Below are 115,343 nucleotides of genomic sequence, written 5' to 3'. Positions count from 1 at the left end.
CCCATTACAACCCGGACAGTTAGGATCATAATCATATCCTGAATTCCCACCTGAAACATGGTGTAAACAGCAACTGTTTGTCAGTTTTTTCATAAATGTTCTCCTGTGAAAGTGGTGATTTACATGTACCTAGTGTATAAGTACAGGAATAATTCTATAAAATTGATAATCATTGTCAATTACACATTGTTAATTTATTGTAAAAATGTAATATATGTCACACAATGACTGACTTTGATTGGAAAACATTGGTATGGAGAATAGAGAGCTTTGAAGGAAGGTATGGCTGAAAGTATATAGAATAAGCAGAAATAGAAGTGCTTTTATAGTAGAAAGCGGTCGCTTTTTGTAAAAATTTGCAAAATTCTAACAGAAAACCACCGCTTGCTTAATGTTTTCTTGCCAAGTTAGTGCAGAAAAATTTTCTTAGCCAACCCAAACAAATTTAATAATGAACAGCAATGAAACCTCGGAAACTGCAGGGTTGATCTCTTTAAATCGCCCCTTACAGGCTTTCATAATACATTAGCTGATAAAGCCGAAAGTGATTCCTTCGGTAATCAAGTAGGCATCATAGAGGTAGTGATGAAGGTGGCGTTTCTGTTCCATTTACTTGTGAGGGTTAAATATAACTTTCGGAAATATAGCCGGATTTAGGTGCAGAGAGTATAATCGGGTGTGCTTGCATCACTAACTCGCCTACAACAGTTTCACGGCGAGTGTAGCTACCCAATACAATAAACAGAATAAAGGCAGTAAAAATAAAGAAAGAAATGGAAAAAACTAACCAAGCAGGAATTCTGCTAAATAGTACTGCAGTGCTTTTCCATTTCTGATAGTTTAAGGCTTCTTGACGGAACATATTAAAAAATCTTTATGTTGAGTCTTTTTCGAAAAGCTAATGCATAAAGGAATGCTATTATGGAAACAATAAGCCATTTTTCTATTCCATTTATATGGAAATATATATCTAATAAAATAGATATAGTTGGAATTAGTATTATCCAAATAACCAAAATCAATATGTTAATTAGGTTTCTTACATTCATAGTATATATTACTTATAAGGATTGATTAGATCACTGAATGGAACATCATAATCAGGATGCCTTGCACTCTCAGGATTATCATATATTGTGCCAGCGATAAATCCATCAAAATCAGCTCCTCCATTGCCAGCAAGAATTGATACCCCTAACCTAGCACCTGTTGCAGCACTAATAGCTGTTCCTACAGCTCCACCTATCCAAGCTCCTATTCTTACTACTGTTTCTCTTGAAATTCGATCTTCCTCCCCCCATTCTCCATTACACCCAGGACAATTAGGATCTCCATTCCATCCCCAACCACCAGAGACATAATGTAAACAACAACTATTTGTAAGCTCTTTCATAACTTTTCTCCTAAAAAAGGTTGATAGTGTGTATTTATTAATACAATAAATACACCACCACAATACACAAATTATATTGATTATCAATTTTATTTTTGTTGGGTTTCTAATTCAGTTCACATTTTTGTAACAAAATTCTAGGTTTTGAGGAAAGAGTTGTAATAAGGTAAACTTTTCTTATAGCTAAGAAAATACAATGTTATTTTGACCATAACTACTAAAAATAACAGGGATAAAGAGAAATGAAAAAGATAAAGGCATTTTTATTGTGGTTAGATTTGATTTTAGGCTTTGCATAATACCGAAAAGATCCGACCGCTTTAATACTCAGAAAGAGCGTCAATCTTTTGGCAATAATGCTTTCGCTGATGCCTTGAAAGGTTGGAAAAAATAACCGCTAAAAATAGCGAGCCAAACTAATGGCGAACAAAATAAAATAGTTCGCCATTTTTATTTTGATTTAAGGCAAACGTTTGCTTTGCTATAATAGGCTCAAATTTTTCTAAAAAAGGAACACAATATGACAATAATCGGTACTCCGCTTACTCCTAAAGCAACTAAAGTTATGATGCTCGGTTCTGGTGAACTGGGTAAAGAAGTTGTGATTGAATTACAACGTTTAGGCGTTGAAGTCATTGCAGTTGATCGCTATGAAAATGCCCCTGCTCAACAAGTGGCTCATCGAGCTTACACTATTTCAATGCTCGATGGAAAAGCGTTGCGTGAACTTATCGAGAAAGAAAAACCAGATTTTATCGTACCTGAAGTGGAAGCGATTGCAACGGATACATTAGTGGAGTTAGAACAAGAAGGTTATAACGTTATCCCAACTGCGAAAGCGACTAAACTTACAATGAACCGCGAAGGCATTCGCCGTTTAGCATCGGAAGAATTGGGTTTAAAAACATCGCCATATCGCTTTGTTGATAATTTTGAGCAATTTAAACAAGCCGTTGTAGAAATTGGTATCCCTTGTGTGGTTAAGCCTATTATGTCATCATCAGGACACGGGCAAAGTGTGATTAAATCAGAGGCTGATATTCAAACCGCTTGGGATTATGCACAACAAGGCGGTCGTGCGGGCGGTGGGCGTGTTATTGTGGAAGGGTTCATTAAATTTGATTATGAAATCTCTTTACTCACTGTACGCCATATTCACGGAACATCATTCCTTGCACCAATCGGGCATATCCAAATTGATGGCGACTATCGTGAGTCTTGGCAGCCACAAGCGATGTCAGATATTGCGTTGAAAAAAGCACAAGAAGTGGCAGAGAAAATCACCACCGCATTAGGCGGACGTGGCATTTTTGGTGTGGAACTCTTTATTTGTGGTGATGAGGTGATCTTTAATGAAGTTTCGCCACGCCCACACGATACAGGAATGGTTACGCTCATTTCACAAGAATTATCAGAATTTGCTCTTCACGCTCGTGCTATTTTAGGCTTACCGATCCCTGAAATTACACTGATTAGTCCATCTGCGTCTAAAGCTGTTGTAGTAGAAGGAAAATCGACGCAAGTTACTTTTGGTAATTTAGCAAATGTCCTTGCAGAGCCACATACTAACATTCGTTTATTCGGCAAAGGTGAAGTAAATGGACACCGCCGTTTAGGGGTTATTCTTGCTCGTGATGAGAGTACAGAAAAGGCATTAGAAAAAGCCCGCAGAGCTTATAATAAGTTAGAAGTGAATCTATGATTTTATAGGTAGGTTCACTCAGAGATCAACATAATTCTGAAATTCAACCTTGTCAGACTTTATCTGGCAAGGTTCTCTTTCTCTACATATATGGTAATAAATGGCTTAGGCAGCCTCAGTTATCGAATAATCCCACGAGTAGAACGTTTAAAGAAATCTAGAAATAGGCTAACTGCTGCTTCTGTCTTCGCATACTGCTCAATTTCTGGAATTGCTTCTTCAAGGGTTTTACCACTACGATAAATCAATTTATATACATTGCGGATAGCGTGCATTGTTGCTTTTTCAAACCCTCTACGCTTCAAACCTTCCAAGTTTACCCCAAAAGGCTGTGCGTGATTTCCTTGTGCCATTACATAAGGTGGCACGTCTTGGCTTACCATTGAACCACCACCAAGCATAACGTGCGAGCCTATCACTACAAATTGATGAATGGCTGACATTCCACCAACAATAACAAAGTCATCAAGGGTAACGTGTCCTGCAAGAGTGCCGTTATTTGCAATAATACAACGGTTACCAATTGTACAATCGTGAGCAATATGGCAGTTGATCATAAATAAATTATCATCACCTACTTTGGTAATTCCACCACCTTGTACTGTTCCACGATGAATGGTCACACTTTCTCGAATGCGATTACGATCACCAATAATGGTTTTAGTTGATTCACCTTGATATTTTAAATCTTGGTTAATTTCACCGATACTTGCAAATTGGAAAATTTGGTTATCTTCACCGATTTCTGTATCACCCTGAATGACAACGTGGGAGTGGATTTTTGTTCTTGCTCCGATTTTGACATTTTTTCCAATAACACAGAAAGGCCCAATTTCTACATTTGCCCCAATTGTTGCCCCTTTTTCAATAACAGCAAGTGGACTTATTTTTGCTGAAGAATCAATACCTTGCATAATAGTCTCCTTAAGGACTTTATTATTTACGAGCACACATTAATTCTGCTTCACAAACAACTTTACCATCAACAGATGCGGTACCGCTAAAGCGAGTAATACCTCTCACTTCTTTAATTACTTCAACGTGTAATGTCATTTGATCGCCAGGTACAACAGGTTTTTTGAAACGAGCATTATCAATACCTGCAAAATAAAATAGCGAACCTTTCTCTAACTCTCGTGTTTTAAATGCTAAAATTCCCATAGATTGAGCTAATGCTTCCATAATTAATACACCAGGGAAAATAGGCTTCTCAGGAAAATGCCCTGTAAAACAAGGTTCATTAACACTCACATTTTTAATTGCTGTAAGCCATTTTCCTTCTTCAAAATCAATTACTCTATCGACCATTAGAAATGGGTAACGATGTGGTAATAATTGCATAATTTCATCAATTTCAACAATTTTAGGTTCACGAATTTCTGACACGGAAAGTTCCTCTAAATAAATCTATAAAAACTACTCTTTTAATTGTTTCTCAACGGCTTTTAATCGCTCATTGATTTTATCAATATTCATCGTAAGTGTTGCTGTTTTACGCCACTCTTTGTTCGGTTGTAATGGAATACCTGATGAATAAATTCCTTTTTCTGTGATAGGACGCATTACCATTCCCATTCCTGTGATAATAGCACCATCACAAATTTCCATATGCCCATTGATAACACTTGCCCCACCGATTTGGCAGAATTTACCAACTTTTAAGCTTCCAGCCATAATCACACCACCAGCAACGGCAGTTCCAAAACCGATATGAACATTGTGAGCAATTTGACACAGGTTATCAATAATCACATTATCTTCAATAACCGTTGGATCTAACGCTCCTCTATCAATACAAGTACAAGCACCGATTTCCACACGATTACCTATAATCACCCCACCTGTTTGAGGGATCTTGATCCACTGCCCTTTTTCATTAGCATAACCAAAACCATCACTACCGATAACCGCAGATGATTGGATCAAACAGTCACTTCCAATTTGTACATTATGGTAAATAGCAACATTTGCCCATAATTTTGTTCTAGCACCAATTTTACTATTTTTACCGATAAAGCAACCTGCACCGATAATGACATCATCGCCTAATTCTACACCACTTTCAATTACTGCATTTGCACCAATTGAGACATTCTGCCCTAATTTAGCATTCTCTGCGATAACTGCTGAAGGGGAAATATTCTCTGCAGGTTTCGGTGTAGAATCCATATATTGTGCAAGTATTGCATAAGCAACATACGGATTTTTAACAATGATAATGTTCTGTTGCTCTGTGCAGAATTCAACATCTGATTCATTAACAATGATCGCACCAGCATTACTTGTTACTAACTGGTGGCGATATTTTGCATTAGAAATAAAGGTAATTTGGTGTTGCTGAGCTTTATCTAGCGGGGCAATACTAGAAATGACTAAATCGGCGTTACCTCTTAAGGTACCGCCGATTTGCTCCGCCAATTCAATTAAACGGAATGTTCTCATCATTATTTAGCCTGTGTTTCAGCTTTTTTCTCTTCTTGATTGATTTCAGTAGCTTTTTCTGAATTATTAGCTTTCAATACAGTCAAAACTTCTTCTGTAATATCCGCTTTTTCATCTTTTGCATAAAGTGCAACTGCTGGTGATAATACTAAAGTATAGCCTTTGCTCTCAGCTAACGTTTTAATTGCTACATTGATCTCTTCTACTGCTTTCTTCTGAATTTCATTTGGATCAATACCACTATTTTGTTGCTCTTTTGCTAATTTTTCTTGGAAAGCTACCGCTTTCTTTTGAAACGCTTCAGCTTTCTTAGTAAATTCACTTTCACGTTTCTGTAAGTTTTCAACCTTATTTTGGAATGCTTTTTGCTCAGCATTGATAGCATTTTGGCGAGATTGAATTTCTTTAGCACGCAATCTTGGAGCATCTTTCTCTAATGCAGCAACTTTTTTCTTTAATGACGCTTCTAAAGTACCTTGTTCTTTTTGTAGCTTTTGAGCATCTTCTTCAATTTTATTACGCTCTGCAACTAATGCTTTATCTTCATCTTCCAGTTTCTTACCTTCATCTGCAAATTTTTTTTCAGTTTCTTTCATAAACTGTTCAAATTTCGCACTTGCTTCTACCATTGCTGGGTGATTCTGTAACAAATAACCCGGGTCTGCAAACCCAATTCTGTCATTCGCATTTGCAGTGTTTGATAACGCTAAAATAGCCGCAACTGTTGTGATTTTGAATAAATTTTTCATAAATTTCCTTAATTTAACTTTTATTTGAAATAATGCGGTAAGACTAATATTTATAAAAATAAACCTAATCTTACCACTTAATTAACTAATTAGAATGAGCCACCGATACTAAATTGGAATTGCTCAATCTCATCACCTGTATATTTTTTAATTGGTTTAGCATAAGAGAATAGCAAAGGTCCAATCGGAGAATTCCACTGGAATGCGATACCTGCAGAAGCTCTCACACGCTTATAATCTCCATTATCTAATGTTGGATAAGTTTTTTTATGAGATTTCCACTTCGTATCCCAAACCGTTGCAGCATCTGCAAATAATGAAGTTCTTACATTATGCTGATATTTTTCACTCACAAATGGCGTTGGCATAATCAATTCTACACTCGCAGTTGCCATCGCATTACCGCCAATAATATCTCCATTTATAAAATCAAAGCCTGTTCTCTGCTCATTTAAATAGATAGCTTTAGGACCGATAGAACCATAACCAAATCCTCTTAATGATCCTATTCCACCAGCAGTATAATTTTGGTAGAACGGTAATTTTTTGCCCCCAATACCATTCGCATAGGCTAATCCAACTTTAGTCGAAATAATCCATTTTTGCTCACGATTAAGCGGGAAATAGTTTTTAAAGTCCGCACTTAATTTGTAGTATTTATTATCTGAACCAGGAATAGTGACTTTACCACCGATGTTTGCAACTGAACCTTTACGCGGCAGGAAACCACGATCTAAGCTGTTATAGTTCCACCCAAATGAGAAATCAAAATCATCTGCTTTAATTTTCTTATACAGATTACTATTAACATCAAATGGAATCTTCATTGAATTTACGTATAACTCTCGCCCAAATTCTCTTTGTGCATTTTTAATTACATCGTGGGTATAACCTAGCCCTAAATAGTAAGAATTATTTTCATCGACAGGAAATCCTAGGGTTCCATTAACTCCATAGGTTCGGCGTTTGTAACTTGAAGCACGATCATTTTTAGAGTTATCGAAATCTTCATAGAAAACATTCCCCCCTAAACTTACGCCATCTTTTGTGAAATACGGTTCTGTATAACCTAAATTGAGACTTGTTCCATAATCATTACGAGTACCATTTAAACTAATAGTTGATCCCATACCTAAAAAGTTATCTTGCTTAATACCTGCTTGGTAACTTAAACCGCTTTCTGTACCATATCCAATACCGAAATTAATACTTCCTGTACTACGCTCCTTGATTTTATACAAAATATCTACTTGGTCTGGCTTATTCTGTACAGTTGGGAAATTCATTTCGACAGTTTCATAAAAACCTGTGCGTTCTAAACGAGCTTTACCTAAGTTAGCTAAACTTGTTGATAGCCAAGTACCTTCTTGTTGACGCATTTCTCGACGTAGAGTTGAATCTGCAGTCACATTATTTCCTTCAAAACGAATTTGACGTACATAGATTCTACTGCCTGCATCAACTACATAATTGATTCTAACGGTTTTATTTTCATCATCAAAATCAGGATACACATCAACCTTAGCAGAGGCAAAACCACTATCACCTAATACTTCTTTAATTGCATCTTCAATCTTAGCAAGGTCATCACGGCGGAACTGTTGATTTGGTTTAAAATCTTTCAGTAGTACATTTAGCTCTTTATCCATATTACCTGTATTGCCGATAATACGAATCTCACTAATATTATATTTCTCGCCTTCACTAATTTTATAAGTTAAATAAACTTCTTCTTTGTTATCACTAAATTTAACATCTGCATTTTCCAAAGCAAATTTCGCATAACCTTGATTCATATAAAAATTTTGTAATGCTTCAATATCTTGCTGATATACTGGTTGCTGGAATTTGCTACTTGAGAAAATATTCCACCAAGAAACATCAGGCTGAATTTCTAGCTGTTTAAGTAATTCTTTGGAAGTAAATACATTATTCCCTTCAAAGTTAATTGTCTTAACGTAGGATACTTCCTCTTCTTTGATATCTAATTGAATATTTACACCACTATTTTCACTATTAGTAATGTTTGTATCAATTTTTGCATTATAACGACCAATAGAATGGTAATGTTCAAGTAGAGCTGCTTTGAAACTTTCTAATTTTGCAGCATCAAATACTTCTCCACGACTGATTAAATTTGCTTTTAAGTTTTGCTCAAGTGGCTCTTTGGGGATTGCTGAGTTACCTTTAATATCTACACTATTGATAACTGCGTGCGGAACGACTTTAATAACAAGAGTATTACCATCTCGAGTTGCTCGTACATCTTGGAAACGATTTTGAGAAAATAGTTGTCTGACAACATTAGCAACGTCATTATCTGTTGCAGTTTGCCCAACTCTTACCGGTAAAGTTGGAATAATTGTTGCGCCCGTTTCAGCTTGCACGCCTTCAATACGAATATCTTTCACAACAAATGGTGCTGCAAAAGCAACGCCATTTGCCATCAATAATGTTGAAAGTAATAGTTTTTTCATTGAAAATTCCTATTCATTTGTAAAATTTTTAAAAAATCTAACCGCTTATTTGGTTAAAAGTGTACTAAATCATTAAATAACGCAAAAATCATCAAGCTTAATACAAAAGCCATTCCTAATTTTTGGAAATTAATTTCAACTTTCTCTGACAATGGTTTGCCTCGAATAGCCTCTCCAGCCAGTAATAATAATCGCCCGCCATCTAGTGGCACAATAGGGAAAAGGTTCATTACACCAAGATTTACACTAATTAGTGCCATAAAACTTAGATAATAAACAAATCCAATTTCAGCCGTAGTACCAGCCCCTTTCGCCATTGAAATCGGACCTCCCATATTTTTAATTGAGAGTTCACCTGTAATTAAATTACTAATAAATTGTAGAATACTTTTAATGAGTGACCATACTTTTTCAAGGCTTTTTTGAAACCCTGTAAGCATATCATACTTTAGTTCGGTTCGATACTTATCCGCTAAGGGTTCATACGTTGGTGTAATTCCAATTACATAACGTTCATTTTTATCTGATTTAACAGGCATTACCGATAAGGTTTTTCTTTCCCCTGCTCGTTCAATAATAAATTCAACTTCTTTACCTAATTGAATCTGCTCAACCAAATTTAGCCAATCAAATTCCTGTTGATTAACAGATATTATCGTATCCCCAGCCTGTAACCCCACCTTTTCAGCGGGCGATTGTTCGACTACTTGCTTGATAATTGGTTCAATAACCGCACTCTTCGGACGAATACCTAAAGTAGTGAGCGGGCTTTGTTTATTTCCTTCCACTTGCCACTGCGTTAAATCCAAGTAAAAACGTTTTGGAGTTGTTTCGTCTATTAACTGCCCTGAGATTTCAATATCTTTAGAACCAACTTTACCGATTAAAGCTAAAGTTGTATCTTCCCAATCTAATACATTGCGACCATTCACTTGGGTAATCTCAAACTCTGGTAATACACCTGCTTTAGCTGCGATAGAATCAGGAATAACACTTCCGACCACTGGTTTTACTGTTGGCATACCAATAACAAAAACACTCCAATATGCCAATATAGCAAATAAAAAATTAGCCACAGGACCTGCTGCAATAATAAATGCTCGCTGTTTTACCGTTTTACTTTGTAATGATTGATTTTCAGCTAACTGATATTCTGGCTCACCATTGTACATCTGAACATATCCACCCAATGGAATGAGTGAAAAAACAAATTCAGTACCTTGTCTATCTTTTTTTCGCCATAATACCTTGCCAAAGCCAATAGAAAACCGTAGTACTTTTACTCCACATTTTCGAGCAGCCCAAAAATGTCCATATTCGTGAACAAAAACTAATACACAGATGAGAACAAAGAAAGCTAGAATTGAAGTCACACGCTATCCTATTATAAAAAGAAGAGAAAACCTGTGGCAAATATAGGCACAGCCGCTGTTAAACTATCAATACGATCTAAAATCCCACCGTGTCCTGGAATTAAATTGCTACTATCTTTAATCCCTGCTTGGCGTTTAAACATACTTTCGCTGAGATCACCTAATATTGAAATCGCAACAGTAATGGTAGAAAGAATAACAAATGAAGTGGTATTCAGCTCTCGACCAAAAACATCAGCAGGTGCAAAATGCAAGAAAATCATCGCAATTAACGCAGAAGTCAGAACACCACCAATCGCCCCTTCCCAAGATTTACCAGGTGATACTTTTGGTGCTAATTTATGTTTGCCAAAAGCTCGCCCAGCAAAATATGCTCCTGAATCAGCCCCCCAAACTAATAAGAATACATAAAGTAATAAGAAAGCACCTTGATATTCGTTACTATTATATTGGTAGAAACGCAACGCTAAAGTGCCTAACATAAATGGAATAAGTGTACAAAAACCAAAAATAAATTTTGCACTCACTGATTTAGACCAAAATTTTGATGATTTAGGATAAGAAATAACTAAGATGGTTGCAATAATCCACCAAATACCCCCTAAGAAAAGAAAAGGTGCTGTACTATCGGTTAGAAACTTTGCAGCTTGAATATAATCAGTAGCGGCAATGATTGGAAAAAAGAGCAAACCAGCGGTCATAAATGCTACTAAAGCACGAGCAATCGGTCTCTTAAAACCAACAAACTGAGCCCATTCCCACATTCCTAATACAATAATACCAGCTAATGCAAGGGTAAAAAATAGAGGTGAAAGCCAAAATAATGCCATTAATGCTATGGCAATCATTACAATTGCAGATAAAACACGTTGTTTAAGCACTTTTCATTCCTTTTTAAATTATAAATTAACAACCACCAAATCGGCGATCACGTTGTTGATAGACACTAATCGCCTTCGCAAAATGCTCTTCATCAAAATCGGGCCATAGCACAGGGCTAAAAAATAACTCTGCATACGCAATCTGCCATAATAAAAAATTACTAATACGCTGTTCACCACTAGTTCGAATAAGTAAATCTACCTGTGGTTGATCTTCTGTGACTAATGCTTGTTGAAAACGTTCTGGGGTAATTTGTTCAACTGTAAGAATGCCTTGTTTAACTTCTGTTGCTAGTTGTTTTGTGGCATTTACAATATCCCAATAACCACCATAGTTTGCTGCAATATTTAAGATAAGCCCCGTATTTTGAGATGTAAGCTGTTCTGATTGTTCAATCCTTTTTTGCAAACTCTCACTAAAGCGAGATTTATCACCAATAATTTTTAAGCGAATATTATTTTGATGTAATTTTTTTACTTCTGAATCTAAGGCTTTCATAAAGAGCGTCATTAACGCAGAAACTTCAGCTTCGGGCCTATTCCAGTTTTCACTACTGAAGGCATAAAGTGTTAAGACCTTAATCTGATGTTTTGCTGCAAAATTAACAGCAGATCTGACCGCTTTGACCCCATTTTGATGGCCAAAAATACGCAGTTTACCTTGCTGTTTTGCCCAACGACCATTACCATCCATAATGATCGCAACGTGTTGTGGCATATTAAGTGGGTCAAAATTCACTGAAAAATACTCTCTATTAAATCAACTTATTTGCTAATGCAAAATTTGGTTAATATACCATAAGCAAAACATATCTAAAAATGATTTTAACTTTTGTATTGTTATTAAAAATTATCTTTTTTCTGACGTAATTGAACAAATGTATCTAAACTTTCTGCTTTTAAAAATGGATTGATCTGCTTTTCAATACCAATTGTGGTGGGCAAAGTAGGCTTCTGATGAGAACGCAATATGTCAGCTTGCTCTTGATACTCAAATAATACGCAATTATCTGGCATTACTGCTTGTGCAAATTTTAAATTACTTTGAGTATATTCGTGGCCTGCATAGACCTCGACCCAATCAGGTAAAGCATTAAAACGTTGTAGAGTATCAAATTGAGCTTGGTAATTCCCCGTAAATACTCTGCCACAACCGCCAGAAAATAATGCATCACCACAAAATAACCAACGATTACCCACTAAATAGCTGATATGTTTTTCGGTATGCCCTGCACTTTCGATCACTCGAACATCATATTCCCACAAGGAAAAATACCCTTCAGGTTCTACAAGGTGAGTAGCTAATTCACTAACTTCTGATGAGCCATAAACCACCAAACTCGGATAATGCGATAGTAATTCAGGTACGCCGTCAGTATGATCACGATGATTATGTGTTAATAAAATAGCGGTGGGATTAAGCTGATTTTTTGCAAGATAGTCCAATACTTTTTTGGCTTCACTAGGATCAACAATAACGACTTCGTTTTGATGTTGTATCAGCCAAATATAATTATCTGATAATGCAGGAATAGGGATAATTTTTAACATTTTGTCTCCGATATCTCTTACAAAAATAAATGGGCAATTTTCTGCCCATTCAGTATATTTATTAAAGTTGCTCTAAACCGTTCTCACACCACTTCTGTTTTTCGCTAATAGCGTGATTAAGTAGTCGATCATTTTCTGGTAATGATGCACGAGCAGCTTCGTGATGCCATAGATGGTAAGCAATTGCGGCAAATTTAAGATTAGCTCGTTTTCCACCATTATTAAAAAAACGTACCACAAATTCGCTATCTTCACGCCCCCAACCAACAAAATCATTATTAAAACCGTTAATCGCCATTGCATCTTCCTTGAAAAAGGCCATATTGCAACCACGCACTGCGTGAAGATTTTGTTTCTCTCTGCGTAAAAATAATGATGATAAAAATGGTAAATGTAACGCAGATAAGCGTTTTTCTAGGCGTTTTTCCAAGCCTTTTTCATACCATTTTAATGGTCTGTAAGCGGTCGGATTTTGTAACAGTTTTGCGGTTTTTTCTTCCGTTAAAACTACTCTTCCACCTTGTACAAATAAACCTTTTTTGGCAGCATTTCTATGATCTGCAATAAATTCAGGGTGTAAGACCATATCACCATCAATAATCACAATATAATCGTTATCCGCCATTGCTAAAGCTCTATTACGCGATTGTGCTAAACGAAAACCATCGTCTTCTTGCCAAGCGTGTTTTAATGGAATAGGGAAAACCTGCTGTAAACGGTTAATGACTGCACGCGTATCTTCTCTTGAGCCATCATCTGCTACAATCACTTCATTTGGCATTACTCTCTGGTGCAATACAGAATATAGCACTGCCTCTAAAGCATCAGAGCGATTATAAGTTGTAATAATTAAAGAGGTTGTTAGCTTTTGATTGGCTTCATTTAATTTGACATATTTGTAATAAGAACCACAGGCATTAGCAAATGAAATTACGAAACCGTCCGTACCAGATAAAATCCCTTTTTTTAAAATATAATTTTTGAAGAAAGCAGAAATACCGTGTGAAACTGCACTAAATATCGAACTACGTTTACGAAATTGCTGCTGTTTAGCAAACAAGCTCGTATATTGTTGCATCTTATTGATTAGCCCTTCCGCACCATCAAAAGAATAATGCAGAAAATGCTGTTTTAATCTAATTGTTTCAATATGTTTATCAATGACTAACGATTCGTGAACCTGTTTATCATTAAATTCCACGACTGTTCGATGATACATTCTTTTCACATAATCAGGATACCAACCACACGTTTTAATCGGCTTACCTCGATAATGGTTGATCCGCAAAATTGCATAAACCTTATTTATTTGACTAAGATCTAGCTGACGAATTTCTTCAACCAATTCAGCAGAAAAAATTTCATCGCTATCTACATTGATAATCCAATCATAGCTTGCCAAACTTGCTGCTAGGTTTTTCATTGGTCCAAAACCAATAAAAGAATGATGGTGAATTTTGACATTATCAAACTGGCTTGCAATCGCTAAAGAATTATCTGTTGAACCATTATCCAACACAACAATTTCTGCAAAATTAGATAGACTTTGCAGACTTTGTGCTAAGTATTTTTCTGCATTTTTGACCAGCATCGTAACAGTGATGGGTAGCTTATTCATTGTATCGCCTTATCTATTTATTTTAAGAATAACGCAGCCGCACCACGAACACCACCAGAATCACCGTGAATGGCTTTTTTGAATACGGGGACTTTTGCACTACGCATTAAATGTGGTGGTAACGCTTTTGGTAAAGCTTCATAAATATAATCAAAATTAGATAAACCACCGCCAAAAACAATCATATCGGGATCTAAGGCAGTAATTAGATTACCAATACTAATTGCCATTAGCTCAATAAACATCTCAACGAATTTAACCGTTTTTTCATCGCCTTGATGGAAACGGGTAATAATTGTTTTAGCATCAATTGCTTCACCCACCAAATCACGATAAAGCATTTCAAAACCACGCCCTGAAAGATAAGTATCTAAGCAAGCACTATTACCACAACCGCAAGGATAGATTGGCGCATTATCCCACCCTAATAATTTTAGTGCGTGATAGTTAAGTTGAATATGTCCAACTTCTCCTGCCATTCCAATACGCCCCGAATGGATTTTACCGTCAAAAACAAATCCACCACCAAAGCCCGTACCTAAAATTAAGCCTAAGACAGTAGAATATTGTTGGTTATTTTCATCCCACGCTTCTGAAAGGGCAAAACAGTTAGCATCATTCTCGGCTCGGACTTCTCGTCCTAAACGCTCGGTCAAATCTTTAATAATAGTTTTACCGTCTGCCACTTTAATATTAGTAATCTCCGCAACACCCGTTTCACGATTGACAAAACCCGGTAATCCTAAACCAACTGAACCTTTGGTATTAAATTTTGCATCAGCATTACGCACCAAGGTTTCAATAGTATATAACCAATCGTCATAACTAGTTTGTGGGGTTGGTACACGTTCGCTATACAATTTCTCTAATTTATCATTAAATACCGCAAGCTCAATTTTTGTTCCGCCAATGTCTAAGCCATAATAATAGTTCATTGTTACCCTCTCTTTTTAAACCGTTGCCATTGTGATAGATAAGGAATTACCCAAACGAAAATAATCAAGTGAAATACCCACGAGATCAACGTACTAACAAATAGATCAATAGGATAGTGCATTCCCAAACGTAAACGACTGATCAACATCAAACCAGCCCATAAAATTGCAAAAATTTGAGTCAAAATAACCGCTTGCCCACTTAATCTAAATAAAAAGCCTGCAAAAACTAATAGCCAAGATACCGAAAAAATCGTATGCCCAGATGGAAAAGAATAACCTAATTCATCGGCTTGATGTTCCGTTACAAACGAGATATCAGGCTGGCTAAAGGTTAAAACCTGTTTTTCTTGTTCAACTTTTGGTAACGCATAAAAACGTTCTGTTTCTGTTTGGAACATCTGAGTAACAAAAGGACGTGGTTCTTTAAATACCGCTTTTGCTCCTTCTTTAATAATTTGTGTGCCGACTACCGAACTTGCACAAATAAAGCCAACTAAAAACCACGAATAATGTTTACGGGTAAGCCACATTAACCATAACATAAATAGTACACAGGTAATCAGAGCATAAGGAGTAGAACCAGTTTCAGTGAGAATAAATAACCCCAAATCTAGCTCTCTCATCTGTAAATTTGTATCCAACGCCCATTGCCACTCTATTGCCCAAGCCACAAGTGGAATAATTAACATCAAAAATGTAAAAAATGTGAGTTTTTTGATCACGCCATTACCCTTATAAAACTACGCTTTATAAAAAAACCGCTTGGCTAACAAGCGGTCTGTTCATTACTAAATTTGCAAATTAAATCGCTTTTGTTGCTTTCGGTAAGTGAATTTTCTTCTCTTCACTTTGACGATATAGCACTAAAACGTGTCCGATTGTTTGTACAGATACAGCTTTAGTTTCTCGCACAATCGCATCAATAATAAGCTGTTTAACTTCACGATCTGCCCCTGCAATTTTCACTTTAATCAATTCGTGATGATTAAGTGCATTTTCAATTTCTGCAAGCACACCTTCGGTTAATCCATTAGCGCCTAGCATTACAACGGGGTTTAAATGGTGAGCTAAACTTTTTAAGTATTGTTTTTGTTTGGTTGTTAATGTAATTGACATTTATATTGCCTTAATGGATAAAAATTATGGTGAAAATAGCATAAATCACTACTTTTTTAAAGCTGATTCAGTACTTACCATTCTCAAATGGTTGTGCTTAACACAACCATTTGATGCTGTTTAAATTGTTGATAAAGATCTGATACCTTTTGCCCATTGGGTAGTTTTAGATCGGGGGTTAGATCATATAACGGTACAATCACAAACTCACGATTATGCATATCATAATGAGGAACAGTTAATCTTTCCATTTGAATTTGCTGATTATCATAAAGCAAAATATCTAAATCTAAGGTGCGTTCCCCCCAATGGCGTAAACGTACTCTTCCTTGTTCATTTTCGATACTCTGTAATTTATCTAGTAATTCAATAGCGGTGAGATCCGTATCAAATTTTACTACTGCATTTACATAATCAGGTTGATCTTGTGGTCCTAATGGTTTACTGCCGTAAAAAGGGCTAACCGATAAATTCATTGTAAATGTTTGCAATGATCTTACCGCTTGTTTAAGCTGATCGATAGGGTTATCTAAATTAGAACCTAATGCAACATACGCCGTATGTATTGTTTTTTTCATTTTAGCTTATCCTTGATTCAGATTATTACCACTCACTGATTTTTTCTTACGGTAGAATTTACGGCGTGGTTTACGCTTTTTCTTTGTCTCCTCATCACGAAAAGTTGGGATATTCTTCACATTTTTCAGCAAATCACTCCGTTGATTTTCGTTACTAAACTGAAATTCGTGCCACCACGCACTTAATTCAACTAAATCACCACCTTCAATTTCTGCTCGCATTACCAGCAAGTCAAATCCAGCTCTAAATTTAATATGCTCTAATGTCTGCTGAGGCCGTTTACCCGTACGTTTTGGAAATTGGAATTGCAAAGCCCAAATATCGCGAATAACAGAAGTATAGCGGCGATGTAGCGCAACTGATTTGGCACTTTGAGCCAAAATCTCGTTAGCCGCCAACATCATCGCATCGTGGCTATTTAAGCCCCCTTCATTTTTTAATTCATCAATTTTTTCACGCAATGGATACCATAATAGCGCAGCAAATAAGAATGCTGGATTAACTCTTAAATTATCACGAAGGCGTTCATCAGTTGAGTTTAGTGCTTTTACAATCATTCTCTCTGTATTGGAATCACTCTTTTCGGTAAAAAATGGGGCTAAAACAGGGAATAATTGTTCAAATAAACCATATTTACGCATCAATTCATAGGTTTTTAACCCATAACCTGATTGTAATAATTTGAGTGATTCATCAAATAAACGAGCTGGCGGAATGTGGCTAAGCAGATGTGTCATTTTGCGGATCGGTTCATCGCTCTCACGCACTAAAAACATATCTAGCTTTGCCATAAAACGTACAGCACGCAACATTCTCACAGGATCTTCCTGATAACGTATAACAGGGTCACCTATCAGTGATAAACGACTTGCTTTAAGATCTTCAATACCATTAAAAAAGTCAAAAATTAAATTATGCGTAACATCGTAATAGAGTGCATTGACGCTAAAATCGCGGCGTTCAGCATCTTCACGCAAAGTACCATAAACATTATCACGCAATAGCATTCCTGAATCGCTCGTTTTTGACATCTTTTCGTTAGCATTGTTGTGGTGTTCCGCTCGAAAAGTTGCAACTTCGTAAATTTCTCGACCATACACAATATGTGCTAAACGAAAACGGCGACCAATTAAACGACATTGACGCCCAAAAATTTTCTGAATTTCTTCTGGGCGAGCGTTGGTTGCGATATCAAAATCCTTCGCTTTATAACCTAGCAGTAAATCACGAATACAACCACCCACAATATAGGCTTCATAACCACTTTTCTGCAATTTAGTTACAATAGAAATAGCATTATTGGGAAAGTCTTTTAACCCGATACCAAACTGGCTTGCATTCACAGTAAATTTTTTATGCACAATATGTGCTGGAACTGCTTGCTGATGAGATTTACGATGACGTTTTTTCTTTGCAACCGAATGCACATCAGTATTATTTAATACTGAATGAGCTAAATTTGTGGAAGACTGTAATTCCGTTGTTTCGACAAACGATTGCTTTTTGCTCTTTTTGGAGCGAGAAAAAAGCGACTTAATATAATTTAAAATAAAACACCTCAAATTTGGAGACAAAAATTTATCAATAAAAAAGAGGATAGCTATTGCTATCCGCTTTTCTATCTCGCTAATTTAATTAGCCACCCATTTGTTTTTCACGGATTTCAGCAAGAGTTTTACAATCAATACATAAATCCGCTGTTGGACGTGCTTCTAAACGTTTTAATCCGATCTCTACGCCACACGCATCACAGTAGCCATAATCACCAGAATCAAGTTTGATTAACGTTTGTTCAATTTTTTTAAGTAATTTACGCTCACGATCGCGATTACGCAATTCTAAGCTAAACTCTTCTTCTTGAGTTGCACGGTCAGCAGGATCTGCAAAGTTAGTCACATCATCTTGCATTTGGCTCTTTGTACGCTCTGCTTCTTCCATTATTTGTGCGTGCCACGCTTTTAAAATTTTGCGGAAATGCTCAATTTGAGCATCATCCATATATTCTTCATCTTTACCTAGTTGATAAGGATTTACACCAGCCAAAGCTAATAAACTAAGCGAAGTGGTATTTGCCACTTTAGTCATAGGTCACTCCTGTTTTTTGTGATATTTCCCTAATAATACAACTACAGCGTTTAGGGGCTTTTAAATAAAGGCGCGTATAAATAGCAGAAGTCTTAACATTTAGCAAATGAATTTTTCTAACTTTACTGATCTTTTAATGAGTAATTATCGCTTTTAATTGTTATTTTGCTACCGCAAACGTTTGCTTTAATGGTATAATTCGCCGTCTTTTTATTTTATGAGGTTTTTTCTGTGACAACACAACTAAGTTATAAAGATGCAGGCGTTGATATTCACGCAGGTAATGAATTAGTCGAACGAATCAAAGCAGATGTTAAACGTACACGTCGCCCTGAAGTAATGGGGGGATTAGGCGGTTTTGGTGCATTATGTGCATTACCAACCAAATATAAAGAGCCTATTTTAGTATCTGGTACTGATGGCGTAGGTACAAAATTACGCCTTGCTATTGATTTAAATAAACACGACACTATTGGGATTGATTTAGTTGCGATGTGTGTGAATGATCTTGTTGTACAAGGTGCAGAACCGCTCTTCTTTTTAGACTATTACGCAACAGGTAAACTTGATGTTGATGTAGCAAGCTCTGTGATTAAAGGTATTGCAAATGGTTGCGAACAATCAGGCTGTGCATTAGTTGGTGGTGAAACAGCAGAAATGCCTGGAATGTATCACGCTGGTGATTACGACCTAGCAGGTTTCTGTGTAGGTGTTGTTGAGAAATCTGAAATTATTGATGGCTCAAATGTAAAAGTTGGGGATACCCTGATTGCATTGGGTTCAAGTGGCCCACACTCAAATGGCTATTCACTTATCCGCAAGGTATTAGAAGTAAGTGGAGCAAAAGCAGAAGATCTACTTGAAGGAAAACCATTAAGCGAGCATTTCTTAGCACCTACTAAGATCTATGTAAAATCAATCTTACAATTAATTAAACAAACAGATGTACACGCTATTGCTCACTTAACAGGTGGTGGTTTCTGGGAAAATATCCCTCGCGTATTACCACCAAATGTAAAAGCGGTTATCAATGAAACAAGCTGGGAATGGCAACCTGCATTCAAATGGTTACAAGAGAAAGGTAACATTAGTCGCTATGAAATGTATCGTACTTTCAACTGTGGTGTAGGTATGGTTATTGCATTACCTAGTGCAGATGTTGAAACCGCATTAGCTTTATTAGAACAAGCTGGCGAAAATGCTTGGGTGATCGGTAAAATTGAAAATCGTGAACCAAACGCAGAGCAAGTGGAAATTCTGTAAAATATTTTCTTAAACTAACCGCTTGCAAGAGTGCAAGCGGTTCTTTTTTTCTTAAAATTTACAAAATATGAAAAATATTGTCGTCCTGATTTCAGGTAATGGCTCAAATTTACAAGCTATTATTGATGCAACTACTTCTGGCTATATTCACGGAAAAATTGTTGCAGTAATATCGAATAAACCGACTGCTTACGGTTTAGCACGAGCCGAAAAAGTGAATATTCCTACCTTTGTTTTTTCTCGCAAACAATTTACAGATAATCTTGCAATGGATACTGCTATTGCTGAAAAAATTGAACAATTAAATGCTGATTTGATTGTGCTTGCAGGCTATATGAAAATTCTTACACCTGAATTTACTCAACGTTTTACAGGTAAAATTATCAATATTCACCCTTCTTTGCTACCTAAGTATGCTGGTTTGAATACTCATCAACGAGCAATGGATGCTGGTGATACCGAACACGGAATGACAATCCATTTTGTGAACGAAGAAGTAGATGGTGGTGCAATCATTCTTCAAGCCAAAGTACCAATCTATCCTGATGATGTATTAGATGATGTTATTGAACGAGTATATGAACAAGAACATCGTTGCTATCCTCTTGTTATTGAATGGTTTTGTAGTAACAGGCTATATTTAGAAAATGGCAAAGCCTATTTAGATAAGCAAGAACTTGCACCACACGGCTATGCATTCGAATAAAAATCAAAAATTTTAATTTCTTAAGATTTTTTTAAGATTTTGCTGGTCTAATAGCATCGTAAACACGAAGTAGAATATTTCTACACAGACTGATGACAAACCTTAATTTGTTGATTTAATGAGTGGACGCCAAGCGTGGCGTCCCCACACAAAAAAAATAAAATGTTTATTTTTCAATTGGTTATAGTTTTTCCTTGTAGGGACGCCACGCTTGGCGTCCGAATGAAAAAAGACTTTGTCAACAATCTGAGTAGAATATTCTACATTTTTTAACTTTAATCTTTTGGAGATTTTTAATGAAAAAATTAATCGCTTTAACCGCCACCTTAGCTATTTCTACATCAGCATTTGCAGGATTCCAAGGTAATTCAAATAATGGTGGTTTTAACGGTGGTTCTAGCTCTACACAAAATGTTTCAACCGTTGCACAAGCGAAAAAAGCTTACGATGACACCTATGTTTCATTAAGCGGTTATATTGTAAATAAAGTTGGCGATGAAAAATACACTTTCAAAGATTCAACAGGTCAAATTCGTGTAGAAATTGATGATGATTTATGGGGTGGCTTACAAGCAACACCAAAAACTAAAGTAAGAATCTACGGGCAAGTTGATAAAGATGATGGCAGAACTGAAATTGATGTAAAACGTATTTCTCGTTAATTTGGAGTAAGATAATGAAACAATTAGCAGCTATCTCAATCGTTGCCGCTGTTTTAGGCTTAACAGCCTGTAATAATAACACAATGCATCAACAACAAACTTTTGGTGCAAATACACCATCACAAACCATTAGTATTAAACAAGCATTATCTGCTCGAGATGACAGCTATGTGACCATCGAAGGTAGAATTTTAAGTCAGGTTGATAATGATGAATATATCATTGCAGATGAAAGCGGTCAGATTCGTGTAGAAATTGACAACCACATTTGGCGTGGACAAAATGTTTCTTCGCAAGATAAAGTTCGTCTTTATGGTGAAATTGATAGTGAATGGAACAAAACTGAGCTAAAAGTACGCGAGCTTACTATTATCAAATAGTTGATTTAAAAGCACCTAATTTCAGGTGCTTTTTCTTTATACACCTTTCTTATAAAAAAAACTAATCCGAATCGGTAATTTATATCGCCCTACCCTTTGTAAAAATATGATTTAGATCACATTTTTTTGCTACTAAAATCGCTATGATTACGCCATAAATTGTTACATCACTAGAAGGAACATATTATGAGTAATACACGTATTGAAGTTGATTTATTAGGTGAACGCGAAGTTTCAAATGATGTTTATTGGGGAATCCATACCCTAAGAGCTGTTGAGAACTTTAACATTTCTAAGAGTGTTATTTCGGACGTTCCAGAATTTGTTCGTGGTATGGTAATGGTAAAAAAAGCTACTGCCCTTGCTAATGGTGAATTAGGTGCAATTCCGAAAAAGGTAGCAAAAGCAATCGTACAAGCTTGTGATGAGATTTTAGTAAATGGTCGCTGTATGGATCAATTCCCATCTGATGTTTATCAAGGAGGAGCTGGTACTTCAGTTAATATGAATACCAATGAAGTAGTTGCCAACTTAGCCCTTGAAATTTTAGGTCATAAAAAAGGTGAATACCAATATGTAAATCCAATGGATCACGTCAATGCAAGCCAATCGACTAATGATGCTTACCCTACTGGTTTCCGTATCGCTGTTTATAACAGTATTATGCACTTAATTGCAAAAGTACTTTACTTACAACAAGGCTTTGAGAACAAAGCCAATGAATTTGCCAATGTATTAAAAATGGGACGTACTCAATTACAAGATGCAGTTCCAATGACTGTTGGACAAGAGTTTAAAGCGTTCTCAGTATTACTTGATGAAGAAGTCAGAAACTTAAAACGCACCGCTGAATTACTGTTAGAAGTAAACTTAGGAGCAACAGCAATCGGTACTGGATTAAACACACCAACAGGTTATGCTGAACTAGCGGTTAAATATCTTTCAGAAGTCACACAATTACCTTGCGTCCTATCAGAAAACTTAATTGAAGCAACCTCTGACTGTGGTGCTTATGTAATGGTACACGGTGCATTAAAACGTACCGCAGTAAAACTTTCAAAAGTATGTAATGACTTACGCTTACTTTCATCAGGCCCACGTGCTGGTTTAAATGAAATTAACTTACCAGAACTACAAGCAGGCTCATCAATTATGCCAGCAAAAGTAAACCCTGTTGTACCAGAAGTAGTAAACCAAGTTTGCTTTAAAGTTATTGGTAACGATACTGCAGTTACCTTTGCTGCAGAAGCAGGTCAATTACAACTCAACGTAATGGAACCAGTTATCGGACAAGCTATGTTTGAATCCATTGATATTCTTTCAAATGCTTGTGTAAATTTACGCGATAAATGTATTGATGGTATTACCGTAAATAAAGAAATCTGCGAAAGCTATGTATTTAACTCTATCGGTATCGTCACTTACCTAAATCCATTTATCGGTCACCACGAAGGTGATATTGTAGGTAAGATTTGTGCAACAACAGGCAGAAGTGTGCGTGAAGTGGTATTAGAAAGAGGCTTACTCACAGAAGAACAACTTGATGATATTCTTTCTGTGGAAAACCTAATGAACCCACAATACAAAGCTAAACGCTTTGAAGATGAATAAATTTTAAACACAATAATTCAAAGGTAGATTAATTGAACAATCTACCTTTCTTGCTTTAAGGTGCGATCAATAAAACGGTGTAAACACACTATCAGCATTCACCTTTCAATATGAAATAAATCCTGCTGACATTTGGTTCGATTATTCGCAAGGAAAACAGACCTACAAAGAACTCACCATTAAATATAAATGCTCAGTTAAAACTATTCAGCGATATATTGATAAATCCCCTAAAACCACATTAAAAACGTCTATTTCAAGGTAAATAAATATTATGAAAAATATTTATTTACCTCCAAAAAGTAGGTGTAATAGAAAAAACTAAAGGGCTAACTCTGTTTTAGAACTAGCCCTTAATAATAAATCTATTTAATAAAATAGATGGATAAATTATTCTGAAACTACGTTGATAGTTACAGTTGCATTTACTTCTGCGTGTAAGTGTAACTTCACTTCGTGTTCACCAGTAGTACGTAACGCACCTTCTGGAAGACGAACTTCACTTTTTGTTACTGCAACGCCTGCTGCTGTGATTGCATCAGCAATATCACGAGCACCAACAGAACCGAATAAACGACCGTCATCACCTGCTTTTGATGTGATTACGATAGCTGCTAAGTTAGCTAATGATGCTGCACGAGCTTGTGCTGCTGCTAATGCTTCAGCTGCTTTAGCTTCTAATTCTGCACGACGAGCTTCAAAATGAGCAATGTTTGCTGCTGTTGCCATAACTGCTTTACCTTGTGGGATTAAGTAGTTACGAGCGAAACCAGCTTTAACGGTAACTTGGTCACCAACAGTACCAAGTTGAGCAACTTTGTCTAATAAAATAACTTGCATTGTACTCTTCCTCTCTAATTACTGATGATTGTCAGTGTATGGAAGTAACGCAAGGTAGCGTGCACGCTTGATTGCACGAGCTAATTGACGTTGATACTTCGCACGAGTACCTGTGATACGGCTTGGAACAATTTTGCCGCTTTCTGAAATGTAGTTCTTTAATGTAGCGATATCTTTGTAATCGATTTCAACAACATTTTCCGCTGTAAAACGGCAGAACTTACGACGACGGAAATAACGTGCCATTTGGCTTCTCCTAATCTATAAATTCAATTTGTTCGGTGTGTAATACTAATTGGTGTAAACCATTATAGTTTCTGTGAGTATGAAGAAAACCTTTTACTCTTACTTTAGCACCGACCATTATTTGTTGGGTTATTGTACTAAATTGATTGCCATTCAAAACCACTTCGATTTTGCACCACGCTTGGCGTTGTAAATTTGCTTCTTGTTGTATTGAACGATGTTCTAACCAAAAGCGATAATTTTTAATACCAATCGGGCTTTGGCTCTGTTTAATTGAACTAGCAACATTACCAGTTAGGATTAAACAGTTATCAATAGACGAATTACTCGTCTGCATCCTCTGCTTCAACTTCAGCTACTGCTTCAGGAGCTTTACGCTCATCTTTAGCTTTAAGCATTGGAGATGCTTCAGTTACTGCTGTTTTAGTATGAACGACTAAGTTACGAAGAACTGCATCGTTATAACGGAAGTTAGTTTCTAACTCATCGATTACGCTTTGTGGCGCTTCTACATTCATTAACACATAGTGTGCTTTATGAAGTTTGTTGATTGGGTAAGCTAATTGACGACGACCCCAATCTTCTAAACGGTGAACTTGACCGCCTGCTTCTGTTACAGAAGCGGTATAACGTTCAATCATACCAGGTACTTGTTCGCTTTGGTCCGGATGAACCATAAAAACGATTTCGTAGTGACGCATTGACTATCCTTACGGGTTTAACAGCCTTCAATGTTGCCAGCCACCAGCGTTGAAGGCAAGGATTAAAAAATAAAGCGTGGCTGGGCTTGCGAATTATACGCACAAAAAAGGATTTTGCAAGACTGACTTACTATAAAGCGGTTGGATTTTTGTAAAAATTTACCATTTCCCAGCCGCTTATTACTCACATTGTAATATGAATTTTCATATACTTGCTTACCACTACAATAATGCTCATATTTCACCCACCATTCTGAATAAAAAATTTTCTCACGTTTTTTTAACATAAACAGATAGAGCAAATGTGAATTTATATCAATTTGGAGTTATTCTCTAAGGAGGAATAAAAATTTAGTTTTTTATAAAATACAAAGACCATCTAGATGAATTTATACAGTTGTTTTCTTTATTTAAAAATAATAATATCCGCACTTCATTTTTACTATATGAGAATTACAAAATGACTTCTACACATACTTTAAGGAACGATCCTAAGAAAGTTGCTATCGCCTCAATGATTGGTACAGCAATTGAATTTTTTGACTACTATATTTATGCTGCCGCTGCGGTATTAGTTTTTAATACTCAATTTTTCAAAAGTGGCGACCCTGTTTCTGATGAACTTTTCTCTCTTTCAACCCTTGCTTTGGCGTTCTTTGCTCGCCCAATTGGCTCGGCTTTATTCGGACACTTTGGCGATAAAATCGGACGTAAAAGAACATTAGTTGCCTCATTACTCCTAATGGGCTTATCAACTGTTACTATCGGTCTTTTACCAAACTATGAAAGTATAGGTATTTGGGCGACTGTTTTACTATGCTTGTGTCGTGTCGGACAAGGTATTGGTTTAGGTGGCGAATGGGGTGGTGCAGCACTAGTTGCAACTGAAAATGCACCAGATGGTAAACGTGCTTGGTATGGCACATTCCCACAATTAGGTGCACCAATTGGATTATTCTTAGCAAATGGTGCATTCTTCCTAGTAAGTTATACCTTTGGTAAAGAAGCGTTAGTTGAATGGGCTTGGCGTATTCCATTTATTTCATCTATTGTATTAGTTGCAGTGGGTCTATGGGTTCGCTTAACACTTCACGAGAGCCACGTTTTCCGCGAAGCTGAAGAGAAAGGTAAAACACAAAAAGCACCTGTAAGTGCAGTATTTAGACATCATATGAAACCACTTATTTTAGGCACATTCATTATGACTGCAACCTATGTACTGTTCTATATTATGACCGCTTTCGCACAAGTATATTCAAGAACACCAGCAAAACTATCTGAAGCTGGTCACCCAATGGGATTAGGAATTGAGCCAAATACTTTCACAGGTTTATTACTATTAAGTGCAATTGTATTTGGGGCATTTGTGAGTATTTCGGGCATCTTTGCAGATAAAATTGGTCGCCGTAAATGGTTAATTTATGTAACTGCTGGAATTGGGATTTTCGGATTATGTATGCCATATTTCTTATCAAATGGTACACCAGTAAGCGTATTTATCTTCCTTGTGATTGGTATGAGCTTTATGGGTATGACATTCGGTCCGATGGCTGCTTTATTACCAGAATTATTCCCAACAGAAGTACGTTATTCTGGTGCATCACTTGCTTATAACTTTGCTTCTATTGTAGGTGCAACGATTGCCGCAACTTTTGCAATCAAAATCAATGCTGCATACGGCATCTTAGGGGTAGGTATTTATTTAGCTGTCAATGCACTCATCACTCTCTTAGCATTATTTGCATCAAAAGAAACAAAAAATCTTGATTTAACTGAAATGTAATTAAATCTTTATTCATATTCATTAAAAATGGCTCATATCTTAATAGATATGAGCCAGACTGATGACGAACCCTAATTTGTTATATTTAATAAACGGACACCAACGTGATCTGCACAACAAAATAAAATATGTTATTTTTCAATCAGTTATAATCTTCCTTATAGGGACGCAGATCAGAGTGCGTCTGAATGAAAAAAGATTTTGTCAATAATTTAGGTTCATATCTTAATTTTATATAGCTACAGAACCAAACAATTATAATGTATATTGCTAATTATTCTTACTGACTAGGTCTAGTATAAACAACATCTTCTATTCTATTAATCATATTGTTCAATATATTTCTTAGGATATTTTTCATAAATAAATTATTAAAACCACAATGAAGAAAGTTGTATCAATGATAAAATTTAAATAATTTATTTTGAGTACTATATTTCCGAATCGGAGAATAATAGCAAAAAGCAGTCTTTACGTCATCTTTAAAAGAAAGCTTAAAGCCTTATAATATGGTGTAGAAGATCAAACCTAATCTGACAGTCTCCCATTTAGAAGCTAGGTGTCTGTCAGATTAATTTGAGCTTAAATTCTTTTCTGCCCAAATCCGTTTTCCATCAAGTAGCGTTTCCATTGGTGTTCTTCCACAGCACATTTTTCCTTGATGCGTTCGATGATGGTTATAATACATCAACCATTCATCTAAGTCTGCTTGAAGTTGCGTTAAATCCGTATAAATTCGCTTTCTGAATGCCACTTGATAAAATTCCTGTAAAATCGTTTTGTGAAAACGTTCACAAATACCATTCGTCTGTGGGTGTTTGACTTTCGTTTTGGTGTGTTCAATATCATTTATCGCCAAATAAAGCTCATAATCGTGATTTTCCACTTTCCCACAGTACTCGCTACCCCTATCCGTTAATATACGTAACATCGGTAAGCCTTGGCTCTCGAAGTAGGGTAACACTTTATCATTCAACATATCCGCACTCGCAATAGCGGTCTTCATTGTATACAGTTTTGCAAATGCCACTTTACTGTAAGTATCGACGAACGTCTGTTGATAAATACGCCCAACGCCTTTGAGCGTGCCAACATAAAAGGTATCTTGCGACCCCAGATAACCTGGATGTGCGGTTTCAATTTCACCGCTAGCCATATCATCTTCTTTCTTACGCTCAAGTGCTTGAACTTGGTTTTCAGTTAAAATAATCCCTTTCTCAGCCACTTCTTTTTCCAACGCATTTAAACGCTGTTTGAAGTTCGCTAAATTGTGTCGCAACCAAATAGAACGTACGCCACCTGCGGAGACAAAGATGCCTTGTTTACGGAGTTCATTGCTCGCTCGCACTTGCCCATAAGCAGGGAAATCTAATGCGAATTTCACTACTGCTTGCTCAGTAGCTTCATCCACACGATTTTTTAGATTAGGGACACGTCTATTTTGATTTAGCAATGCTTCAACGCCACCTTTTTCAACGGCTTGTTGGTAACGATAAAACGTATCTCTGCTCATTCCCATTAGCTTACAGGCTTGGGATATATTGCCTAATTCTTCGGCTAAATTGAGTAAACCAGTCTTGTGTTTAATGAGAGGGTTGTCAGTAATAAAACATAAGCGTTTCCTTTTTGTTTAGATTAAATTTAGACACTTATATTCTAAACGGGAAACGCTCATTTTTATAATGATTTATCAGATCAAGTCTGATCTTCTACATATAAGGCTTTAAGCTGTTTTAGCAACTATTTGTCCTATGCTTTTTATCTATTACTCATTTTTAGAGAATAGGGAATAGGTGCTATTTATTTTTTATCTGCATCTTTCCACTCAGCGGCTTTATCTTGGATTGCTTTGCCTAGTGAATCCAAAGTTCCAGCCACAGATGCTTTCGCTTGATCAACTTTTTCACCAACTGCATCAGCGAACGAAGCAACGCTATCTTTTACTTGTTCAAACTTACTGTTACAGTCATTTTTAGCATCTTCTGTTAATTCAGCTACTTTAGCTTTAGCTTCGTTATATTTATCAGTTGCATCGCCTTCTACTTCTTCTAGTGCATTCTTAACTTCATCAAATTTACTTTCAGCAGAATCTTTCAAATCTTCAGTTTTGTCTTTTGCTTCTTCTACTTTATCAGCAGCGGCATCTTTTAACTCTTCAGCTTTATCTTTAGCTTCTTCTACTTTATCAGCAGCGGCATCTTTCAGATCTTCAGCTTTGTCTTTTGCTTCTTCTGCTTTATCAGCCGCAGCATCTTTCAGATCTTCAGCTTTGTCTTTTGCATTTTCGGCAAGCTCTTTACCTTTTTCAATAGATTCATCTAATGCTTTTTTAGCCTTATCTAGTTGTTTACTTGCACTATCTAAAACATCGGATAAAAATTCTTTCATAAAGTCTCCTTACTAACTTATTGAAATTTAAAGATTTAAAGATTACGATCACCTATCGCTCTTTCAGAGTACAGACAAAAAATATAAATGTCTAGTCAAAATTGTAAAAAATATGTTAAAAGATATAACTTTAAGTTATTTCACACCCCATTAAATTTATAGAGTTATTAAATAAGATGACAAGAATAGATAATTACGAACAACGTTTCGGTGGTATTGGTCGCCTTTATACGCCAGCAGGATTAAATCGCTTACAACAAGCACACATTTGTGTTATCGGCATTGGTGGTGTCGGATCTTGGGCTGTGGAAGCACTTGCTCGCTCAGGTATCGGTAAACTAACACTTATTGATATGGACGACATTTGTGTAACCAATATCAATCGTCAAATTCACGCAATGTCTGGCGAAATTGGCAAGCTAAAAACAGAAGTAATGAGGGAAAGGGTTTTAAAAATCAATCCTGAATGTGAAGTGCATATCATTGATGATTTTATTACTCTTGATAACCTAGCTGAATATCTGAATCAAGGCTATGACTATGTTATTGATGCAATTGATAGTGTTCGTGTTAAAGCTGGTATTATTGCTTATTGTAAGCGTCATAAAATCAAACTTATTACTACTGGCGGAGCTGGTGGGCAAACAGATCCGACACAAATTCAAATTACCGATTTGAGTAAGACTATTCAAGATCCTTTAGCGTCAAAAGTCCGTAGTTTGTTACGCAAAGAATATCATTTTAGTCAAAATCCCAAACGTAAATTTGGTATTGATTGCGTTTTCTCAACTCAGCCATTGATTTTCCCCAAAATGCAAGAAGGCTGTGAAATCTCAGCTACAATGAATTGTGCCAACGGGTTTGGAGCCGCAACAATGGTAACAGCTACATTTGGCTTTTTTGCAGTTTCTCGTGTGATTGAAAAATTATTGAAAGATCTACCCGCTTAATTTCCCGCAAACGTTTGCATTTCATTCCCGATAAAATTATACTATCCGCCTAGTGCCAACAGGGAACTAGAAATGCAATATAACCAAATTCAAATGACAACCAAATTCACATTGCTAAATCTCAAAAAATATCAAGATTTAGCAGTTTTTCTATTATTTATACGGAAGATCTCTACATTGTAGAGATCTTTTTTTTGCCTAAAATTTATAAAATAGTTATACATTAAGGATACAGAAAGAATGAGCCAATTGATTCGTACGCTAAAAAGTCATATTCGTGATGAAGTTATCAAAAAAGGCGGTTGGGTAAATTCCCACGCTCACGCTGATCGTGCCTTTACGATGACACCTGAAAAAATCAAAATTTATCAGGAAGCAAATTTACAGCAAAAATGGGATTTAGTTGATGAAGTAAAACGTCAATCTAGCGTTGAAGATTACTATCGCCGTTTTAGCCAAGCTATTGAACTAATGATTTCTCAAGGGGTAACGGCATTCGGAACTTTCGTGGATATTGACCAAGTCTGTGAAGATAGAGCGATTATTGCAGCTCATAAAGCTCGTGAAGTCTATAAAAATGACATTATATTAAAATTTGCAAACCAAACCTTAAAAGGCGTGATTGAGCCTAATGCTCGTAAGTGGTTTGATATTGGCTCTGAAATGGTAGATATGATTGGTGGTTTGCCTTATCGTGATGAGTTGGATTACGGTAAAGGTTTGGAAGCAATGGATATTCTAATGGAAACAGCAAAATCACAAGGTAAGATGTTGCACGTCCACGTTGATCAATTTAACACGCCAAAAGAAAAAGAAACTGAGCAATTATGTGATAAATCAATAGAACACGGAATGCAAGGGCGTGTTGTGGCTATTCACGGTATCTCTATTGGTGCTCACCCAAGAGAATATCGTCAAATGCTGTATAAAAAAATGAAAGCCTGTGAAATGATGGTTATCGCTTGCCCTATGGCGTGGATTGATAGCCCTCGCAAAGATGAAGTGCTGCCTTTCCATAATGCCCTAACGCCTGCTGATGAAATGATCCCTGAAGGCATTACCGTTGCTGTTGGCACAGACAACATCTGTGATTATATGGTTCCTCTATGCGAAGGCGATATGTGGCAAGAATTGAGCTTATTATCTGCAGGTTGCCGTTTTACCAATTTAGACGAGATGGCAAATATCGCAAGTATTAACGGACGGAAAGTATTGGGGCTTCTGTAAGTTTCAATACTCACAGCATCATTTAGAAATAAGCGGTGTGATTTAGTAAAAATTTTGCAAAATTATTTGAAAATCTCACCGCTTGTTTATTGCAACAATACTACATTGTTGATAGTAAATACTGATAATATTCCCAATCAAAATACTGCCCAGGGTCAATTTTTCGTTCTGGGGCAATATCACAATGTCCTACAATCCTTTCAGGCGTAATTTTAGGGTATGTCTGCATAATAACTTGGGTAAGTTGTGCTAAGGTTTGGTATTGTGCTTGAGTAAATGGTTGATTGTTGCTTCCTTCTAACTCTATACCAATAGAAAATTGATTGCATTTTTCTCTCCCCTCAAAACAAGATACACCTGCGTGCCAAGCCATATCATTAAAATTAACATACTGTGTGATCTTTCCTTGACGATTGATTAAACAGTGAGCAGATACTTTTAAGTCTTTAATTTCTTCAAAATAAGGATGTTCTGTTGGATCAAGTTTCCCTTGAAAAAAGCGATCAATAAAATCGCCACCAAATTCATCGGGGGGTAAACTAATGTAATGAATGACAAGGAGTGAAATATCGTCATTAAATGGACGTGGGTCAAAATGGGGAGAAATGACTTTTTTTTGCTCAAGTAACCAGCCATTCTCAATGCTTAAAGTGTTCATAATTAATAACAATAAATAGTTTAATAGTTGGAAATACGCTAAAATAAGAGCTATTTTACAAGAAAGAGAATAAAAATGCTTAGTTATCGTCATAGTTTCCACGCAGGCAATCACGCTGATGTGTTAAAACATATCGTTTTAACCTTAATTTTGGACGCACTTAAACAAAAAGAGAAAGGGTTCTTTTACTTAGATACCCATTCTGGTACAGGACGTTATAGTTTAATGAGTGCCGAAGCAGAAAAGACGGGGGAATATATCGAGGGTATCGCTCGTTTATGGGAGCGTGATGATTTACCTGAAGAAGTCGCACTGTATCTCAATGAAATTAAAAAGATCAATAAAGATAAACTACGTTTTTATACAGGTTCACCATTATTAGCGGTACAACAACTTCGCTCACAAGATCGTGCCTTGCTCACCGAGTTACACCCAAATGATTTCCCATTACTTCGTAATGAATTTGCGAAAAATAGAAATGTCGTTACTAAACGAGAAAATGGTTTTCAACAGCTAAAAGCAGCTTTACCCCCTAAAGAAAAACGTGGGCTAGTGCTTATTGATCCGCCTTATGAATTAAAAGAAGATTACGAATTGGTGGTAAAAGCAATTATTGAAGGCTATAAACGTTTTGCAACGGGCGTATATGCCATTTGGTATCCTGTGGTGCTACGCCAGCATACTAAACGCATTGTGCGAGGCTTGGAAGCGACAGGTATCCGTAAAATTCTACAAATTGAACTTGCTGTCCGCCCCGATTCGGATCAACGTGGAATGACGGCAAGTGGAATGATTGTCATCAACCCACCTTGGCAATTAGAAAGCCAGATGAAAAGAATTCTTCCTTACTTGACCAATGTTCTTGTACCTGAAGGAACAGGTTCTTGGTCGGTAGATTGGATTACCCCAGAATAAAAAGCGGTAAGATTTATTGACTTTTTTGCAAACTAGGATAGTAAAATGGAACAATACAAACACGACTTTATTGAATTTTGTTTAAGCCGTAACGTGCTTAAATTTGGTGAATTTACCTTAAAATCAGGCAGATTAAGCCCGTATTTTTTCAATGCAGGCTTATTTAACACAGGACGAGATCTCGCTAGATTAGGAGAGTTCTATGCCAAAGCAATTCAGACGAGTGGCATTGAATTTGACGTGCTATTCGGACCAGCCTATAAAGGCATTCCAATTGCGACAACTGTTGCTGTTGCACTAGCAAACCAGTTTGATGTAGATAAACCTTGTTGTTTTAACCGTAAAGAAGCGAAAGATCACGGCGAAGGTGGTAATTTAATTGGTAGTGGTTTATTCGGAAATATTTTATTAGTCGATGATGTGATTACTGCGGGCACAGCTATTCGTGAATCAATGGAAATTATCAATATAAATAAAGCTAACCTAGCAGGCGTGCTGATTGCACTAAACCGTAAAGAAAAAGGCAAAGGCGAACTCTCTGCTATTCAAGAAGTAGAACGAGATTATCAATGCCAAGTATTCTCTATTATTGATTTTGATGATTTAGTACAATATCTCGAAAAATCAGCACAGTATGCTCCATTCTTACCTAAAATGATGGCATATCGTAAGCAGTATGGTGTTTAAGGTTTATACGCCCTTACTTCTCTTTCCAATAACCTAACCATTCTTTCAGGGCGTGCATATTACTGTGTAATGCCCCTGATTGTGGCATAAAGTACATCATATTTAAGCCATAAGTCGCAGGGGTAATGCCTGCACCGACACTTGCAGGTAGTACTTCAAAACCTGCACGCTCAAATAGCAACTTAGATCGCATCATATGCCATTGATTTGTAACTAAAATAATTTTTTTAATATTAGCTTTTTCAAGGATTTCTTTGCTAAATAAAGCGTTCTCTTTCGTTGTTTTTGCTTTATCTTCAATCCACTCTGTTGGAATATCAAAAAACATTTTTAGCTCTTGTGCCATTACTGCAGCTTCTGATGTGCCATTCGGGCTGCTGCCTGTAATGAGTAAAGGGAGCGCTGTCTGTTTTTGTAGATAAGCGGCATAGCGTACACGTTCTGCCGCAATTTGATTGGTGGCTAACTTGGCAAATAACTCTTTGCTATCACGCAGTCCACCACCTAGCAATACAATAGCTTGAGCTGATTTATAATCTTCCAGCGTTAAATTATCTTCAGTTACTAATGAGTCGTGTAATTTTTGTGATGTATAGGGAATGCTAAAAATATAGAGTATCGCAATACCAAAGAAAGCAGTGAGATAGCTAAGTCTCTTAAATTTAAAACGAGCTAAAATAAGTGAAAAAAGCCATAAGATAAGTACATTAAAAGGCGACAAAATCATTGTCGTAATAATTTTAGTCAGTTCAAACATTCTATTATGTCAAAGTAAGTAAATAACGCTTATTATTCATTATTCGATCAGGGCTGTCTATTGTTTACGATGGGGTTTAAACTTAAAATATCGACAAATTTATTTTAAAAGCGGTTAGATTTATGAAAAAAATTGCAATTATTCCAGCAAGAGCAGGCTCAAAAGGCATTAAAGATAAAAATTTACAATTAGTAGGCGGAATTTCATTAGTAGGGCGTGCAGTATTAGCTGCAAAAGAATCAGGAATGTTTGATGAAATTGTAGTTACATCAGATGGCGATAAAATTTTAGCTGAAGCGGAAAAATATGGAGCTAAAGCACTACATCGCCCAGTTGAATTGGCTCAAAGTGATACAAAAACCATTGATGCCGTTGTTCATTGCTTAACCACATTGGAGATTACAGAAGGAGTTGCTGCATTATTCCAGCCCACTAGCCCACTCAGAACTGCTTTAGATGTACGCAATGCAATGGAATTATTCTTATCTGGGCATTGCAAGTCGGTAGTTTCAGCTTGTGAATGTGAGCATCACCCTTATAAATCATTTTCACTTGATGATGATCAGGTTGTGCCAGTGCGTAAATTAGAAGATTTTGAAGCTCCACGCCAGCAGTTACCTAAAATGTATCGTGCAAATGGTGCAATTTATATCAATGATATTGCGAGTTTATTAGCCGAGCAGAATTTCTTTATTCCGCAAGTTAAATTTTATTTGATGCCAACTTATCGTTCTGTCGATATTGATGCAACACACGATTTGCAACTTGCAGAAAGTTTAATTGAGAAAGAAATTTAAATGAAAGCAATTAAAGATAGTGCTATTTATTTAATAGGAGAATTGCTTTCAAGAGCAATTCCCTTTCTTTTATTACCTTATTTATCGCGTAAATTAGGTGTAAAAGGATTTGGCGAACTTTCTTATTATCAAACCTATATTGTTTTATTTTTTATCCTTGTTGGTTTAAGTCAAGAAGGGGCTGTTACACGTTATTTTTATGTATATGGTAAACGTAGCTTAGATCTAGTTGTATCTATCGGCTATATTTATACATTAGTAAGCGGTGGGTTGATATTATTAGTTTGCTGGTTATTACAATCAGAAATTATGGCATATATTGCTCTTTCAGCCATATTTCAATCATTCTTAGGTGTACAATTAAGCATTCGTCAGTGTCAAAAGCAAGCTATTCCTTATACAATCATTCAATTCTTATCTAGTGCACTTTCAGTTATTTTTACTATTTTATTACTCGAATATTTTGATACAGAATTAGTAGAAAAGCGTATTTTAGCCATTTTATTTGCAAATATAGCAGTATTTTTATTGGCTTACTTTATCTATAAAGGTAAAGCTCAAAAGAAAAAATACCAGATCAAACAGTATAAAATAGCGTTGATGTATCTATTAGGATTTGGTGTACCACTTATTTTGCATAATGCTAGTTTATTTTTAAAAGGACAGTTAGATAGAATTTTTATTTTCCATCAATTTAACCAAGCTGATCTTGGGCTTTATGCAATGGGGGCTCAAATTGCAGCAATTTTGATGATAATTTTACAAGCAGTTAATAAAGCCTGTATCCCTTATTTCTTTGAAAGCCTAAAACAAAAAAGAATTAGTTTAGCTCAGGTGCATAAGTGGGCGATCTATTCTTTTATGATTGTTCCTTTGCCTGCATTATTGATGTGGCTAATTCCAGAAAATATCGTTGTATGGCTACTAGGAAACCAATTTATTGGAACTAAGTATTATATCGTGCTCTTTTTATTTTCTACGGCATTAGTTATTCCTTATTTTATCTTAGTAAATTATCTATTTTATTATGGAAAGAATAAGTTTATTTCTATTTGCTCTGTGATTTCAACATTAGCCTATATAGTGAGCTTAATTGGATTAACATTTACTAAAATTGAATATGTCCCTTATGCTAGTATTATTGGCTCTATAATTATTATTCCTATATTATTTTTTATGACAAAAAGGGTAGAAAAACAACAATGAATTTAATAATTTGTTATACACCTTTGCAAGTCCTAATTGCAGAGAAGATTATTGAACTACACCCTAATGAACGTTTTTACGGGGTTATGCTCTGTTCAGTTAAAAATAAAAAGTTTGATTATTATGCAGAAAGATTGAGCTTTAAGTGTGAACAATTTTTTTCAATGCATCAGCGTACTGAACGTTTTCATTTGCTTAGACAGATTATTTCCCTTAAATGCAAGTTTGCCAATCTTAAATTTGATAAGGTTTTTGTTGCAAGCATCAATGATATTCAAATCCAATTTATATTAAGTTCCATTATATTTAATGAACTTTATACATTTGATGATGGTACAGCGAATATTGTAAAGTCAAGTGTGTATTATGCACCTGAACCTAATACTTTTATTCGCCGTTTTATCAATAACTTTTTCCGTAATAAATATAGTATTGAGAAATTAAAAGCATTATCGAAACAGCATTATACTATTTATCCTGATTTTCCGAATATTATTGAAAATACAACAGTAATTGATTTATTTAATACTCAAGAAAGTAAAGGTAAAAATCTAGTAAATGAACCTATAACTCATATTTTATTAGGGCAACCAGTATATTTGGAACAAGATAAAAATGTTAAATTGGCTGAAAAAGTGATAAAAGCATTTAATATTGACTTATATTTAGCTCACCCAAGAGAACAGTATAAATTAGATAATGTTAATTATATTGATACACCGCTAATTTTAGAGGACTATTTAGCACAAGAATTTAGTCATAAGCATTGTCGTATTTATACTTATTTTAGTAGTGCTGTTCTTAATATTAAAAATCCAAATATAGAGATTGTGGCTTTAAGAATTGATACTGATGAACCTGCTTTTATTGAATGTTATAATCTATTAAATAAAGTGGGTGTAAATATTATTGATATTAGAGAGTAGTATGAACAAATATTTAATTTCACTAGATAAAGATATAAAACGTCGAGAGTTATTTTTTTCTCAGCCAGATACGCAAGATTTTCAAATTTTCTCAGCATTTAATACAATGAATGATGAATTATCGGATTTATCATTACGTTTTGATTTAGCTCATTTTGAGCAACAATATAAGCGAAAAGTCACTAAAGGTGAGATAGGGTGTACATTAAGCCATTTAGGTGTATATCAATCTATTCTAAAAAATAATGATATTCACGAAGATGAATATTGTCTAATTTGTGAAGATGATGCGCTTTTTTGTGCGGATTTTCAGCAAGAATTGAATAAGGTAATCTCAGTATCTCAAGCTGACATTATCTTAGTTGGGCAGTCTAAGATTGCAGAATTTAATGATTTTGAATTGGAAATAAATTATCCCACTACATTAAAATTCTTACAGAAAAAATTAGAAAATAGCCAATTTTCCGTAGTTTATCCCTATCAGAACTATTTTGCAGGAACAGTTGCTTATTTAATTAAAAAGTCTTCAGCGAGAAAAATTATAGCTCAGATTTCATTACAATCATTACCTTATTGGTTGGCAGATGATTTTATTTTATTTGGTAAGCACTTTAAATTGGATATTAAGTTAGTTCGTCCTTTAATGGTTATTGAAAATCCACAACTAATGAGTAATTTAGAGGCAATTCGTGGTTCTGTTGCTAATAACTTATTAAAGAAATCATTAAAATATCCACTAAAGAAATTATTAGCAATTAAACGAAATTTAGGAAAATAATAGATGTCAGCTCTCTTTAATCTATTTTATATTTATGATCCTTGGCTATTCCATTTTTTCAGAATGGCATTTTTTATAGGGGGTATTTGTATAATAATATTAGCTTATCAATATTATCAAGGTAAGAGAAGTATCGGTATTATATTACCCATAGATAGTTTATCGGTTGTTTTTGGGCTTGTCGGGTTAAGTATCATTCCTGCATTGGCACACCATACTAACGATTTTTCCGTTACACTAATGTATATTAAAGGTGCTGTGCTATTTATATTAGGCATTGCCTTATATAACCTTTTCTATTATTCACAACAGCAACAAAAAGTAATAAACGATCTTAAAATTGGAATTATTGTACAAGCGATGGTAGGTTTTTTAGCATTAGCAAGTATTCCTTTTATGATTGATTTTGCATTATCAACTAATGCAGTATTCCCACGTTTTTATAATTCAGAGCAAGAGTACCGATTATATAATTTTACTTCATCAGGTTTCTTTCAATTAAGCTTATTTTATGTTGTCTTATTACATTTTTTATTAGCTTATAATGATAAATATAATAACATCAGCTCAATATTCTTATTTTTATTACTTTTTATTGGGTTAATATCAGGTAGAACCTTTTTAATGTTATCACTGGTCAGTATCGCACTCTATTTTAAATGGCGATATATTCCAGCATTATTACTCTTTGGTGCTATTTGTCTATTCTTAGCTTTAAATTTTGCCGAACATAAATATGTAGCACACGCTTTAGAGCCACTAATCAATTTAGTTTATGGGAAAGGGGTTGTTAGCTCATCAACTGATACCTTAATGGAAAAACATCTATTTATTCCGCAATTAAAGCAAATTTTAATTGGGGACGGATACTATTTTGCTCCCCAAGGTGGTTATTATGGTGGTACTGATTCGGGCTTTTTACGTCAATTACTGTACGGTGGTATAGTCTATTTATTGCTCTGTTTTTCAGTTACAGCTTATTTTGTTATTCGTATTGCTAAAAATTGGTTTAATGGCAGTTGGAAATTTATTCTTTCTACACTGTTATTATTAAGCATTTTGCACATTAAAGCTGATACTTATGCTTTCCCTGGGATTATGATGTCTTTATTGATGTTTCTCTCTTTATTCGGACAAGAAGGAAAACATAAAGTCTTATTTAAACAAATTCAAAAATAGGAAAATAATCAATGTTTAGTATTATTGTACCGTCTTATAATCGTAAAGATGAAATTCCATTATTATTAGAAAGTTTAACTCATCAAACTATCTATAATTTTGAAGTTATTATTGTTGATGATTATTCAGTTCAACCTGTAGAAATTACAGAGTTTTACCCTTTCTCTGTTAATGTTATTCGTAATGCCAGAAATTTAGGAGCGGCAGAAAGTCGTAATGTTGGAGCTAAAAATGCTAAAAATCAATGGTTGCTCTTTTTAGATGATGATGATCGTTTTTTACCCCAAAAGTGTGAATTACTTGCTAATACAATCAATCAGAATAGTGAGAGCAATTTTATTTATCATCCTGCTGAATGTGTAATGGTTAATGAAGGATTTTCTTATATTACTAAGCCCTATGAAAATGTAAATGAAATTACGTTTAATAATATTTTAAAAGCAAATAAAGTAGGTGGAATGCCAATGATTGCTATCACTAAGGAATTATTTAATAAAGTAGGTGGGTTATCTACCGATTTATTATCTTTGGAAGATTATGACTTTATTTTAAAAGTAATTTCAGATGAAACATTCACTCCTAGATATATTTCATTACCACTAACTAAATGTACATTTCATACTAAAAGAAGCAGTGTTTCTACTAATATAAGTAATACAGAAAAAGCAATTAGTATGATTAAAGCAAAATATGTTAAAACTGAAGAGCAACAGAAGAACTTCGCTTTTAATCAGTTATATATGCTTTCTTACCCTTATATTATGAATTTATCTCGACAAGCGGCTAAATATTATTGGGAAATGTTTAAACAAAGTCATAGTTTTAAATATGTAGTGATTGCAATCATTACTTTAATTTCTCCTAAATTAGCAATCAATATGAAAAGGTTTGTGTAATGAAATTTTCTGTTTTAATGTCTTTATATATTAAGGAAAAGCCACAATATTTGGTCGAATGTTTAGAGAGTTTAATGGCTCAAACTCTCCCCGCTAATGAAGTTGTTATTGTTTTAGATGGGGCAATTACCTCAGAGCTTGAACAGGTTTTGCAAAATTTTCAGCAAAAGCTACCGCTTGTTATTGTACCATTGGCTCAAAATCAAGGGTTGGGTAAGGCCTTAAATCACGGATTATTACATTGCCAATATGATTGGGTTTTTCGTATGGATACCGATGATATTTGTGTCCCTGAACGTTTCGCGAAACAAGTCGCTTTTATTGAACAAAACCCAGACACCATTATTGTGGGTGGACAAATTGCAGAATTTGGACAGCATATTCAGGATATTGTGAGTTATCGTAATGTTCCTACAACCGCTGAAGATATTGTTAAGTTCACTAAAGTTCGTTGTCCCTTCAATCATATGACGGTGGCATATCAGAAAAATGCTGTTTTAGAATGTGGTGGTTATCAAGATCTACAAGAAGATTACTATTTGTGGATTAAGCTTGTCGCATTGGGTAAAAAAGTTGCGAATCTTAATGAGGTTCTAGTTTATGCACGAGTAGGGAATGGAATGGTTGGGCGTCGTCGTGGAATTGCTCAAGCAAAAGCAGAATGGCGTTTGTTTAAATTGAAACATCGGTTAGGTTTACAAAATGTTATTTCAGGCTTTATTACTTTTGTTTCACGAGCATTGCCAAGATTGCTTCCTGTTTCATTATTAAGTCTTATTTATAAATTAACCCGTAATAAGTAAATGGATATAATGGACAAAATGTCCCTATGCTATTTTGTCCATTACATCAATTTATTTTGAAAGTGCCATTCCACTATTCCACACCACTGTATTATCTAAGGTTAGTCTTGCACTTGGTAATGGTGGTACAGCAGCTTTCCCTATTGCTAATAACATAACAGGAGCAAAGCGGTCTGCATCAATGTCAAAACGAGCTAATACTTCGCTTTTATCAAAAATACCAATGGCGTGAGTATCGTACCCTTTATCTTTGGCAATTAGCATCAGTTGCATCGAAGCAAGACTGGTATCAATTAAAACTTGATCTCGGATTTCTTGTTCCGTTAAAGCATTATGGGTTATGGTTAAAAAATCCAAGTTACGTTGCTTAAATGCTTCATTTAAACACCCTTTTTCAATGGAGCGATCTAGGATCTTTTCTAATAAATGGTGATATTGTAAATCTGCCAAGATGATAATAACCGCAGAGGCACTTTCACAAGGTGGATAATTAAATGCCACTATATTTTCGAGTTTAGCTTTTTGAATGGGATCATCAATCACTACAAAACGCCAAGGCTGTAAATTTGCTTTAGATGGTGCAAGTTGAGCTAACGTCAGCATTTCTTCTAATTCTGCTCGTGGGATTTTTACGTTAGGGTTGAATAACTTAATGGTTTTACGCTGTTGAATGGCATCGACTAATTGCATTTTGTTCTCTCCTTGGCTCAAAAAATTGAGCGATAGTGTAAGCCTATTTAGTACAAAAATGGGGGATTATATTTACTCTATTATTGAAATAAATCAAAGCATCTGCCATTCTACTGTGGTGATTTAAAGATAAAAAGAATAGTAAAAAATGAAAAAAGTAACAATTATTGGGCTTGGTTGGCTTGGGATGCCTTTAGCAGAGCAACTTATCCAACAAGGTTGGAGCGTTAAAGGAAGTAAAAGAGAAGTTACAGAAAACAGCCAAGCTAAATTGATACAATATCCCCTGTTATTAACCGCCAATTTTCCTATTACGCCAGAAGTTGAGCAATTACTTAGCAGTGATGCCTTAGTGATCAATATTCCGCCAAGCAAAATAAATGAGATAGATTATATTGATGGCATTAAGCGGTTAGTTTCTCAAGCTATTTTACAAAATGTTCAACATCTTATTTTTGTCAGCTCTACGTCTGTGTTTCCGCAACAAAACGGGCTATTTGATGAAAATACGATTCCCTATGCTGAAGATAAATCAGCTCAGACATTGTTAGCCGTTGAAAATTGGCTTTTATCTCAACAGATTGATGTAGATATTGTTCGCCCTGCTGGGTTAGTAGGGAAAAAACGACACCCTGTCTATTATTTAGCGGGAAAAACAGATCTCAAAAATGCCCTGCAACCCGTTAATTTAGTTCATTTAGACGATTGTATTCGTGCAATAATTTGCTTACTAAATTCTCCAAAGGGTAAACGAGTTTATCATTTAGTTGCTCCAATTCACCCAACGAGAGAAGAGTACTATCGCTTTGTTGCTAAGCAATGTCAGCTTGCGGATTTGCATTTTTTAGAGGATAAGCAACCGCTTATTCGGGTTATTCAAGGACAAAAAATCTGCCAAGGCTTGGGGTTTAGTTATCAATATGATAATCCTATGCAGATGCTCCCAGATTAATATGTAATTCGGGAGCCTATGCCAGACTAAACGTCCTCAAGATCATCAATTTCTACTTTTTCCACTTCTGGTGGATTGTCATATAGCCAATTTGCTAAGCGGGCATAATCTGCTAAGGCAAGATTTTCTGCTCGTGCATTTAAATCAATCCCCAATGACTCCAATTGCTCTGCACTAAATAGCGTTGAAAGAGCATTACGCAAGGTTTTACGGCGTTGATTAAATGCTTGAGTTGTTACTCTATTTAGCCAGTAAATATCTTTCACTGGGTGTGGTAATTGTTTATAAGGTACAAGCCTTACTACGGCGGAATCCACTTTAGGTGCAGGTTTAAATGCTGATGGTGGCACTTCTAACACAGGCATTACTTGGCAGTAATACTGTGCCATAATAGTTAAACGACCATAAGCCTTACTGTTCGGTGCTGCACAGAGACGTTTTACTACCTCTTTCTGTAACATAAAGTGCATATCTTGCACGAGATCGTGGAATTTGAATAAGTGGAACATTAATGGTGTAGAAATGTTGTATGGCAAGTTACCAAATACTCGAACACCTTGATTCTCTGCTAAATCAAGCGCTTCAAAATATTCTCTAAAATTAAAACGTAACGCATCTTGCTCAATAATGGTTAATTTATGATTTAAAAATGGGTGATGACGTAAACGCTCAGCTAAATCTCGGTCTAACTCCACCACCGTTAGTTTATCCACTAACTCTGCCACAGGTTCAGTTAATGCTCCCAACCCAGGACCAATTTCTAAGAGATACTGTCCATTTTGAGGATTGATTGCAGCAACAATATTATGAATCACATTTTGATCGTGTAAAAAGTTTTGCCCAAAGCGTTTACGAGCGGTATGCCCTAAATGTTTTTTTGAATTTGAACTCATAGATTTCCTAATTTAAGCGGTAGGATTACCGCTATTTTTTGCAAATTTAATAAAGCAAAGAACCCCGCAGAGCGAGGTTCTAAATTTTAGAATATAAGGTTAGTTAATATACTTAATTTCTGCACGATCTTTTAAGGCTTTTACCCAATCTTTTGATGCCGCTTCCGCTTGCTTATCAACAAGCTGTTCATAGGCTTTTTGAATATAAGCATCTTTTGTGCGATCGCCTTGGCGAGTTTCGAGCACTTTTAAGATATGCCAGCCAAACTGAGATTTAAATGGCGCTGAAATAGCTCCTGCTTTGCTTGCTTGTGCAGTTTTAGCAAAAGTTTGATCATAAGCATCTAAGAAATTCCAACCTAAATCACCACCATCAGCTCCCGAAACATAATCAACAGAATTTGCTTTTGCTGCAGCTTCAAAGGTTGTTTTTCCTGATTTAATCTCATTACTGATTTCAACTAATTTAGTTTTAGCTTTTGCATCAGTTAAAATCGGGTTTGTTTTTAATAAAATATGGCTAATACGATATTCAGGAGCTGTTGCTGATTTTAATGCTCCTTTGGCTTTTGCTTCTTCATACAAATTTTTCCCTAACGCTTGTACTTCCTGTGGTTCAACTTGGATACTTTGACCAATAGTTTGGTGACGAACTTGCTCCATCATCATTTGTTGAGCAAGCTGTTGGCGGTATTGGTTTAAGGTTATTCCTTGATAGTCCAAAGCATCTAAAAATTGTCCATAAGTCAAACCATTTTGAGCCGCAATTTGTTCAATCATTTGATCAACATAGGCATAATTGACTTTTACACCTGACTCTTTAATTGCACGCTGCACGAGAAAATCATCAATTAACGAATCTAACGCAACTTTACGGTTTGCCTCAGTATTCGCTTTTTTGCCCAACGCCTTATTTACTTGGCTTTGCATAATCGGATAACCATCAACGGTTGCCACAACTCGTTCTTCCGCTTTAGCCACTTGGCTAACTGCAAAAAAGGTAACAGCTGCCATTAAAAGAGATTTCACCGAAATTAATTTCATTTTTATGTCCTATTAAAGAATGAGTGAAAATATTTACGCTAATTAGAATTAGCTTTTGTTTAAAGGTTCAATCAAAATATGAGTTTATTGTAAAAGCACTACCTGATTGATCCCGTCATAATGTTCTGTTCTCACCTGAATGCTTTCAGAACGAGAAGTTGGAATATTTTTTCCTACATAATCGGCTCGTATCGGCAATTCTCGATGCCCACGATCAATAAAAATCACAAGCTCAATTTTAGATGCTCTACCCAAATCTAGCAAGGCATCTAGGGCAGCACGAATAGTCCGACCTGTAAATAACACATCATCAATTAAGATCACTTTCTTATTTTCAATAGGGATCGGATTATCCACCCCTGCATAAATTGGATCAGTATTAGCCTGATCAAGATCATCTCGATAAAAGGTAATATCTAATGCCATTAGCGGTAAATTAATATGAGCTAATTCAAAGATCCTTTTTTGCAACATTCCTGCAATCTCTGCACCACGTCTTTTAATACCAACCAGTACAATATCATCAAAACTTGCGTGTTTCTCAATAATCTGATGTGAAATGCGTGAAATCGTGCGTTGAAATTGCTCTGTATCAATGATGATCTTTTCCATTATAACGTGCCTTGAATTTTCTTAATAACGTTAGTGGTTGAGCAACCATTTTCAAAGTTAAGTACACGAACATCTCCACCGTTTTCCCAAACTTCTTTACTACCAGCAATCTCTTCAGGCTTGTAATCACCACCCTTAACTAATAAATCAGGAAGAATCTCACCAATTAAACGTTGTGGTGTATCTTCACTGAAAGGTACAACCCAATCCACTGAAGCAAGCCCTGCTAACACCGCCATTCGAGCATCAAGTGAGTTAATAGGACGAGATTCTCCTTTCAAACGTTTCACTGATTCATCAGTATTCACTGCCACAATGAGACGATCACCTAATTTACGGGCATTTTCTAAATAAGAAACGTGTCCTGGATGGAGAATATCAAAACAACCATTTGTCATTACAATCTTCTCGCCACGCTGTTTGGCTTGCTTGACGATCGTTTTTAAAAGATCTTCACTGACCACACCAAAGCCTGTTTCTGTACGCTGATGAATAGCTTGCTTTAATTCACTTGGGGTTACTGTTGATGTACCTAGTTTACCCACCACGATGCCTGCGGCTGCATTCGCTAAATAACAAGCTTCTTCCAATGAGCGTCCGTCTGCAATCGCTGTTGCAAGTACGCTAATTACCGTATCGCCAGCTCCTGTTACATCATACACTTCTTTGGCTTGGGTCGGTAAATGGAAAGCTTCGTGATTTGGTCGAAGTAAGGTCATTCCCTTTTCTGAACGAGTAACAAGTAATGCCGATAGTTCATATTCGGCAATCATTTTTAAGCCTTTTGTAACAATTTCATCATCGGTAGCACAATGTCCAACGACAGCTTCAAACTCTGCCATATTGGGTGTAAGCAAAGTTGCACCACGATAACGTTCAAAGTCTGTACCTTTTGGATCAATTAAAACAGGGACATTCGCTTTACGTGCAATTTGAATCATCTGTTGAACAGAATCTAATGTACCTTTCCCATAATCAGATAAAATTAATGCACCATAAGCGGCTACTTCTTCTGCTAATTTTGCAAGTAGTGGCTGACTATCTACATTGTGAAAATTTTCTTCAAAATCCAAACGTAATAGTTGCTGATGACGTGACAAAATACGCAATTTTGTAATTGTTGGGTGGCTATCTAATGCAACACATTGATTTTTAATTTGATGGGTATTCAGTAGTTTATCTAAGGCTTGCCCAGCATCATCTTGTCCGATTAAACCGTGCAACGTAACAGGCACATTCAAACTCGCAATATTCATTGCTACGTTTGCCGCACCACCTGCACGCTCTTCATTTTGTTGTACTTTTACCACTGGTACAGGTGCTTCTGGAGAAATACGATTTGTTGCACCAAACCAGTAGCGATCTAACATTACATCGCCAAGCACCAGTACTTTAGCCTGATTAAATTGAGAAGAATATTGCATCATCATAGTTTCCACACAAATGGTTTACCTAAATTAAGCGGGCGACTATTCCGCCCACCGTACAGACTATTTTCGATTCTTTTTAATAAATTTCATCAAACGCTTACGCTTACGTAGCTGACTTGGCGTTAATTTATTACGTTTTCCTGCAAACGGGTTATTCCCTTCTTGGAATAGCACTCGAATTGGCGAACCGATAATGCGTAGGCTTTTACGGAAATAGTTAGATAAATAACGTTTATAAGAGTCTGGTAATCGCTCAATTTGGTTACCGTGAATCACGATAATCGGTGGATTATAACCACCTGAGTGAGCATATTTTAACTTCACTCGGCGACCATTTACTAATGGCGGTTGGTGTTCATCTGTTGCCATTTGTAAAATGCGAGTAAGCATTGATGTCGTCATTTTCTTCGTTGCACATTGGTAGGCTTCTTGAATAGACTCAAATAAATTACCTACACCACTACCGTGTAATGCAGAGATAAAATGCACTCGTGCAAAATCAATAAAATCTAGTCGGCGATCAAGCTCAGATTTCACATTATCTTTAATATCTTGCGATAAACCGTCCCATTTATTCACTACAATCACTAACGATTTGCCCGCATTTAAAATAAAGCCAAGTAGAGATAAATCTTGATCCGAAACGCCATCTCGAGCATCAATAGTGAGCAATACGACATTCGCGTCTTGAATAGCTTGTAAGGTTTTAATCACCGAGAACTTCTCAACAGCAAGATGTACTTTACCACGTTTACGAACCCCTGCCGTATCAATAATCGTGTAATGCTGTCCATCACGTTCCATTGGAATATAAATGGAATCACGAGTTGTTCCCGGCATATCGTACACAACCACACGCTCTTCGCCTAAAATACGGTTAGTTAAGGTTGATTTCCCTACATTTGGGCGACCCACAATGGCGATTTTGATATTCTTATCATCAACTTCTTCGCTATCTTCTTCTAAAGCTTCATCAAGTAAAGCGGTATCTTCTTCATTCTCAAAATCAAAATCGTGATCCCACTCATCTGTTTCTTCATTTGCAGAATTTTCATCAGAACCGACCGCTTGTTCTTCAATCTGAACAGCTAAAGGGGCAAGCACTTGCTCAATAAGTTGTGTAACACCACGCCCTTGTGCTGCGGCAATCGCTTCTACTTCGCCTAATCCTAATTGATAAAATTCAGCAATGTGTGAATCAGCATCAATTCCATCAGTTTTATTGGCAACGACCACCGTAGTTTTATCACGTTGGCGTAAGTATTGTGCAATACCAATATCCGCTGGGACTAAACCAGCACGAGCATCAACTAAAAAGAGAACCACATCAGCTTCTTCAATCGCCAATAGCGATTGTTCTGCCATTTTCTCTTCTACGCCTTCTTCTGTGCCATCAATACCGCCCGTATCAATCACAATAAAGTCGTGGCCAGCAATATTTGCTTGACCATATTTACGGTCACGAGTTAAACCAGGAAAATCCGCCACTAACGCATCACGAGTACGAGTTAAACGGTTAAATAATGTAGATTTACCTACATTAGGTCTGCCAACAAGGGCAACAACTGGAGTCATAAAAAACCTCAATAAAAATTCGGTTTGCAACAATTTGCAAAAAATGTTGGCATTATAACGTAAATCGGGGATAAGGGCGAATTTGAAATGAAAAACGTCTAAATGAAACAACTATTCTTTTAAAAAGAGCCTTCCCTCATTAGAGCAGTAGTATGACTAATTTTCAAAGTGAGAAAAATTTCTGTATTTGTTCAACCATAATTGCCCCAATAATACTCAACTTTTCACAAATCATCACTTATACACAAGTCATTATCTTTTTGTAATTTTTTTAACCACTTGCAAAATTCCATTATTTTTTTATGGAATTTTATGGCAGAATAGCGCTTTTAAAAACCATAATTAATTTAAGGGAAAGTATGAAAAAATTTCTTATTCCATTCGCCATTGGTGGCATTGTGGCACTCGCTGTACAGTATTTTCAAGGAAATAGTATGGAAACCGCAGTAAAAGCACCAGCAGAATCAACGGTTAAAGCGACTGAAAATCAAGGATTAGCCTTAGCAACAGTCGTTGCCCCTTGGGAGATCAACAGTCTAGATCCGAACCAAACGGGAGTAATCTTCCAGCGAATGAACCTTGCAGAAACACTCGTTGAAGCTAATTTACAAGGTGAATTAGTCCCAAGTTTAGCAACATCGTGGTCAAGCAATGAGAATGCAACAATTTGGCGTTTTAATTTAAGATCAGATGTTAAATTTCATAACGGCAAGCCTCTCACTGCGGAAAGTGTTGCGAAAAGCCTTAATATCGCTTTAGCGAAGCCAGGAATTTTACAAAAAGCCTTTATTAAAGAAATTCGTGCAACGGATACGCATCATATTGAAATTGAATTAACTAAACCTTTTGTACCATTTCCAGCATTCTTAACTCACTATACTGCAATTGTTTTGGCAGATGAGTCTTACAATGAGAAAGGTGAAGTTACCCAAGTAATTGGAACAGGGGCATTTAAAGCAACTAAAATTGAAGCACCACAAAAAATTGAAACGGCTCGTTTTGATGAATATTGGGGTGAGAAACCACAACTTGCTCAAGCCAATTATTTAGCGAGTAGCCGTAGTGAAACTCGAATGTTGATGGCTCAAAGTGATAAATCATCACTGGTTTTCAATTTAGATACCGCAAGTGTGGAACGTTTGAAAAACGATCCGAATCTGCATTTAACCAGTGTTTCAATAGCTCGAACCATACAGCTAAAAATGGACGTTGCGAAACCATTCTTTAATGATCTTGCAATCCGCCAAGCGTTAAGTGATGTGATCAATCGTAAAAGTATTGCAGAATCTGTACTAAAAATTGAAGATGGTGTGGCAGATCAAATCTTACCGAAAGCCTTTGCGGAATGGCGAATTGATGCAAAAGAGAGAACCGCAGATATTGCAAAAATTAAGGAAAATCTCACCGCTTCGGGCTATCAATTTAATGCTGAAGGTAAACTTTTAAACCAAGACGGCAAGCCATTTAGCTTTACTTTACGCACCTTCTCAGATCGCCCTGAATTACCGATTATTGCCACGATTTTACAGGCACAATGGAAACAAATTGGGATCGATGTGAATGTTTCAGTCGGGAATTTCAGTGAAATCCCAGCAGGACATCAAGATGGTAGCTTAGAGATGGCATTATATGCCTTGAATTATGGTAAAACGCTCGACCCATTTGGGGTTATTGTGCAAGATTTTGCTAAAAATGGCAGTGATTGGGGCGTGATGAATTGGTCTAATTCAACTCTTGATAATGCGTTGCAACAGCTGGAAACTGAACGTGATCCACAAAAAGCGAAAGCGTTAAAGCAAACGGTTAGCCAAATTATTCACGATGAATTACCGATTATTCCTGTTGTGTACTATCAGCAGAATGTCGTGGCACATAAAGAGATTAAAAATGTCACAGTAGATCCTTTTGAACGCCGTTTCTTCTTAGAAAAATTGACACAAAATTAGTGTAGTATGTGGCTAGTTCTACATAATTTGGGAGTGTACTAATATAATCCCCCTTACACAATAATAGAATTTAATGTGAATAGTACATATCTGCTCTCTTATATCAGTAAGAGAGCAGAAATATAAAATATAACAAATCGCTTTATGTTATATCTAGACATCATAAAACCACCCCATAAATAAGAATGTTTATCAATAACTTAGCAATATTTCAGGAATTTCTTCTATTTATGTGGGTTTATTCCAAAAAACTCTAAACTATATTTCCTTATTATTTTTCACACCTTCATTTACCTATTATAAATAGCCGACTTAATTTTTTATGTGGGGAATAATATGAGTAATGACAATCTGAAGAATTTTTCTTTTCCACCTGAAACGGCCAAATTTTTATCTGAACTTGATAGCCTAGAGTTAGCGTGGTTATCTGGTTTTTGTTGGGCAAAAGCCAAAAATCAAGGTAGTTCTCTAAATGCTAATCTACCGCAAGCGAATGAAACTAGTGTCAATACAGTTATTGAACCGTTATCTGTTACGATACTTTCTGCTTCTCAAACAGGCAATGCCAAAAGTGTCGCAAGCAAATTAGCAGAACGTTTGAACACTGAAGGTATTCAGGCTAAATTAGTTTCAGCTAAAGATTATAAAGCTAAAACTATTGCCGAAGAGCGTCATTTATTCTTAGTTACATCAACTCAAGGAGAAGGTGAACCGCCAGAAGAAGGGGTTGTGCTATTTAAATTATTGAATGGAAAAAAAGCCCCTAATCTAAATAATCTTGAGTTTGCTGTACTTGGATTAGGTGATAGTTCCTATCCTAAATTCTGCCAAGCGGGCAAAGATTTTGATCAACGTTTTGCAGAATTAGGAGGTAAAAGATTATTAGATCGTGTCGATGCCGATTTAGATTTTGCACCAACCGCAGAACAATGGATTGAACAAGTTGTTAGCTTACTAAAACAAAAAAACAGCCAAGCACAGCCTAGTGTACAAATTGCTGAAACAGTAAATTCAGCATCTGAAAGTATATCTATTTACACGAAAGAAAGCCCTTTTGAAGCCCCACTGCTCACCAACCAAAAAATTACGGCTCGTCAGGCAGAAAAAGATGTTCGTCACATTGAACTTGATCTTGCTGGCTCAGGATTACGCTATACCGCTGGTGATGCGTTAGGGGTTTGGTTTGAAAATGATCCAGCTTTAGTTGCTGAAATTATCAGCACATTACACCTTAATCCCGATGAAAATGTTGAAGTCGCAGGCAAAACATTATCCCTTTCCCAAGCACTTCAAAAGCATTTTGAACTCACACAAAATACTCCTACATTTGTCAAACAATATGCTGAATTATCAGGAAGTAGAAAGTTAAGCACTCTTATTAAAGATAATGAAAAATTTAATGCCTATGTACAAAATACACCATTAGTTGCGGTATTAAATGACTACCCAACTAAGAAATTAACTGCATTACAATTTATTAGCTTATTAAGACCGCTTGCGCCACGTCTATATTCGATTTCATCATCTCAAGCTGAAGTGGGAGAAGAAGTACATCTTAGCGTTGGCGTAGTTCGTTTTGAACATAATGGAAAACTACGTAGTGGTGCTGCATCCAGTTTCTTAGCAGATCGCGCAGAAGAACAAGGCTCTGTGCGTGTCTTTGTCGAAAAAAATGAGAATTTCCGCCTACCAAATGATCCGAGTAAACCTATCATAATGATCGGCTCAGGTACAGGCATTGCCCCTTTCCGAGCATTTGTCCAACAACGTGCCGCTGAAGAAGCAGAAGGGAAAAACTGGTTGATTTTTGGTAACCAACGCTTTACGCAAGATTTCTTATACCAGACAGAATGGCAACAATTCGTAAAAGATGGCTTTCTACACCAATATGATTTTGCTTGGTCTCGAGATCAAGAGCAAAAAATCTATGTACAGCATAAAATTTTAGAACAAGCTGAATTAGTCTGGCAATGGATTCAGCAAGGTGCTTATATCTATGTTTGTGGCGATGCTAGCCGTATGGCAAAAGATGTTGAGAATGCGTTATTAGAAGTCATTGCAACACAAGGAAAACTGTCTAGCGAAGATGCTGAAGAATTTTTAAATGAAATGCGAGAGCAGAAACGCTATCAGCGTGATGTTTATTAAATAAATGTGGGAGTTAAAAATGAGCAAAGATAAAAAAGAAGAACAATTACTAGAGTGGCAAACTAAGCCACTCTCTGATAATGAACGTTTAAAATCACAAAGTAACTTTTTGCGTGGTACTATTTTAGATGATTTAGCCGACCCTTTAACTGGTGGATTTAAAGGCGATAACTTCCAACTTATCCGCTTTCACGGAATGTATGAGCAAGATGACCGAGATATTCGAGCGGAACGCCTAGAAGAAAAATTAGAGCCACTTAAATTTATGTTGCTACGCTGTCGTTTGCCAGGTGGCATTATTCAACCATACCAATGGATTGAAATTGATAAATTTGCACGTGAGCATACTTACTATCAATCTATCCGCCTGACTAACCGCCAAACTTTCCAATATCACGGCGTACCCAAAGGCAAATTACAGCCAATGCACCGTTTATTACATAGCATTGGCTTAGACTCAATCGCTACCGCAGCAGATATGAACCGCAATGTATTATGTACCTCAAACCCAATTGAATCAGAATTACATCAACAGGCTTATGAATTTGCTAAGAAAATTTCCGAACATTTATTACCACGCTCAAGGGGTTATTTAGACGTTTGGATCGATGGCAAAAAAGTAGAAAGTTCAGATGATCTTTTCAAAGAAGAAGAACCGATTCTAGGAAAAACATTCTTACCACGCAAATTCAAAACTGCAGTTGCAATTCCACCATTAAATGATGTTGATGTTTATGGTAACGATATGAACTTCATTGCTATTCAAGACGAAAATGGGCAACTTGCAGGCTTTAATGTACTTGTTGGTGGCGGACTTTCTTTTGAACATGGTAATACCAAAACCTATCCCAATGTTTCTTTAGAATTAGGTTATGTTCCTTTAGATAAGACATTAGATGCAGCCGAAGCTGTTGTAACGACACAACGTGATTTTGGTAACCGCAACGACCGCAAAAATGCCCGTACTCGCTATACAATTCAAAATATGGGGCTAGATAGATTCCGCCAAGAAGTTGAGAAACGAATGGGCATAAAATTTGAGCCTACTCGCCCATTCAAATTTACAGAACGAGGTGATCGCATTGGCTGGGTTCACGGTATCGACAACAAATGGCATTTAACTTGCTTTATTGAAAGTGGGCGAATCACAGACCAACCACATTTACCGTTAATGACAGGAATGCTAGAACTAGCCAAAGTACACAAAGGTGATTTCAGAATTACGGCTAACCAAAATATTATCATTGCGAATGTTGCAGAAGAAGATAAAGCACAAATCGAAAGTATCGCCCGTCAGTATGGCCTAATTCGCCCTGAAGTCACAAAACAGCGTGAATACTCAATGTCTTGTGTATCTTTCCCAACTTGCCCGCTTGCAATGGCTGAAGCAGAGCGTGCTTTACCTGATTTTGTGACTGAATTGGATAAATTGATGACAAAACATAATGTGTCTGATGATTACATTATTACACGTATTACAGGTTGTCCAAACGGTTGTGGACGAGCAATGCTATCGGAAATTGGCTTAGTAGGAAAAGCGATTGGTCGTTATAATCTACATATTGGCGGTGATCGTGAAGGATTACGAATTCCACGTTTATATCGAGAAAACATTACCCTAGAACAGATCATCAATGAACTTGATGTACTTATTGGACGCTGGGCAGTAGAGCGAGAGCATCAAACAGAATCTTTTGGTGATTATGTTATCCGAGCGGGTATCATTGCCCCAGTAACCGATGCACCTAAAGATTTCTGGGTAGTCAATTAGTTCATTTAAGTCAATAAAAGCCACTATGATTTACTATAAACCATAGTGGCTTTAAGGTATAACGAACAAAAGGGGTGTAATAGACAAAATAGTTGCTAATAATTATTTTCTAAAATTATTAGCAACTCTATTTTATTTAAAATACCCTTTATAAAATCTCTTTTGCTTTTGCGACTACGTTTTCAACGGTAAAGCCAAAGAGTTTAAATAATTCACCAGCTGGGGCAGATTCGCCGAAACTATTCATTCCGACAATGCGACCACCAAATCCAACATATTTATACCAGAAATCTGCAATACCAGCTTCAATCGCAACACGTTTAGTAACTGAACTTGGTAATACAGACTCACGATATGCTTCGTCTTGAGCATCAAATACATTGGTACTTGGCATAGATACCACACGCACTTTACGCCCTTCACTAGTTAAGACTTCCGCTGCTTTTACTGCTAGCTCGACTTCAGAACCCGTTGCGATAAAGATAAGCTCTGGTGTGCCATCACAATCTTTTAAGATATAACCACCACGAGCAACATTCGCTAATTGTTCTGCATTACGCTCCATTTGTGCTAAGTTCTGACGTGTGAAAATTAATGCACTTGGACCAGTTTTCTTCTCAACTGCCGCTTTCCACGCAACTGCTGATTCGACTTGGTCACAAGGTCGCCAAGTATCTAAATTTGGAATTAGACGTAAAGCTGATGTTTGCTCAACAGGTTGGTGAGTAGGACCATCTTCACCTAAGCCGATAGAGTCGTGGGTATAAACAAAAAGAACACGCTGTTTCATCAATGCGGCCATACGCACAGCATTATGTGCATATTCCATAAACATTAAGAATGTTGCACCATAAGGGATAAATCCACCGTGTAATGCAATACCATTCATAATGGCAGACATACCAAACTCACGCACGCCATAGTTTACATAGTTGCCATCAACATTGTAATCTGCACGAATTGGTTTAGAACCAGACCATAATGTTAAGTTAGAACTTGCTAAGTCCGCTGAGCCACCTAAAAATTCAGGAAGAATATGTGCATAGGCCTCAATCGCATTTTGAGATGCTTTACGGCTTGCAATGGTTGCTGGGTTTGCTTGTAGCTTCTCGATAAATGCTTGTGATTCCGCCGCCCAATTTGTTGGTAAGTTACCATTTACACGGCGTTCAAATTCTGCCGCAAGATCTGGATAAGCGGCTTGATAAGCAGCAAATTTTGCATTCCACTCTTTCTCTGCCACTTGTCCTTTCGCTTTGGCGTCCCATTTAGCATAAATATCTGCTGGAATTTCAAATGGTGCGTGTTCCCATTGTAAGAATTCACGAGCTGCTGCAATTTCAGCATCACCCAAAGGTGCACCGTGACAATCGTGAGAATTTGATTTGTTTGGTGAGCCATAACCAATAATAGTTTTACAGATAATTAAAGTTGGACGCTCTGTTTCTGCTTGTGCATTTTCAATCGCAAATTTGATTTGCTCTGCATCGTGTCCATCTACATTGCGAATAACTTGCCAACCATAGGATTCAAAGCGTAATGCGGTATCATCAGAGAACCAGCCATCAACATGACCATCAATAGAAATATTATTATCATCATAAAATGCGATCAGCTTACCTAATCCTAACGTTCCCGCTAATGAACAAGCTTCGTGAGAAATGCCTTCCATTAAACAACCATCACCAAGGAAAGCATAAGTATAATGGTTTACAATATCGTGTCCTTCTCGGTTGAATTGTGCGGCTAATGTTTTTTCTGCTAATGCCATTCCCACAGCATTAGTAATCCCTTGACCTAATGGACCAGTAGTGGTTTCTACCCCTGGTGCATAGCCATATTCTGGGTGACCTGGTGTTTTTGAGTGTAATTGACGGAACTGTTTTAAATCTTCAATTGAAAGATCATAACCTGTTAAATGTAACAAGCTATAAATTAACATTGAGCCGTGTCCGTTTGACAATACAAAGCGGTCACGGTTTGTCCAAGCTGGATTAGTTGGGTTATGTGAAAGGAAATCACGCCATAATACTTCGGCAATATCCGCCATTCCCATTGGGGCTCCAGGGTGCCCTGAATTAGCTTTTTGAACGGCATCCATTGATAAAAAACGAATTGCATTGGCTAAAACTTTGCGTTCTGTCATTTTGACTCCTTAAAATGTAATTTAGAAAGCATAAAAAATTTGGAGCGATTCTACACTATTTTTCGATAAAGCTCCCTATTTATATCAGCCTAAAAATGTGATCTATTTCACAATAACGATGATTGAATTTGAGAAAAAATTAGAGTAAAATGCTTGCTCTTTTGGTGCTGAGATTCTCAGCGAATATTCATACATATGGTATCAGACAGCTAAGTTGTATGCTCTGATGGCGATATGGCTTCTTTAGAGGTTTTCCATAATGAAACAAGGTATTCATCCTAACTATGTAGAAATTACTGCAACTTGTTCTTGCGGTAACGTAATTAAAACTCGCTCAACAGTGGGTAAAGATTTAAACTTAGACGTGTGTGGCAACTGCCACCCGTTCTACACTGGTAAACAACGTGTTGTTGATACTGGTGGTCGTGTTGAACGCTTTAACAAACGTTTCAGCATTCCAAGCAAAAAATAATCAACTAATGATTAAATTTAAAAACCCCACAGTTGTGGGGTTTTGTCTATGCGGAATAGTAATATGCAAAATATCAATTCAACCCCCATTTTTGTTATCAACTTAGCTAAGTCAGTAGAACGAAAAAACGCAATTATCAGCCAGTTTGAGCAACTCAATAAACAATTACAATACCCTATTCAGTATAACTTTTTCTCGGCAATCAATGGTAATGATAATCCTGATTTCTACCTTTTTAAAAAATATAATAAACAAAAACGCTTTACTCGTAAGGGTAATTATATGAGCCTGTCTCAGCTTGGTTGTTGGGCAAGTCACTATCTTTTATGGGAAAAATGTGTTGAATTAAATCAATCCATTATTGTGTTAGAAGATGATTCTTTACTGCAAGATAACTTTATAGATGCTTATCAATTTACATATTCAGAACAAAATAATTTCGACTTCTTTTGGTTTTCTCCTCCTACCTTTAAAACATTAAATATAAACCCTGTTGTAAAAATAAACAATGCTGTTATATCTAAAGTGAATATTTCTTTTGGAAATACTAGTGGCTACTTTATTACCCCTAATGCAGCGAGAAAACTAATTAACCATTATGAAAAAGAATGGGTTTATGAAGTTGATATCTCTATGGATAGATTTTGGGAGCATAAAGTAAATTTATTTTGTGTACACCCAGCTTGTGTTAAACCAAATACTACCATTAAAAGTGATATTCAATCATTAAAAGATAAGCAAAAAAGAACCTTATTAGAGAAACTAAGAAGAGAATACTACACAATTATAGATAAAATTAATAAAAAGAAATATTTGCTATGTAGTAGGTAACATAAAATGAATATCTCGATTGCTTGTTTTAAATTTAAAAAAGGTGGTGGAAGTGAAAGATATGTATTAGATATCATAAATGGCTTTTACCAACAAGGTATAAAATGTAATGTCTATTCAACATATTTTGATTCCAAACTTGAAGAATATAAACTTATTACACCTAAAAAAATAAATTTGAGTTTTATTCCTAAAAAACTAAGGTTACCTTTTCTATCCAATTTCATAAAAAAACATAAGAAGAGTGATGAAATTATTCTCTCTATGACCCATACTTATAACGATATTACTATTTGTGGCGGGCAACATAAAGGGTACCTCAGAGCAATAAATAAGAAACCAACATTTATTGATAGATTCAAAATTGCTAACGAACAAAAATGTTTTGAACAAGCAAAATTAATTATTGCTCATTCAGATTTAATGAAGAATGAGTTGATAGAATTATATAATATTGACCAAGAAAAAATAAAGGTTATATATCCCCCTGTCGATACTGAAAGATTCTATACTATTTCAGATTTTGAACGAGATAAGCTAAGAAAAAAATTAGGGTTTGCAGAAAATGAAATTATCTATTTATTTCCATCAACAGGACACTACCGGAAAGGTTTTCAAGAATTAAAAAAATTTTTTGAAAATACTACTCTTCCAATAAAACTTGTAGTAGTGGGTTCTCCCATAGAAGAAACAAAAAATATACGCTATTTGGGTTATCGTAATGATATGCCTGAAGTATATAGAGCTGCGGATTTTACTATAATGGCATCAATTTATGAACCTTTTGGTTTAGTTGGTATTGAATCTATTTTATCTGGTACACCAATTATTTTTTCAAAAAATATGGCTTGCCTTGAAACATTAGATGATGATCTAAACTTATCTTTTAGAAAAAATGATAAGTTATCGTTAGATAATGCAATAAGTAACTCTATAAAACATAGAGAGAATAATACACATAGAATTCTAGAACCTTATAAAGTTCTTAATTACGATCCAACGCTAACCAATCACATAAATATACTAAAAAATTTAATAATGTCTTTAAGGAAAAACAATGAATAATTTATTTTATGTAGATACTATAAGTAATAAAATCATACATTTTCTTAATCACAAATATCCATATAGAATCATCTATCGTGGTCTATTTCCTAGATTTATTAGGAAAAGCATTGAAAATAATCTAGATTATAATAAACAGGAACTAATCTATAATAGTTGGGGTAAATTGTATAACTTATACCATTCTAATAACCTAGAAAAGTTTGAGGTTATTCCTCAAAAAAAAGAGCTAATAGGTAAAAAGATTATATGGCAATATTGGGGACAAACAACAGAGTTTAAGGATTTACCCGAAGTTGTTAAAATGAGTTTTAATTCAGTAGACAAATATAAAGGGGACTATACTGTCATTCGCCTTAATGATCAGAATATAAAGGAATATATTAAATTCCCTGATTTTATTTATGAAAAAAGAAAGAATAACAACTTTAAGTATGCGTTTTTTTCCGATCTTCTTAGATTAGCTCTCTTAAAAAATTACGGTGGAATATGGGCTGATGCCACTATTATTACAACATCACCAATTCCCGACAAATTAAAAGAACAAGATTTTTTTATGTTCTATCGAGATAAAAATTCCCCTTATAAGAATAAATGGAAAAAATATGACTCTTATTTTTCATATTCTTCAAAGCATAAAGTTCGATGTTTAAATAGTTTTATTATATCTAAACCTGAAACGGAAACAATTAAGATCCTTTTGGATCTATTGCTATATTTCTGGAAAACACAGGAAAAAATCCCACACTATTTCTTTTTTCAGACATTATTTGAATACATAATATCTCATCATAAACCAACTAGAGATATGCTTAGAATAGATGACGCTTTACCACATCTGTTACAAAATAAGATATATGATGAATTTAACAAAGATGATTTTTTAAATATAACGAAATTAAGTAGTATACATAAATTAACTTATATCAAGAAGTATAACAATCATTCTTATTTTTCCTACTTAAAGAAAGAATTTATTACTAATGAACTTCCAAAACCTTAAACTTTTTCTTGATATAGTCCAAACAAAAAGTTTTGTTCGCTCCGCAGAAAAGAATCATATGAGTGCATCAACCCTTTCTCGTCAAATTCAGCGAATGGAAGACGAGATTGGGCAGCCACTCTTTTTGCGTGATAATCGTCAAGTTTGCTTAACAGATGCAGGACAACGTTTTCTTGTTTTTGCCAAACAAACTTGGGAAAATTGGCAACAAATACAGCGTGAGTTATCACCCCATCAGAAAGAGCTAGAAGGGGAGCTAAAATTATTTTGCTCTGTTACTGCAGCTTATAGCCATCTACCGACTATCTTAGAAAAATTTCGTAAACGCTACCCTAAAATTGAAATTGTACTAAGTACGGGCGATCCCGCTAAGGCATTACATAGCGTACAATCTTTACAGGCAGATATATCTTTAACAGGTAAGCCAGAAATACTGCCTCCTAATATTGCTTTCCATTTTATCGATGATATTACCTTATCACTCATTGTGCCTAGAATAGCTTGTCCTGCAACACAGTTATTACAACAATCGCCAATTGATTGGCAGAATGTACCTTTTATCTTACCCGTAGAGGGGCCAGCTCGTAAGCGGATAGATCACTGGTTTAAATTGCAAAAAATCAAAGAACCGAAAATTTATGCAACAGTTGAAGGGCACGAGGCGATAGTGCCTATGGTCGCTGTTGGTTGTGGTGTTGCTCTCTTACCTGATGTTGTCGTGCAACATAGCCCTGTTAGCAACCAAATTTCTTATTTTAATTTAACGCTCCCTATTCAACCTTTTGAACTCGGTATTTGTGTACAACAAAGGCGTTTACAAGAGCCGATAATTCAGGCATTTTGGGCATTGTTATCTGATCTAAATTAAAAGAAATCACCAAATTTCTGCTAAAATAGTACCACTTCAAAATAATAATGAGGATAAAAAATGAAAGTTATTGAAGTTAAACACCCGCTTATTAAACATAAAATTGGCTTAATGCGTGCAGCTGATGTGAATACAAAAGATTTCCGTCAATTGGCAACAGAAGTTGGTAGCTTACTTACTTATGAGGCAACGACAGACTTAGAAACGGAAAAAGTAACAATTGAAGGTTGGAATGGGCCTGTTGAGATTGATCGTATCAAGGGTAAGAAAGTTACTGTTGTCCCAATCCTAAGAGCTGGTCTTGGAATGATGGACGGTGTATTAGAGCATATCCCAAGTGCAAGAATTAGCGTAGTAGGTATCTATCGTAATGAAGAAACATTAGAACCTGTTCCTTATTTCACTAAATTAACTAATGATGTAGGGGAACGTTTAGCCATCATTGTTGATCCTATGCTTGCTACGGGGGGATCAATGATTGCAACTATTGATCTACTCAAAAAAGCTGGTTGTAAGCATATTAAAGTATTAGTGCTAGTTGCAGCTCCTGAAGGGATTAAAGCATTAGAAGAAACACACCCTGATATTGAGCTTTATACTGCCTCAATTGACAGCCACCTGAATGAAAATGGTTATATTATCCCTGGCTTAGGTGATGCAGGCGATAAAATATTTGGTACAAAATAATATCTAAAGCGGTCTATTTGCAAAAAAAGAAGTGAATTAGACCGCTTATTTGCTACCAACTTCCTCCAGCACCTCCACCGCCTGAGCTTCCACCGCCGAATCCGCCTCCGCTACCGCCACCGAAGCCTCCGCCAAAACCACCTCGCCCGCTACCAAATCCACCTGAAGATCTCGCTGTACGAATAATTCTATCTGCGGTACTTGGGCTTATGTATCTATTTCCGCCTCGACCAATAAATTGGAATAAGATGAAAATAGCAATAGCAATGATAAAAAATATCTGTTCATCATCTAACCCAAATAAGTTTTGGGTTTCTTCTTCCACAGCAGGGGCATATTCTCCTTGCGTTGCAGCAATGATTGAAGATAGCCCTTTAGCAATACCTTGAGCATATAAATTCTGCTTGAAATAAGGGGTAATATCATTACGAATAATTGAAGATGCAATAGCATCAGGCAATGCTGCTTCTAACCCACGCCCCGTTGCAATAAAGAGTTTTCGGTCGTCTTTCGCAATCAGCAACAATACACCATTGTTTTCTTTCTGTCTGCCAATTCCCCATTGATTAAATAAGTTATGTGAATAACTCGATACTGCCTCGCCATTTGTACTAGGTACAATCACAACGGCAATTTGAGAACTTGTTTTTGATGAATAATCAATTAAAGCATTCTCTAACGTTTGGCGATCTTGTTGTGTCAATGTTTGAGTATAATCAGAAACATAGCGAAATGGCTTAGGTACTACGGGATAATTCGCAAAACTAAATAACGTAAAAAATAGCGTGGCACATAATATGGCATAGCGAGCTATATTTTTTCTCATTTAATAATCACCTCATTCGATAATTCATTCACATCATTCGCCTGAATAGGAAAATGACGTGCAAGCTGGTTCTCAACCTGCTTAATACCTTCGCAAATAGCTTGTGTAAATTGCCCTTTTTGACAATCTGCTTTCATTGAATCATACACACCTTGCCAAAATGAGTTTCCAACTTTTTGATGAATACCTTCATCACCAATTACCGCAATTAAATGTGGCTTAAAAGAGAGATAAAGCAATACGCCATTTCTTTCTGCTGTGTTATGCATTTCTAATTCATTAAAAAGTTGTTCTGCTCTTTCAAGTGCATTTTTATGTTTAGCCTTACGCTCTACCACAACTCGTAATTCAGCCGATGTTGTTTTCTCTAAATGTGAAATTGCCTCTTCGATCTGTTTAGTATCAAGAGGCAATCTACGTTCAAAAAGTGAAAATAATCCCATACTTTTCCTATTTCTATTTAATAAGCGGTTAGATTTTTACATTTTTTGTAAAATAACCTTAAAGATTAAAGGGCGTAATCTGATGATCAACGCCCTTAAGTGATTAGTTAAAGTTTACAACAGGGGCTTTTTCCGAGCCTACTTCCGCCTTAAATTGTGGCTTTGGACTAAAACCAAATAATAAAGCCGCTAATTTAGTCGGTAATTGGCGAACCTGCTTGTTATATTCTTTCACTGCTGCATTAAAATTATTACGCTCTACATTGATACGATTTTCAGTACCTTCAATTTGAGCCTGAAGATTTAAGAAGCCTTCGTGAGCTTTTAATTCTGGGTATTTTTCTACACTAACCAACAAACGAGAAAGTGCTGAATTTAAACCTTGTTGAGCTTGTTGGAATTGAGCCATCTGCTCTTCAGTCGCATTTGTTGGATCAATTTTTGTTTGAGTTGCTTTTGCACGGGCTTCAATTACATTAGTGAGCGTTTCCTTCTCGAAGTTTGCCTGCCCTTTAACTGTATTCACTAAATTTGGGATTAAATCTGCTCGGCGTTGATAAGCCGATTCCACGTTTGCCCATACGGAATTTATATCTTCTTCTGCTTTTACCAAGCTGTTGTAGCTACTACTTAATGTCATTCCGCCAAATAATGCCACAACCGCAAGGACGATAATCACAATCCATTTTTTCATAAATGTAAACCTCTAATGATTTAATGTTAAAGTTTATGTACTAGGGTCTATTGACCTTTGTTTATGAGTAAGTGAAACCTTACTAGTTCACTTCTCTTTCTTTTTGCTCTGATTTGCTAAATAAAGTCGTTTTCAAGACACCTAATAGCTCTTGTCTGACAACAGAAAGTGTTGGTCGTTCCCCTTTTTGAAAAACAATTGGGCGACAGAACTCCATTGCTTTTATGCCCAAGCGAGCCGTTAATAAGCCTACCCCGATTCCTTGAGCCACTCTCATTGACAGTTTGGCAGTGAGATTTTGTGAAAAAAACTCACTACCCAAATCAGTAGCTATTTCCGTTGCTCCAGCAAATACCATATTAGTTAATACCATCTTAAATAGTTTTAAACGACTGATATAGCCTAATTCCATTCCGTAAACTTTAGTAATTTTATTAACAAGGGCAATATTTCGCCAAGCAACCATTAGCACATCTGCAATCGCTAGTGGGCTAATTGCAACAATAAGAGCATTCTCAGCCGCACTTTTGCTAATCAATTTTTTTACCTGATTATCAATTGGACTTAATACCGTTTGGCTGAAAAGATAAAAGACTTCTTTGCTATTGTAGGCTTCATCAAGCTGTGATTGCCAACGTTGTTGTGCTTGATCAATCATTGGTGTTCGAGCTAAACGAGCTATCGCCAATTTACAAAAGTTTGTGGCTTTCTCACCGCTTGTTGCAGAATTATCGTCAAGTAATTGTCGGCTAAGTTGTTGTTGATAATGATGTCTGCGTAGCCATAATAACTTACGCCATTCACCAATAATAGCACCAATACCAGCCAAACTCATTGCAAAAAATGCCATAGCAAAAGCCAAATAGATCCATTGATTTTGTTGCCACGAATCAATCAACCATTGAACCGACTGTGCAATAACCGCAATACCTAAAAGAAACAAAGCACCCAAAAATAGACGAATCCAAAAACGTGAAGGTTTCAGCGTTTCTTCAAATACTAATTCGGGTTCAGTATTTTCAGGAAGATCAAGTCGAATATCGTCTGTGTGAGAAAATTCTTGCTTGGGTTGATGTTGAGCAACTTTTGGCTCTTCTTCATTAAAAATACGTTTTTCCATTCTGCTTTACTGCCTGAATAATATGTTGTTTTAAGCCATCATAGCCGTGTTCTGTTTTAAGAATATCAAATAATTGCTCTGCTTCTGGGTACTCTTTATCAAGATAACGTAGCCATTGTTTAATCCGAGCAACGTGATAGAACCCCGTATCTTGCTTATTTTCCATATTGACATATTGGAAAAGTAACTCTAATACGTTATCCCACGTCATTTTAACCTGATTAAATTTGATTACTCGACTTAGATTTGGCACATTCAATGCACCACGCCCAATCATTATTGACCGACAAGCGGTCACTTCTTGACATTTTTTTGCAGATCCAAAATCCCAAATTTCTCCATTTGCAATCACAGGAATAGTAAGCCGTTTAGCAATATCCCCAATAGCTTGCCAATTTATACGCTCTGCACGATATCCGTCTATTTTAGTTCGACCGTGTACCGTAATTTCTGTTGCACCACCTTGTTGCACCGCATCGGCGATTTCAAAACAAGCGTTGCTATTATCCCAACCTAATCGGACTTTGACTGATACAGGCTGATCTGCTGGTACAGCCTCTCGCATTGCTTTTGTGGCTTGGTAGATCAATTCGGGCTGCTTGAGTAATGATGCTCCACCATTACTGCCATTCACTGTTTTTGATGGACAACCACAATTCAGATCCACTCCGTGCGATCCTAATTCTACTGCTAATTCTGCATTTTCAGCTAACCATTGTGGGTGCTGCCCTAAAATCTGTACCCGAACAGGCGTACCAGATGGTGTAAAACCATTATTATGTAGCTCTGGACATAGACGATAAAAGGCCTTTTTCGGCAATTTTTGTTCTACAACACGAACAAATTCAGAAATGCAGAGATCATAATCATTTACCGCCGTTAATAATTGGCGAACAAAAGGATCTAACACCCCTTGCATTGGAGCCAAAATCACTCTTGGCACTATTTGTAAATTTTCCACAAAATCTTACCGCTTAGTAGGAAGTACGTAGTCGTAAATCTGGACGAGTAACTAAGTAAATCAATAAAGCGGTCAATGCTCCTAAAGTATCAGCTAGCATATCTTTTTGAGCGTCCCAAATATCTCCTTGCGAACCCAAAAATTCAATACCTGCATTGCCTCCTTCAATCACTGCATATTGCCATTCAATAATTTCATAGGTCGCAGCCACTGACATAATAAAAAATAGCGAAAAGAAAAAGGCAACACCTAATCCACATTTACGTTTACGCAGTAGCCATTCTGCCATTGGGAAACTATAAAAACCGATAATATAGTGTGCGACTCGGTCAAAATGATTGCGTTCTTCACCTAAAAAAGGGGAAAGATATTGATTAGCCCACTCAAATGGTACATTCGCAAAAGTATATTTTGCACCAATCAAGTGCATTATCATCCATAAAGACATTAAGAAATAAGCAAGCCCACTAAACTGAAATAGCGGATAAGTTACAATCAATAATCCAAATATAATAAAAATAGGCATAACTTCCGCATACCATACAGCTCTATCCGTAGGATTTAACCCCGACCAAATAGAAAGTGCAATAATAACAATTGCAAGAAATAAAGGGACAATGTGAGAACGAGTTTGCATTATTTCCACCCTTTTGTTTTACAAATAAGATCATAAGCTGCTTGAATTTGTTGTGCTTTTTCTTTTGCAACTTCCATCATCTCTGGTGGCAGACCTTTTGCAACCAACTTATCAGGGTGATGCTCATTCATCAATTTGCGATAGGCTCGTTTAACGGTATTCTGTTCGTCTGATGCGGTTACGCCTAATACTTTATAAGCATCGTCTAAAGTTGGACCACTGCGACCCTGTGATTGCTGATAACGTCCATACTGCTGATAATTGCCTTGTTGAGAATTTCCCTGCTGGTAAGTTCGTTGTTCATAATAGCCTGAACGGAATTGTTGTGCTGCAGCGACCATTGCAAGCATTTGCTCAAATTGGAAACGAGATATTCCCAAAGTCTCAGCGATAGTAAATAAGATTTGTTGCTCTTTTTGATCTAAAGATCCATCTTGTAAGGCAGCTTGCATCTGCACTTCAACAAAAAAACGTAATAAATCATTACGTTGCCCGCAAGCCTCTCTAAATTCTTGAATTACCTTACGTAAAGGAAACTCAGCATCTTTACCTAATGTAAAGGCATTCTGAGCTAATTGTTGCTGGCTTGCATCTAATTTCATAGATGTCATTAAGTTACGAGCTAACTGAATATCATCTTCTGTTACTCTTCCTTTTGCCTTAGAGATATGTCCTAAAACAGCAAAAGTAGTTTGCATAAATAAAGATTGACGTGTCAGCCCTTTCCCAAAAATACTTGATGAAACAGAGCCTAACTCATAGAGTTTTTTATCTCCCCAATGTCCAATAATAAGCCCTAATAGCCCACCAAAGAATCCACCGAAAAATTTATACCCTAAAATAAAACCTAATATTTTTCCTACAAATTGCATTTTATCTCCCAACTATAAGTAATAGTGCTGGCTATTTTAACGGAAAAAACTTAAAAAATACTTAAATAAAAAAATAAAGCCCCGAAAAATCGGGGCTTTAGTGCTAACAATTAAAGTAAAAATTAGTACTCTAACACTGCACGACGGTTTTTCTGATAGTCAGCTTCAGAGTGACCTAATACAGCTGGTTTCTCTTCACCGTAAGAAACTGTTGCTACATTAGAAGCACCTTTAGATGCTAAGTAGTTTTGTACTGCATCTGCACGACGTTGACCTAATGCGATGTTGTACTCTGGTGTACCACGTTCATCAGCGTGACCAGCAACAGTTACTTTACCTTGTGAAGCTGTTAAGTATGCTGCGTGAGCATCTAATAATTGTTGGTTCTCGCCTTCAACAGTATAACGGTCAAAACCGAAATACACAGTGTTATAACGAGTTTGTAAATCTTGAGCTGAATAGCCACCAAAAGTTTGGCCATTCACATTCGCATTTGCACTTGCATTATCATTTGAGCTGCTACAAGCCGCTAAAACGAAAGCTGGTGCCGCAATCATTAATACTTTAGCTAGTTTTTTCATTTTTTTCTCCGAAAGAATTATTGTTTTGTCAAATACGGTGACCAAGCAGGGAATTTATATTGTCCACCTGCTCCCGGCAAGTTAGCTTTAAAACGGCCATCTGCGGACACCAATTGTAGCACTTTGCTCACACCTTTGGTAGAGCTATAAATAACCATTGTTCCATTTGGTGAAATACTTGGACTTTCATCTAAAAACGTAGAACTTAATACTTCCGTGCTACCTGAAGTTAAATCTCGTTTTACAATTTTATCACCAGAAACCATGATTAAATTCTTGCCATCTGCTGAAATTTTACCACTACCGCTACCGCCAATCAAGCCAGCACCGCCACCAGATGCACTCATTTGATAAACTTGTGGTGAACCACTTCTATCAGAAGTAAATAAAATTGAGCCACCATCAGGAGACCAGCTAGGCTCTGTATTATTACCCGCACCACTTGTTAATTGTCTTGGTGAACCACCGTTCACACTTGTTACATAAATATTAAGTTGCCCATCTTGGTTAGATGCAAAAGCAATTCTTGAGCCGTCTGGAGAAAAAGATGGTGCACCATTATGACCTTTTAATGATCCGACCACTTTACGCCCACCAGAACGTAAATCGTGAACAACAACTTGTGATTTTTTATTTTCAAAGGTTACATAAGCTAATTTTGAACCTTCTGGCGACCATTCTGGCGACATCAATGGTTCTTTGCTACTAACTACTGTAAAGGCATTAAAGCCATCATAATCTGAAACACGTAACTCATAGGAAGACACTCCACGTTGAACAACATAAGCAATTTTTGTTCTAAATGCACCACGAATTTGAGTTAATTTTTCAAACACTTGATCACTTACAGTATGAGCTCCTAAACGAATCTGTGCTGCAGGTACGTTAAACGAACCTTGTGCAATGACATTTCCTGCTGCTCCTGAAGTACCTAATACATCAATTAATTGATAAGCGACATTATAACCACCACCAGATGCAGATACCTGACCAACGACAACATTATCAGCACCTAAAACTGACCATTGATCAGGCACAATTTCAGCTGCGGAACTTGGCTGAGATGGTAGTCTTTCTCTTGGAATTGGCGAAAATTTACCACTGTTACGTAAATCGTCAGAAATAATTTGAGCGACATCGGCTGGCACAGCACCATTTGCTTTAAATGGTACCACAATGATCGGTTGTGCCGTACTTACACCTTGGTCAATAGAAATTCTGACATCAGATTCTGCTCTTAATAGACCTGATACTAATAAACCCATTGCCATTATGGTACTCGTAAAACGAGAAACTAATTTCATTTTGAACCTCTCGGTTAGATTGTTATTTAACTTTTAAACTAAAATCAAGCGTTGGTGATTTATATTGCTGATAAACTTGATCAGATGGAGCTGGAGGTACTTTTCTTGTTGCAACAATAGCACTTACAGCTGCATCACATACTGCTTTATCTCCACCTACAACCTGATAATTTCTGATAGTACCATCTCGCTCTAAGAAAATTTTCACATCACACTGTTTTCCAGCAAAACTTGGATCAACGCGATAACGTGATTCAATCAATCTCTTAATTCTTTGCCCATAGGCACTACCATCAACATTTGCACCTTGACCTAAACCACTCGTTCCACCACTACCTTGGCTTCCAGAATTATTTTTATTTCCACCTTTACTTGTGCCACCACTAATATCACCACTATTTAAGAAATCATCTAGGGCTTTATTATTTTTAGCTTTTTCAGCAGCTTCGGCTTTCGCTTTAGCCTCTTTTTCTGCTTTAGCTTTTGCTTCTTTTTCTGCCTTAGCTTTAGCTTCTTTCTCGGCTTTTTCTTTCGCTTCTTTTTCTGCCTTAGCTTTAGCTTCTTTTTCTGCTTTTTCTTTCGCTTCTTTTTCTGCCTTAGCTTTAGCCTCTCTCTCAGCTTTTTCTTTTGCTTCTTTTTCTGCCTTAGCTTTAGCCTCTGCTTTCTTCTGCTCTTCTAATACTTTCTGCTTTTCAGCTTCTTTAGCTTTTCTATCTTCTTCAGCTTGCTTAGCTACCGCTTCCAGTTTTTTAGCTTCTGCTTCGGCTTTTAGTCTAGCAGCTTCAGCAGCTTTTTTACGAGTAGCCTCTTCTTCCTGAAATTTTCTTTGCTGTTCTTGTTTGGCTAGCTCTTGCTGGCGATATTGCTCTTGTTGTTTTTTGATTTCTTCTTGTTTCTTTTGTAGAGTTATGGCTTGTTCTTTTCTTTTTTCTTCTGCAACTTCCTCTGGCGTTGGTTGTGTATCCTCAACAGTCTCTTCAATTTCTTCCTTCGGTTCTTCTTTTGGCTCTACTTTAGGGCGATTGCCTTGTTTACTTTCCTTTATTCGCCCATATTCTGCCGCAACCTGCCCAGTATCTACCATCACAGCCTCAAAAGACTCAGAATCTCCCCCACTACCGCCTGCAGCAGGTTCAATCATTTTGGTAAATAATGAGCCTAACAATAACAATCCTATCAATACAAGATGTAATAAGATTGAAACAATTACGGCTAACTCTAGTCTATCATTTCTAGATTTCACACATTATCCTTGCTGATTATTTACCTTCGGTCATTAATCCTACGGATTTAATGCCTGCATCTTTCAATAATGAAATGCCTTTCATTACTTCTTCATAAGGAACTTCTTTTCCTCCTGCTACCAAAAATAACGTGTTGTTATCTTTTTGGAAAGCCTCTCCTGCGTAAGCAACAACATCTTGCTCAGTCAGATTTTCCTGCCCGTTAGCCTGAATATAGTTCCCTTCAATTTTTAACTTATATAGTGCCACACCCGCAATTTCTAAGATCACTGGGGTTTTATCTTCATTAGATACTGATTGGCTATGACGATCTTCTGGTAAATCAACTTCCACACTCTGACTAATAATTGGTGCTGTTGCCATAAAAATAAGCAACAACACTAATAATACATCTAGAAAGGGAACAATGTTAATTTCCGATTTAATGCCATTACGTTTACCACGACGATAAGACATATATCCTCTTTAATTCTTTATATAAAAATACTTTCCGAACACTCTAAGCGGTCAGTTTTATACTAAAACTTGCAAATTATTTCTTGGCAAATGCTTGACGGTGTAAGATAGTTGTAAATTCATCAATGAAATTCACATAATTCTGCTCAAGTTTTGAAACTTGTAAGCTCAATCTGTTATACGCCATTACCGCAGGGATTGCTGCAAATAAACCAATTGCCGTAGCAATTAACGCTTCTGCAATACCCGGAGCAACTGATTGTAATGTAGCTTGTTTCACTGCACTTAATCCCATAAATGAGTGCATAATACCCCAAACAGTACCAAATAAACCGATATATGGGCTAATTGAGCCGACTGTACCTAAAAACGGAATATAATTTTCAACTTCTTCTAACTCACGATTTAGTGCAAGGTTCATTGCTCGGCTTGAACCTTGAATGGTTGATTCAGGAGCATCAGGATTAGCTTGTTGTAAACGGTTAAATTCTTTAAAACCAACATAAAAAATTTGTTCTGCACCGCTTAAACCATCACGGCGATGCTCTAATCCTTCGTGTAAACGATGTAGATCTTCACCAGACCAAAAACGATCTTCAAATGCTAAAGAATCTTTTTTTGCTCTCGCAAGTACTTTACTACGCTGAATAATCACAGCCCAAGATAAAATAGAAAAAGCAATTAGGATAAACATTACTACTTTTACCACAATACTTGCTTCTAAAAATAATGAAACTAAATTAAATTCAGTTGCCATTTAATCAAACTCCGAATTTGTAAAACTTTTAACTTATCAAACCGCTTGTTGCATTGCTTGATAAATTTCCTGAGGAACTGCGATAGGTTTCATTCTATTTAAGTCAACGCAAGCAACTAATACTTTTGCTTCACTTAAACAAAGGTTGTCTTTCAGCAGTTTTTGTTGAAATAAAATTGACGCCTTTTTGATGTCAATAATTGTTGTTTCAACATTAAGTAAATCATCTAAACGAGCAGGCATCTTATAATCAATTTCAATTTTTTTAACTACAAAAGCAATTTTATCTCTTAATAAACTTTCTTGTGAAAAAGATAAAGAGCGTAAAAATTCAGTTCTAGCTCGTTCAAAAAAATTTAAATACTGAGCGTGATAAACAACACCACCAGCATCAGTATTTTCATAATATATTCGAATAGGAAAATTCATTGAGCAATCCTATTGTGCAAATGAAAAACGCCCAAAAACTAGGCGTAATTTTTTACCTATTTTAGAGAGAGAAAATTTGTTGTGCAAGCTCTTTCCACTTTCGATGAGTAAAAATGTTAGAGATTGAGTGAAATAGCCTTTTTAGTTTAAAGCAATGTAAAGAAGTGATGGTAAAACAATCAAATAACCCACAATAGGTAAGAAAATGGCTTTAAAAAAACTAGATTTGATTTCAAATCCAATTCCGTGAATCCACAAGATAGTCATTCCATAAAAGACAAGAATAGCTAAATAAGGGATACGCCCACCAAAATACATCGCAAACGTATTTGCATTTAATAAAATTGATGCAAACATTGCTGTTGCTAAGATAAAAGAAAGGGCTTTTAGCCAGCCCTTTCTTGTAATGTTATAGAATAAATCAATCATTATTCGTCAAATTTACCTGTCTTTTCAATGCTAATTGTAACCACTGTTGCAAATAGAATAGCAAGTAAAACACCTAATACCCAAGTTACATAAAACATATTTGGTTCTCCTTAGTATAAACTTGCACTATTTTTCTCAATGAATTTAACATCAAGACGTCCGTACATTTTAATGTAGCTCCAAATTGTGTAAGATAAAACAATCGGAACAAAAATACAGGCAACGATGAACATAATATTTAATGTATTATGGCTCGCTGTTGCATCCCACATTGTTAAGCTCATTTCTGGGTGAGAAATTGATGGCATAACAAATGGGAACATTGAAACACCCGCTGTTAAAATAATTCCTGCTAGCATAATTGATGATGCAAAGAATGCTAAACCTGAATTATTTGCTTTAGAAGCAACAACTGTTAGTAATGCACCTACTACACCTAACGCAGGAATTACCCAAAGCACTGGCATTTCTGCATAATTTCTGAACCAAGCACCCGCTTCTACTGCAACTGATTTAGTTGTAAATACAGATTGAGCAGAGTGATCTAAAGCACTTGTTACCACAAAGCCATCTTTGAAGTAAACCCATACTCCTGCAAGGATGAATGCACCTAAAGTTGCTAATGCTGTTACTTGAGCAATTGTTCTTACTCGGTTGCGTAATTCGCCTGTGGTTTTCATTTGTAACCAAGTTGCACCTTGCGTAGTCAGCATCATTAAACTTACCACACCACATAACAACGCAAATGGATTTAATAAACCAAAGAATGAACCCGTATATTTCACTTGATTTAACTCGTTAAATTCAAATGGAACACCTTGTAATAAGTTACCAAATGCAACACCGAAGATCAGTGATGGAACAAAACCACCAACAAATAATCCCCAGTCCCAAGCATTACGCCATTTAGCATCATCAATTTTTGCACGATATTCAAAACCTACTGGTCTGAAAAATAATGCAGCTAATACAAGGATCATTGCTAAATAGAACCCTGAGAACGATGTTGCATAAACAGTTGGCCACGCAGCAAAGATTGCACCACCAGCTGTTAATAACCAAACTTGGTTGCCATCCCAGTGTGGAGCAATTGAATTGATCATTACTCGGCGTTCTACATTACTTTTCCCAGCAACAGGTAACAGGGTTAAAACCCCCATATCGAAGCCATCAGTAATCGCAAAACCGATCAATAGAACACCGATTAAAATCCACCAAATAAATCGTAGAACTTCATAATCTAACATATCTTAATCTCCTACTTGTTAGTAGATTGCTCGAAATAATAACGACCTGTTTTTAATGCACTTGGCCCTAAACGACCATATTTGAACATTAAATACATCTCTACTACAAGGAATAGTGAGTATAAACCACAGATTAAACCAATCGAGATCCATAAATCTGTTGTAGTTAATGCTGAATTCGCTACACCTGTTGGTAATACTTCATAAATTGCCCAAGGCTGACGACCGTATTCCGCTAAGAACCAACCACTTTCGATTGCGATCCACGGTAATGGTAATCCCCATAATAGTGCTTTAAGTAAGATCGGTTTTGTACCCACTGTACCACGAACGTTTTGTACAAACGCCGCGATAATAAGAAGCAACATTAAACCACCTGCAGCCATCATAATACGGAATGACCAGAATGTTGGACCAACATTAGGAATAGTATCTGTTGCAGCTTGCTTGATTTGCTCCTCAGTTGCATCAACGACTTTATCTGTATAAGGTTTAAGTAGTAAACCAAAGCCTAAATCAGGTTGAACCGCTTTAAACGCTTCTTTTTCTTCCGCTGTATAGTTACCTGAACGTAATTTTTCTAATAACGCATAAGCAACAATACCATTACGGACACGCTGTTCATTACGTGCTTTTAAATCTTTTAAACCTGTAATTTCAGTGTCTAAAGAACGAGTAGCGATAATACCTGCAGCATAAGGGATAGAAATTGCAAATTCATTTTTCATCTCTGCTGTATTAGGTAATACCACAACATTCCAAGGTGCTGGTGCAGGGTGGGTTTCAAACTCCCCTTCCATCGCAGCTAATTTTACTGGCTGTGCTTTACCAATTTCATAACCAGATTCATCACCCATTACTAATACAGAAATGATAGCAATCAAACCAAAACTAGCACCCACAGAAAATGAGCGACGAGCAAATCCTAAATCACGACCTTTTAAGATATAGTAAGCACTGATACCTAATACAAAAATTGCACCGCACACATAACCAGCTGAAACAGTATGTAAGAACTTAGATTGAGTTACTGGGTTAAGTAATAACTCAGAGAAACTTACCATTTCCATACGCATTGTTTCAAAGTTAAACTCTGAACCTACTGGGTTTTGCATCCAGCCGTTTGCAACTAAAATCCACAATGCAGAGAAGTTAGAACCAAATGCAACCGCATAAGTCGCAATTAAATGTTTACCTTTAGATAAACGATCCCAACCAAAAAAGAAAAGACCAATAAATGTAGATTCTAAGAAGAACGCCATTAAGCCCTCAATAGCTAATGGAGCACCAAAAATATCACCTACATAGTGAGAATAATATGACCAGTTAGTACCAAATTGGAATTCCATTGTGATACCAGTTGTTACACCTAGGGCGAAGTTAATACCAAATAATTTACCCCAGAATTTTGTCATATCTTTATACACTTCTTTACCCGTAGTAACATAAAGTGTTTCCATCACAACAAGTACGAAAGAAAGCCCCAACGTTAAAGGTACAAATAAGAAGTGATAGAGAGCAGTTAAAGCAAACTGCAATCGTGAGAGTTCAACAACGTCTAACATCTCAAACCTCTTTGTCTATATGAATCTGAATTATTGACTACAAAATACAAGTAATCACCCATAAAAATTGACCTGAATAAAAATAGCTTACAACTTAATTTTTATCTAGATTGTCGATATTACATTTTACTCGTAAATATTGGAATTAAAAATAGCAAAACCATTACATAGTTCACATTTTTAGCTTAAAATTTAACTTTTATTAACGTTTATTTAATCTTTATTGATATAAATCAATCTACGAATTATTCTTTAAAAACCATTGAATATGGCAAAAATTTTTACAATAAAGAAGAATAAATATGTGACTAAAACATTTTTCTTTGATAGGATTCGCAAATCATTATTTTTAGGTATTTTGTATGAAAAAGATCTTAATTTTACTAAGTACAGTTCTGTTTACTGGAATAGCCTTAGCTTCTGAAGTAAAAACATCTTCTTTATCAATGGCAAAAGTAGCATCTAGTAACCAACTAGCCCAACAATGCCAAAAATTATTTAATGAAGGGGATAAACTTATCGCAGAAGCAGAAAAGCAACCTGGTACTCATACTTATCAAGTAAAGAAATTAAAGGAAAAACTACTATCCTCTAAGCAAAAAATTGTTAAATTAGATATTCCCACACAACAAAAGAGCTGTGATAAAGGCTTAGTAGCTCTAAACTCTATTAAGAAGCGCTATTAATTATCTTAAAAGACACAAAAGTGTAAAAAGTGCTTTGAAGCCTATACTATTGATAGTATATAGCAGCTATAGAAATCTTAACTATTAACTTGGTTCAAGATCCTTATCAAATTATGGATAAGGATTTTTTATGTCTGAAACTTACATTGTATCTACGAAATAAAATAGAAATAGGATAAAAATGAAACAACTCGTAATTTTAGGTTCTACGGGATCGATTGGTTTAAGTACTTTATCAGTCGTGGATCATAACCCTGAACAATATCAAGTATTTGCTTTAGTTGGTGGACGTAACGTTACCTTAATGACAGAGCAATGTGAGAAATATCAGCCACGCTTTGCCGCTCTTGATGATGAAAATGCAGCAAAGCAACTAGCAGATAATTTAAAACAAAGAAGAAATTGTAAAACAGAAGTCTTGGCAGGACAAAAAGCCATTTGTGAATTAGCTGCTCATATTGATGTAGATATGGTAATGGCGGCTATCGTTGGAGCAGCAGGTTTATTACCAACCCTATCTGCGGTACAAGCTGGGAAACAAGTTCTTCTCGCAAACAAAGAATCGTTAGTAACCTGTGGGCAAATATTTATTGATGAAGCAAAAAAATCAGGGGCTAAATTATTGCCAGTGGATAGCGAGCATAATGCGATTTTTCAATCTCTACCGCCAGAAGCACAGCAACAAATTGGGTTTTGCCCATTAGCAGAATTAGGGATTAGCAAGATTATTTTAACTGGTTCTGGAGGTCCATTCCGTACGAAGTCTTTAACAGAATTTCCGACTATTACTCCTGCTCAAGCGGTTGCTCACCCCAATTGGTCTATGGGGAGAAAAATCTCCGTTGATTCCGCCACAATGATGAATAAAGGATTGGAGTATATTGAAGCACGTTGGTTATTTAATGCCACAGCAGATGAGATGGAAATTATTATCCACCCACAATCTATTATTCATTCAATGGTTCGCTATGTCGATGGTAGTGTAATTGCTCAAATGGGTAATCCTGATATGAGAACGCCGATTGCACACACAATGGCATACCCAAATCGTATTTATGCTGGAGTAGAACCTTTAGATTTCTTTAAAATTAAAGAACTAACGTTTATTGAGCCTGATTTCCAACGTTATCCTAATTTAAAATTAGCCATTGATGCTTTTGCTGAGGGGCAATATGCAACCACTGCAATGAATGCAGCAAATGAAATTGCGGTTGAAGCCTTTTTAAATGAGCAGATTCGTTTTACTGATATTATTGATGTTAATCGTAGTGTTGTGGAAAATATTACCCCCATTAAAATTCAACAAATTGCAGATGTATTGCATATAGATAAACTCGCTCGTGAACTTGCACATCAAGCAGTACTCCAACACTAACTAATAAGCGGTCTGATTTTTAGATTTTTTTGCAACAATCTTTGATAATCAAACCGCTTGTTTATTATCAAGACTCCCCCCTAGTTACTAGCAGTAAACTTAACTTATCTTTGATATTCCTTTATTATCTCATTTTGTTTTATAACATTCCGATTCGTTCTAAATATTTATTTACTTTTTATAACTAAAAGTAACAAAAGCTATTTAAAATAAGCACATATTTATGGATAGCACTTGAAGAATCGATCTTAATACGATGCTTATAAGGTGGAAAATATGAAATACCAATGGATTTTATTTGATGCGGATGAAACGCTGTTTTCGTTCAATTCATTTCTGGGGTTAAAAGTGATGATGGAACGCTATGGCGAGCCATTTAATGAACAAGATTATGAGCAATTTCAAACGGTTAATAAACCACTTTGGGTTGCTTATCAAAATAAAGAGATTACCGCACAAGATTTACAGCGGATCCGCTTTGAGAAAATTGCAAAACAAACAGGGCAAGAGCCATTAGCATTAAACCAAGAACTAATGGCAGAAATGGCATTGGTAAGCCTACCTTTAGAAGGTGTAAAGGAAATGCTAGATAGCTTATTTGGTAAAGTAAAAATGGCGATCATTACCAATGGCTTTCACTCTTTACAACAGAAACGCTTAGAGAATACGGCATTGAATAAATATTTTGATTTAGTCGTGGTATCTGAAACTGTTGGGGCTGCGAAACCTGCACCCCAAATTTTTGAATCTGCTTTTGCACAAATGGGAAATGTCGATAAACACGCTATTCTAATGGTTGGCGATACACTATCTTCCGATGTACAAGGTGGAATTAATGTAGGAATTGATACTTGTTGGTTTAATCCAACACAACAACCGAATCAAACAACGATTCAACCAACCTATGAAATTGCTTCTATTCTTGACTTAGTGAAGATTGTAAGCGGTTAAATTTAATGAAATTTTTACAGAAGTGAGCTTATTATGAAACTACAACAACTACGTTATATTGTCGAAATTGTAAACCAAAATCTCAATATTACTGAGGCAGCAGAAGTACTTTATACTTCTCAACCTGGGATTAGTAAGCAAGTACGCCTACTTGAAAGTGAGCTTGGGATCAACATTTTTGAGCGAAATGGCAAGCATATTAAAGGACTAACACCTGCAGGTGAAAAAATTGTAGCAATCTCTCGTGAGTTATTAGTAAAAGCTCAAAGTATTAAATCAGTAGCGGAAGAACAAACTCGCCCGAATCGTGGCGTTTTGCGTATTGCCACAACCAATACTCAAGCTCGTTATATGTTGCCTGATGTGATTGAGAAATTTAAAGCGAAATATCCCGAAGTTAGCTTACATCTACATCAAGGTTCACCAAACCAAATTTATGATGCGTTAATGGCAGGAGAGGTGGATCTTGCTATTACTACCGAAGCACAATATCTCTTTGAAAATGCAATATTGCTACCTTGCTATTTGTGGAATCGTTCAGTAATTGTCAAACCAGATCACCCTTTAGCACAATTAGCGAAACAAAATCAGAAATTAACGGTCGAAGAACTCGGTAAATATGATCTAATAACCTATACTTTTGGCTTTACAGGTCGCTCCGATCTCGATCACGCCTTTAATAAAGTCGGTATATTGCCAAATATTGTATTTACCGCAACCGATGCTGATGTGATCAAAACTTATGTTCGCTTAGGATTAGGTATTGGTATAATGGCATCAATGGCATATACGCAATATGATAAAGACTTAGTTGCAATTGATGCAAGCCATCTATTCCAATCAAGTATGACACAAATTGCATTTAAACGTGGAATGTTCTTGCGTAATTATATGTATGATTTTATTAGCTATTTTTCGCCACATTTAACTAAGATGAAGGTGGAAGAGGCTGAGCAGTTGCGAGATAACAATGCGATTTTACGCTTGTTTGAAAGCACCAATTTAGAGGAAAAATAATGAAATTATTAAATAAGTGTGTGGTATTAGCGTTCAGCTTCTTGGGGTTAAGTGCCAATCTTTTGGCAGAAAATTTTAATCTGAAATATAGCTCGAATTACTTAATGCCCGCTTATGTTCATTTCAAAAATGATGGCAAAAATTATTCAATTCAGTCAAAAATAAACGTGCCTTTATACAATATTGTATTCAATGCGAGCGGTTATGAGAGCAATCAACAATTTAAGATGCTGAGTTATCGAGATTCTCGTAATGGTAAAACTTATGCGATGGCTGAATTAGATTCAAGCACTATTCAGTATGGTAAGGTAAAAGAACCATTGAAAAAAGAAGCCTTAACCTTGCCAACATTTGATCTATTTACGTTAGCTTTCCAATTAAGTTATCACGATAAATTGCCGAATAGTTTTCAAACAACGAATGGTAAAAAGTTATATCCATCAGAAAATGTGGCACTAAATAAATCGCAAAAAACCGTTAAAGTAAAAGGGAATACCTATGAAGAAATTACCTATCAATTTAAAACCGGTGATAAATATATTACGGTAAAAAAATATGTAGGTGAAAAATTCCCACGCTATATTTCATATAGCCGAGATGGTGATAACTATGAATTAACGTTTGATAGTTTTGTCGTAAAATGAACTGAATGTATAAAACTGACTACTTTGTCCTATATACCAAGAATTAATTATTCAGAAATATTTACTGAGCAATTAAATTACATTAAGGCGAGTTAATCTTTTAAGATAGGAATCTCCTTTTGGTATGTCTATTAGATCAAATCTCTAGCACGATATCTATAGGTTTGCCAGCAGTCTGATACGGTTAGCCCTAAAAAGCTAACCGTATTTTATTAGACACAAACAGCTCGAATATAAAACAATAAACTGAATTAAAACTTTATTGTAGTTCTTTATACTTCATAATATAATTTATACCTAATTTTTGCCTTTTATACATTTTTACTTTTAAGGAATATCAAATGAAGATTCTTATTGACAGCACAGCACAGCACAGCACAGCACAGCACAGCACAGCACAGCACAGCACAGCACAGCAATAGCTTAGCTCATCATTTTAAACTTGCAGCAAGTTTTTCTCTTTTTTCTTCTCTTTTTCTTTCTGCTTATACCCAAGCACAAACAGTTTCTCATCTAGGTGTTACAACAGGCACAAATAGTGTTGCTATAGGTCAAGATAGCATTGCCACTTCAACAAATGGTATTGCGACAGGTTCTCAGGCGGTTGCAACAGGGAAAAACTTAAATCGTGATTCATTTAAAGCTGAAAAACAAAAATACGATCAAGTTTTAAATGAGATTGATAAGAGTACAAAAGCGATTACTCAAAAAAATACTGAGATCGCTGGCAAAAATACTGAAATTGATATTGTAAATGCTCGCTTAAAGGGGTATGAATCGTTAATTCCACATATTCAAGAAAAAGAAAGAAAGCTAGCAGACTTAGATAATCAAAAAACAGAAAAAGAAGCATTTATCGGTGATAAAACAACCGAAGTGAATACATTAAATACTCAGCTTGATCCATTACGTAAGAATGGTGAGCGAGATAGATATATATCTATATTTGATCTGTTAGTCAATTTAGAATGGTCTTCAAACAAAGCTGAGCAAGAACTTGCTAACAATTTAAAACAAAATGTTGATGGTAAACTCAGCAATCTGTCTAATTTTACCGTAGATGAGTACGCCACCTTAATTGCAGACTATAAAAGAAGAGAGGGGCAAATTTCAGGTAGTAGAGAAAGATTACAACAAGAGTTAAAAGATCTTGGCGATCGAATTTCATTCTTTAAACACGACAATAGTAGATTGATTGATAGTTATTATAACAATCAAAATAATAACACTAATTATTTACCTGACTTTGACTACAACCTACCCACCGAAGTCGAGATGAATAATGGTCCTTCTTATAACTCTCCTTTGCACGCATTGCTTGGAAAATATGGTTACCACGAATCTATTCAACTCCCTGACTATATCAATTTAGAGAATTTTTCGGCTTATTCATTTGATCGAATCAGACAACAGCCGACAGCTGAAATAAAAAATACCGCCATACTTCAAAGGGCATCGATAAAAAAATCTGAAGATCAGGGTGTCTTTACAGCAATTTTCACAGATGACATGGAAGGCTCTTGGATAAAAGATGACACCACTGGTGAAAGGCTAAATTTTGAATTGACTGATGTGTACTACTCAATAGAGGGCAACAAATCAAATTTATCATCTGATTTTATCAATGAGTATAACCAAGCACATTATGATAACTACTCACTGTTAAAAGGTGTGCGTTTTGGATTTAAGCACAAGGATGATAACCATACTATTTTACCAATGGGTGCTGATGCTACTCTCTTTATGATAGATAAAATCGCTGGCACAGGTACAGAAATCAACGACTTTTTAAATAGCTCAGATATCAGCTCGTTTAAAACATTCAATTCATATCTAAAACAATATAAAGAGGCAATCGACTGGAATTTTGACAAATCAGCGATTGATCTAAACGACTATAAGCCGAAACTGGAAAAAGTTATGGCTTATTACGATAAAATTGAGCGTGTTGTATCATTATATGAAGATATTATCGCTGAGCGTAAAAAAGAAAATGGCGGAGATCAAACCGTAGTAGATGAAAAAAGCCGTCAGTTACTACAGATTAAACAAGAGGTAATCCAAGGCTCAACAGATATGAGCAATTACCTTGCAGGTATTAAGCTAAAACTCAATGAAGACCAAGCCAGAGAGTACCTAGAATTTGGTAAAGATGAAGCTGATAAAATCCTTAAGGGGCTAAATGAAGAGCTAAGAGTTTATGATCCTGAAAGTGGCATTGTTAAAGGATTTAATACGGAGCTTAACAAATTAGTCACCAATTACGAAAATGCCCAAAAAGCCAAAGATGAAGCTGAAAAAGCATTAGCTAAAATCAATCAAGATATTGCCAATAACCAATTGACTGCTGAAGAACAAGAGAATGCTCAAAATATTGCAAATGCAGAGCAAGAAAAACAACAACGTGAGGCAGAAAAACAGCGTTTAGAAGATGACAAACGTGCAGCTGAAGCAGCCTTGGCTAAAGCACAAGATGATTTGGCAAAATCTGGTTTTGCTAACCTAGGCACAAATTCTTACGCACAGGGTCACCAAGCCTTTGCATCAGGAAATGATTCAATTGCGATTGGTACATCAGCAACAGCCACTCAAACAAATGCTATTGCTATTGGACATAATGCTACTGTTAATGCAGTTTCGGCGATTGCCTTAGGCAACTCGGCACAAGTTGCTCAAAATGCAGATAAAGGCGTTGCTATTGGTGATGGTGCGACTGTTAAACATACAAACAGCGTTGCTATTGGAGCAGGATCTACTACTTCTAGCGGTGCGAAAGATAACTATAACGCCCCATTAGGTGGTGATAGAACAAAAGCGGTTCCACAAGGGAAAGGAGCAGCAGGAGAATTTTCAGTAGGCTCGGAAGGGAATTTACGTAAAATTACCCACGTTGCGGCAGGGGAAAGTGACACAGATGTAGTAACCGTATGGCAATTAAAAGAAGCCATTGCAGCTATACCAAGAGCAGATATGCCAACAACGCCTAACCCAGTGGTGCCTGCACCAACGCCTGTGCCGACACCTGCACCAGAGCCAGTTATACTGGTTAAGCAAGAACCATCAACTTCCCCTGTAAATAATAATCCTATTACTGTGGGTAAAACCACAGGCGGCACTGAAGTAGATTTCCGCAATAAAAATGCAGAATCTCGCCGCTTAGTAGGTGTTGCTGCTGGTGTTAATGCTACTGATGCAGTGAATAAAGGCCAGTTAGATCAGGCTATCGGGCAAGTAAATAACCGTATTGACCAAGTAGATGGGCGAATTAACCAAGTAGATAAACGCATTAACCAAGTAGATAAAACTGCGAAAGCAGGTACTGCAAATGCTATTGCTGTAGCAAGTATGCCACAAGCCTATGCTCCGTCGCAAAACGTATTCTCTGTAGGCACTGGTAATTACAAAGGTGCAAATGCATTAGCTGTTGGTTTAAGCAGTGTTAGCGACAACGGAAAAGTTATTATTAAATTAAATGGTAGCGTTTCCGATAAAGATAATATGTCTGTTGGTGCTGGTATAGGATTTGCTTGGTAGCTTAAATATAAAAAATAAAATCTATAGGGTGTATTCAGTACACCCTATTTAAAGATAATTTATTAATAATGACATTTAAAATTATTCAGAGCATAAACAATGAAAACATCAAAGAAATTTCTATTTTTATTTATTATTAGTTTTTTAACTTCCAACAGTTTAGCTACAGATAAAACAGAAATTACAAGATATACTACAGCTAGAGTTGAGATTGATTATAGCGGTCACATTGGTGATTTTTTACAACAATTAGCATACAAATTAAATATTGCGTACTATAACTATCAAGCAGATCCACTATTAAAAATATCTGTTTATCAAGATAATAACGCTTCATTGCAAGATTTAATAAATAGTATTAACAAGCAAATGGATAAACAAAAAGTAATTATTGATTTAATGAATGATAAACCAACATTGGCATTGGTTAATAAAAATGTAAAATCTCTCATTGCTCCACAATTTATTGGGGATTTCGATTTTTCTAAAAATCTAGAAAATAATAAAGAAAACTCAGAAAAAAATATAAACCAGCTCGAAAATCTAGAAACTTCTGCAATTCACCCACAATCTGAAGATAATAAAAAACCAGAAGAAAATAATTTGAATGATAAGGAAAAATATATCCAAGAACAAGAAAGTAAGATGAAGAAATTCGTTTTATTAAGTCAAGATGAGAAACTTATCGCAAAATATAAAAGAAAAGCACCATTATACACTGTAAATAATAAGGAGATTATTCAATTAGATAATATCAGAAGTACAAAACTAAATACATTTTTAGTCTTTGAACATAATATCAATGTTGAAGATTATCAGATTGATGGTAATTTTGAAGATATTGCTAAATTAGGTAATATTGTAGCCATATTACACCGTAAAAAGTCTCCACCTAAGTCAATTACCATCACAACCAAAAATAACCAAAAAGTTGAAATCATTAAAACCAATTAGCTACACCCTAATAACTGCTACTAACTTTCACCACCGAAATAGAATTTTTCGGAGAGCCTTCAATAACTCGATCAGAATAGTTAAGATAAACTACCGCTTTATTTTCAAAATCAATAAAGCGGACAACTTGCATTGATTTAAAGAGCAAAGATGTTTTACGTTTAAATACCTGTTCTTTCTGCCCTTTCTTCGCCGCTTTATTCAAATCGTCATCTGAAATATTACCTGTTTGTACACAGTGAATAGAACCATCGGATGTATCTTCTTCTAAACCAACAACTTCCTTTAATCCGCCTTTTTCAGCGTAAGAAAGATAGCAAGTAACATTTAGATCTTTATCCTGAAACCCAACAACTTCAATACGATCATTTTTGCCTAACGCATTCCACTTCGTTGAAACCGATCCTAATCGAATTAAATCATCACTGGCTTGAACGCTTGTATTTGCCAAAAAACCTAGCCCTAAAGCGAATATTACTCCTTTTAGTTGTACTTTCATTTTTATTTCCTCTTGTAAAAAAATCTACTTATCTCACCGCTTATTAAGGCTTTGTGATATTACCATTGCGAGTTTCTGTACTCACTGTGGTACTTTGTGGTTTACCCGAAAAATCAGCATTATCAAACTCACCTGATGTTTTGCCTAATAAGAAATTTCGATACTCTTTAACCCACATTGCCGATGCCCCACAAACCGCCACAGGCATTGCGACTAAATTTAAAAATGGTACCATCATAAATAAACTGACTAATGAGCCAAAAGTAAAATTCATTATACGGCGTTGCCCAAGTGCATTTCGCATACGAGCAAAACTAATTTTGTGATTATCAAACGGATAATCACAATATTGAATCGCTAATAACCACGCACCAAACATAAAAGTGAGTACAGGCACAATCGTTTGCCCAAGCACAGGCACGAATCCTAGTAAAAATAAGGCAAGCAAACGTGGAATGCTGTACCACATTTTTTGCCATTCTCGTTTTAACATTCTAGGCACATCTTTCAATAATTCTGCCATACTCATTTCTGTTAGCTTTTCACCTGTAAGTTGTTGTTCCACTTTTTCCGCCAGTAGAGCATTAAAAGGAGCAGCAATAAAGTTTGCTAATGTAGTAAAAGCAAAATAGAACAGCACAATAATCATCAAAAAAATAAGTGGAATTAAAATAAAACTAAGCCACTCTAGCCAAGAAGGCAACATTGCATCAAGTAATCCACCAATATTTGCAAAAAATAACCAAATTAAGCCTACCATTAAAATGGTGTTGATAATGACAGGTAATACCACAAAAGGCATTAATTGACGTTGTAGCAATAGTCGCCAGCCATAAATAAAATAGTGAAAACCAGCTCCAGCTTGGCTTTCTGGCGATTCAAATGGAGAAGACATTATTACCTCACTTAATTTCTCAATTTTTGAAAAGAAATATGGTAAGCTATGCACTCTGTTTTCGTAAAGAGTGAAATTCTAATTTCACTTATTTTTTTACTAAGAGGACTCTATGGAAACGTCTATTCTTTTCTTTATTTTAGCTGGATTGTTAATTGCAATCTTAGTTGGATACAGCTTATGGTCTGCACGCCGTGAGAAGTCACGTATTTTCTCGAATACGTTTTCTACTCGTCCGCCATCAACACCAATAAACAATACGCTCCAAAGTGAAATTCCACAGACATTACAGTCCACAAGCATTGATCCGCATTTACAAGGCAATTCACTTGCACCGAATCAGAATGATTTTGAGCAAATTCAGCAAGAAGTGAAAGAGATAAAAATCAGCTTACCAAATCAACCTAGTGAACAAGTTGCAGTAGGGCAACCTACTTTTTCACAAACCTTACCGCAAGAAGATCGTCCAATCAGTATTCAAGTTAATAGCACTGAAAATATACAATCAGTTCAATTAGAAGAGCCTGCTCCTGCTACTACACAACCACAAATTATTACACTTTATGTGGTTGCTGCTGAAGGTCAGCAATTTCGTGGCGATGTGATTGCTCAACAACTTGATGCTTTAGGTTTCCAATATGGTGAATATCAAATTTTCCACCGTCATTTAGATAACAGTGCTAGCCCTGTGCTATTTAGTGTGGCGAATATGATGCAACCAGGTGTTTTTGATTTGGCGAAGATGGACCAATTTAGTACCGTAGGGCTAGTTTTCTTTATGCACCTACCGTCAGCAGGTAATGATTTAGTTAATCTACGCTTGATGATCCGTACCGTAGAAAGTTTTGCTCAATCTGTGAATGGTTTTGTATTAAATGAAGAACGAGAAATTTTTGATGATTATTCTCGTGAGCAATATTTATTAAAAGTAGCAAAATAATTGCAATCTTTTCCCAAAATCTGACCGCTTGTAAGCGGTCTTTTTTATCAAGATAATTTACCTATGACAACACAAATCAAGCAACAATTAGATCAACTTAAAGAAACGTTACGCCAATACGAATATCACTACCACGTTTTAGATAACCCGCTTGTTCCCGATGCCGAATATGATCGCTTAATGAATGAGCTAAAAAGCCTAGAGTGGCAATATCCCGATTTGATTACCACTGACTCGCCAACTCAGCGAGTGGGAGCAAAACCCCTTGATGGCTTTGCACAGATCACCCACGAGATCCCAATGCTCTCTTTAGACAACGCCTTTAGTAAGGACGATCTTGATGGTTTCTTACGCCGAATTGAAGATCGTATTCCCGTCAAGAGCCAGCAACTTGAATTTTGCTGTGAACCAAAATTAGACGGTTTAGCAGTCAGTATTCTCTATGTAAATGGTATTTTAACCCAAGCCGCAACAAGGGGAGATGGAAGCACTGGTGAAGATATTACTGCAAACATTCGTACTATCCGCAATATTCCGCTGAAATTAAATACACCTAATCCACCTGCTCGTTTAGAAGTACGGGGTGAAGTTTTTATGCCACAGCAAGGCTTTGAACAACTGAATGAACGTGCATTGGCAAAAGGAGAAAAAACTTTTGCTAATCCACGCAATGCGGCAGCTGGTTCGCTACGTCAGCTTGACCCGAAAATTACTAGCCAGCGTCCACTAGTACTGAATGCGTACAGTATCGGTGTTTATGAAAGTGATGATCAACTTCCAAGTAGCCATTTTGAACGCTTGCAATGGCTAAAAAGCCTTGGTATTCCCGTTAATAGCGAAATTAAATTAGCTCAAGGACGTGAACAGCTACTGGCGTTCTATCAACATATTCAACAAAAACGTAGCTCACTTGGCTACGATATTGATGGAACAGTCTTAAAAGTAAACGATATTGCACTACAAGAACAACTTGGTTTTATCTCTAAAGCACCACGTTGGGCAATTGCGTATAAATTCCCTGCTCAAGAAGAGATGACTATTTTGAAAGATGTGGAATTTCAAGTGGGAAGAACAGGAGCAATTACCCCTGTGGCAAAATTAGAACCCGTTTTTGTTGCAGGGGTAACAGTAAGTAATGCAACTTTACATAACGGTGATGAAATTGAGCGTCTTGGCATTGCGATTGGCGATACCGTTATCATTCGCCGAGCAGGCGATGTCATTCCGCAAATTATAGGTGTTGTTGCTGATCGCCGTCCTGAATCAGCAAAAAAAATTGAGTTTCCGACCGCTTGTCCTGTCTGTCAATCTGCCGTTGTGCGTGTTGATGGTGAAGCTGTTGCTCGTTGTACGGGTGGGTTATTCTGTGGCGCTCAACGCAAAGAAGCCTTAAAACACTTTGTTTCTCGTAAGGCAATGGATATTGATGGCGTAGGTGAAAAGCTGATCGAGCAACTAATGGAACGTGAGCTTATTCACACCCCTGCCGATCTTTTCAAACTGGATCAGATTACCTTAATGCGTTTAGAACGAATGGGTGAAAAATCTGCCTATAATGCTTTGACCAGTATTGAAAAAGCCAAAAATACCACCCTTGCACGCTTTCTATTTGCTTTAGGCATTCGTGATGTCGGCGAATCGACTGCTCAAAATCTTGCAAAACATTTTGGTAATCTCACCGCTATCCGCAATGCGAATTTAGAACAGCTTCGAGAAGTTCAAGATGTCGGTGAAGTCGTGGCTAATCGCCTTTATCAATTCTGGCAAGAACCACATAATGTTAGCGTAGTGGAAGATTTGATTGCACAAGGCGTGAACTGGCAAGATGTGGTTCAACAAGAAGTTGCAGATAATCCGTTAAAAGATAAAACCGTTGTATTAACAGGCACATTGACACAATTAACCCGAGATCAAGCAAAAGAAATTTTACAGAATTTAGGCTGTAAAGTATCGGGGAGTGTTTCAAGTAAAACGGATTACCTTATTGCTGGTGAAAAAGCAGGTTCAAAATTAGCGAAAGCACAGGAACTTGGTGTAAAAATTCTAACTGAGCAAGATTTAGTTAATTTGGTGGGGCTATAAGATGGCAGATCCACATATTCAATCGCCGATGGATTTTTGGGATTACCTAACGGTAATCCTTTACCGTTTAGGCTTTTGTATTGCTACAACAATGATTGGGGGAATACCGTTTTATCCTGAAATAGCACAATACGGCTTACTAGTTGCAGGAACGATGCTCGCCTCATCGCTCCATTTATACCTAAAATCTATCCGCTTAACTTTTCAATTTGTGATATGGCTTGGACTACTCTGCCAAATCTTCGGATTTAAAGAATTAGCACTCGGTGCGGTATTTGCTGTTATAGCAGGGCTATGCTACAAAGAGTATTTCTGTTTTCGTATTATTGGGCTTAATTTTCAGCCTATCTTACTCCTGCTCCTATGGTTGAGCTTACTCTTTAACTGGCAAGAACTTAGCCACATACTTGCGTTAATTTGTAGCTTGCTCCTACTGCTACTCTCTATTCAAAAATGGCGAATGCCGTTACATTTTGATATTGGTGATAAGCAGAAATATCAGATTTGAATAATTATTAAAAAAGGGCGTATCGCCCCTTACAGACTGATGACAAACTTCAAAAGAACATAAAATCTGTAGGGTGGGCTTTAGCCCACCCTACACTAAATAAGTTCGTTAATAATCTGAAAAGGGCGTATCGCCCCTTATATTTTATTACTGCTTCATTGTTTCTGAGGTTTATCCAGCTGTACTGGTAAAATCAAACTCAATGGACGTTGCTTTAAGATTTCCCATACACAGCCTGCAATTTTACGCCAACTATTTACTTCGGCATCAAGTGAACGTAATGCTACCCATAACGTTAATGAGAAGCTCACAATTAGGTTTACTAAACCAATCGTTAATACAAAGGCAAGGCTTTGCCAAAAAATTGCCATTGAGAGATCACCACTCACAGTGGCATAGCCTAAATTAGCAGAAGAAAGTGCAACGTGGCGGATATCTAGTGGTAGCCCAGTTAAATAGCCCACTAGCCCCGTTAGACCCAGTAGTAAACCGAAACAGAAATTCCCCATTATTGAGCCATAATTATCGTGCATATAATCTGCAAATTTGCTACGTATTCCTGATGGCATTATGCGTTTTAATACGGGGTGTTCTCTTAAACGCATTCTTAAATTAAGGTAGTTACAACGATTATCAAAAAATCCTGAAATAATCCCTGCACAGAATAACCACACCCCAGCAATAGCAGCAAACCATAATGTTCCTTGTGTAATATCAATACTGTGTAGCTGATAGGCAATCTGTTCTGCACTTAAGAAAGCAGAGCCGAAATAATGCTCATAGCCAATCGCAATTACTGCGGATAGTAATAATGCAACGGACACATTACCTAAAACCGCAACACTTTGTGAGCGAAATACGTCAATGAGTAATTGGGCTAATTGCATATCGACAGATCGTCCTTGAGGATTTTTCTGTACCGCTTCCGCAAAACGAGCCGCTGTCATTGCTGGTTGTTTGGTTGCAACGGAGAAATGCAACATAAAAATCACAATAAAACCGAAGCTATAATTTAAGGCTTCTAAAATACTTTTAAGAACCTTATCATCGACACTATTACCGATATAAATTTTAATTAGAGCAATAAATGCAATCAGTACACCTCCCCCTGCTGCCGATGAAAACATTTCCCAATACTCTTTAGCATTTCGAGTAATATAATGCTCACCGTGGTCGCTGGTATTTTGTGTAATGCTACGAGAAAGCATTTTGACACTCTGTTTCCATAGGCTTGAAACACTGTGTTGATCTGCTGATGCTACCGCTAATGTCCCTGTTAAAACTAAAATTCGGCGTGGTAAAAAACGGTTAGATGCAAACACGTCCATCAACATTGCCAATCGCTCTAAGGTTTGGCTTAATCGCTCCAATAAATGTGCCACACCTAATGAAGAACCTGTAGTTGCCCCCTTTTTCTGTAAACGTTCAATCAACTCTTGGCACTGAACAAACATTACTTCCAGATGGCTACTATCGTAAATTTCATTCTTACGGCGACTTTCCACCCAGTTAGCGACTTCACGCTGTAAAGCAACAAGAGGGCTATCTGCATCAAGCAAACCTGGCTCTAAACGCATTAATTCAGGTTCCATCTCTTCTGCTGCAATCCAAATCGCTAGCATTTCAATTGCATACAACCCCTCATAACGCATATGATTACTCACCGTTTCTCGCTCGTGTGGTGTAGCATAACGGCGTAATAGGTTAAGTAAAGCGTCCCAGTACTGCATAGGAACGGTATTGAGCCATTTTGCATCGTCTTTATCATTAAACAGCAGTACAAATATGTCCCGTAGATCTCTTGCATCTTTAAATGATGGGTTAATCCGTTCATATAATCGCACTCGCATTTCTCGACCAAATCCACCACGAGCCAAAATACCACGACTAATAAATAACGGATATAAACGCATTCCACATAACCAACGACAAAACTGACTGGCTAATTTTTCGCCTAACCCTCTATTCTGTTTTAATAATTTAATCAGAAAATATAAGCGTTGTTGTGCGTCTTTTCCTTGATTTTCTCGTAACCACTCGCACAATTCATTTAATAATCCAAATGTATCGTTTTCTGTTAATTTCTGTTCAATAAAAAGTGTAAGTGCGGTTATCTCAGTAAATTGTTTTCCTGACAAAACGGAGTTCTCCTATTTATTTTTATATCAAATTATTTTCCAAAGTTTAGTCTGATTACCAAGAATACTAAAAGTTGCTTAATCTAGCAAAATTTACATAAGGTGGTGAAAGTATCATTCTATAAAAAATACGTCTTTTATAGTATTATTTCCCCATAATAAAAGACAACAAGCGGTAAGATCACTGCGTTTTTTTGCAAAACTTTCCACCAATCTTACCGCTTACTTTATGGAAAGAATAAATGAAACAAAATTATTATCGTGGGCGTTTTTCTGTTGCACCAATGCTTGACTGGACAACTCGCCACTGTCGCTATTTTCATCGACAATTTACGCAACATAGTTTGCTTTATAGCGAAATGATTACTGCCCCTGCTATTTTGCACGCCAAGTATGATTTACTTGCTTATGATCCTGCTGAAAATCCTGTGGCTTTACAACTTGGTGGGAGCGATCCTGCTCAGTTAGCACAATGTGCCAAATTAGTCGCAGAACGAGGCTATGCGGAGATCAATCTGAATGTCGGTTGCCCGTCAGATCGAGTACAAAATGGAATGTTCGGTGCTTGCTTAATGGGCAATGCGGATTTAGTCGCACAATGTGTTTCAGCAATGCAGCAACAAGTGTCCATTCCTGTTACAGTAAAACATCGCATTGGGATTGATGAGCTAGATAGTTACGAATTTTTATGTGAATTTATTGAGAAAATCCAACCTTATTGTAATGACTTTATTGTTCACGCCCGTAAAGCGTGGCTATCAGGGTTAAGCCCGAAAGAAAATCGAGAAATCCCACCGCTTGACTATGAGCGTGTTTATCAGCTTAAACGAGATTTCTCCCACCTAAAAATCAGTATCAACGGGGGAATTAAAACCATTGATGAAATTAAACAGCATCTTGAATATGTTGATGGTGTAATGGTGGGGCGTGAAGCCTATCAAAACCCAAGTTTATTAGGTGAGATCGATCGTGCTTTATTTGATGAAAATGCACCAATAATTACCGCCAAACAAGCAGTAGAAAAGATGTTGCCATATATAGAACAACAGCTCAATCAAGGGGTTTATCTCAATCATATTGCTCGCCATATTCTTGGTGCATTTCAAAACTGCAAAGGGGCAAGACAATGGCGCCGCCATTTAAGTGAAAACGCCTGCAAACAAGGAGCAGGCGTGGAAGTGGTTCAACAGGCGTTGAGTTTTGTCGAAACGAACTAGTATGTTAAAAACAAGATCAATTAAGTTATTGACATCAATTTTCATTCCTACGCCAAACGTAGTATTTCTACACAGTAGTTTGATGTGTTTATACTAGGCCATTTTGAATCAAAAAAGTTGGTAAGAACAGTTAAAAATATTCATTACCAACCTTTTTGTCTACTATGCCTTTAATTGGCTACTGAATAATCACAAAGAAGTTTGAACCATCTCGTAAGATATTTAAGGCGATAGCTGACGGTTTTGAATCTAAAATTTTGCGAAGTTCGCCAATATTTTCAACGGCTCTGCGGTTTACACCCACAATAATATCGCCTTTTCTAAAACCACGTTGTTCAGCAATCGTGCCTTTTTCAACTTTAGTAATTTCTACACCTTTAACGCCTTTTTCATTGTAGTTGCTAAATTCAGCACCTTTTAATGCAGGAAGAAGTGTATTTGCACTGGTTTTTGTTTGCTCGTCTGATTGTAACGTTACTTTTGCTCTTTCCTCTTTACCATCACGCAAATAAGTCAGTTCAATCTCTTTACCTGCACCAGTAGTTGCTACTTTGGCTCTTAATTCTGCAAAGCTACGAATTTTTTGTCCATTTAAACCAATAATAACATCTCCCGCTTTTAATCCCGCTTTAGCAGCTGCTGAATCACTTAGCACTTCACTGATAAATGCTCCTTGCTGAGCATTTACATTAAATTCTTTGGCAAGATCAGCATTTAATTCGCCACCTTTAATACCCAGTAAGCCACGTTTCACTTCACCAAATTCTATAATCTGTTGCACAAGGTTATTTGCCATATTACTTGGAATCGCGAAAGCAATACCTGCATTTCCACCACTTGGCGAGATAATTGCAGTGTTAATACCAATAAGCTCACCTTGTAAGTTAATCAATGGACCACCTGAGTTACCTCGGTTTACTGCGGCATCCGTTTGAATATAGCTTTCATAGCCTTCATCACTATTACCTGTTGAGCGACCTAATGCAGATACAATTCCAGATGTAACAGTTTGCCCCAAACCAAATGGATTACCGATTGCAACGGTAAAATCACCTACGCGTAACTTATCAGAATCTGCAATTTTAATTTCGGTTAAGTTTTGCGGCTTTTCAATTTGTAGAAGTGCCACGTCTGAAAGTGGATCAGCTCCAATCAATTTTGCTTTAAATTCACGTCCATCTTCTAATTTAACGTTGATTTTATCTGCTTTATCAATGACGTGATTATTTGTAACCACATAGCCTTTTGCTGCATTGATAATAACTCCCGATCCTTCACCTCTAAATTGACGCTCTCCTCCACGTTCCCCGAACATATCTGGTCCAAAGAAAAATTCAAATTCTTCAGGTACATTAGAACGAGAACGTTTATTCTCGGTTTTTCCTTCAACAGCAATACTCACAACTGCAGGGCGAACTTTTTCTAACATTGGAGCAAGGCTAGGTAGTGCCTGACCATCTACTGCCGTTGGTAATGTTGCATTTGATACAGTAGGAAGAGAGAACATTCCTAATCCGAGTAATAAAGAAGCTAATAATGTTTTTTGCATTGATTTTTTCATTGATGTATTTCCTTGTTACTATTGTATGTTTACTAAAAATAGTGATTATTTGAATGTAGCCTAAGACATAAAAATTGTTAGATGGTTCTAATTTACTTATGGATAAGCTGATTTTTTACACAATCTACATTATTTACATTTAATATTTTATAGGAGGTATTACTGAATGATTGTTCAAAATGTGATCTTTGTCACATTTTTAGACAACAAGTAACATTTCTGTAATATCTTAATTTACTTTATTTACGCTACTCTCTACAATGCGTCGCCTTTTAGGCTAAATTCATTATTTATCAACATTTATTTAGGATATCTACTATGTTGTGGTTCTTATTCTGTGTTGCTGTATTAGTACTTGGTTACTTCGTATATGGCAAGATTATCGAAAAGATCTTCGTGATCAACCCGAAAAAAACAACACCTGCATATACTATGCAAGATGGTGTTGATTATATGCCAATGTCAAAAACACGTATTTGGCTAATTCAATTATTAAACATTGCTGGAACAGGTCCGATTTTTGGTCCTATCCTTGGTGCATTATATGGGCCAGTTGCAATGTTATGGATCGTACTTGGCTGTATTTTTGCTGGTGCGGTACACGACTATTTCTGTGGAATGTTAAGTGTGCGTAATGGCGGTGCTTCAATGCCAAACCTTGCGGGTAAATACTTAGGTCGCCCTGTTAAAGCATTCATCAACATTCTAGCAGTAATTTTATTATTATTGGTTGGAGTGGTATTCGTTGCGAGTCCTGCTCAATTATTAAGTACAATCACAATAGACGCATTTGGTTCTGCGGGTGGTACTTTATCATTGAATAATGCGGAAGAAATTGTAAGCACAGCTTCTGCTGCGGCAAGCGATCTAACAGTTTGGGGAATGGATAAACCAACTGTAATTGCAGTATGGACAACCATCATTTTCTGCTACTATATTTTAGCAACCTTACTCCCAATTGATAAAATTATCGGTAAGATCTACCCATTCTTCGGTGCATTATTACTGTTTATGTCGGTAGGTATGGTATATGGTTTAGTATCAAGCCATTTCAGTGCAACAGATCCAATTGAGTTCTTCCGTACTGTAAACCAAGATGGTGCAGGCTTAACTTGGGATAAATTCTTCCAAAACTTCCAAGTGAAAGGAGATGCACCAATCTGGCCATTACTCTTTTTAACTATCTCTTGTGGTGCATTATCTGGTTTCCACGCAACACAAACTCCACTAATGGCTCGTTGTGCAGAAAATGAAAAAGAAGGTCGTTTCATTTTCTATGGTGCAATGATTGCAGAAGGTGTGATTGCGTTAATCTGGTGTATGGTTGGTTTAGCATTCTATGAAAATACTCAGGCGTTACAAGATGCAATCAGTGCTGGTTCACCATCTAAAGTTGTTTATGATTCATCATTATACTTCTTAGGATTTGTAGGCGGTATTTTTGCGGTGTTAGGAGTGGTTGTATTACCAATCACATCAGGTGATACAGCATTCCGTGCTGCACGTATTATTATTGCTGAGTTCTTCCACTTAGAACAACGTACCCTTGCAAAACGTTTGTTAATTGCAGTACCACTATTTGCAATTGGTTTCATTGTGTCTAAAATTGACTTCAGTATTTTATGGCGTTACTTCACTTGGGCAAACCAAACAACAGCAATGGTAATGTTATGGACTGCGGCAGCTTACTTATACCGCTATAACAAATTCCATTGGGTATGTACAATTCCTGCTGTGTTCATTAGTGCCGTATGTTTTACTTTCTTAGCATACAATAAGATCGGTTTTGGTTTAGATTATCAATTATCGGTATATATCGGTTTAGGTTTAACAGCATTATGTTTAGTATTGTTCTTCACAATGTTAAAACCATTGGGTAAAACAGACCCAGATGCTTATGTTGATGATTCAGCAAAAGCCTAATCAACCTTAATTAAGAGCAAGAGCGAGATATTTCTCGCTCTTCTTTTTTTAAATTAGAAAAACAATGCAATTTTTTGATACCCACACCCATTTAGATTATCTTGCACAAGATCTCAATTTAAGCGTTAGCCAATTAGTAGAGAATGCGAAAAAATCCCAAGTCGAACGTATATTAGTTGTTGCAGTTTTTGCAAAAAATTTTGCAGAAGTAACCGCTTGTAGTCGAGCTGTGCCACAACATATTGTTTACGGGCTAGGATTGCACCCACTTTATATTAAGCGACATCAACGAAATGATTTAGATCTGTTAGAGCAACATTTACAACTACAAGATCCGTATTGTACGTCCATTGCAGAAATCGGGTTAGAACGTGCAGTGGCAGGAGTTTGTACAGCAGAGTTATGGCAAAAACAGTGTGAATTTTTAGAGGCTCAATTACAGCTTGCCAAGCGGTATGATTTACCCGTTAATTTACATTCTCGAAAAAGCCACGAACAACTTTATACATTCTTAAAACAAGCTAAGTTAAATAAAACAGGTGTTGTTCACGGTTTTGCAGGCAGTTACGAGCAGGCAAAACGTTTTGTCGATCTTGGCTATAAAATCGGTGTCGGCGGTACTATCACTTACCAACGAGCCAATAAAACTCGTGAAACTATCGCCAAATTGCCTTTAGATGCTTTACTGCTTGAAACAGATTCTCCCGATATGCCTGTTTTTGGTTTTCAAGGTAGCCCTAATCGCCCTGAGCGTTTAATTGTAACGTTTGACACCCTTTGTGCTTTACGTCCAGAACCACCAGAGCAAATCGCCGATGTCATTTGGCAAAATAGTGAACGTTTATTTGGCTTAGGCTCTCGCTAACGTCCAAACCTGAATATCTTTTACCCCTTTTTTGCGTAGCTCAATACAGATACTATTGAGTGTTGAGCCTGTGGTAACTACATCATCGACAATCGCAACCCGTTGATATTTTTTTAACGGTTTAAAATAGAAAGCATTTTTTAGATTTTTTCGTCTTTCCGTTGCGGTAAGTTCTCGTTGAGAACGAGTGGATTTCACTCGCTGTAAACTATGTACATCAAGGGGCAAATTTAATTTTTTAGCCACATAACGAGCCAATAATTCTGCTTGATTATAATTTCTCTGCCAATAGCGTTGCCAGAATAGTGGTACGGGAATAATAACTTCAGGTAATGTGAGCCAATGCTCCCGTTGAGCTTGTTTGATTGCCAATAGCAATAAACGCCCCAACGCTTTATCTAAATAATGTTGTTGCTGGAATTTGAAACGATGAATCCACTCTGAAAGCGGTGCTTTATAAGCAGAAATTTGCACAATACGATGCCATTTCGGCTCATTACGCAAGCAATTCCCGCAACTTAGCTGGTTTTCTAATAAATTACTGCCACAATGTCCGCAGTATGCAGAGTGAGAGAGTAAGGCATAGCATTTTGAGCAAAAACCGTGTGAACTAATGGCGAGTGAACGGTGGCAGTGAAAGCAACAAAATCCCCAATCAAACATACTGTTCTTCTCTTTTTATCTATTTTTTGTTGAACTTTATCAGAATTTGAAGGAGAAACTGTGCGAATTTTTGTGATATAGATCGAAAAAGAGTAAACTGAGCGTTCTATTTCTAGTGAGCATTTAAAGGAGAAATTATGCAGCCACTCGAAAATTCAATCAAAATAGCTTTTTTTGATATTGATGAAACTCTCTATTACAAAAAAGAGCAACGTATTCCCCAATCTATTGCTGAACAAGTTTTACCCCAATTAAGAGCTAAAGGGATTATTCCAGCTATTGCAACAGGAAGAACTTTTGGAGCTTTTCCTGATGCGATTAAACCTTTAATGAACGAAGCGGGCTTTGAATTATTTGTTACAACCAATGGACAGTATAATCTGTATAAAGGCGAAGTGATTAGCGAGTATATTTTAACCACTGAGCGTATTGAGCGAGTTTTGGCAAAATTAACGGCACTTAATATTGAATATGCCTTTGTAACAGCCGATGAAATAGCTGTGTCTAAAAATACTCCTGAAGTAGAAATATCATTACGCCCAATTAAAGCTGATTATATTGTTGATCCGAATTACTATGTAAATCACAAAGTCATTCAATTACTTGCCTTTTTCCCTGCTGAGCGTCATCAAGAGGTTATTGATGCAAATGTATTAGAAGATGATTTAAAAGAAGTTCGTTGGCATCAATATTCTGTCGATTTACTCAATAAACATCATTCTAAAGCTCGTGGTATTCAAGATGTATTAAACTATTTCGGCTTAGATATGAAAAATGCAATAGCATTTGGTGATGGTTTAAATGATTTGGAAATGCTTTCTACTGTTGGCTATGGGGTCGCAATGGGTAATGCAGAAGATGAAGTGAAAGCCCTTGCCGATTATGTAACAGATCCGATTGAGCAAGATGGAATCTTAAAAGCCTTACAAAAATTACAGGTTATTTAACTTGAAGGGGTTGCTCAATAATTTGAACAATTTATAGAATAAATTCATCTGATTAGTTCCAATCTTACATAAAGCCAAATTCAAAGCTGTGATACTTTAACGCCAAATTATCATCATTTCGAAAAGGAATACATAATGAGAATTCAGTCGTTGATTAAAGATGCTCAGCTAGGTTTGTTATTTCAGCAAGGAACATTTGGCTTAGAAAAAGAGAGCCAACGGATTGATAAACTAGGCAATATCGTTACCACTGCCCACCCTTCCGCATTTGGTAATCGATCTTATCACCCTTATATTCAAACTGATTTTGCGGAAAGTCAGCTAGAGTTAATTACCCCACCAAATAAAAGTTTAGAAGACGCACATCGTTGGCTTTCTGCCATTCACGAAGTTGTTTTGCGTTCTTTACCCGAAGATGAATTTATTTCTCCTTTAAGTATGCCTGTGGGGCTACCACCTGAAGCTGATATTCAGGAAGCACAATTTGACGATCCGAAAGATGTTCAATATCGCCAATATCTATCTAAAAGCTATGGTAAATATAAACAGATGGTAAGCGGTATTCATTATAACTATCAGATTTCAGATGAGTTTATTGAAAGCCTATTTCATTTACAAAGTGAATATCGTTCGCTCAAGGAATTTCAAAATGCGTTATATATGAAATTGGCGAATAATTTCTTACGCTATCAGTGGATTTTACTGTATCTATTGGCTGCAACGCCTATTGTTGAACCACAATATTTTATACGTAATGGTATAAATCATTCTTCTTTAAAAGAAAAACAGCTAGTACGCAGTTTGCGTTCTAGTCCTTATGGATATGTTAATGCTCCTGATATTGTGGTAAATCACGATAGCTTAAACGAGTATGTTAATTCTTTAGAGCAGTTAGTATCCAGTGGTCGTTTAATTGCTGAAAAAGAATTCTATTCTAATGTACGTCTGAGAGGCGGTAAAAAAGCTAGAGAATTGCTCGAAAATGGTGTGAAATATGCAGAGTTTCGCCTGTTTGATCTTAATCCATTTGAACCCTATGGAATTAGCTTACAAGATGCTAAGTTTATTCATCACTTCTTACTCTTTATGTTATGGATTGATGAAACAAGCGGTCAGAAAGCGGTAGAAATTGGCAAAAATAAATTATATCAAGTTGCATTAGAAGACCCTTGTGCTGAAACACAATTCCGCATTGAGGGGGAGCAGATCTTAGCAGACCTGATCACTATGCTTAAAGAAATTGGTATAAACCAAGACGAAATAGCTTATGCACAAACCAAGCTCGCCCAATTTGCTAATCCAATGGAAACGATAAATGGCAAACTTATTCAAGCTATTCAACAAGTTGGTAGTGATAAACAATTAGCCATAAAATTATCCCAATCCTATAAACAACAAGCCTTTGAACGTTTTTATGCTATTTCAGCATTTGATAATATGGAGCTTTCTACACAAGCCTTACTTTTTGATCTTATCCAACAAGGAATTCAAGTTGAGCTACTTGATGAGAATGATCAGTTTTTAGCACTTAAGTTCGGTGAACATCTCGAATATGTCAAAAATGGTAATATGACTAGTCACGATCAATATATTTCTCCTTTAATTATGGAAAATAAAGTTGTAACTAAGAAAGTGTTGGCAAAAGCTGGATTTAATGTACCGAAGAGTGTGGAGTTTACACAATTAAATCAAGCCATTGAGCATTACCCATTATTTGAAGGCAAAGCAGTAGTAATTAAACCAAAATCAACAAATTATGGTTTAGGCATCACTATATTCCAACAAGGAGTCAATGATAAAGAAGATTTCGCACAGGCTTTGGAAATTGCATTTCGTGAAGATAAAGAAGTAATGGTTGAAGACTATTTAGTAGGTACAGAATATCGATTTTTTGTATTAGGTGATCAAACATTAGCGGTACTACTGAGAGTGCCAGCAAACGTGATTGGCGATGGAATACATTCAGTACGAGAGTTAGTCGAAATCAAAAATAACGATCCTTTGCGAGGTGATGGCTCTCGCTCGCCATTAAAGAAAATTGCTTTAGGTGATATAGAATTACTTCAGTTGAAAGAGCAAGGTTTAACACCAGATTCTATTCCTGTACTGAATCAGAAAGTCCAACTTAGAGCTAATTCAAATATTAGTACTGGTGGAGATTCAATAGATATGACTGATGAAATGCACGAAAGCTATAAGCAATTAGCAGTTGGAATAGCAAAAGCAATGGGAGCAAAAGTCTGTGGTGTCGATCTGATTATTCCTGATTTAACTCGGCGAGCGGAACCAACACTAAATTCTTGGGGCGTGATTGAGGCGAATTTTAATCCAATGATGATGATGCATATTTTCCCATATCAAGGTAAGTCTAGACGTTTAACTAAACATATTATCAGAATGTTGTTTCCAGAAATCTGCGATAAAGCCAAATAAAAATATAGAAAATAGCCCCACATTTTCAATATGCGGGGTTATTTGAAAATTTATTTAGTAAGTATACGATTACACATCATAAGTCGTTGATGCGGTATTACCGCCACGTCCTGTCCAGTTAGTATGGAAGAACTCGCCACGAGGTTTGTCAGTACGCTCATAAGTATGTGCACCAAAGTAGTCACGTTGTGCTTGGAGTAAATTTGCAGGTACTCTTTCCGAAGTGTAGCCATCTAAGAAAGTAATGGCTGATGCCATACAAGGCATTGGAATACCCACTTCGATAGACTTCGCTACCACTTTACGCCAATCGCCTAAGGCGTTCTCTAAAATACCTTTGAAGTAATTGTCTGACCCTAAGAAAATTAAATCTGGGTTCGTTTCATACGCATCACGAATATTACCTAAGAAACGGCTACGAATGATACAACCTTCACGCCATAATAATGCTGTTGCACCGTAGTTGATGTCCCAGCCGAAGTTTTCAGAAGCTTCACGAATAAGCATAAAGCCTTGTGCGTAAGAGATAATTTTTGATGCTAATAATGCTTTACGCACCGCTTCGATCCACACTTTTTTATCGCCTTCTACTTTGCCAATAGTCTTATTGAACAATTTAGATGCTGCCACACGTTGATCTTTGAATGATGAAACACAACGAGCAAAGACAGATTCGGTGATTAAGGTTAATGGAATACCAAAATCTAACGCATTGATACCTGTCCATTTTCCAGTCCCTTTTTGACCCGCAGTATCTAGAATTTTCTCCACTAACGGCTCGCCATCGGCATCTTTATAGCCTAAGATATCTGTTGTAATATCAATCAGATAGCTATCAAGTTCAGTATTTTTCCATTCTGCAAAAATAGCTTGCATTTCATCATAGCTTAATCCTAAACCATCTTTTAAGAATTGGTAGGCTTCACAAATTAACTGCATATCGCCGTATTCAATACCGTTATGAACCATTTTTACAAAATGACCTGCACCTTCTTTACCCACCCAGTCACAGCAAGGCTCGCCTTTGTCAGTTTTCGCTGAAATCGCTTGGAAGATAGGTTTCACATATTGCCAAGCTTCTTCATTACCACCTGGCATAATTGAAGGCCCGTGACGAGCCCCTTCTTCACCGCCCGATACGCCTGAACCAATAAAGCGAATGCCTTTTTCCGCTAAGGCTTTTACACGACGGTTAGTATCAGGATAGTTTGAGTTACCGCCATCAATGATGATGTCGCCTTCTTCCAAATGCGGAAGCAACGCATCAATAAATTGATCTACCACATCGCCTGCACGCACCATTAACATTACTTTGCGTGGTTTCTCAAGTTTATTGGCTAGATCTTCCAACGAATAAGCCCCAATAATATTCGTGCCTTTTGCTGCACCTTCTAAAAATTCGTCCACTTTTGATGTGGTACGGTTATATGCCACGACTTTGAACCCATTGTCGTTCATATTCAGAATTAAATTCTGCCCCATTACCGCTAAACCGATAACGCCGATATCGCCTTTTACTGACATTTTTTGCTCCTGTTGGATTGTTTTGAATGGGGCTAATGTAATTAGCCCCTACGGGTCACATTTTATTTATACCGTAGGGGCAAATCACATTTGCCCCAAAGTTATATTTTATTCATATCGTAGGGGCAAATCACATTTGCCCCAAATTTACATTTCATTTATATCGTAGGGGCAAATCACATTTGCCCCAAATTTACATTTTATTTGTATCGTAGGGGCAAATCACATTTGCCCCAAATTTACATTTTATTCGTATCGTAGGGGCAAATTACATTTGCCCCAAATTTACATTTTATTCGTATCGTAGGTGCAAATCACATTTGCCCCAAATTTACATTTCATTTATATCGTAGGGGCAAATCACATTTGCCCCAAATTTACATTTCATTTATATCGTAGGGGCAAATCACATTTGCCCCAAAGTTATATTTTATTCATATCGTAGGAGCAAATTAAATTTGCCCTAAATTTACATTTTATTCGTATTGTAGGGGCAAATCACATTTGCCCTAAATTTACATTTTATTCGTATCGTATGGGCAAATCACATTTGCCCCAAATTTATATTTAATTTATATCGTAGGGGCAAATTACATTTGCCCCAAATTTACATTTCATTTATATCGTAGGGGCAAATCACATTTGCCCCAAATTTACATTTCATTTATATCGTAGGAGCAAATTAAATTTGCCCTAAATTTACATTTTATTCGTATTGTAGGGGCAAATCACATTTGCCCTAAATTTACATTTTATTCGTATTGTAGGGGCAAATCACATTTGCCCTAAATTTACATTTTATTCGTATTGTAGGGGCAAATCACATTTGCCCTATAAATTTTCCCCATAATTCACATACAGTTGATCTAATTCCCATAAAATCGGGTTGTTTTGAATATATTCATAAATATGTAAATAGGATTTCTCGTCTCTAATAATATGCTCATAATAATTACGTTGCCAAACATCAAATACATCTGTATTTTTTCTTGCCCAAGATGTTACTCCTGATTTAAAACCACGCACTATTGAACCAACTGTTTGTGATATTCCCTTAGATGTAGGTGCATCACATTGTTCCTTATCATATTTAATAATTTCAATAATACCGTGTAAATGATTTGGCATAATAACAAATGCATCTATTCTTACCTGTGGGAAAAATTCAGGAATTTTCTCCCAGCATTTTTTTACATAATTACCTAAATCATTCAGTAATATTTGTTGATCAACAATCTGTCCGAATAAACACTCTTTATTTTTACAACAAATTGTAATGAAATAAAATCCTTCGGCTCGATAATCATAATGTTTCAAGCGAATTGATTTTCGATGATGGATATCTGCATTATATCTTGTCATAAAATCGTTTATGTGTTTATGGGGCTAATGTAATTAGTCCCTATTTGGACAGTAAACTTTTTGTAATACCTGTTTCCCCGATGGCGCTCGTCTTTGACGAGTGCCTTAATTTTCAGCACTCGTTGGAAATGAGCGCTATTTTATGTTTGAGATTCAACGTTTTTGTAAAATTTCTGGAAAATCTCACCGCTTGTTACAACAACTTCGCCGCATCTTTATCTAAATACCACTCCGTTACGCCATTTTTTGCCTTAATTTTTGCGGCTGGGTAAGGTAATTGTTCTGCAGGTGTAGTTTGAATTTCTTTTAAAATTTCTGCTTTTGATCCGCCTGTTACCAAATAAGTAATACGTTTCGCTTTTTCAATAAGCTGAGCAGTTTTGGAAATGCGGATTTGCCCTGTTTCTGGGTGCTTGGCGATGACTGCCACATTCTGATCATTGAAATCCGTTTGATGTGGGAAAAGCGAAGCGGTATGTCCGTCTGTTCCCATACCTAAAATAATCCAATCAAATTCCAAATCAGGTACACAAGCGGTCAGTTCTTGCGAAAATCTTGCAAGTTCCTGCTCAACATTATTTTCACCGCGAATACGATGAATATTTTCTGCTGGGATTTGAATATGATCGAACAGTAGCTTTTGTACTTCGCCATAATTGCTTTCAGGATCTTGTGGCTCAACCATTCGATCATCACCCCACCAAAAATGCAAGTTTTGCCATTTTACTTCAGTGTTAAAGGGTGCTTGTGCTAAGATTTTGAATAGCAATTTCGGCGTGCTACCACCAGAAAGAGAGATATGCACAGGGCGATTTTGTTGGCTGTATAACACAAATTCTTGTGCGATTTTTTCTACTGCTTGTTGAGCAGTTTCGAAAATTTGGGTATTCATTGTTAATAATCCGTTGATATTATATTTGCTTGGTTTAGCTCCCCTCTTTGAAAAAGAGGGGCAGGGGGAGATTTTTTATACTTTTTTCTTCATCAAGCCACTTGGTTTACGCCAAACTTTGCCGTGTTTAGCAATTAAGCGATCTGCTTCAGAAGGACCCCAAGTACCAGATTCATATTCATAGACACGTCCATTAGCCGCTTTGTAATCTAAAATAGGCTGTACAAATTTCCAACAAGCGTGAACTGCATCCGTACGGGCAAATAGCGTTGCATCACCTTTCATTGCATCTAATAATAAACGCTCATAAGCGGTTAAAAGACTTGGCGAGGCGAGATCGGCATAGCGGAAATCCATAGAAACTTCTTTAGATTCAAAACCTGCACCAGGCTTTTTCAAACCGAAACGCATAGAGATCCCTTCATCAGGCTGAATACGGATAATCAATTTATTATCAGGGGCATTTTGACTAAACACAGGGTGTGGCGTGGTTTTAAAATGAATAACCACTTCGGTAACTCGTACTGGTAAGCGTTTACCTGTTCTCACATAGAACGGAACGCCAGCCCAACGCCAGTTATCAATTTGGCAACGTACCGCCATATAGGTTTCGGTGTTGGAATCTTCAGGCACACCTTTTTCTTGTAAGTAGCCTTTGACATCAATACTGTCAATTGTGCCTTTAGTATATTGACCCAATACCAAGTTATTTTTCAAATCTTCATCACTGAGTGGGTGTAAGCAATGTAATACTTTAGCTACTTCATCACGCATTGAATCGGCGTTGATAATTGCAGGAGGTTCCATTGCGACCATTGCTAATACTTGTAATAGGTGGTTTTGGAACATATCACGCATTGCACCTGAACCATCATAATAACCACCACGATCTTCTACCCCGATAGACTCTGCCCCTGTAATTTCAACATAGTCAATAAAATTACGGTTCCAAAGTGGCTCAAATAAACCATTGGAGAAACGTAGCACGAGTAAGTTTTGAACGGTTTCTTTACCTAAATAATGGTCAATACGGTAGATTTGATGCTCTTCAAAGAAACGATGAATTTGTACATCTAGCTCTTTGGCGGTTTTCATATCATAACCAAAAGGTTTTTCAACAATAATGCGTTTCCAACCAAACTCTTCGGTATTTAAACCGTGAGCCGCAAGACATTCAGGAATGACGGGGTATAAACTTGGTGGGGTGGAGAGATAGTAAAGGGTATTGCCACCCGTATGATATTTATCGTGAAGTTCATCTAAGCGGGGAACTAATTTTCCATAATCCAAAGCATCGGAAGTATTTAACGCTTGATAGTAAAGATGTTCGCAAAATTTATCTAACATCTCACCGCTTGATTTTTCGTGTTTGATGAGAGCTTCACGCATTTTCTGACGAAATTGAGCATCGTTCAATTCTGTGCGAGCAACACCTAATACAGAAAAACTCTCAGAAAGGCGACCAATTTTATATAGGTCATAAAGAGCAGGAATGAGTTTACGGTGAGTTAAATCGCCAGATGCACCAAAAATGACGATACAGTTGTTATCTGCTTTCATTATATGAATTGTCCTAAATAGAATTGTTAAAACTTTGTATATCTAGCCACATTTTAGTAGATACTACAAATAAATCAATTAAGATTAAAAATCGTTTGCCAATTATATTCGCCTTCACCAATCACAATAAAGTAGGGATTGATAAAATGTTGGCGTTGGTTATAGCTTAATGGAACAAATTGCAGATCAACAATTTTTCCACCTAATTCTGCAAGCAGTATTTCAGCCGCAGCGGTATCCCATTCGCCAGTATCGCCCAAGCGGATATAGCAATCTGCTTTTCCTTCCGCAACTAAGCCAGCTTTTAAGCTACTTGAGCCATATTGAATAAAGTCAATTTGGTATGCTGGTTTGACCATTTGGCGAATTTTTTCACTATTCGATGTGCCAATCGTAATACGTAAGCGGTTAGATTGAGCTAATTTTTTACTGAGTTGTAACCGAGTAAGTTGGTTTTGTTCGTTTAGATAAGCCCCATAATTTGTCATTGCATAATAGGTTTTATGTAATATAGGGGCGTGGATTACGCCAAGAACAGGGCGATGTTGTTGCACCAATGCAATAACAACGGAAAATTGATCGGTTCTATCAATAAATTGTTGCGTACCGTCTAGCGGGTCGATTAACCAATACTCTTGCCATTGAACACGTTCTTCAAGGGAGATATTACAATTTTCTTCAGAGATAATCGGAATATGTGGAGTAAGCTGTTGAAGTTGTTCGATCACAAATTGGCTAATAAAGAGATCGGCTTCGGTAACAGGGGTATGATCTGCTTTAATTTTGATTTCAACGGATTTGGCATAAAATGCTTTTAAATGCTCGCCTGCACGATGAGCAATATCTAATACGGCATCAAGTAGTTGTGGGGTAAGCTGTTGCATAGTAACTCCGTTGAGATTATTTCCTTTTATGTTGCAGATTATAAAATTTTATCCATTAGACTGCATCACTATTTTTCAGCTTTTTGTGAAATTATCATCTTAGGGAGAAAAAGGCGTAATATCACCATTGCATAAACACTACTTGGTAAAGCAAACATTAGAGCGTAAAAGAAAACAGCAAGACTATGTTCCCACGTTGAAATGGGTTCTTGTGGTGGCTCAATTGCTAGGTAAACCGAAAACAGTATTAAAGTGTAAATAAACATTAGCCCGCCAGAGAAAATCGTAATTTGCAAAATATTACGTTGATGTAACCGCTTACGATAGCAAAGCAAGGCAAAAATAAAGGCTGGGAAAGTGGCTAACAACGCAACATAGCCAAATCCTACGATTAATTCATTAAGGTTAAAACCACTGAAGAAAGGCAGAAAAAGGGAAAATATAATCTGGGTAATTAGTGGGAAGAGCCACAAAATAGCTTTATTGACCATTAAGAAATTCCTTTAATAAAAAGAGAGCAGAGAGATTACGAGCTTCAGCAAAATTTGGATCTGCAAGTAGCTTGTCAATATCTGCAAGTGGATAATGGATAATTTCAAGGGGTTCAGGTTCATCACCTTCTAAGCAAGAAGGATAGAGATCTTGTGCAACAAAAACGTGCATCAAACCATACATATGGCTTGGGCCACTATAAAGTGTCCGCAAAGGTGAAATTCTGTTTGCTCCAAAACCAATTTCTTCTTGTAGCTCACGATTTGCACTAATAATAGGTTCTTCGCCGTTATCGACAATACCTTTTGGAAAGGTTAATTCATAACGTTCAGGGCCAACAGCATATTCTCGCACTAAAATGAGTTGGTCATTATAAATAGGGAGTACCATTACAGAAGAACTGCGTTGTGGCGTTAAGCGTTCGTAGGTTCGTTCTTGCCCATTTGAAAAACGTAAATCAACAGATTGCACTTCAAAAATTCGTGTTTTGGCAATGGTAGAAATAGATAGAATTTCGGGCACTTGTTTGCTTGTCGTAAAAATCGGTGTAATTGACATAGTAATTCCTTCTCTGAATGTTGCTAACGTACCATTTTCAATAGGTTTTAGCAGATGAACGATTTTAACTCAAAAATGCGTTAATGCTCCATAATAAAATCAGATAGCGTATTGCTTTACCTACGCTGATCAAACAGACGGCTTGCCAAAAATTAAAGCGTAGCCAGCCTGCAATGCCACAAAAAAGATCGCCCACTATGGGCAACCAGCTGAAAAGTAGCACCCATACACCATATTTTTGGCTATATATTAAAGCCCACTTTACACTTGGTTTACTTTTTTCGGTTAAGTGTGGTGGTGGAATTAATCTCGCCATAAAATAGGTTGTTAAGCTCCCTAAACTATTTCCGAGTGTGGCAATAAGGAATAGCATAGCGATTTTATGCGAGAAAATTGAGGCTTCGCTCATCACCAGTTGAGAGACAAATGTGGTAAAGGTAATTTCAGAATTACCAGGTAAAATCGTAGCACTCAAAAAGGCACTCACAAACATAATCAATAGTTGATTTTGTGTTGAGCTAAAAATTCCAAAGAAAGAAATGAGATAATCAAGCATAAATTGTAAGTTTTTTGTAAAATTTCTGTTTTTATTGTGTATTTGATTATTTTATGTTCTTGTTAAAAGTTGACGTGGATCAACAAATCATTCTACTTTATTTACTTTATTTGTGAAATTTATTTGAGTAATTAAGTAACAGGTCTATAATTCTCAACAATTCTTATAAGTTTTCAACTTTTAGTTTAAGGATAGCGATGTTTTCACCAGCTGAAATGGCTAAGATTGCTGAAGATGGTGCAGTATATAAAGCCACAAAAAATCAATTTTACTCTTTTCTTTCTGCAATTACTGCGGGTGCATATATTTCAATAGCTTTCGTTTTTTACGCAACCACTCAAGTGGGAGCAGGCGAATTACCTTGGGGTGTCGCTAAACTCATCGGCGGTGTTGTTTTCTCTCTTGGTATCATAATGTGTGTCGTTTTTGGTGCAGAGTTATTCACCTCTTCAACAATGACTGCTATCGCTAAAGCAAGTAACCGTATTACCCTTTTCCAAATGTTAAGGAACTGGTTGGTTGTGTATGTGGGGAACTTTTTCGGGGCAATCTTTATCGTATTATTAGTTTGGTTTAGCGGTGAAATTATGGCTGCCAATGGACAATGGGGGCTAACCATTCTAAAAACGGCTCAACATAAAATTCATCATACTTGGGTAGAAGCCTTTAGTCTTGGTATTTTCTGTAATTTAATGGTATGTATTGCAGTTTGGATGGCTTATGCTGGTAAGAGTTTGACGGATAAAGCCTTTATTATGATTTTACCGATTGCAATGTTTGTCGCATCAGGCTTTGAACACTGTGTGGCAAATATGTTTATGGTACCAATGGGGGTGTTAATTCATAGTTTTGCAAGCCCTGAATTTTGGACGGCTATCGGCATTGATCCAGCTCAATATGCTGATTTAACGATGGCGAATTTTGTGGTGAAAAATTTAGTTCCTGCCACCTTGGGGAATATTGTCGGTGGGGCGTTTTTTATCGGTTTAGTGCAGTGGTTTTTGCATTTAAGAAAACATTAAAAAACTAAAATTTCGTAAGCGGTTCCTTTTTGCAGAAGTTTTACAAAATTACACCGCTTGTATCTAAATTCAATTAACTATTAGAGGACTTAAAATGGCTCAATTAACAGAAGCACAATTAAAGGCTTGGGAAGGTTTTGCTCCAGGCGAATGGCAAACAGAAGTTAATGTGCGTGATTTTATTCAAAAAAACTACACGCCTTATGAGGGTGATGAGTCTTTCCTTGCAGATGTTACTGAAGCAACAACAACGCTTTGGACGGACGTAATGGAAAAAATTAAAGTGGAAAATAAAACCCACGAACCGTATGACATTGATTGCGATACTCCATCAACCATTACTTCTCACGCACCAGGCTATATTAACAAAGATTTAGAAAAAATCGTTGGTTTACAAACTGATGCTCCATTAAAACGTGCAATTATGCCGTTTGGTGGGATCAATATGGTGAAAGGTTCTTGTAAAGTTTACCGTCGTGAATTAAAACCAGAAGTTGAACAAATCTTTACTGAATACCGTAAAACCCACAACCAAGGCGTATTTGATGTATATACACCAGATATTTTACGTTGCCGTAAATCAGGTGTTATTACAGGTTTACCAGACGCTTATGGTCGTGGTCGTATCATTGGTGATTACCGCCGTATGGCACTTTACGGTGCAGACTTCTTAATGAAAGATAAAGTGAAACAATTCACTTCTTTACAAGAAAAATTAGAACGTGGCGAAGATATTCAAGCAACAATTCAATTACGTGAAGAAATTGCAGAACAACATCGTGCATTAGGTAAAATGAAAGAAATGGCTGCATCTTACGGCTATGATATTTCAAACCCAGCAACCAATGCACAAGAAGCAGTACAATGGACATACTTTGCTTATCTTGCAGCTGTGAAATCACAAAACGGTGCTGCGATGTCTTTCGGTCGTGTATCGACTTTCTTAGATATCTTCATTGAGCGTGATTTACAAGCGGGTAAAATTACCGAGCAAGAAGCACAAGAGTTGATCGACCACTTAGTAATGAAACTTCGTATGGTTCGTTTCTTACGTACCCCAGAATACGATCAATTATTCTCAGGCGACCCAATGTGGGCAACAGAAACTTTAGCTGGTATGGGCTTAGATGGTCGTACACTTGTAACAAAAAACAGTTTCCGTATCTTACACACCCTTTACACAATGGGACCATCACCAGAGCCGAACTTAACAATTCTTTGGTCTGAAAGTTTACCAGACGGCTTTAAACGTTATGCAGCAAAAGTATCTATTGATACCTCATCTGTACAATATGAAAATGACGATTTAATGCGTCCAGATTTCCAAAACGATGACTATGCGATTGCGTGCTGTGTAAGCCCAATGATCGTAGGTAAAATGATGCAGTTCTTCGGTGCTCGTGCAAACTTAGCGAAAACCTTACTATACGCAATCAATGGTGGTGTGGACGAGAAATCAGGCGACCAAGTTGGACCGAAAACAGAAGCGATCACTAGCGAATACTTAGATTACGATGATGTAATGACTCGCTTAGACAGCTTTATGGATTGGTTAGCGAAACAGTATGTAACTGCATTAAATATCATTCACTTTATGCACGACAAATACGCTTATGAAGCAGCACTAATGGCTCTTCACGATCGTGATGTATTCCGTACAATGGCGTGTGGTATTGCAGGTCTTTCTGTGGCAGCTGACTCACTTTCAGCAATTAAATATGCAAAAGTAAAACCAGTTCGTACTGATATTGAAATCAAAAATAAAGCGGGCGAAGTGATTGGCGTAGCGAAAAATGTTGCGACAGACTTTGAAATCGAAGGTGAATATCCACAATTCGGTAATAACGATAACCGCGTAGATGATATTGCTTGTGACTTAGTTGAACGCTTTATGAAGAAAATTCAAAAACTAGGTACATACCGCAATGCAACCCCAACTCAGTCAGTATTAACCATTACTTCAAACGTAGTTTACGGTAAGAAAACAGGTAATACGCCAGATGGTCGTCGCGCAGGTGCTCCATTCGGACCGGGTGCAAACCCAATGCACGGACGTGACCAAAAAGGTGCGGTAGCATCATTAACATCAGTTGCGAAATTACCGTTTGCCTTTGCGAAAGATGGTATTTCTTACACCTTCTCAATCGTACCAAATGCATTAGGTAAAGATTACGAAGCACAAAAACGCAACCTTGCAGGCTTAATGGATGGTTACTTCCACCACGAAGCAAGCATTGAAGGCGGTCAGCACTTAAACGTGAACGTAATGAACCGCGAAATGCTATTAGATGCGATGGAAAACCCAGAGAAATATCCACAATTAACCATTCGTGTTTCAGGTTACGCAGTACGTTTTAACTCTTTAACCAAAGAGCAACAACAAGACGTAATTACTCGTACTTTCACACAGGCGATGTAATAAGCTAATCTGAGTTGAAATTGGTAAAAATTTCAATAAAACCTACCGCTTGTCGTAAGGCAAGCGGTATAATTTTATCTAAGTTTTACCAATGCTACGATTAGCAATACACTTAAAAGGAGATAGTGTGTACGATAACTTTTCAGCAGAACTAGAATGGGCAACGCTCAATATGCCACGCACCAAAGCAGCAGTAGAGGCTTTGCCTGATCTTTCTCACGTCCGTTTAGCGTGCAATATGCACCTAGATTTAAAAATGGCACCGCTTGTCAAAGGCTTATTAGATAAAGGGGCAAAAATATTTTTAACCACTTGCAACCCAACAACTGTACAAGATGATGTTGTCGCCTATTTAATGAACTGTGGTGCAGAAGCAAAAGCGTGGCGTAATATGAGCCATCAAGAGTGGCACGAAAGTTTTCTAACAGCGATTGATTGGAACCCAACCCATTTATGTGAAATGGGCTCGGATTTAACTGCATTGATTCATCAAAATAATGTAGAAACAAATGTAAAAGCTGGCTTAGAAGCAACAGGTTCTGGCATCAATCGTTTAAATGGATTAACCCCAAATTACCCTATTTTCAACTGGGACGATTTACCCGTAAAAGAAGGGCTACACAATCGCCATATGGTTGGTTTAACCGCGTGGCACACCTTTTTTGAAACGACACATTTAACTTTACACGAAAAAACAGTTGTCGTGATTGGTTATGGTTTGGTTGGGCAAGGTGTTGCTGCATCTGCCAAAGCTTATGGTGGAAAAGTGATTGTGGCAGAAATTGATAAAGCCCGAGCATTGCAAGCTGAATATGATGGCTGGCAAGTAATGTCCTTATCTGAAGCGGTGAAAATAGCCGATGTGATTGCGACAGCAACAGGGGCAAAAAATGTGCTATCACAGCATTTATTGCAGCAAGTCAAATCAGGTGTATTTATTTTAAATGTTGGACACGTTGCGGAAGAAATTGATGTAGAATTTCTCAAAAAATACCCGATGAATGAGCCTATGCCGTATATTAACGCTTACTCATTAGATGGAAGAACTATTTATTTACTTGCCGATGGCTCAATGTTTAACTTAACTGCTGGCTATGGCGACAGCTTAAATGCCTTTGATGTCACTCTTGCAGTAATGGCGAGTGGCATTGGGCATATTGTGGGTGAAGGGCAGAAAGCTGCAAAAGATGTTTATCTACTTCCCCAATCTGTTTGGCAAAAAGTGTTATAAAACAGACCGCTTGTAAGCAGAGTTGAAGCGATATTGGTATACACCAATATCGCTTTTGTGTTTTAGGTGATATGAAGATAAAGAATATAGAAAAATCGGATATTTATTGTTCATTTGTTTTTTTTTGTACAATCTGAGGGGTTAAACACGCTTTTATCTACTCTTAATTATCGTTAGGAAATCTTATGAATCGTATCTTTAAAGTTATTAAAAATGCCTGTGGACAGTATGTTGTTGCTTCTGAATTTGCTAAGCAGTCAGGTAAAAATAAAGCCTTAAAATTACTGTTACCGTTAGCTACTTTTTCAACTATGGCTGGTGCTTCGATGGAATCGAATGAACTCATTATTCGTGATGAACAGGTTGTAGCTACTTCAAGTGGAGAAAATTCTGAATTTCTCAACATTGAATTAGTCAGTGGTAGAGGAGTTTTAGTCTTACCTGATCAATCCATCGATAATGGCGAGAGTAATGGGAGGGAAGAAGGTCATTTTAATCCAGAACATAATGATTTTCGAGCAAGAATTAGTTTCGGTGAACAAGGTGGAAAATTAGATCTGAATGGTAAAAATGCAGGTGTATTTTATAGTAGAGATGAAGGGACTAATATAGTTAATCATAATCCACATAAAACATCTACCTTATACTTCTCTGGCTGGATGAAGGGATTAGTTGGTAGTCGGGGTTACTCCGTATGTAGTTATGATGAGAACCCAATCATATCTGTTAGATATTTTGATAAGTTGTGCAATTCATTTAATACATCAATATCAGTAGCAACTGCTCTGAGAGATGATAATAGAGATGAACTTAAATTGTTAATGAAAGATGCTGAAAGCCTATCAAGGAAAGGTATTCCGAGTTGGTGGGGGATTGGCGGAGAAAATGTAGATTTATATAGATCACAATTTACTCTAAATGATGGACAAGTGTTAAATGGTAAATTGAATATTGGTACTGGTAATTCATTATTCTCTGGTGGTTTACATTTAAACGGTAATTTAAATATCAATGGGGAGAAAGCCGTATTTTCGGGGCATCGAATTGAATCGGAAGAAGGAGTTGATAACTGGCTAACACGAGATTTTATTGTAAAAGCTATAGAAGTAAAAAATCACGGTGTTGCGGAAATTGGACGTAATGTCGGTGCATTTTTGGTAGAAAAAATAGAACTTGGGACGAATACAACCTTAAATTTAGGGGTAAATAGTGAACGCCGCGAGGTTTGTTATGGTAATGATTCGAGTGAAAATAACAATGCTTGCACTGTTCATACCTTAGATGCTCATAGTTATGAAAAACTTCCGCAAACCTATGTTTATGTAGATGGAGGGATTAAAGCATTTAGAGAGAGTTATATAGACACTACAAAATATCCCGATAGAGGTGCTAGTATCAATGTTGGTAAAGCCTTTTTATATGGTCATATAGGAGGACCTGTAGGAACTGTGTTTTATTATAATATTAATGAACAATTCGATGGTAGTGATACAAATGATAGAAGATACTACACTATTCCTAATGTAACACTCTCAAAAGATGCTATTTGGCAGCTAGCTTATGTATATAATCACTTTGGATCAAATTCTGAAAGTGATGGAGTCAGCTATGTTAATAGATTACACTTGGAACAAGGCTCAAAGATTTATTTAAATTCAGAAAATGAGTTTAATAAGTTTAATAAACTTGTTGTAGGGTCTTTATCTGGTAATGGCTTTTTCCGCTTTAACACCAATTTAGCAAAATTAGTGGGTAACTTGGTGGAAGTAACATATGCTGCGGGTTCTCATACTATCTCTATTTTAGATTCGGGTGAGGAAATCAAAAGAGAAAATGCGGAAACATTAAAATTATTTGATATTAAAGGCAACAATTCAGCTACATTCAAATTAGAAAAAGGTTATGTAGATGCTGGAGCATTCCGCTACTATTTGAATAACTTAAAAAATTTAGTACAACTGGACACATCAGAAGAAGCTAAAAATCAAGCTGATGCTGATCTGAATAAGGCTCAAGAAGAAGCAGAGCGTCAACGTCAGGCAGAGGAAGA

General features: G+C 36.5%; 111 protein-coding genes and 1 pseudogene (1 of these 112 running past the window's edge). 47 read left to right on the top strand and 65 right to left on the bottom strand.

The window, feature by feature from the left end:
• The 4 genes and pseudogenes from ACWIW0_RS00560 to ACWIW0_RS00545 all read right to left on the bottom strand — a co-directional run.
• On the bottom strand, nucleotides 1–93 hold the start of the coding sequence (locus tag ACWIW0_RS00560) for a hypothetical protein (protein WP_454451767.1). The gene continues 225 nt to the left of window position 1, outside the view; the window shows 93 of its 318 coding nt (coding positions 1–93); its start codon is at nucleotides 91–93; the stop codon falls past the left edge of the window.
• 333 nt (nucleotides 94–426) lie between these two features.
• Nucleotides 427–567 (bottom strand): annotated as a pseudogene (locus tag ACWIW0_RS00555) (NCS2 family permease); the annotation flags it as partial.
• A gap of 55 nt (nucleotides 568–622) precedes the next feature.
• The gene (locus ACWIW0_RS00550; RefSeq protein WP_454451766.1) at nucleotides 623–862 is read right to left on the bottom strand and encodes a hypothetical protein; all 240 of its coding nucleotides are present in this window, start codon (nucleotides 860–862) and stop codon (nucleotides 623–625) included.
• Nucleotides 863–1,057: 195 nt separating this feature from the next.
• On the bottom strand, nucleotides 1,058–1,393 hold the full coding sequence (locus tag ACWIW0_RS00545; RefSeq protein ID WP_454451765.1) for a hypothetical protein: 336 nt from the start codon (nucleotides 1,391–1,393) through the stop codon (nucleotides 1,058–1,060).
• Between the two features lie 520 nt (nucleotides 1,394–1,913).
• Here ACWIW0_RS00545 and purT point away from each other — a divergent pair.
• Entirely contained in the window at nucleotides 1,914–3,095 is a 1,182-nt protein-coding gene (gene purT, locus ACWIW0_RS00540) for a formate-dependent phosphoribosylglycinamide formyltransferase (protein ID WP_454451764.1), read from the top strand.
• Between the two features lie 119 nt (nucleotides 3,096–3,214).
• Here purT and lpxA read toward each other — a convergent pair whose 3' ends face one another.
• The 16 genes from lpxA to dksA all read right to left on the bottom strand — a co-directional run bounded on the left by lpxA (nucleotide 3,215) and on the right by dksA (nucleotide 18,904).
• Nucleotides 3,215–4,009 (bottom strand): acyl-ACP--UDP-N-acetylglucosamine O-acyltransferase, encoded by a 795-nt coding sequence (gene lpxA, locus ACWIW0_RS00535; protein WP_454451763.1) that lies wholly within the window; start codon nucleotides 4,007–4,009, stop codon nucleotides 3,215–3,217.
• Nucleotides 4,010–4,031: 22 nt separating this feature from the next.
• The gene (gene fabZ, locus ACWIW0_RS00530; RefSeq protein ID WP_275895813.1) at nucleotides 4,032–4,481 is read right to left on the bottom strand and encodes a 3-hydroxyacyl-ACP dehydratase FabZ; all 450 of its coding nucleotides are present in this window, start codon (nucleotides 4,479–4,481) and stop codon (nucleotides 4,032–4,034) included.
• A 30-nt stretch (nucleotides 4,482–4,511) separates the two neighbouring features.
• Nucleotides 4,512–5,537: a UDP-3-O-(3-hydroxymyristoyl)glucosamine N-acyltransferase gene (gene lpxD / locus ACWIW0_RS00525; RefSeq protein WP_454451802.1), complete on the bottom strand. Its 1,026-nt coding sequence runs from the start codon at nucleotides 5,535–5,537 to the stop codon at nucleotides 4,512–4,514.
• Between the two features lie 2 nt (nucleotides 5,538–5,539).
• Nucleotides 5,540–6,286 carry an OmpH family outer membrane protein gene (locus ACWIW0_RS00520; protein ID WP_454451762.1) on the bottom strand — a complete coding sequence of 249 codons (747 nt, stop codon included), beginning with the start codon at nucleotides 6,284–6,286 and terminating at the stop codon, nucleotides 5,540–5,542.
• Nucleotides 6,287–6,375: 89 nt separating this feature from the next.
• Complete coding sequence (bamA, locus tag ACWIW0_RS00515; RefSeq protein ID WP_454451761.1) at nucleotides 6,376–8,763, bottom strand: outer membrane protein assembly factor BamA; 2,388 nt, start codon at nucleotides 8,761–8,763, stop codon at nucleotides 6,376–6,378.
• A gap of 53 nt (nucleotides 8,764–8,816) precedes the next feature.
• On the bottom strand, nucleotides 8,817–10,136 hold the full coding sequence (gene rseP / locus ACWIW0_RS00510; protein WP_454451760.1) for an RIP metalloprotease RseP: 1,320 nt from the start codon (nucleotides 10,134–10,136) through the stop codon (nucleotides 8,817–8,819).
• An 11-nt stretch (nucleotides 10,137–10,147) separates the two neighbouring features.
• Nucleotides 10,148–11,017: a phosphatidate cytidylyltransferase gene (locus ACWIW0_RS00505; RefSeq protein ID WP_454451759.1), complete on the bottom strand. Its 870-nt coding sequence runs from the start codon at nucleotides 11,015–11,017 to the stop codon at nucleotides 10,148–10,150.
• 25 nt (nucleotides 11,018–11,042) lie between these two features.
• Nucleotides 11,043–11,756 (bottom strand): polyprenyl diphosphate synthase, encoded by a 714-nt coding sequence (uppS, locus tag ACWIW0_RS00500; protein WP_454451758.1) that lies wholly within the window; start codon nucleotides 11,754–11,756, stop codon nucleotides 11,043–11,045.
• Between the two features lie 104 nt (nucleotides 11,757–11,860).
• Entirely contained in the window at nucleotides 11,861–12,568 is a 708-nt protein-coding gene (gloB, locus tag ACWIW0_RS00495; RefSeq protein ID WP_454451757.1) for a hydroxyacylglutathione hydrolase, read from the bottom strand.
• A 61-nt stretch (nucleotides 12,569–12,629) separates the two neighbouring features.
• Nucleotides 12,630–14,186, bottom strand: a complete 1,557-nt coding sequence (locus tag ACWIW0_RS00490) for a glycosyltransferase family 2 protein (protein WP_454451756.1) — start codon at nucleotides 14,184–14,186, stop codon at nucleotides 12,630–12,632.
• A 17-nt stretch (nucleotides 14,187–14,203) separates the two neighbouring features.
• Nucleotides 14,204–15,121 carry an N-acetylglucosamine kinase gene (gene nagK / locus ACWIW0_RS00485; protein WP_454451755.1) on the bottom strand — a complete coding sequence of 306 codons (918 nt, stop codon included), beginning with the start codon at nucleotides 15,119–15,121 and terminating at the stop codon, nucleotides 14,204–14,206.
• Between the two features lie 2 nt (nucleotides 15,122–15,123).
• Complete coding sequence (locus tag ACWIW0_RS00480) at nucleotides 15,124–15,813, bottom strand: phosphatase PAP2 family protein (protein WP_454451754.1); 690 nt, start codon at nucleotides 15,811–15,813, stop codon at nucleotides 15,124–15,126.
• A 112-nt stretch (nucleotides 15,814–15,925) separates the two neighbouring features.
• Nucleotides 15,926–16,240 (bottom strand): ribosome assembly RNA-binding protein YhbY, encoded by a 315-nt coding sequence (gene yhbY, locus ACWIW0_RS00475; RefSeq protein WP_454446288.1) that lies wholly within the window; start codon nucleotides 16,238–16,240, stop codon nucleotides 15,926–15,928.
• A gap of 83 nt (nucleotides 16,241–16,323) precedes the next feature.
• Nucleotides 16,324–16,818: a 2-amino-4-hydroxy-6-hydroxymethyldihydropteridine diphosphokinase gene (folK, locus tag ACWIW0_RS00470; RefSeq protein ID WP_454451753.1), complete on the bottom strand. Its 495-nt coding sequence runs from the start codon at nucleotides 16,816–16,818 to the stop codon at nucleotides 16,324–16,326.
• Nucleotides 16,819–16,824: 6 nt separating this feature from the next.
• A complete protein-coding gene (gene pcnB, locus ACWIW0_RS00465; RefSeq protein WP_454451752.1) occupies nucleotides 16,825–18,381 on the bottom strand; it encodes a polynucleotide adenylyltransferase PcnB in 1,557 nt (518 codons plus the stop codon).
• 73 nt (nucleotides 18,382–18,454) lie between these two features.
• Nucleotides 18,455–18,904 carry an RNA polymerase-binding protein DksA gene (gene dksA / locus ACWIW0_RS00460; RefSeq protein ID WP_454446283.1) on the bottom strand — a complete coding sequence of 150 codons (450 nt, stop codon included), beginning with the start codon at nucleotides 18,902–18,904 and terminating at the stop codon, nucleotides 18,455–18,457.
• A 231-nt stretch (nucleotides 18,905–19,135) separates the two neighbouring features.
• Between dksA and purM the strand changes: the two genes are divergently transcribed.
• From purM to aspA, 5 genes are all read left to right on the top strand, one after another.
• Nucleotides 19,136–20,167, top strand: a complete 1,032-nt coding sequence (purM, locus tag ACWIW0_RS00455; protein ID WP_454446282.1) for a phosphoribosylformylglycinamidine cyclo-ligase — start codon at nucleotides 19,136–19,138, stop codon at nucleotides 20,165–20,167.
• Between the two features lie 67 nt (nucleotides 20,168–20,234).
• Complete coding sequence (gene purN, locus ACWIW0_RS00450) at nucleotides 20,235–20,873, top strand: phosphoribosylglycinamide formyltransferase (RefSeq protein ID WP_454451751.1); 639 nt, start codon at nucleotides 20,235–20,237, stop codon at nucleotides 20,871–20,873.
• Between the two features lie 296 nt (nucleotides 20,874–21,169).
• Nucleotides 21,170–21,535 (top strand): YgiW/YdeI family stress tolerance OB fold protein, encoded by a 366-nt coding sequence (locus ACWIW0_RS00445; protein WP_454451750.1) that lies wholly within the window; start codon nucleotides 21,170–21,172, stop codon nucleotides 21,533–21,535.
• Between the two features lie 14 nt (nucleotides 21,536–21,549).
• Complete coding sequence (locus ACWIW0_RS00440; protein WP_454451749.1) at nucleotides 21,550–21,915, top strand: YgiW/YdeI family stress tolerance OB fold protein; 366 nt, start codon at nucleotides 21,550–21,552, stop codon at nucleotides 21,913–21,915.
• A gap of 186 nt (nucleotides 21,916–22,101) precedes the next feature.
• Nucleotides 22,102–23,526: an aspartate ammonia-lyase gene (aspA, locus tag ACWIW0_RS00435; RefSeq protein ID WP_454451748.1), complete on the top strand. Its 1,425-nt coding sequence runs from the start codon at nucleotides 22,102–22,104 to the stop codon at nucleotides 23,524–23,526.
• Between the two features lie 390 nt (nucleotides 23,527–23,916).
• On the opposite strand, the gene rplI is transcribed toward aspA, so the two are convergent.
• Genes rplI through rpsF form a run of 4 tightly spaced genes read right to left on the bottom strand, consistent with a single transcriptional unit; the run spans nucleotide 23,917 to nucleotide 25,313 of the window.
• Nucleotides 23,917–24,366 (bottom strand): 50S ribosomal protein L9, encoded by a 450-nt coding sequence (gene rplI / locus ACWIW0_RS00430; RefSeq protein ID WP_157395510.1) that lies wholly within the window; start codon nucleotides 24,364–24,366, stop codon nucleotides 23,917–23,919.
• A gap of 18 nt (nucleotides 24,367–24,384) precedes the next feature.
• Entirely contained in the window at nucleotides 24,385–24,612 is a 228-nt protein-coding gene (gene rpsR / locus ACWIW0_RS00425; RefSeq protein WP_005598105.1) for a 30S ribosomal protein S18, read from the bottom strand.
• Nucleotides 24,613–24,622: 10 nt separating this feature from the next.
• Complete coding sequence (gene priB / locus ACWIW0_RS00420) at nucleotides 24,623–24,949, bottom strand: primosomal replication protein N (RefSeq protein WP_454447323.1); 327 nt, start codon at nucleotides 24,947–24,949, stop codon at nucleotides 24,623–24,625.
• Nucleotides 24,936–25,313: a 30S ribosomal protein S6 gene (gene rpsF / locus ACWIW0_RS00415; protein ID WP_454451747.1), complete on the bottom strand. Its 378-nt coding sequence runs from the start codon at nucleotides 25,311–25,313 to the stop codon at nucleotides 24,936–24,938. The genes priB and rpsF overlap by 14 nt, the downstream gene beginning before the upstream one ends.
• 460 nt (nucleotides 25,314–25,773) lie before the next feature.
• Here rpsF and ACWIW0_RS00410 point away from each other — a divergent pair, with 460 nt between their 5' ends.
• On the top strand, nucleotides 25,774–27,096 hold the full coding sequence (locus ACWIW0_RS00410; RefSeq protein WP_454443123.1) for an MFS transporter: 1,323 nt from the start codon (nucleotides 25,774–25,776) through the stop codon (nucleotides 27,094–27,096).
• A gap of 571 nt (nucleotides 27,097–27,667) precedes the next feature.
• Here the strand turns inward: ACWIW0_RS00410 and ACWIW0_RS00405 are convergent.
• Both ACWIW0_RS00405 and ACWIW0_RS00400 read right to left on the bottom strand, forming a co-directional pair.
• Nucleotides 27,668–28,702 carry an IS481 family transposase gene (locus ACWIW0_RS00405; protein ID WP_454451801.1) on the bottom strand — a complete coding sequence of 345 codons (1,035 nt, stop codon included), beginning with the start codon at nucleotides 28,700–28,702 and terminating at the stop codon, nucleotides 27,668–27,670.
• Between the two features lie 194 nt (nucleotides 28,703–28,896).
• On the bottom strand, nucleotides 28,897–29,484 hold the full coding sequence (locus tag ACWIW0_RS00400) for a hypothetical protein (RefSeq protein WP_454451746.1): 588 nt from the start codon (nucleotides 29,482–29,484) through the stop codon (nucleotides 28,897–28,899).
• Between the two features lie 176 nt (nucleotides 29,485–29,660).
• On the opposite strand from ACWIW0_RS00400, the gene tcdA reads away from it, so the two are divergent.
• Both tcdA and ACWIW0_RS00390 read left to right on the top strand, forming a co-directional pair.
• Nucleotides 29,661–30,434, top strand: a complete 774-nt coding sequence (gene tcdA, locus ACWIW0_RS00395) for a tRNA cyclic N6-threonylcarbamoyladenosine(37) synthase TcdA (protein WP_454451745.1) — start codon at nucleotides 29,661–29,663, stop codon at nucleotides 30,432–30,434.
• Between the two features lie 240 nt (nucleotides 30,435–30,674).
• Complete coding sequence (locus ACWIW0_RS00390) at nucleotides 30,675–31,661, top strand: amidohydrolase family protein (protein ID WP_454445773.1); 987 nt, start codon at nucleotides 30,675–30,677, stop codon at nucleotides 31,659–31,661.
• Between the two features lie 100 nt (nucleotides 31,662–31,761).
• On the opposite strand, the gene ampD is transcribed toward ACWIW0_RS00390, so the two are convergent.
• Nucleotides 31,762–32,319, bottom strand: coding sequence for a 1,6-anhydro-N-acetylmuramyl-L-alanine amidase AmpD (gene ampD, locus ACWIW0_RS00385; RefSeq protein ID WP_454451744.1), 558 nt, complete (start codon nucleotides 32,317–32,319; stop codon nucleotides 31,762–31,764).
• A 75-nt stretch (nucleotides 32,320–32,394) separates the two neighbouring features.
• On the opposite strand from ampD, the gene ACWIW0_RS00380 reads away from it, so the two are divergent.
• Nucleotides 32,395–33,234, top strand: a complete 840-nt coding sequence (locus ACWIW0_RS00380; RefSeq protein ID WP_454451743.1) for a 23S rRNA (adenine(2030)-N(6))-methyltransferase RlmJ — start codon at nucleotides 32,395–32,397, stop codon at nucleotides 33,232–33,234.
• Nucleotides 33,235–33,279: 45 nt separating this feature from the next.
• Nucleotides 33,280–33,921: an orotate phosphoribosyltransferase gene (gene pyrE / locus ACWIW0_RS00375; protein WP_454451742.1), complete on the top strand. Its 642-nt coding sequence runs from the start codon at nucleotides 33,280–33,282 to the stop codon at nucleotides 33,919–33,921.
• A gap of 13 nt (nucleotides 33,922–33,934) precedes the next feature.
• Here pyrE and ACWIW0_RS00370 read toward each other — a convergent pair whose 3' ends face one another.
• Entirely contained in the window at nucleotides 33,935–34,678 is a 744-nt protein-coding gene (locus ACWIW0_RS00370) for a YdcF family protein (RefSeq protein WP_454451741.1), read from the bottom strand.
• Nucleotides 34,679–34,800: 122 nt separating this feature from the next.
• On the opposite strand from ACWIW0_RS00370, the gene ACWIW0_RS00365 reads away from it, so the two are divergent.
• Genes ACWIW0_RS00365 through ACWIW0_RS00335 form a run of 7 tightly spaced genes read left to right on the top strand, consistent with a single transcriptional unit; the run spans nucleotide 34,801 to nucleotide 41,263 of the window.
• Nucleotides 34,801–35,475: an acylneuraminate cytidylyltransferase family protein gene (locus ACWIW0_RS00365; RefSeq protein WP_454451740.1), complete on the top strand. Its 675-nt coding sequence runs from the start codon at nucleotides 34,801–34,803 to the stop codon at nucleotides 35,473–35,475.
• The gene (locus ACWIW0_RS00360; protein ID WP_454451739.1) at nucleotides 35,476–36,681 is read left to right on the top strand and encodes an oligosaccharide flippase family protein; all 1,206 of its coding nucleotides are present in this window, start codon (nucleotides 35,476–35,478) and stop codon (nucleotides 36,679–36,681) included.
• Nucleotides 36,678–37,607, top strand: a complete 930-nt coding sequence (locus ACWIW0_RS00355; RefSeq protein WP_454451738.1) for a glycosyltransferase family 52 — start codon at nucleotides 36,678–36,680, stop codon at nucleotides 37,605–37,607. The genes ACWIW0_RS00360 and ACWIW0_RS00355 overlap by 4 nt, the downstream gene beginning before the upstream one ends.
• A 1-nt stretch (nucleotide 37,608) precedes the next feature.
• Complete coding sequence (locus ACWIW0_RS00350) at nucleotides 37,609–38,385, top strand: glycosyltransferase family 25 protein (RefSeq protein ID WP_454451737.1); 777 nt, start codon at nucleotides 37,609–37,611, stop codon at nucleotides 38,383–38,385.
• A 3-nt stretch (nucleotides 38,386–38,388) separates the two neighbouring features.
• Nucleotides 38,389–39,564 carry a hypothetical protein gene (locus ACWIW0_RS00345; RefSeq protein WP_454451736.1) on the top strand — a complete coding sequence of 392 codons (1,176 nt, stop codon included), beginning with the start codon at nucleotides 38,389–38,391 and terminating at the stop codon, nucleotides 39,562–39,564.
• 11 nt (nucleotides 39,565–39,575) lie between these two features.
• Nucleotides 39,576–40,460: a glycosyltransferase family 2 protein gene (locus ACWIW0_RS00340; protein WP_454451735.1), complete on the top strand. Its 885-nt coding sequence runs from the start codon at nucleotides 39,576–39,578 to the stop codon at nucleotides 40,458–40,460.
• Nucleotides 40,460–41,263: a glycosyltransferase family 2 protein gene (locus ACWIW0_RS00335; RefSeq protein WP_454451734.1), complete on the top strand. Its 804-nt coding sequence runs from the start codon at nucleotides 40,460–40,462 to the stop codon at nucleotides 41,261–41,263. The genes ACWIW0_RS00340 and ACWIW0_RS00335 overlap by 1 nt, the downstream gene beginning before the upstream one ends.
• Before the next feature lie 51 nt (nucleotides 41,264–41,314).
• Here the strand turns inward: ACWIW0_RS00335 and ACWIW0_RS00330 are convergent, their stop codons facing one another.
• A complete protein-coding gene (locus tag ACWIW0_RS00330) occupies nucleotides 41,315–41,953 on the bottom strand; it encodes a nitroreductase family protein (RefSeq protein WP_454451733.1) in 639 nt (212 codons plus the stop codon).
• 148 nt (nucleotides 41,954–42,101) lie between these two features.
• On the opposite strand from ACWIW0_RS00330, the gene ACWIW0_RS00325 reads away from it, so the two are divergent.
• Nucleotides 42,102–42,905: an NAD-dependent epimerase/dehydratase family protein gene (locus ACWIW0_RS00325; protein ID WP_454451732.1), complete on the top strand. Its 804-nt coding sequence runs from the start codon at nucleotides 42,102–42,104 to the stop codon at nucleotides 42,903–42,905.
• Between the two features lie 26 nt (nucleotides 42,906–42,931).
• Here ACWIW0_RS00325 and rsmA read toward each other — a convergent pair whose 3' ends face one another.
• The 5 genes from rsmA to der form a co-directional block, all read right to left on the bottom strand.
• A complete protein-coding gene (gene rsmA / locus ACWIW0_RS00320) occupies nucleotides 42,932–43,798 on the bottom strand; it encodes a 16S rRNA (adenine(1518)-N(6)/adenine(1519)-N(6))-dimethyltransferase RsmA (RefSeq protein ID WP_454446376.1) in 867 nt (288 codons plus the stop codon).
• Nucleotides 43,799–43,897: 99 nt separating this feature from the next.
• On the bottom strand, nucleotides 43,898–44,842 hold the full coding sequence (locus tag ACWIW0_RS00315) for a peptidylprolyl isomerase (RefSeq protein ID WP_454451731.1): 945 nt from the start codon (nucleotides 44,840–44,842) through the stop codon (nucleotides 43,898–43,900).
• Between the two features lie 84 nt (nucleotides 44,843–44,926).
• Nucleotides 44,927–45,454, bottom strand: coding sequence for a bifunctional pyr operon transcriptional regulator/uracil phosphoribosyltransferase PyrR (gene pyrR / locus ACWIW0_RS00310; protein ID WP_454451730.1), 528 nt, complete (start codon nucleotides 45,452–45,454; stop codon nucleotides 44,927–44,929).
• A complete protein-coding gene (gene hldE / locus ACWIW0_RS00305; RefSeq protein ID WP_454451729.1) occupies nucleotides 45,454–46,884 on the bottom strand; it encodes a bifunctional D-glycero-beta-D-manno-heptose-7-phosphate kinase/D-glycero-beta-D-manno-heptose 1-phosphate adenylyltransferase HldE in 1,431 nt (476 codons plus the stop codon). Before hldE ends, pyrR begins: the two co-directional genes overlap by 1 nt.
• A gap of 60 nt (nucleotides 46,885–46,944) precedes the next feature.
• The gene (gene der / locus ACWIW0_RS00300) at nucleotides 46,945–48,459 is read right to left on the bottom strand and encodes a ribosome biogenesis GTPase Der (protein ID WP_454451728.1); all 1,515 of its coding nucleotides are present in this window, start codon (nucleotides 48,457–48,459) and stop codon (nucleotides 46,945–46,947) included.
• Nucleotides 48,460–48,818: 359 nt separating this feature from the next.
• Here der and ACWIW0_RS00295 point away from each other — a divergent pair, with 359 nt between their 5' ends.
• The 3 genes from ACWIW0_RS00295 to cysI all read left to right on the top strand — a co-directional run bounded on the left by ACWIW0_RS00295 (nucleotide 48,819) and on the right by cysI (nucleotide 54,324).
• Nucleotides 48,819–50,405, top strand: coding sequence for an ABC transporter substrate-binding protein (locus ACWIW0_RS00295; protein WP_454451727.1), 1,587 nt, complete (start codon nucleotides 48,819–48,821; stop codon nucleotides 50,403–50,405).
• 336 nt (nucleotides 50,406–50,741) lie between these two features.
• Nucleotides 50,742–52,553, top strand: a complete 1,812-nt coding sequence (locus ACWIW0_RS00290) for an assimilatory sulfite reductase (NADPH) flavoprotein subunit (protein WP_454451726.1) — start codon at nucleotides 50,742–50,744, stop codon at nucleotides 52,551–52,553.
• Between the two features lie 19 nt (nucleotides 52,554–52,572).
• Nucleotides 52,573–54,324, top strand: coding sequence for an assimilatory sulfite reductase (NADPH) hemoprotein subunit (gene cysI, locus ACWIW0_RS00285; protein ID WP_454451725.1), 1,752 nt, complete (start codon nucleotides 52,573–52,575; stop codon nucleotides 54,322–54,324).
• A 148-nt stretch (nucleotides 54,325–54,472) separates the two neighbouring features.
• On the opposite strand, the gene tkt is transcribed toward cysI, so the two are convergent.
• Nucleotides 54,473–56,470, bottom strand: a complete 1,998-nt coding sequence (gene tkt / locus ACWIW0_RS00280; protein WP_454451724.1) for a transketolase — start codon at nucleotides 56,468–56,470, stop codon at nucleotides 54,473–54,475.
• A gap of 259 nt (nucleotides 56,471–56,729) precedes the next feature.
• Here tkt and rpmE point away from each other — a divergent pair, with 259 nt between their 5' ends.
• The 6 genes from rpmE (at nucleotide 56,730) to upp (ending at nucleotide 61,396) form a co-directional block, all read left to right on the top strand.
• A complete protein-coding gene (gene rpmE / locus ACWIW0_RS00275) occupies nucleotides 56,730–56,942 on the top strand; it encodes a 50S ribosomal protein L31 (protein WP_123956433.1) in 213 nt (70 codons plus the stop codon).
• A gap of 63 nt (nucleotides 56,943–57,005) precedes the next feature.
• Nucleotides 57,006–57,773, top strand: a complete 768-nt coding sequence (locus ACWIW0_RS00270; protein WP_454451723.1) for a glycosyltransferase family 25 protein — start codon at nucleotides 57,006–57,008, stop codon at nucleotides 57,771–57,773.
• 6 nt (nucleotides 57,774–57,779) lie between these two features.
• Entirely contained in the window at nucleotides 57,780–58,838 is a 1,059-nt protein-coding gene (locus ACWIW0_RS00265) for a glycosyltransferase family 4 protein (RefSeq protein WP_454451722.1), read from the top strand.
• Nucleotides 58,831–59,841 (top strand): capsular polysaccharide synthesis protein, encoded by a 1,011-nt coding sequence (locus ACWIW0_RS00260; protein ID WP_454451721.1) that lies wholly within the window; start codon nucleotides 58,831–58,833, stop codon nucleotides 59,839–59,841. The genes ACWIW0_RS00265 and ACWIW0_RS00260 overlap by 8 nt, the downstream gene beginning before the upstream one ends.
• Nucleotides 59,822–60,709: an HTH-type transcriptional activator IlvY gene (gene ilvY, locus ACWIW0_RS00255; protein ID WP_454451720.1), complete on the top strand. Its 888-nt coding sequence runs from the start codon at nucleotides 59,822–59,824 to the stop codon at nucleotides 60,707–60,709. The genes ACWIW0_RS00260 and ilvY overlap by 20 nt, the downstream gene beginning before the upstream one ends.
• Nucleotides 60,710–60,769: 60 nt before the next feature.
• Complete coding sequence (upp, locus tag ACWIW0_RS00250) at nucleotides 60,770–61,396, top strand: uracil phosphoribosyltransferase (protein ID WP_454451719.1); 627 nt, start codon at nucleotides 60,770–60,772, stop codon at nucleotides 61,394–61,396.
• A gap of 52 nt (nucleotides 61,397–61,448) precedes the next feature.
• On the opposite strand, the gene ACWIW0_RS00245 is transcribed toward upp, so the two are convergent.
• The 17 genes from ACWIW0_RS00245 to ACWIW0_RS00165 form a co-directional block, all read right to left on the bottom strand.
• On the bottom strand, nucleotides 61,449–62,222 hold the full coding sequence (locus ACWIW0_RS00245) for a TPM domain-containing protein (RefSeq protein ID WP_454451718.1): 774 nt from the start codon (nucleotides 62,220–62,222) through the stop codon (nucleotides 61,449–61,451).
• Complete coding sequence (locus tag ACWIW0_RS00240; RefSeq protein ID WP_454451717.1) at nucleotides 62,219–62,665, bottom strand: TPM domain-containing protein; 447 nt, start codon at nucleotides 62,663–62,665, stop codon at nucleotides 62,219–62,221. The genes ACWIW0_RS00245 and ACWIW0_RS00240 overlap by 4 nt, the downstream gene beginning before the upstream one ends.
• A gap of 103 nt (nucleotides 62,666–62,768) precedes the next feature.
• Nucleotides 62,769–63,359, bottom strand: coding sequence for a LemA family protein (locus ACWIW0_RS00235; protein ID WP_157394067.1), 591 nt, complete (start codon nucleotides 63,357–63,359; stop codon nucleotides 62,769–62,771).
• 82 nt (nucleotides 63,360–63,441) lie between these two features.
• On the bottom strand, nucleotides 63,442–64,479 hold the full coding sequence (locus ACWIW0_RS00230; RefSeq protein WP_454451716.1) for a YcjF family protein: 1,038 nt from the start codon (nucleotides 64,477–64,479) through the stop codon (nucleotides 63,442–63,444).
• Nucleotides 64,460–65,413, bottom strand: coding sequence for a tRNA dihydrouridine(16) synthase DusC (gene dusC / locus ACWIW0_RS00225; RefSeq protein WP_454451800.1), 954 nt, complete (start codon nucleotides 65,411–65,413; stop codon nucleotides 64,460–64,462). Before dusC ends, ACWIW0_RS00230 begins: the two co-directional genes overlap by 20 nt.
• A 40-nt stretch (nucleotides 65,414–65,453) precedes the next feature.
• Nucleotides 65,454–66,077 (bottom strand): DUF2238 domain-containing protein, encoded by a 624-nt coding sequence (locus ACWIW0_RS00220; RefSeq protein WP_454451715.1) that lies wholly within the window; start codon nucleotides 66,075–66,077, stop codon nucleotides 65,454–65,456.
• Nucleotides 66,077–66,949 carry a co-chaperone DjlA gene (gene djlA / locus ACWIW0_RS00215; protein WP_454451714.1) on the bottom strand — a complete coding sequence of 291 codons (873 nt, stop codon included), beginning with the start codon at nucleotides 66,947–66,949 and terminating at the stop codon, nucleotides 66,077–66,079. Before djlA ends, ACWIW0_RS00220 begins: the two co-directional genes overlap by 1 nt.
• 122 nt (nucleotides 66,950–67,071) lie before the next feature.
• Nucleotides 67,072–67,530: an OmpA family protein gene (locus ACWIW0_RS00210; RefSeq protein ID WP_454451713.1), complete on the bottom strand. Its 459-nt coding sequence runs from the start codon at nucleotides 67,528–67,530 to the stop codon at nucleotides 67,072–67,074.
• 17 nt (nucleotides 67,531–67,547) lie between these two features.
• Nucleotides 67,548–68,834 (bottom strand): Tol-Pal system beta propeller repeat protein TolB, encoded by a 1,287-nt coding sequence (gene tolB / locus ACWIW0_RS00205; protein WP_454445980.1) that lies wholly within the window; start codon nucleotides 68,832–68,834, stop codon nucleotides 67,548–67,550.
• Between the two features lie 22 nt (nucleotides 68,835–68,856).
• Nucleotides 68,857–70,077 carry a cell envelope integrity protein TolA gene (gene tolA / locus ACWIW0_RS00200; RefSeq protein ID WP_454451712.1) on the bottom strand — a complete coding sequence of 407 codons (1,221 nt, stop codon included), beginning with the start codon at nucleotides 70,075–70,077 and terminating at the stop codon, nucleotides 68,857–68,859.
• Nucleotides 70,078–70,093: 16 nt separating this feature from the next.
• The gene (tolR, locus tag ACWIW0_RS00195) at nucleotides 70,094–70,534 is read right to left on the bottom strand and encodes a colicin uptake protein TolR (protein ID WP_454451711.1); all 441 of its coding nucleotides are present in this window, start codon (nucleotides 70,532–70,534) and stop codon (nucleotides 70,094–70,096) included.
• Between the two features lie 76 nt (nucleotides 70,535–70,610).
• A complete protein-coding gene (tolQ, locus tag ACWIW0_RS00190) occupies nucleotides 70,611–71,291 on the bottom strand; it encodes a protein TolQ (RefSeq protein ID WP_157394060.1) in 681 nt (226 codons plus the stop codon).
• A gap of 36 nt (nucleotides 71,292–71,327) precedes the next feature.
• A complete protein-coding gene (ybgC, locus tag ACWIW0_RS00185) occupies nucleotides 71,328–71,720 on the bottom strand; it encodes a tol-pal system-associated acyl-CoA thioesterase (RefSeq protein WP_454451710.1) in 393 nt (130 codons plus the stop codon).
• 141 nt (nucleotides 71,721–71,861) lie between these two features.
• On the bottom strand, nucleotides 71,862–72,149 hold the full coding sequence (gene ybgE / locus ACWIW0_RS00180) for a cyd operon protein YbgE (RefSeq protein ID WP_454451709.1): 288 nt from the start codon (nucleotides 72,147–72,149) through the stop codon (nucleotides 71,862–71,864).
• A complete protein-coding gene (locus ACWIW0_RS00175; protein WP_157394057.1) occupies nucleotides 72,149–72,247 on the bottom strand; it encodes a CydX/CbdX family cytochrome bd oxidase small subunit in 99 nt (32 codons plus the stop codon). The genes ybgE and ACWIW0_RS00175 overlap by 1 nt, the downstream gene beginning before the upstream one ends.
• Before the next feature lie 12 nt (nucleotides 72,248–72,259).
• Nucleotides 72,260–73,396, bottom strand: coding sequence for a cytochrome d ubiquinol oxidase subunit II (gene cydB / locus ACWIW0_RS00170; RefSeq protein ID WP_454451708.1), 1,137 nt, complete (start codon nucleotides 73,394–73,396; stop codon nucleotides 72,260–72,262).
• Nucleotides 73,397–73,407: 11 nt separating this feature from the next.
• The gene (locus tag ACWIW0_RS00165) at nucleotides 73,408–74,961 is read right to left on the bottom strand and encodes a cytochrome ubiquinol oxidase subunit I (protein WP_454451707.1); all 1,554 of its coding nucleotides are present in this window, start codon (nucleotides 74,959–74,961) and stop codon (nucleotides 73,408–73,410) included.
• Nucleotides 74,962–75,323: 362 nt separating this feature from the next.
• Here ACWIW0_RS00165 and ACWIW0_RS00160 point away from each other — a divergent pair, with 362 nt between their 5' ends.
• The 7 genes from ACWIW0_RS00160 (at nucleotide 75,324) to ACWIW0_RS00130 (ending at nucleotide 84,122) form a co-directional block, all read left to right on the top strand.
• The gene (locus ACWIW0_RS00160; RefSeq protein WP_454451706.1) at nucleotides 75,324–75,647 is read left to right on the top strand and encodes a DUF5339 domain-containing protein; all 324 of its coding nucleotides are present in this window, start codon (nucleotides 75,324–75,326) and stop codon (nucleotides 75,645–75,647) included.
• A gap of 181 nt (nucleotides 75,648–75,828) precedes the next feature.
• Complete coding sequence (gene ispC, locus ACWIW0_RS00155; RefSeq protein ID WP_454451705.1) at nucleotides 75,829–77,022, top strand: 1-deoxy-D-xylulose-5-phosphate reductoisomerase; 1,194 nt, start codon at nucleotides 75,829–75,831, stop codon at nucleotides 77,020–77,022.
• Between the two features lie 276 nt (nucleotides 77,023–77,298).
• Nucleotides 77,299–77,973, top strand: a complete 675-nt coding sequence (gene yjjG / locus ACWIW0_RS00150; RefSeq protein ID WP_454451704.1) for a pyrimidine 5'-nucleotidase — start codon at nucleotides 77,299–77,301, stop codon at nucleotides 77,971–77,973.
• Between the two features lie 33 nt (nucleotides 77,974–78,006).
• Entirely contained in the window at nucleotides 78,007–78,990 is a 984-nt protein-coding gene (cysB, locus tag ACWIW0_RS00145; RefSeq protein WP_454446650.1) for an HTH-type transcriptional regulator CysB, read from the top strand.
• Nucleotides 78,990–79,634, top strand: coding sequence for a hypothetical protein (locus tag ACWIW0_RS00140; protein WP_454451703.1), 645 nt, complete (start codon nucleotides 78,990–78,992; stop codon nucleotides 79,632–79,634). The genes cysB and ACWIW0_RS00140 overlap by 1 nt, the downstream gene beginning before the upstream one ends.
• Before the next feature lie 354 nt (nucleotides 79,635–79,988).
• Nucleotides 79,989–83,168 carry a YadA-like family protein gene (locus tag ACWIW0_RS00135; protein ID WP_454451702.1) on the top strand — a complete coding sequence of 1,060 codons (3,180 nt, stop codon included), beginning with the start codon at nucleotides 79,989–79,991 and terminating at the stop codon, nucleotides 83,166–83,168.
• A 99-nt stretch (nucleotides 83,169–83,267) separates the two neighbouring features.
• Nucleotides 83,268–84,122 (top strand): hypothetical protein, encoded by an 855-nt coding sequence (locus tag ACWIW0_RS00130; RefSeq protein ID WP_454451701.1) that lies wholly within the window; start codon nucleotides 83,268–83,270, stop codon nucleotides 84,120–84,122.
• A gap of 7 nt (nucleotides 84,123–84,129) precedes the next feature.
• Here the strand turns inward: ACWIW0_RS00130 and ACWIW0_RS00125 are convergent, their stop codons facing one another.
• The gene (locus tag ACWIW0_RS00125; protein WP_454451700.1) at nucleotides 84,130–84,621 is read right to left on the bottom strand and encodes a CreA family protein; all 492 of its coding nucleotides are present in this window, start codon (nucleotides 84,619–84,621) and stop codon (nucleotides 84,130–84,132) included.
• Nucleotides 84,622–84,664: 43 nt separating this feature from the next.
• Nucleotides 84,665–85,516 carry a sulfate transporter CysZ gene (gene cysZ / locus ACWIW0_RS00120; RefSeq protein ID WP_454451699.1) on the bottom strand — a complete coding sequence of 284 codons (852 nt, stop codon included), beginning with the start codon at nucleotides 85,514–85,516 and terminating at the stop codon, nucleotides 84,665–84,667.
• Nucleotides 85,517–85,628: 112 nt separating this feature from the next.
• Here cysZ and zipA point away from each other — a divergent pair, with 112 nt between their 5' ends.
• The 3 genes from zipA to ACWIW0_RS00105 all read left to right on the top strand — a co-directional run bounded on the left by zipA (nucleotide 85,629) and on the right by ACWIW0_RS00105 (nucleotide 89,046).
• Nucleotides 85,629–86,456, top strand: coding sequence for a cell division protein ZipA (gene zipA, locus ACWIW0_RS00115; RefSeq protein WP_454451698.1), 828 nt, complete (start codon nucleotides 85,629–85,631; stop codon nucleotides 86,454–86,456).
• Nucleotides 86,457–86,519: 63 nt separating this feature from the next.
• A complete protein-coding gene (ligA, locus tag ACWIW0_RS00110) occupies nucleotides 86,520–88,538 on the top strand; it encodes an NAD-dependent DNA ligase LigA (protein ID WP_454451697.1) in 2,019 nt (672 codons plus the stop codon).
• 1 nt (nucleotide 88,539) lies between these two features.
• Nucleotides 88,540–89,046: a DUF2301 domain-containing membrane protein gene (locus ACWIW0_RS00105; protein WP_454451696.1), complete on the top strand. Its 507-nt coding sequence runs from the start codon at nucleotides 88,540–88,542 to the stop codon at nucleotides 89,044–89,046.
• A gap of 155 nt (nucleotides 89,047–89,201) precedes the next feature.
• On the opposite strand, the gene ACWIW0_RS00100 is transcribed toward ACWIW0_RS00105, so the two are convergent.
• Nucleotides 89,202–91,184: a site-specific recombinase gene (locus ACWIW0_RS00100; protein WP_454451695.1), complete on the bottom strand. Its 1,983-nt coding sequence runs from the start codon at nucleotides 91,182–91,184 to the stop codon at nucleotides 89,202–89,204.
• A 242-nt stretch (nucleotides 91,185–91,426) separates the two neighbouring features.
• Here ACWIW0_RS00100 and dusA point away from each other — a divergent pair, with 242 nt between their 5' ends.
• Nucleotides 91,427–92,401, top strand: a complete 975-nt coding sequence (gene dusA, locus ACWIW0_RS00095) for a tRNA dihydrouridine(20/20a) synthase DusA (protein WP_454451694.1) — start codon at nucleotides 91,427–91,429, stop codon at nucleotides 92,399–92,401.
• Nucleotides 92,402–92,579: 178 nt separating this feature from the next.
• Here the strand turns inward: dusA and ACWIW0_RS00090 are convergent, their stop codons facing one another.
• Entirely contained in the window at nucleotides 92,580–93,962 is a 1,383-nt protein-coding gene (locus ACWIW0_RS00090; protein WP_454451693.1) for a Do family serine endopeptidase, read from the bottom strand.
• 318 nt (nucleotides 93,963–94,280) lie between these two features.
• Here ACWIW0_RS00090 and ACWIW0_RS00085 point away from each other — a divergent pair, with 318 nt between their 5' ends.
• The gene (locus ACWIW0_RS00085; protein ID WP_454451692.1) at nucleotides 94,281–95,885 is read left to right on the top strand and encodes a carbon starvation CstA family protein; all 1,605 of its coding nucleotides are present in this window, start codon (nucleotides 94,281–94,283) and stop codon (nucleotides 95,883–95,885) included.
• A 64-nt stretch (nucleotides 95,886–95,949) separates the two neighbouring features.
• Complete coding sequence (locus ACWIW0_RS00080) at nucleotides 95,950–96,750, top strand: TatD family hydrolase (protein ID WP_454451691.1); 801 nt, start codon at nucleotides 95,950–95,952, stop codon at nucleotides 96,748–96,750.
• On the opposite strand, the gene ACWIW0_RS00075 is transcribed toward ACWIW0_RS00080, so the two are convergent.
• Entirely contained in the window at nucleotides 96,736–97,413 is a 678-nt protein-coding gene (locus tag ACWIW0_RS00075; protein WP_454451690.1) for a phosphoribosyltransferase family protein, read from the bottom strand. The genes ACWIW0_RS00080 and ACWIW0_RS00075 overlap by 15 nt on opposite strands.
• 137 nt (nucleotides 97,414–97,550) lie before the next feature.
• On the opposite strand from ACWIW0_RS00075, the gene ACWIW0_RS00070 reads away from it, so the two are divergent.
• Entirely contained in the window at nucleotides 97,551–98,360 is an 810-nt protein-coding gene (locus ACWIW0_RS00070) for a Cof-type HAD-IIB family hydrolase (RefSeq protein WP_454451689.1), read from the top strand.
• Nucleotides 98,361–98,495: 135 nt separating this feature from the next.
• Nucleotides 98,496–100,793 carry a bifunctional glutamate--cysteine ligase GshA/glutathione synthetase GshB gene (gene gshAB, locus ACWIW0_RS00065; protein WP_454451688.1) on the top strand — a complete coding sequence of 766 codons (2,298 nt, stop codon included), beginning with the start codon at nucleotides 98,496–98,498 and terminating at the stop codon, nucleotides 100,791–100,793.
• 69 nt (nucleotides 100,794–100,862) lie between these two features.
• Here the strand turns inward: gshAB and gnd are convergent, their stop codons facing one another.
• The 8 genes from gnd to ACWIW0_RS00025 form a co-directional block, all read right to left on the bottom strand.
• On the bottom strand, nucleotides 100,863–102,317 hold the full coding sequence (gnd, locus tag ACWIW0_RS00060) for a decarboxylating NADP(+)-dependent phosphogluconate dehydrogenase (protein WP_454451687.1): 1,455 nt from the start codon (nucleotides 102,315–102,317) through the stop codon (nucleotides 100,863–100,865).
• A gap of 831 nt (nucleotides 102,318–103,148) precedes the next feature.
• Entirely contained in the window at nucleotides 103,149–103,679 is a 531-nt protein-coding gene (locus tag ACWIW0_RS00055) for a transposase (RefSeq protein WP_454451686.1), read from the bottom strand.
• 193 nt (nucleotides 103,680–103,872) lie between these two features.
• Nucleotides 103,873–104,571: a 6-phosphogluconolactonase gene (gene pgl, locus ACWIW0_RS00050; RefSeq protein WP_454451685.1), complete on the bottom strand. Its 699-nt coding sequence runs from the start codon at nucleotides 104,569–104,571 to the stop codon at nucleotides 103,873–103,875.
• A gap of 75 nt (nucleotides 104,572–104,646) precedes the next feature.
• Entirely contained in the window at nucleotides 104,647–106,131 is a 1,485-nt protein-coding gene (zwf, locus tag ACWIW0_RS00045) for a glucose-6-phosphate dehydrogenase (protein WP_454451684.1), read from the bottom strand.
• 74 nt (nucleotides 106,132–106,205) lie between these two features.
• Nucleotides 106,206–107,015, bottom strand: coding sequence for a 3'(2'),5'-bisphosphate nucleotidase CysQ (gene cysQ / locus ACWIW0_RS00040; RefSeq protein WP_454446249.1), 810 nt, complete (start codon nucleotides 107,013–107,015; stop codon nucleotides 106,206–106,208).
• A 68-nt stretch (nucleotides 107,016–107,083) separates the two neighbouring features.
• Entirely contained in the window at nucleotides 107,084–107,506 is a 423-nt protein-coding gene (locus tag ACWIW0_RS00035; protein WP_454451683.1) for a hypothetical protein, read from the bottom strand.
• A complete protein-coding gene (nudE, locus tag ACWIW0_RS00030) occupies nucleotides 107,496–108,065 on the bottom strand; it encodes an ADP compounds hydrolase NudE (protein ID WP_454451682.1) in 570 nt (189 codons plus the stop codon). The genes ACWIW0_RS00035 and nudE overlap by 11 nt, the downstream gene beginning before the upstream one ends.
• Nucleotides 108,066–108,129: 64 nt before the next feature.
• Nucleotides 108,130–108,621: a YqaA family protein gene (locus ACWIW0_RS00025; protein WP_454451681.1), complete on the bottom strand. Its 492-nt coding sequence runs from the start codon at nucleotides 108,619–108,621 to the stop codon at nucleotides 108,130–108,132.
• Nucleotides 108,622–108,818: 197 nt separating this feature from the next.
• Here ACWIW0_RS00025 and focA point away from each other — a divergent pair, with 197 nt between their 5' ends.
• The 4 genes from focA to ACWIW0_RS00005 all read left to right on the top strand — a co-directional run.
• Nucleotides 108,819–109,643, top strand: coding sequence for a formate transporter FocA (focA, locus tag ACWIW0_RS00020; protein WP_454451680.1), 825 nt, complete (start codon nucleotides 108,819–108,821; stop codon nucleotides 109,641–109,643).
• Nucleotides 109,644–109,737: 94 nt separating this feature from the next.
• Nucleotides 109,738–112,062, top strand: a complete 2,325-nt coding sequence (pflB, locus tag ACWIW0_RS00015) for a formate C-acetyltransferase (protein WP_157395095.1) — start codon at nucleotides 109,738–109,740, stop codon at nucleotides 112,060–112,062.
• A 127-nt stretch (nucleotides 112,063–112,189) separates the two neighbouring features.
• The gene (locus ACWIW0_RS00010; protein WP_454451679.1) at nucleotides 112,190–113,293 is read left to right on the top strand and encodes an adenosylhomocysteinase; all 1,104 of its coding nucleotides are present in this window, start codon (nucleotides 112,190–112,192) and stop codon (nucleotides 113,291–113,293) included.
• 185 nt (nucleotides 113,294–113,478) lie between these two features.
• Nucleotides 113,479–115,343, top strand: a 1,865-nt coding sequence (locus tag ACWIW0_RS00005; protein ID WP_454451678.1) for a pertactin-like passenger domain-containing protein, incomplete at its 3' end; no start/stop codon positions are given.

This window comes from Ursidibacter sp. B-7004-1, from assembly GCF_053654055.1.
Note: the sequence above shows the minus strand (reverse complement) of the source record. Positions and strands in the feature narration are given on the sequence as shown.

Bases quoted from the DNA above. Each gene is read 5' to 3' on its own strand.
- ACWIW0_RS00550 (WP_454451766.1), bottom strand. From the start codon at position 862: ATGTTCCGTCAAGAAGCCTTAAACTATCAGAAATGGAAAAGCACTGCA.
- ACWIW0_RS00545 (WP_454451765.1), bottom strand. From the start codon at position 1,393: ATGAAAGAGCTTACAAATAGTTGTTGTTTACATTATGTCTCTGGTGGT.
- purT (WP_454451764.1), top strand. From the start codon at position 1,914: ATGACAATAATCGGTACTCCGCTTACTCCTAAAGCAACTAAAGTTATG.
- lpxA (WP_454451763.1), bottom strand. From the start codon at position 4,009: ATGCAAGGTATTGATTCTTCAGCAAAAATAAGTCCACTTGCTGTTATT.
- lpxD (WP_454451802.1), bottom strand. From the start codon at position 5,537: ATGAGAACATTCCGTTTAATTGAATTGGCGGAGCAAATCGGCGGTACC.
- ACWIW0_RS00520 (WP_454451762.1), bottom strand. From the start codon at position 6,286: ATGAAAAATTTATTCAAAATCACAACAGTTGCGGCTATTTTAGCGTTA.
- bamA (WP_454451761.1), bottom strand. From the start codon at position 8,763: ATGAAAAAACTATTACTTTCAACATTATTGATGGCAAATGGCGTTGCT.
- gloB (WP_454451757.1), bottom strand. From the start codon at position 12,568: ATGTTAAAAATTATCCCTATTCCTGCATTATCAGATAATTATATTTGG.
- ACWIW0_RS00490 (WP_454451756.1), bottom strand. From the start codon at position 14,186: ATGAATAAGCTACCCATCACTGTTACGATGCTGGTCAAAAATGCAGAA.
- nagK (WP_454451755.1), bottom strand. From the start codon at position 15,121: ATGAACTATTATTATGGCTTAGACATTGGCGGAACAAAAATTGAGCTT.
- ACWIW0_RS00480 (WP_454451754.1), bottom strand. From the start codon at position 15,813: ATGTTAATTATTCCACTTGTGGCTTGGGCAATAGAGTGGCAATGGGCG.
- yhbY (WP_454446288.1), bottom strand. From the start codon at position 16,240: ATGTCAATTACATTAACAACCAAACAAAAACAATACTTAAAAAGTTTA.
- folK (WP_454451753.1), bottom strand. From the start codon at position 16,818: ATGAAAAAAACAATACATACGGCGTATGTTGCATTAGGTTCTAATTTA.
- dksA (WP_454446283.1), bottom strand. From the start codon at position 18,904: ATGACTAAAGTGGCAAATACCACTTCGCTTAGTTTATTAGCTTTGGCT.
- purN (WP_454451751.1), top strand. From the start codon at position 20,235: ATGAAAAATATTGTCGTCCTGATTTCAGGTAATGGCTCAAATTTACAA.
- ACWIW0_RS00445 (WP_454451750.1), top strand. From the start codon at position 21,170: ATGAAAAAATTAATCGCTTTAACCGCCACCTTAGCTATTTCTACATCA.
- ACWIW0_RS00440 (WP_454451749.1), top strand. From the start codon at position 21,550: ATGAAACAATTAGCAGCTATCTCAATCGTTGCCGCTGTTTTAGGCTTA.
- aspA (WP_454451748.1), top strand. From the start codon at position 22,102: ATGAGTAATACACGTATTGAAGTTGATTTATTAGGTGAACGCGAAGTT.
- rplI (WP_157395510.1), bottom strand. From the start codon at position 24,366: ATGCAAGTTATTTTATTAGACAAAGTTGCTCAACTTGGTACTGTTGGT.
- rpsR (WP_005598105.1), bottom strand. From the start codon at position 24,612: ATGGCACGTTATTTCCGTCGTCGTAAGTTCTGCCGTTTTACAGCGGAA.
- priB (WP_454447323.1), bottom strand. From the start codon at position 24,949: ATGCAGACGAGTAATTCGTCTATTGATAACTGTTTAATCCTAACTGGT.
- rpsF (WP_454451747.1), bottom strand. From the start codon at position 25,313: ATGCGTCACTACGAAATCGTTTTTATGGTTCATCCGGACCAAAGCGAA.
- ACWIW0_RS00410 (WP_454443123.1), top strand. From the start codon at position 25,774: ATGACTTCTACACATACTTTAAGGAACGATCCTAAGAAAGTTGCTATC.
- ACWIW0_RS00400 (WP_454451746.1), bottom strand. From the start codon at position 29,484: ATGAAAGAATTTTTATCCGATGTTTTAGATAGTGCAAGTAAACAACTA.
- tcdA (WP_454451745.1), top strand. From the start codon at position 29,661: ATGACAAGAATAGATAATTACGAACAACGTTTCGGTGGTATTGGTCGC.
- ACWIW0_RS00390 (WP_454445773.1), top strand. From the start codon at position 30,675: ATGAGCCAATTGATTCGTACGCTAAAAAGTCATATTCGTGATGAAGTT.
- ampD (WP_454451744.1), bottom strand. From the start codon at position 32,319: ATGAACACTTTAAGCATTGAGAATGGCTGGTTACTTGAGCAAAAAAAA.
- ACWIW0_RS00380 (WP_454451743.1), top strand. From the start codon at position 32,395: ATGCTTAGTTATCGTCATAGTTTCCACGCAGGCAATCACGCTGATGTG.
- pyrE (WP_454451742.1), top strand. From the start codon at position 33,280: ATGGAACAATACAAACACGACTTTATTGAATTTTGTTTAAGCCGTAAC.
- ACWIW0_RS00370 (WP_454451741.1), bottom strand. From the start codon at position 34,678: ATGTTTGAACTGACTAAAATTATTACGACAATGATTTTGTCGCCTTTT.
- ACWIW0_RS00365 (WP_454451740.1), top strand. From the start codon at position 34,801: ATGAAAAAAATTGCAATTATTCCAGCAAGAGCAGGCTCAAAAGGCATT.
- ACWIW0_RS00360 (WP_454451739.1), top strand. From the start codon at position 35,476: ATGAAAGCAATTAAAGATAGTGCTATTTATTTAATAGGAGAATTGCTT.
- ACWIW0_RS00355 (WP_454451738.1), top strand. From the start codon at position 36,678: ATGAATTTAATAATTTGTTATACACCTTTGCAAGTCCTAATTGCAGAG.
- ACWIW0_RS00350 (WP_454451737.1), top strand. From the start codon at position 37,609: ATGAACAAATATTTAATTTCACTAGATAAAGATATAAAACGTCGAGAG.
- ACWIW0_RS00345 (WP_454451736.1), top strand. From the start codon at position 38,389: ATGTCAGCTCTCTTTAATCTATTTTATATTTATGATCCTTGGCTATTC.
- ACWIW0_RS00340 (WP_454451735.1), top strand. From the start codon at position 39,576: ATGTTTAGTATTATTGTACCGTCTTATAATCGTAAAGATGAAATTCCA.
- ACWIW0_RS00335 (WP_454451734.1), top strand. From the start codon at position 40,460: ATGAAATTTTCTGTTTTAATGTCTTTATATATTAAGGAAAAGCCACAA.
- ACWIW0_RS00330 (WP_454451733.1), bottom strand. From the start codon at position 41,953: ATGCAATTAGTCGATGCCATTCAACAGCGTAAAACCATTAAGTTATTC.
- ACWIW0_RS00325 (WP_454451732.1), top strand. From the start codon at position 42,102: ATGAAAAAAGTAACAATTATTGGGCTTGGTTGGCTTGGGATGCCTTTA.
- rsmA (WP_454446376.1), bottom strand. From the start codon at position 43,798: ATGAGTTCAAATTCAAAAAAACATTTAGGGCATACCGCTCGTAAACGC.
- ACWIW0_RS00315 (WP_454451731.1), bottom strand. From the start codon at position 44,842: ATGAAATTAATTTCGGTGAAATCTCTTTTAATGGCAGCTGTTACCTTT.
- pyrR (WP_454451730.1), bottom strand. From the start codon at position 45,454: ATGGAAAAGATCATCATTGATACAGAGCAATTTCAACGCACGATTTCA.
- hldE (WP_454451729.1), bottom strand. From the start codon at position 46,884: ATGATGATGCAATATTCTTCTCAATTTAATCAGGCTAAAGTACTGGTG.
- der (WP_454451728.1), bottom strand. From the start codon at position 48,459: ATGACTCCAGTTGTTGCCCTTGTTGGCAGACCTAATGTAGGTAAATCT.
- ACWIW0_RS00295 (WP_454451727.1), top strand. From the start codon at position 48,819: ATGAAAAAATTTCTTATTCCATTCGCCATTGGTGGCATTGTGGCACTC.
- ACWIW0_RS00290 (WP_454451726.1), top strand. From the start codon at position 50,742: ATGAGTAATGACAATCTGAAGAATTTTTCTTTTCCACCTGAAACGGCC.
- cysI (WP_454451725.1), top strand. From the start codon at position 52,573: ATGAGCAAAGATAAAAAAGAAGAACAATTACTAGAGTGGCAAACTAAG.
- tkt (WP_454451724.1), bottom strand. From the start codon at position 56,470: ATGACAGAACGCAAAGTTTTAGCCAATGCAATTCGTTTTTTATCAATG.
- rpmE (WP_123956433.1), top strand. From the start codon at position 56,730: ATGAAACAAGGTATTCATCCTAACTATGTAGAAATTACTGCAACTTGT.
- ACWIW0_RS00270 (WP_454451723.1), top strand. From the start codon at position 57,006: ATGCAAAATATCAATTCAACCCCCATTTTTGTTATCAACTTAGCTAAG.
- ACWIW0_RS00265 (WP_454451722.1), top strand. From the start codon at position 57,780: ATGAATATCTCGATTGCTTGTTTTAAATTTAAAAAAGGTGGTGGAAGT.
- ACWIW0_RS00260 (WP_454451721.1), top strand. From the start codon at position 58,831: ATGAATAATTTATTTTATGTAGATACTATAAGTAATAAAATCATACAT.
- ilvY (WP_454451720.1), top strand. From the start codon at position 59,822: ATGAACTTCCAAAACCTTAAACTTTTTCTTGATATAGTCCAAACAAAA.
- upp (WP_454451719.1), top strand. From the start codon at position 60,770: ATGAAAGTTATTGAAGTTAAACACCCGCTTATTAAACATAAAATTGGC.
- ACWIW0_RS00245 (WP_454451718.1), bottom strand. From the start codon at position 62,222: ATGAGAAAAAATATAGCTCGCTATGCCATATTATGTGCCACGCTATTT.
- ACWIW0_RS00240 (WP_454451717.1), bottom strand. From the start codon at position 62,665: ATGGGATTATTTTCACTTTTTGAACGTAGATTGCCTCTTGATACTAAA.
- ACWIW0_RS00235 (WP_157394067.1), bottom strand. From the start codon at position 63,359: ATGAAAAAATGGATTGTGATTATCGTCCTTGCGGTTGTGGCATTATTT.
- ACWIW0_RS00230 (WP_454451716.1), bottom strand. From the start codon at position 64,479: ATGGAAAAACGTATTTTTAATGAAGAAGAGCCAAAAGTTGCTCAACAT.
- ACWIW0_RS00220 (WP_454451715.1), bottom strand. From the start codon at position 66,077: ATGCAAACTCGTTCTCACATTGTCCCTTTATTTCTTGCAATTGTTATT.
- djlA (WP_454451714.1), bottom strand. From the start codon at position 66,949: ATGCAATTTGTAGGAAAAATATTAGGTTTTATTTTAGGGTATAAATTT.
- ACWIW0_RS00210 (WP_454451713.1), bottom strand. From the start codon at position 67,530: ATGAAAAAACTAGCTAAAGTATTAATGATTGCGGCACCAGCTTTCGTT.
- tolB (WP_454445980.1), bottom strand. From the start codon at position 68,834: ATGAAATTAGTTTCTCGTTTTACGAGTACCATAATGGCAATGGGTTTA.
- tolR (WP_454451711.1), bottom strand. From the start codon at position 70,534: ATGTCTTATCGTCGTGGTAAACGTAATGGCATTAAATCGGAAATTAAC.
- tolQ (WP_157394060.1), bottom strand. From the start codon at position 71,291: ATGGCAACTGAATTTAATTTAGTTTCATTATTTTTAGAAGCAAGTATT.
- ybgC (WP_454451710.1), bottom strand. From the start codon at position 71,720: ATGAATTTTCCTATTCGAATATATTATGAAAATACTGATGCTGGTGGT.
- ybgE (WP_454451709.1), bottom strand. From the start codon at position 72,149: ATGATTGATTTATTCTATAACATTACAAGAAAGGGCTGGCTAAAAGCC.
- ACWIW0_RS00175 (WP_157394057.1), bottom strand. From the start codon at position 72,247: ATGTTTTATGTAACTTGGGTATTAGGTGTTTTACTTGCTATTCTATTT.
- cydB (WP_454451708.1), bottom strand. From the start codon at position 73,396: ATGTTAGATTATGAAGTTCTACGATTTATTTGGTGGATTTTAATCGGT.
- ACWIW0_RS00165 (WP_454451707.1), bottom strand. From the start codon at position 74,961: ATGTTAGACGTTGTTGAACTCTCACGATTGCAGTTTGCTTTAACTGCT.
- ACWIW0_RS00160 (WP_454451706.1), top strand. From the start codon at position 75,324: ATGAAAAAGATCTTAATTTTACTAAGTACAGTTCTGTTTACTGGAATA.
- ispC (WP_454451705.1), top strand. From the start codon at position 75,829: ATGAAACAACTCGTAATTTTAGGTTCTACGGGATCGATTGGTTTAAGT.
- yjjG (WP_454451704.1), top strand. From the start codon at position 77,299: ATGAAATACCAATGGATTTTATTTGATGCGGATGAAACGCTGTTTTCG.
- cysB (WP_454446650.1), top strand. From the start codon at position 78,007: ATGAAACTACAACAACTACGTTATATTGTCGAAATTGTAAACCAAAAT.
- ACWIW0_RS00140 (WP_454451703.1), top strand. From the start codon at position 78,990: ATGAAATTATTAAATAAGTGTGTGGTATTAGCGTTCAGCTTCTTGGGG.
- ACWIW0_RS00130 (WP_454451701.1), top strand. From the start codon at position 83,268: ATGAAAACATCAAAGAAATTTCTATTTTTATTTATTATTAGTTTTTTA.
- ACWIW0_RS00125 (WP_454451700.1), bottom strand. From the start codon at position 84,621: ATGAAAGTACAACTAAAAGGAGTAATATTCGCTTTAGGGCTAGGTTTT.
- cysZ (WP_454451699.1), bottom strand. From the start codon at position 85,516: ATGTCTTCTCCATTTGAATCGCCAGAAAGCCAAGCTGGAGCTGGTTTT.
- zipA (WP_454451698.1), top strand. From the start codon at position 85,629: ATGGAAACGTCTATTCTTTTCTTTATTTTAGCTGGATTGTTAATTGCA.
- ligA (WP_454451697.1), top strand. From the start codon at position 86,520: ATGACAACACAAATCAAGCAACAATTAGATCAACTTAAAGAAACGTTA.
- ACWIW0_RS00105 (WP_454451696.1), top strand. From the start codon at position 88,540: ATGGCAGATCCACATATTCAATCGCCGATGGATTTTTGGGATTACCTA.
- dusA (WP_454451694.1), top strand. From the start codon at position 91,427: ATGAAACAAAATTATTATCGTGGGCGTTTTTCTGTTGCACCAATGCTT.
- ACWIW0_RS00090 (WP_454451693.1), bottom strand. From the start codon at position 93,962: ATGAAAAAATCAATGCAAAAAACATTATTAGCTTCTTTATTACTCGGA.
- ACWIW0_RS00085 (WP_454451692.1), top strand. From the start codon at position 94,281: ATGTTGTGGTTCTTATTCTGTGTTGCTGTATTAGTACTTGGTTACTTC.
- ACWIW0_RS00080 (WP_454451691.1), top strand. From the start codon at position 95,950: ATGCAATTTTTTGATACCCACACCCATTTAGATTATCTTGCACAAGAT.
- ACWIW0_RS00075 (WP_454451690.1), bottom strand. From the start codon at position 97,413: ATGTTTGATTGGGGATTTTGTTGCTTTCACTGCCACCGTTCACTCGCC.
- ACWIW0_RS00070 (WP_454451689.1), top strand. From the start codon at position 97,551: ATGCAGCCACTCGAAAATTCAATCAAAATAGCTTTTTTTGATATTGAT.
- gshAB (WP_454451688.1), top strand. From the start codon at position 98,496: ATGAGAATTCAGTCGTTGATTAAAGATGCTCAGCTAGGTTTGTTATTT.
- gnd (WP_454451687.1), bottom strand. From the start codon at position 102,317: ATGTCAGTAAAAGGCGATATCGGCGTTATCGGTTTAGCGGTAATGGGG.
- ACWIW0_RS00055 (WP_454451686.1), bottom strand. From the start codon at position 103,679: ATGACAAGATATAATGCAGATATCCATCATCGAAAATCAATTCGCTTG.
- pgl (WP_454451685.1), bottom strand. From the start codon at position 104,571: ATGAATACCCAAATTTTCGAAACTGCTCAACAAGCAGTAGAAAAAATC.
- zwf (WP_454451684.1), bottom strand. From the start codon at position 106,131: ATGAAAGCAGATAACAACTGTATCGTCATTTTTGGTGCATCTGGCGAT.
- cysQ (WP_454446249.1), bottom strand. From the start codon at position 107,015: ATGCAACAGCTTACCCCACAACTACTTGATGCCGTATTAGATATTGCT.
- ACWIW0_RS00035 (WP_454451683.1), bottom strand. From the start codon at position 107,506: ATGGTCAATAAAGCTATTTTGTGGCTCTTCCCACTAATTACCCAGATT.
- nudE (WP_454451682.1), bottom strand. From the start codon at position 108,065: ATGTCAATTACACCGATTTTTACGACAAGCAAACAAGTGCCCGAAATT.
- ACWIW0_RS00025 (WP_454451681.1), bottom strand. From the start codon at position 108,621: ATGCTTGATTATCTCATTTCTTTCTTTGGAATTTTTAGCTCAACACAA.
- focA (WP_454451680.1), top strand. From the start codon at position 108,819: ATGTTTTCACCAGCTGAAATGGCTAAGATTGCTGAAGATGGTGCAGTA.
- pflB (WP_157395095.1), top strand. From the start codon at position 109,738: ATGGCTCAATTAACAGAAGCACAATTAAAGGCTTGGGAAGGTTTTGCT.